We start from the raw sequence: 104,956 nt of genomic DNA, 5'->3' as shown, positions 1-104,956 counted from the left end.
GCTCCCCGGCGGGCGGCCCGCGCCCCCCGCCCCCCCCCCCCCCCGCGCCGGGCGGGCCCCCCCCCCCCCCCCCACCAGCCCCCACCGGCCGTCAGCCGGTCGACAGGGCGGTCACCAGTACCGGCGTCACCTGCTCCACCTGCCAGCGCCTGGCGCCGTGCCCGGCCAGCGCCGCCGCGACGGAGTCGGTGTCCACCGAGGACGGCGGCTCCCAGCAGACCCGCCGTACGGTGTCCGGCGTGATCAGGTTCTCCTGCGGCATGTTCAGCGTCTCGGCCAGCGCCGTCACCCCGGCCCGCGCAGCCGACAGCCGGGCCGCGGCGGCCGGGTCCTTGTCGGCCCAGGCGCGCGGCGGCGGCGGCCCGGCGACCGGCTGTCCGGGCTGCGGCAGCTCCGACTCGGGCAGCTCCCTGGCCCGGTCGACGGCGGCCTGCCACTGCTCCAGCTGGCGCCGACCCATCCGGTGCCCGAACCCGGGCAGCGCCGACATGGCCTGCACGTTCAGCGGCAGCGCGAGCGCGGCCTCGACGATCGCGCCGTCTCCCAGCACCTTGCCCGGCGAGACGTCACGCCGCTGGGCGACCTTGTCCCGCGCGGTCCACAGCTCCCGTACGACGGCCATCTGACGGCGGCGCCGCACCTTGTGCATGCCGGAGGTGCGCCGCCACGGATCCTTGCGCGGCGGCGCGGGCGGCGCCGAGGCGATCGCGTCGAACTCCTCGTGGGCCCATTCGAGCTTGCCCTGCCGGTCGAGCTCCTTCTCCAGGGCGTCCCGCAGGTCGACGAGGAGCTCCACGTCGAGCGCGGCGTAGCGCAGCCAGGGTTCGGGCAGCGGCCGCGTCGACCAGTCGACCGCGGAGTGCCCCTTCTCCAGGACGTAGCCGAGCACGTTCTCGACCATGGCGCCCAGGCCCACGCGCGGGAACCCGGCGAGCCGTCCGGCCAGCTCGGTGTCGAAGAGCCGCGAGGGGCGCATGCCTATTTCGCGCAGGCACGGCAGGTCCTGCGTGGCGGCGTGCAGGTCCCACTCGGCGTCGGCGAGCGCGTCACCGAGGGAGGAGAGGTCGGGGCAGCCCACGGGGTCGATGAGTGCGGTGCCCGCACCCTCACGGCGCAGCTGCACCAGATACGCGCGCTGCCCGTAGCGGTACCCGGACGCACGCTCGGCGTCGACGGCCACCGGCCCGGTGCCCGCGGCGAAGGCCGCGACGACATCGGCCAGCGCGGACGGGTCGGCGATCACCGGAGGAATGCCCTCACGGGGTTCGAGCAGGGGGACCGGTGCCCCGTCAGCAGTGACGTCGGTGTCCGGAGCCGGGGGCGTCTGCGGCTGCAGCCGCGGGGCTCCGGTGGTGCGCAGTGAGCTGTCTGCTGCGGTTTCTTGGGCGTCGGTCACCTGTCAAGGGTATCTGTGAACGGACGGCGCCCGTCGACGGAACGTTCCGTCGACGGGCGCCCAAGGTGCGTAAACCGGAAAGATCCGGCCAGCCGCGAGAGGGAAGGGGTCAGTGGATGATTCCGGTCCGGAGGGCGACCGCCACCATCCCGGCGCGGTCACCCGTGCCGAGCTTGCGGGCGATCCGGGCGAGGTGGCTCTTGACGGTCAGGGCGGACAGGCCCATCGAGACTCCGATGGCCTTGTTCGACTGACCCTCGGCGACGAGCCGGAGCACCTCGACCTCACGGCCGGAGAGCTCGCGGTAGCCGCCCGGGTGGCTCGGGGCACCCGGGGGGCGGCGGTGCATCCGGGCGGCAGCCGAGCCGATCGGAGCGGCGCCGGGGCGGTTCGGCAGCCCGACATTGGTACGGGTGCCGGTGACGACATAGCCCTTCACGCCGCCCGCCAGGGCATTGCGTACGGCGCCGATGTCGTCGGCGGCCGAGAGGGCGAGGCCGTTGGGCCAGCCCGCTGCTCGGGTTTCGGAGAGAAGCGTCAGTCCGGATCCGTCGGGGAGGTGGACGTCGGCGACGCAGATGTCACGGGGGTTGCCGATGCGGGGACGAGCCTCTGCGACGGACGAGGCCTCGATCACATCGCGTACTCCGAGCGCCCACAGATGGCGGGTGACGGTGGAGCGTACGCGCGGATCGGCCACGACGACCATCGCGGTCGGCTTGTTCGGGCGGTAGGCGACCAGGCTTGAGGGCTGCTCGAGAAGAACGGACACCAGGCCTCCTGGGGTGCGGGACGGAGCCGGCCGGGGGAAGAAGCCGGGACGAACCGTGCTTTCAAGGTCACTGAGGTCTTCGGCAGCAAACCCGCCCGCCTTTAGAGAAAGATCACGATTTGGTGAGTAACAATTCACCCAATTCGGACAAGCGATCGATGATCCGAAGATCGAACCGAATCGATTCCCCCGGACAGCGGACATGCGAGAGGGGCGGTACGGCCTATGCGGCCGAAAACCGCCCCTCGGATCAGTGTGTCTGGGGACCCCTGCGCTGCGGCAGCGTCACGACCGCACCTCCCTCACCGCCCTGCGGACCGGCCGGCGCCGGCGGCAGCCCGGCGAGCTGGCACAGCAGCTCGCACCACGCGGCCAGATGCGCCGCCGTGTCCGGGACCCCGCCGCGGCCCTCCCGCGGCGTCCACGACGCGCGGATCTCGATCTGCGAGGCGGCGGGCCGGTCGCCGATCCCGCCGAAGTAGTGCGAGCTGGCCCGGGTGACCGTGCCCGACGGCTCCCCGTAGGAGAGCCCCCTCGCCCGCAGCGCGCCGGTCAGCCACGACCAGCACACGTCCGGCAGCAGCGGATCGGCCGCCATCTCCTGCTCCAGCTCCGCGCGGACCAGGGTCACCAGCCGGAACGTGCCGTGCCACGCCTCGTGCCCCGCCGGGTCGTGCAGCAGCACCAGACGGCCGTCGGCCAGCGCCTCCGCCTCGTCCGCGTCGGGGCCCGGCTCGACGACGGCGGCCTCCAGCGCGTACGCGAAGGGAGCCAGGCGCTGTGGCGGGCGTGTGGGGTCGATCTCGATCTCCGGGCGCAGCCGTGCGACGCGCAGGGCGTCGACCGCCGTGCGGAAGGCAAGAGGGGCAGCGGGCGCCGTGTCGTCCTTCTTCTGTGCAGCGTTCATGTCCCGAGCGTTCTGCCCGTCCCTCACTGATTCACTCATCCTGTCGGCATCGTCTGCGCCGCCTGCGGTGTTCGCCGGCCGCGGCCATGCGGGGAAGGTTAAGGGGAACGGACCCCTCGCACGGGTAAGGACACCCGGCACCGACGCCGTTCCCGGGGCGACGCGCGAGCGTGCGAAACTCTCTCGTGTGAGTGCCAACACCGAGGCCACGGGCCAGCAGCCGTCAGCGACGACCGACGCAGTCAAGGATTCAGCTTTTCTGAAGGCATGCAGGCGCGAGCCCGTGCCGCACACCCCGGTGTGGTTCATGCGCCAGGCGGGCCGGTCGCTGCCCGAGTACCGCAAGGTCCGTGAGGGCATCCCGATGCTGGAGTCGTGCGCGCGGCCCGAGCTGGTCGCCGAGATCACGATGCAGCCGGTGCGCCGGCACAACGTCGACGCGGCCATCTACTACAGCGACATCGTCGTCCCGCTGAAGGCCATCGGCATCGACCTCGACATCAAGCCCGGTGTCGGCCCGGTCATCGCCAACCCCATCCGCAGCCGCGCCGACCTGGCCCAGCTGCGTGACCTGACCCCGGACGACGTCTCCTACGTCACCGAGGCGATCGGCCTGCTCACCGCCGAGCTCGGCGGTACGCCGCTCATCGGCTTCGCGGGCGCGCCGTTCACCCTCGCCAGCTACCTCGTGGAGGGCGGCCCGTCCCGCAATCACGAGATCACCAAGGCCCTCATGTACGGCGAGCCGGAGCTGTGGGCCGACCTGCTCGACCGGCTCGCCGAGATCACCTCCGCGTTCCTGAAGGTGCAGATCGAGGCCGGCGCCAGCGCCGTCCAGCTCTTCGACTCCTGGGTCGGCGCGCTGTCGCCCGCCGACTACCGCCGCAGCGTCATGCCCGCCTCCGCGAAGGTGTTCGAGTCGGTGGCGCACTACGGTGTGCCGCGCATCCACTTCGGCGTCGGCACCGGTGAGCTGCTCGGCCTGATGGGCGAGGCCGGCGCGGACGTCGTCGGCGTCGACTGGCGGGTCCCGCTCGACGAGGCCGCGCGCCGGGTCGGCCCCGGCAAGGCGCTGCAGGGCAACATCGACCCGGCGATCCTCTTCTCCACCCCCGAGGCGGTCGAGGAGAAGGCCCGCGAGGTCCTGGACGCCGCCGCCGGACTCGAGGGCCACATCTTCAACCTCGGCCACGGCGTCCTGCCGACCACCGACCCGGAGGCCCTGACCCGCCTCGTCGACTACGTCCACACGCAGACAGCCCGATAGAGCGGGCGCGGCAGACACGAGCCGGACGCGGCGGGCGCCCCTAACCGTTGGCGCGCACCGCCGCGACCGCCTTGCGGGCCGCGACCAGGACCGGGTCCCACACCGGTGAGAACGGCGGCGCGTAGCCCAGGTCGAGCGCCGTCATCTGTTCCACCGTCATCCCGGCGGTCAGCGCGACCGCCGCCACGTCGACCCGCTTCGCGGCGCCCTCGCGGCCCACGATCTGCACGCCGAGCAGCCGCCCCGTGCGGCGCTCGGCCAGCATCTTGACCGTCATCGGCGCGGCCCCGGGGTAGTAGCCCGCCCGGCTCGTCGACTCGATGGTGACCGTCACGTACTGCAGCCCGGCCCGCCGGGCGTCCTTCTCGCGCAGCCCGGTCCTCGCGATCTCCAGGTCGCAGACCTTGCTGACGGCCGTGCCGACGACGCCCGGGAACGTGGCGTACCCGCCGCCCACGTTCGACCCGATGACCTGCCCGTGCTTGTTCGCGTGCGTGCCGAGCGCGATGTGCCGCTCGCGCCGCGACACCAGATCGAGCACCTCGACACAGTCGCCGCCCGCCCAGACGACCCCGCCGGCCTCGGGCCCGCGCACCCGCATCGCCAAGTCCGTGAGCAGGCCTCCGTGTTCACCGAGCGGCAGCCCGGCGGCCCGCGCCAGAGTCGTCTCCGGGCGCACGCCGATGCCCAGGACCACGACATCGGCGGGGAACTCGGCGTCCCGCGTGACCACGGCGCGCACCCGCCCGTCGTCCCCGGTGCGGACCTCCGTCACCTCGGCGTCGTCGACCATGGTGATGCCCATGCCGGTCATCGCCTCGTGCACCAGCCGGCCCATGTCCGGGTCGAGCGTGGACATCGGCTCGGCGCCCCGGTTCACCACGGTCACCTCGTAGCCCCGGTTGAGCAGCGCCTCGGCCATCTCCACCCCGATGTACCCGGCGCCGACGACCACGGCCCGGCGCCCGGGTGTCGCCCGGAGGCTGTCGAGGAGTGCCTGCCCGTCGTCGAGCGTCTGCACCCCGTGCACCCCCGCCGCGTCGATGCCGGGCAGCTTCGGGCGGACCGGCCGGGCCCCCGTCGCGATCACGAGCTTGTCGTACGGGGTCCAGGACTCGGCCCCGCTGCCGAGATCGCGGGAGCGCACCCGCCGCTCCCGGACGTCCAGCTCCACCACCTCGGTCCGCGTCCGCAGATCGATGCCGCGGGCCCGGTGCTCCTCGGGCGACCGGGCGATCAACTCGTCGCGCTCGCCGACCTGTCCGCCCACCCAGTACGGGATCCCGCACGCCGAGTACGACGTGAAGTGCCCCCGCTCGAACGCCACGATCTCCAGCTCGTCCGGGCCCCGCAGACGGCGCGCCTGCGACGCGGCGGACATGCCCGCCGCGTCGCCGCCGATCACCACAAGTCGCTCAGCAGTCATGGGCCCACGCTACGTGGACCGTGCGCGTCAGTCCTGCTCACCCGCCCGGGACCGGGGGTGCTCGGGCAGCGGGCCGAGCGCCGTGTGCGCCGGCTCCGGCGCGGGCCGCCGCGGCAGCCGGGGCCGGACCAGCCGCAGCCACACCAGCACCAGCAGCGCCACCAGCGCGGCGAACGGCAGCACGGCCGCGAGCACGATCCCGACCCACTTCAGGAACGTCACGAAGGCGCCCCAGCCGCCCGACAGGGCGTCCAGGAACCCGGGCCCGTCGTCGTCCCCGCCGCTCTTCGGGGCGGGCGCCTCGGACAGCTTCAGCGTGATCGTCGACATCGTCGTCCGGTCCTTCAGGGACGACTGCTGGGCGAGCAGTGCCTCCAGCGCGGCCTCGCGGCTGCTCAGTTCGCCCTCCAGTGCCACGACGTCGCTCAACTTCGTCGCCTTGTCCATGAGTTCCCGCACGCGCGCCACGCTGGCCCGCTGCGACGCGACCCGGCTGTCCACGTCCACGACCTGGTCGGTGACGTCCTGGGCGCTCTGGTTCCGGGACAACAGACGGCCGGTTCCCGCGAGTTGGCCGATCACCTTCTCGTACGACTCCTGCGGAACCCGCAGAGTGACCCGGGTGCGTTCGTGCCCGTGGCCGTCGCGGTCGGTCTCCTCGTCGCCGACATAGCCGCCCGCGTTCTCGGTCGCGGCGCGCGCCGCGTCGAGCGCGTCCGGCACGTCCTTGACGCGGACCGAGAGGGAGGCGGTGCGGATGATGTGGATGCCGGTGAGCTTCGGCGGCGCCGTCGCCTTCGCGGAGCCCTCGCCGCCGGGCCGGGCCGCGCCGCCGCCCGCGGCCCTGGAGTCCGCGTCGTCCCCCGCGCCCGCGGAGTCGGCCCGCACGCCGGACTTGGCGTTGTCCCCGCCGGAGGACGAGCCCGCGCCCGAGCAGCCGGTGAGCGCCAGGCCCGCGGCCAGCAGCAGCGGAGCGAGAAGACGCGGCGCCCGCCGCAGTGTGTTCGAACCGGATGCCTGCATGAACGTACCCCCAGAGAAACGCCGGTCGCCGGACGCTTCCTTTGACGCACGAGTGCGCCATTCGGTGATTGCCGGGCGGCGGCGAACCGGTAACGGTCGGGACTCGGCGGAGTCGGCCGTCCGTTCTGAGAGAGTGGGAGACATGCGCGAAGCGGACACACGTACGGAAACAGAGACCGTCAGGGACGTCCTGGTGATCGGCGGTGGCATCACGGGCCTGGCGGCCGCCCACCGATTGCTCGACCGGGACCCCGGTGTCCGGGTCACCGTCCTGGAGAGCTCCGACCGGCTCGGCGGCAAACTCCGCGCGGGCGAGATCGCCGGCGCGCGCGTCGACCTCGGCGCCGAGTCGATGCTGGCCCGCCGTCCCGAGGCCGTGGGCCTCGCCAAGGAGGCCGGGCTCGGGGACCGCCTCCAGCCGCCGTCGACCGCGACCGCCTCGATCTGGACCCGCGACGCCCTGCGCCCCATGCCCAAGGGCCACGTGATGGGCGTCCCCGGCACCGCCGACGCGCTCGCCGGTGTCCTCTCCGACGAGGGCCTCGCCCGCATCGCGCAGGACGCGGACCTTCCGCCCACCCCGATCGGCGACGACATCGCCGTCGGCGAGTACGTCGCGGCACGGCTCGGCCGCGAGGTCGTCGACCGCCTCGTCGAGCCGCTCCTCGGCGGCGTGTACGCGGGCGACGCCTACCGCATCTCGCTGCGCAGCGCGGTCCCGCAGCTCTTCGACGAGGCCCGCCGCCACACGTCCCTGACGGCGGCCGTCCGCGCCATCCAGGCCCGCACCCCCCAGCCCGCGGAGCAGCCCGCCCCGGTCTTCATGGGCATCGAGGGCGGCATCGGCACCCTCCCGGAAGCGGTGGCGACGTCGGTCCGCGAGAGGGGCGGCGAGATCATTCTCGGCGAACGCGCGGTACAGCTGGGGGCGCGCGGAACCGCGCGCTCAACCACGCAGGACGATCACTCGACGGCACCGCACCGGCCCCAATGGCGCGTGGTCACGGAATCGGGCCGCACCTTCCACGCCCCCCAAGTGATCATCGCCCTCCCCGCCCCCGCGGCGGCCAGCGTCCTGCGCACCGCCTCCCCGAACGCCGCCCAGGAACTCCGCTCGATCGAGTACGCGAGCATGGCCCTGATCACCCTCGCCTACCGCACGAGCGAGGCGGGTCTCCCGCCCGGCAGCGGCTTCCTCGTCCCGCCGGTCGACGGCCGCACCATCAAGGCCGCCACCTTCGCCTCCCACAAGTGGGGCTGGATCGCCGAGGAGAACCCCGACCTGCGCATCGTGCGGACCTCGGTCGGCCGCTACGGCGACGACAAGGACCTCGCCCGCGACGACGCCGACCTCGTCGACATCGCCCGCCGCGACCTGCGCGAGGCCGTCGCCCTGACCGCCACCCCCGTCGACGCCCACGTCACGCGCTGGCAGGACGGCCTGCCCCAGTACCCGGTCGGCCACGCCGACCGGGTCGCCCGCGTCCGCGAGCACATCGGACGGCTGCCCGGTGTCGCCGTGTGCGGTGCCGCGTACGACGGCGTCGGCATCCCGGCGTGCATCGCGAGCGCGTACGCGGCCGTGGACGAGGTGCACGGGGACCCGGTGCCGGACGCCCACGGCGACGCGGGAGAATGAGGGACATGAGCGACGAGAACACCACCCCCGACGCGGCGGCTGCCCGTATCCCGAACAAGGGCAAGTTGGCGAAGGATCTCAACGAGACCATCCGCTACACGCTCTGGTCGGTCTTCAAGCTGAAGGACGTCCTGCCGGAGGACCGGGCCGGGTACGCCGACGAGGTCCAGGAGCTGTTCGACCAGCTCGCGGCGAAGGACATCACGGTCCGCGGCACCTACGACGTGTCCGGCCTGCGCGCCGACGCCGACCTCATGATCTGGTGGCACGCGGAGACGGCCGACGAGCTGCAGGAGGCGTACAACCTCTTCCGCCGTACGAAGCTGGGCCGCGCCCTGGAGCCGGTCTGGTCGAACATGGCGCTGCACCGTCCCGCCGAGTTCAACCGCTCGCACATCCCGGCGTTCCTCGCCGACGAGACGCCCCGCAACTACGTGAGCGTCTACCCCTTCGTGCGCTCCTACGACTGGTACCTGCTGCCCGACGACGAGCGCCGCAAGATGCTCGCCGACCACGGCAAGATGGCGCGCGGCTTCGCCGACGTGCGGGCCAACACCGTCGCCTCGTTCTCGCTCGGCGACTACGAGTGGATCCTCGCCTTCGAGGCCGACGAGCTGTACCGCATCGTCGACCTGATGCGTCACCTGCGCGCCTCCGAGGCGCGGCGGCACGTCCGTGAAGAGGTGCCGTTCTACACCGGGCGCCGCAAGAGTGTGGCCGATCTGGTGGCCGGGCTCGCGTAGGCACCCCTCAAGCTCCTCCGGCGCGGGGCCGAGGCCGCGGGGCTCCGCCCCGGACCCCGCTCCTCAATCGCCGGAGGGGCTTCAATTCAGCGGCGTGGGCTCCGCGTGCGCCGCGCAGGACGCCCCGCTCCGCTCGGGCACCCGCCCCTCCAGCACATACGCGTCGAAGTGTCCGTTGACACAGGCGTTGGCGCCGCCGCCGATCCCGTGCGTGCCGGCGTTCCGCTCCGTCACCAGGACCGACCCGGCGATCCGCCGGTTCAGTTCCCGCGCACCCGTGTACGGCGTCGCCGCGTCCCGCTCGGCGGCCAGGATCAGCGTCGGCGGCAGCTCACCGGGGGCCGTCCGCACGTCGACCGGCTGCTGGCGGGGCGTGGACCAGTACGCGCACGGCAGGTTCATCCACGCGTTGTCCCACGTCTCGAACGGTGCCTTCTTCGCGAGCGCCGTGTTGTCGCGGTCCCAGACGCGGAAGTCCGTGGGCCACGGTGCGTCGTTGCACTCGACGGCCGTGTAGACGGCGGTGGCGTTCTCGTTCTCCAGCTCGGCGCGCGCCCCCGACGGCGGCGTGGCCTGGCCGATCAGCGGCTTCGGGTCGCCCTTCAGATACGCCGACAGCGCCGCGGCCCGCATCGGCCAGTAGTCGTCGTAGTACCCGGCCTGGAGGAACGCCGACTGCAACTGCCCCGGACCGACCTTCCCGCCGGCCGGCTCGTGCGCCAGCTCCGCGCGCACCTTCTCGTACGAGCGCAGCACCTCCTCGGGCGTCGCGCCCAGGTGGTACGTCCTGTCGTGCTTGGCGACCCACGTCCGGAAGTCGCTCCAGCGGCGCTCGAACGCCGCCGACTGCTCCAGGTTGTTCCCGTACCAGATCCGCCGCGGGTCGGGGTCGACCGCCGAGTCGAAGACCATGCGCCGCACGTGCGAGGGGAACAGCCGCGCGTACACGGCGCCGATGTACGTCCCGTACGAGGCGCCCATGTACGTGAGCTTCCGCTCGCCCAGAGCGGCCCGCAGGACCTCCAGGTCACGGGCGTTGTCGAGCGTCGTGTAGTGCTCGATCCCCGGGTTCTTCGCGCAGCCCGCCGCGTACGACCTGGCCTGTGCGACGCGCTCCTTCTTGTACGAGGCCGAAGGGTGCGTCGGCGACTGGGTCGGCGCCTTCGCGAAGCGCTTCGGGTCCTGGCAGGAGATCGGCGCGGACCGGCCCACCCCGCGCGGCGCGTAGCCGACCAGGTCGTAGGCGGCGCCGATGCGCTTCCACTCCGGCATCGCGCCGGCCAGCGGGAAGTACATGCCGTTGCCGCCGGGGCCGCCCGGGTTGAACACGAACGCGCCCTGCCGCTCGCTCTTCTCGCCGCGCGCCGCCACCCGGCTGACGGTCAGCTCGATCCGCTTGCCGGAGGGGTTCGCGTAGTCGAGGGGGACCGAGACCGTGCCGCAGCGCACCGGGTCGTCCAGCTCCTCCACCTCGGGGCAGGTTCCCCAGGTGATGCCCGCGACGGCGGCCCGCGCGGCGGCGACCGCGACCCCGGCCCGTTCCGGCGCCGCGACGGGGCCGGGGAGGGGGATGGGGGAGGCGGGGGACACGGGGGAGGCGGCCGGCGAGGACAGGACCAGCGACCCCGCGGCGGCGCAGAGGACGGACGTGGCTCGCAACGCGTGTCTCATACGCGGATACTTCGTGCGGGTGTTGGTGATGTAAAGCACCGGGTCGCCGGTGTCGGATCAAATGACCCCGATGCGTCGGCCCGGCCTCCGCGCTCACCCGTCGAGCGCGGCCCGCACCTGCGGATCGTCCACCGCGCGCAGCCCGCGCACGGCGACCGCCAGCAGAGTGCCCGCGGCGGCGGGACGCGCGGCGAGCAGCCGCTGCCCGACCGGCGAGGCCCAGCGCGTGTACGGGTGGATCTCGATCCGGGCGATGGCCAGGCAGCTGAGGGTGAGCAGCAGCGGCAGCGCGAACCAGAGCGCCACCGGGGTCCGCTGCGTCTCGGTGCCCTCGCCCGGGGTGAGCGTCGCGAGCGCGCCGAGCACGATCACCGCGACGGTCGCCGCGCGCACCTGCCGCACCGCCGCCGTGACGGCCGAGCGGGCGGCCTCCGGAACGGCGAGACCCGCCGCGACGAGCCCGTCGGCGAGGGTGCGCACCGCGTCGCCCGCGGCGGTGGCGGCCCGCAGCGGCGCCGTCCTGGACTGCCCGCCCGGACCGATCGCGCCGAGCACCGAGCGCTCCATGGTGTCCCCGCCCACCGGGTCGACGACCGTCGCCCAGCCGGTGTGCGCGAGCAGCAGCCGGCGACCGCGGGCCATCGACACCAGCGTCACGTCCACGACCCGTACCGGCCCGCCGGACAGGAACGCCGTCTCGTACAGGGACAGTTCGTGGTCCGACAGGTCGTGCGCGCCGCTCCGCGCGGTGTCCTCGGCGCGCTCGCCGTCGGCGGCGCGCACGGCCGCGAGGCACAGCCGTCCGCAGGAGACGGCGGCGGCCGCGCAGGCCAGAAGGAGGAACAGGACCCAGAACATGGGGTGTTTCTATGACAGGTTTTCGAGTTTCCGCTACGGCATATTCACCATGCGGACACTCATCGCCCGGGCGCGGGGCTGGACGCCGCGGGCGGCAGCGGGAACGTCGGCGACGGGGTGACGGGCGTCGCCGGGGCCGGGGACGCGGTCGGTCCGGGCGGCGCGGGGGAGCGGGTGCCGGGCGGCGGGGTCGCGGTGGCCGCGTTCCGTGCCAGCGCGTCGAAGTCGACCAGGCCGGTCGCCTCCAGGACCTTCATGTGGTCCAGGACCGTGGTGTTGGCGTCGTCCGCGAGGGCCCGTACGAGCGTGTTGCGGGTCGAGGCGCGCACCTGGGCGACGAGCGCGAAGACCTGGCCGTGCGCGGCGCGCAGGATGTTGGCGAACTGGCGCTCGTAGTCCAGGCCCTTCGCCGCGGTCAGCGTCCGCAGCCAACTCTGCTGCTGGGGGCTGGGCTGGTTGGGCAGTTCGAGACGGAGCTGCGCCGCGACCTCCCGCACCCGCGCGTCCAGGAACGTGTGGCCCTCGACCAGATGCTCGCCCGCCGTCTCGATCGCCTTGGTCGGGGCCCGCTCCTCGGCCTGCTGGCCGGCGGGCATCTCCCACAGCCCGGCGAGCCGCACCTTGGTGATGAAGAGCCGGTCGGTCGCCGACAGCGGGCCGAACCTGGTCGGCACCGTCTGCGCGTCCAGCGTGTCCAGGCCGGTGGCCGACCGGTCCGCGTAGGACCAGATGGGGAAGGCGAGCGCGGCCAGGGTGGCCAGCAGTCCGGTGATGATGAGCGCGGTCCCGTTGAGACGGGGGCCGGTACGGGTGCCGCGGATCGGCGAGAGCAGTCGCATGGTGCCTCCTGGTGCGGCACCGCACGCTAGTGCGCCCCCGGCACCGGGTGCCGGGCAACCGTGCGGTCTACGCCGACCGCCGTACGGGACGCGGGGGTTGTGCGGTCCGCGCGCCCCGACCCGGTGTGTACCCGGCCCGGCCCGTGGGCCAGCCCCCGCGCAACGTCAGCCCCTGCGCAACGCGAACCGCGCGGCCCGCAGCGCCCGGGCCACCGGACGCCCGGCCAGCGGTGCGGGCCCGGACCGCTCCAGCCACCAGGCGGTCAGCTGCCGGCGCGGGCCCGGCTCCGTGACCCGCTGCTCCAGCAGCAGGTCCTCGGCGAAGTCCAGCGCGTCGCGCCGGTAGCCGTCGGTCATCGGCCGCCGTGCCGCGTAGGCGAGAAACGCCGTCCGGTACGCCGGGGCGCCCAGGATCACCGGCAGTTCGGGTGCCACCTTGGCGACGACGTCCGCCCGCTTGCTCGCGAGCGCCCGGCTCTGCACGGCGAGCCGGGCCCGGTCGAAGCCCTCCGGCGCCGGGGTGCCCGCGACCAGTGCGGAGAGCAGAGCGGTCTGGGCGAGGGCGACCCGTCCCCGTACCGAATCCCCGGCCCCGGTCACGGCCGGGGCGGCCGGCGCGTCCGTCGTGGCGGCCGGTGCGGGGCCGCCCGCTGCTCGCACCGTGGCCCGGATCGTCTCCACCTCGCGGCTCAGCTCGGCGGTGTCCTCGGGGAAGTTCTCGTCCCGCTCCAGCAGCACGCCCGGCGGCGTCACCCGCGACGCCAGGTCCGCCAGGATGTCGAGGACCGGCCGCGGCACCGGGTGGGCGTGGCTGTCGTGCCACACCCCGTCCCGCTCGAAGCCGCCCGCCACATGCACGTACGCGATCGCCTCGACGGGCAGCTCGTCCAGCGCCTTGGCCGGGTCCTCGCCCCGGTTGACGTGGTTCGTGTGCAGGTTCGCCACGTCGATCAGCAGCCGGACGCCGGTGCGCTCCACCAGCTCGTACAGGAACTGCCCCTCGGACATCTCCTCGCCCGGCCAGCCGAACAGCGCCGCGATGTTCTCCACGGCGAGCGGCACCGGCAGGGCGTCCTGCGCGATCCGGACGTTCTCGCACAGCACGTCGAGCGCGTCCCGGGTGCGCGGCACCGGCAGCAGGTGCCCGGCCTCGAGGAGCGGCGACGCGGTGCGCTCACCGCCCGCCCGGATGAACGCGATGTGCTCGGTGACCAGCGGCGCCCCCAGCGCCTCGGCCCGCGCCGCGAGATCGGCGAGCCGCCCCTCGTCGGGCCGCTCGGCGCCGCCGAGCCCCAGCGAGACCCCGTGCGGCACGACCGTCACGCCCCGCTCGCGCAGCCGCGTCAGCGAGTCGGGCAGATGGCCCGGGCACACGTTCTCCGCGACGGTCTCGACCCAGTCGATCCCGGGCATCGCCTCGACCACGTCGGCGATCTCCGGCCGCCACCCGATTCCGGTCCCCAGCCGCGGAAGCTGCCGCATGTCCGTCCCCCTCCTCCGCGCCGACACTGTCCAGGTGTCATGGCCCCGCCGCGTCCGGCCGAATCCACGGGGGGAGACGTTCAGAGGAACATTTGAGGTTCCGCGCACGCGGGCGGGGGAGCGGCCGCCGCCGGCGGCTGAGCCGGCATCGGCGGCGGCCCAAGGGCACGGAAGCCTGCGCCTCCCCCTGCGCGGCTCGCGTGCTCACCGTCCCCGCCGGCCGGGGCAGGCGGGAGACCGCCCCGAAGGGGCCGGCAAGGACGAGAGGCCGGGGCCGAACGACGGCGTGAACGCCCCCGGCCGCTCGGGGAACGGCGGACGGATGGGGACCCGGGGTCTCGGGGGTGTGGTGCGAGCGGCCCGACGGGTCTGCCCGTCCGGCGCTGCTCGCCTGATGCTAGGCCTCCGCGGGCCGGACCGCCAGAGTCCGATTCGGTCGCCTTCGAGGCTGTGACCTCTGTGCTCCGGGTGCTTTACGCAGGCCCGAGATCTGGCAGCCAGCTGCCGTCCCGGGGGCCTTCGGCGACCACGGTGCACGAGCCCGGCGCGATCTCCGTGAACCCGGCGTCGCGCACCACCGGCAGCCCGGCGCGGGTCAGCGCCGCCCAGCGGTCGCGGTCCTCGCACACCCGGACCGCCAGCGGGAAGCCCGCCTCGCGCCATTCCTTGCGGCGCGCGTCCGACAGCTCCCACCAGGCGAGCTGGGCGCCGTGCCCGGCCTGCGCCATCGCCTTGCCCGCGGTCATCTCCAGCTCCGGGTTGAGCCAGAGCGTCACCCCCGCAGCGCCGGGGGCGGCCGGCGGCTCGGGGTCGTCGAGATCCGTGCCGGAGACCTGGAGCCGCGCCAGGTCCTTGGGCCAGCCGTCGAGCGGCACCGGCGGAAAGACCCGCACCTCGGTCCCGGCGGCACCGGCGACCGTGATGCCCTCCAGCGCCTCGGCGCGCCGCCACTCGGCGCCCCTGGCCCGTCGCACCACCTTGCGGATCCGCGCGTCCTGCCAGTCCCGCATCACCTGCGCCCACTCCCCGTCGCCGAGCGAGCGCTCGTCCGAGAGGATCGTCAGCACCGCGCGGGCCGCCGTCTCCAGCGCGTCCGTACGGGCCGGCGGCGCGGCCCGCTCGATCCGGACGACGAGCGGCAGCACGAACTGCGGCGCCTCGTCCCGCGCGGTGGGCTCGGACCGGAAAGGGCTGTCGGTGGCGGTGTCGTCGCTGGTCACGCCCTCCAGTCTGCCAGTCCGCCGGGCGTGCTTCCGCCGCGTTCCCGCGGCCCGTCGGTGACCGGACGGTCAGCCGGAACACGCGGTGCGCTGCGCCTCCTGCCACGTGCACACGGGGCACAGCGTCGCGCCCTTCGTCGACTCCGGGAACTCCGTGGGCTCCCGGCACAGCACGCATTCGGCGAACTGCTCCTCGGGAGCGGTCGCGGCGGCGGGGGTGCGGTCATCGGCCATGCGGGCCAGCGTACGGCGGCGCGTCAGCCCTTCCGGGCCGCGGCCCCCACCAGCTCCGACACCCGCACGAACCGGTAGCCCTTCGCCCGCAGCGTCGGCACGACGTCCCGCACGACGCGCTCCGTCGTCGGCGCCGCGCTGCGCGTGCAGTGCATCACGACCACCGACCCCGGCCGCACCCCGTCGAGCACCTGCCGGGTCACCGCGCCCGCGTCCGTCGCGAACGCGTCACCGCTGACCACGTCCCACTGGATCGCCGTGACCCCGGCCGGGGTGAGCGCCCGCAGCGCGCTCCGGTCGTAACAGCCGCCCGGGAAGCGGAAGTACGGCACGACGTGCCGCACCCCGGCCTTGCGGAAGGCGGTGAACGCCCGCTCCACGTCCGCCCGCATCCCCGCCGCGGGCACCGTCGGCAGGCCGTAGCAGTCGCCGGTGAAGGCGTAGTGGCTGTACGAGTGGTTCGCGACCTCGAAGAGCGGGTCGCCGCCGATGTCCTTCGCCTGCGCCGGGTACTCCTCGGCCCAGCGACCCGTCATGAAGACGGTCGCGGGGACCTTCAGGCGGCGCAGCGTGGCGATGAGCCGCGGGTTGTCGAAGTGCTCGCCCGCGGCGGCCCGCGGGCCCTGGTCGGCGGTCATGTCGGCGTCGAAGGTGAGCGCGACGGTCCGGTCCCGCGCGTCCCGGGCGCCGCTTCCGGTCCGCCCGGCGCTCTTGAAGACGGGGGTGAGGCCCGAGGGGCCCGGGGCGAGCCGGGGCGGACCGGTCGGCGTCGCCGAGGCGGACGGGCTCGCGGCGGGCCGCCCGGCCTGCCCCGGCGGCGCGTGCCCGGAACCGCCGGAGCAGGCGGCGGCTCCGAGCGCGAGGGCGCCGATGGCGCACGACAGCATGGTGCGGCGGAGGGAGCGATAGCTGATTACGCCGCGACGATAACTGTGTAAATGGGATTATTCGGTCATCGTGCGGAGCTGCTCACCCGGTCAGCGGGCCAGGACCGTCCGCCCGCCGCGCATCCGGCGCGCGGCTCTGATCAGCCGGGCCCGCTCGCGCTCCGAGGTGCCGCCCCACACGCCGGTCGTCTGCTCCGTGGCCACGGCCCAGTCGAGACATTCGGCGACGACCGGGCACCGGTGGCAGACCTCCTTGGCGGCCTCGGCGTCCTGCACGGCGGGCCCGGCCGAACCGACCGGGAAGAACAGTTCGGGGTCCTCGTGCACGCACGCGGCCCGGTTCAACCACTCCATTTCCGTCTCCCTCAACGGCATCGGGACTGCCGCGCGGGTGCCCGGAACCCCAGGAGGGAAAACCTGTCTCAGCCGTCCCCGCGCAAAGCACTGGTCAGCCGCTCGAAGAACGCCGCGTGGGCGGCGGCGCTGGCCGGGGTCTCCGGGTTCCACGGCAGCACGACGGCCCGCTCGGCCACGGCCGCCCAGTGGGCGTCACCGGCGTACTGTGCGGACGGCGCCGCGTTCGCGCGGGCGTCCAGCAGGACGACGTCCGGGGCGAGTTCGGCCGCGTCGGCCCAGGTGCCGGTGTGCCAGTTGGCCCCGGGACCCTCGGGCGGCTCGACGGTGTGCACCCCGAGCCCCGTCAGGGCGCTCAGGTCGGGCCACTTGGCGGGCCGTGCCAGATGGACGCTGTCCGGGCCGCCGGGCGACAGGGCCAGCACTCTGGCCGCGCCCTGCGGGGACGCCGCGAGGTCCGCCAGGCCCGACTCCGCCCGGGTCAGCCCGGCCAGCGCGTCCGGGCGCTCCGCGGTGCCGAGCGACCGGCCGAGTTCGGCGAATCGTTCACGCACCCCGGCGAGGGTCCGTCCCTGTCCCACGTCGATCACGACGACCGGGACGTGCTCCTCCAGGTGCTTCGCCGTGTCGGGCTCGATCCCGTAGACCTGCCCGCCCCCGTAGGTGAGCGCGACCACCAGGTCGGGCCGCACCGCGAGCACGTCGTCCAGGCCGAGCCCGGCCCCGGCCCCCAGGTACGGCACCTCGTCGAGCGGCAGCGAGCCGGACTTGGCGCGGTCGGGGCTGTCCCCGTCGTGGTACGAACCGAAGATGCCCACGGGCCGGGTCCCGAGGTCCCACAGGCTCGCCCCGGCCTGTATGTAGGCGACGACCCGCGCCGGTGTGTCGAGCGAGGCGGCCAGATGCCCCCGGTCGTCCGTGAACTCCCATGACTGTGCGGAAGGTTGAGTCATAAATCCACCCTGCCCACGGGGCACGGCGGACATGTCCGTCACCGGTTCCCCCGGCGCGCACGGTGCGATCAGCCCATCGCGAGCAGCCTCCGCCTGCACTCCGCCACGTCGAAGTCCGCCTTGGGATACTGCGGATCGAGGGCCTCCAGATGCTCCTGGAGCAGCGTGCTGACGGCCCAGTTGCGGTACCACTTGCGGTCCGCCGGGATCACGAACCAGGGCGCCGCGTCCGTCGAGCAGCGCTCCAGCGCGATCTCGTACGCCTCCTGGTAGGCGGGCCACAGCGTGCGGTCGTCGATGTCGCCGGGGCTGAACTTCCAGTACTTGTCCGGGTTGTCGAGCCGTTCGAGCAGCCGGCGCTTCTGCTCCTCGTACGAGATGTGCAGGAAGCACTTGATCACGGTCACGCCGTCGTCGGCGAGGGTCTTCTCGAACCGGTTGATCTGCCCGTAGCGGCGCCCGAGCGAGGCGCGCGGCACCAGCTCCCGCACGCGGGCGACGAGCACGTCCTCGTACTGGGACCGGTCGAAGATCCCGATCTCGCCCGGCTCCGGGAGCGCCTGGACGACGCGCCACAGGAAGGGGTGGTTCAGCTCCTGCGGGGTGGGGGCCTTGAACGCCTTGATGCGGCAGCCCGACGGGTTGAACTGGCCGATGACGTGCTTGACCGTGCCGCCCTTGCCGCCGGTGTCCATGCCCTGGAGGATCAGCAGGACCCGGCGCCGGTCGCCGGCCGAGCCCGCGGCCCACAGCCGCTCCTGGAGACCGGCCAGGCGCGGGCCGAGCTCCGCGGTGGCCGCGACCCCCGACGCCTTGTCCCGCGGGCCGCCCGGGGTGGCGGCCGCGTCGTACGCCGACAGGTCGACGCGCTCGCCCCCGGGGACGCGCAGCAGCTCGCTCAGCGCGGGCGCGGGCTTCTTCTTGCCGTTCCCGCCGCTCTTGCCGCCCTGCTTGCTCTTGCCCTTCGCCACCGCGCGCCCCTTCCGGTCAGGTCCTACGATCCTGCGTCCGTCCCGGCGCCGCCGCTACTCGTGCCAGGGGCCGGTCACCGCGAACGTCGTCCCGGGCGTGTACACGTTCACGTACATCGTCCGTCCGCCGGGCGCGAAGGTGACCCCGGCGAACTCGCCCCAGGCCGGTTCCTGCGCGGTCCCGATGTTCTGCCGCCCGCGCGCCATCGCGTACACCTCGCCCCTGCGGGTCACGCCGAAGACGTGCTGCGCGCCCTCGCCGTCCTCGCACACCATCAGCCCGCCGCTGGGCGCGAGACAGATGTTGTCCGGCTCCTCGCCCGGGAGCTGCACGTCGGTGTCGGGTCCGAACACGACGACCAGGGTCAGGCGGCGGGACGACGGGTCGTAACGCCAGATCTGGCCGAAGTGGTCGGCGGCCGAGCCCTCGCCGCGGCGCGCGTACGACGACACGAAGTAGACGCAGCTCCCGCCCCAGTAGCAGCCCTCCAGCTTCTGGGCGTGGGTGATGCCCCGGGGGCCGAAGTCCTGGTTGCGGATCGCCGTGGTGGCCGCCAGTGGGTCGGGTACGTCGACCCACTCGATGCCGCCGAACGTGGCTCCCGTCTCCTGCACCGCCGACAGATCGGGCACGCCCGGCACCCGCATCGCCTGGAGCGTGCCGCCGGCGCGCAGCGAGCCGAGGCCGCCGCGCGGCTTGTCGGGCAGGAAGCGGTAGAAGAGGCCGAACGGCCTGTCGAAGGCGTCCTCCGTCTCGTAGACGACGCCGCGCCGCGGGTCGACGGCGATCGCCTCGTGCTGGAAGCGGCCCATCGCGGTCAGCGGGACGGCGCCGGAGCGCCGCGGGTCGACGGGGTCGACCTCGAAGATGAAGCCGTGGTCCTTGGTGTAGCCGTTGGTGCCGGCCCGGTCCTCGGTCTCCTCGCAGGTCAGCCAGGTGCCCCACGGGGTGGGACCGCCCGCGCAGTTGACCGCGGTGCCCGCGATGGCGACCCGTTCGTCGAGGACGTCGTTGTGCCGGTCGAGGGTGAGCGCCGTACAGCCGCCCTTGGCCATCGGGTCGTACGTGAGGCCGTCGACGACGGGGACCGGGACGCGGCCGGTGACTCTGTTCTCGTGGTTGCGCACGAGACGGATCCGGCCCTTCTCTCCGGCGAAGGCGGCCATGCCGTCGTGGTTGCTCGGCACCTTGCCCTCGCGCGAGCGGAGTTCGTCGCCCTCACGCGAGAGGACCTTGTAGCGGAATCCCTTCGGCAGGTCGAGCAGACCGGCCGGGTCCTCGACCAGGGGGCCGTAGCCGGCGCGCCCCTGGGCCGCCGCCGAGCCGGTGAACAGCTCGGACAGCTCTCCGGCGAAGGCGATCCCCACCCCCAACGCGCTGGTACGGGCGAGGATCTGACGTCGTGTCGCGGTCTGTCGTGCATCAGTGGTGCGCGAGTCGGTGGTGCGCGTCTCCGTGGTGCGTGACATGGGTGCAACCTCCTGTTGGCGGACAGGAACTGTGACCCGGCTGTGTCTACCACGCACGTCCCGCCCCGGGAACCGCGCGTGTTGCCGGGCGCGGCGACCGGGGCTCGTCCGTCGGCTGACGGCCGGTGGGGGCTGGTCGCGCAGTTCCCCGCGCCCCTGAAACGAGCTCCGCTCGTCCAGGGGAGGCCACGCCTCCTCTCATGGAGGTCGCGCACGAAGTGCGCATCTCCAGGGGCGCGGGGAACTGCGCGACCAGCCCCCACCGGCCCGCAGACGACGGACAAGCGCCCCTCAGTCGGCGACCAGACCCTTGGCGTCCCGGGCCAGTGCGGTGAGCCGGGATATCGCGCGGAAGTACTTCTTGCGGTAGCCGCCGTTCAGCATCTCCTCGCTGAAGAGCTTGTCGAACGGCTCGCCCGCCGCGAGCACCGGGATCTCCCGGTCGTAGAGCCGGTCGGCCAGGACGACCAGGCGCAGCGCCGTGGACTGGTCGGGCACGGCGGACACGTCGGTCAGGCAGACCGCGGTCAGATCGTCCGTCAGCGCGCCGTAGCGGCTGGGGTGCACGCGCGCGAGGTGGTCCAGCAGGTGCGGGAAGTCGTCGAGCGAGGCGCCCTCGGTGGCGTACGCGGCCTTGGTGACCTGCTCGTCCGAGAACGGCGGCGGGGCCTCGGGCAGGCCCCGGTGGCGGTAGTCCTCGCCGTCGATGCGCAGCGGGCGGAAGTGCGCGGACAGGCCCTGGATCTCGCGCAGGAAGTCCGCGGCGGCGAACCGGCCCTCGCCGAGCTTGCCGGGCAGCGTGTTGGAGGTGGCGGCGAGCGCGACGCCCGACTCCACGAGCCGGCCGAGCAGGGTGGAGACGAGCACGGTGTCGCCGGGGTCGTCGAGCTCGAACTCGTCGATGCACAGCAGGCGGTGGCCGCCGAGCGTCTTCACCGTCTGCTGGAAGCCGAGGGCGCCGACCAGGTTCGTCAGCTCGACGAAGGTGCCGAACGCCTTGAGCGCGGGCTCGGCCGGGGTCGCGTGCCAGAGGGAGGCGAGGAGGTGGGTCTTGCCGACGCCGTAGCCGCCGTCGAGGTAGACCCCGCGGGGCCCGGTGGGGGCGGCCGGCTTCTTGGCGAACCACTTCCGCTTGCCGGAGCCGGAGGGGTACGCGCCGCCGAGTCCGGCGGCGAAGGAGCTCAGGACCTCGACGGCCTGGGTCTGGCTCGGCTGGTTCGGGTCCGGGATGTAGGTGTCGAAGCGGGCCGACGCGAAGCGGGGCGGCGGCACCATCTCGGCGACCAGGCGCTCCGCGGGGACGTGCGGCTCGCGGGCGCACAGGGACTGCGGGGCGGCGGGGGCGGCGGAGGAGGCCCCGTGGGCGGAGGACGACTGGGTGGAGGACGACACAGCTCATCAGCTTAATGGCCGTGCCACACTGCACGTCATGCGACGCCTGTTCCCTGTGACGTACGAAACAGCAGATCACCTGGGCCGGGAGGAGCCGCGCGGCCCCGAGTGGAGCCTCGACGCGCTCGCCGACGCCTACGCCTATCCGCCGCAGGCCGCCGGGAAGCCGTGGCTGCGCGCCAACATGGTCTCCACGCTCGACGGCGCCGCCCAGCACGACGGCCGCTCCCAGCCCATCTCGAACGACACCGACATGCGGATCTTCGGCACCCTGCGCGGTCTCGCCGACGTGGTGGTGGTCGGCGCCCAGACCGTCCGCCAGGAGCAGTACCGCCCCGCCCGCGCGCGCGAGGCGTTCGCCGCCCGCCGCGCCGCGGCCGGGCAGGGCGCCGCCCCGTCGATCGCGGTGATCAGCGCGAGCCTGGACCTGGACTTCACCCTCCCGCTGTTCACCGAGCCCCTGGTCCCCACCTACGTCATCACCGGCTCGGGCGCCCCGGCCGACCGGGTCGAGGCCGCCCGAAGGTCCGGCGCCGAGGTGCTGCTCGCCGGGGACGGCACGGCGGTCGAACCGGACCGCGCGGTCGCGGCCCTCGCCGTGCGCGGGCACCGGCGGCTGCTGACCGAAGGGGGGCCGCGGATGCTCGGTCAATTCGTCGCGGGCGGGGTACTCGACGAGCTGTGCCTGACCGTGTCGCCGATGCTCACCGCGGGCGACGCCCAGCGCATCGCGGGCGGCCCCGCGCTGCGCGTGCCGGAACGTTTCGAGCTGGTCTCTCTGCTGGAGGAGGACGGTTTCCTGTTCACCCGATACGGTCGGAGGCGACACTGAACGGAATGATCTGTTCCGTTTAGTCTTCGCTGGGCACACTAAAACTCGCAGACCCCGTGCGGCCACGGGGCAGGATGGTTTCCGCAGTTCCGCAGGGACCCGTCGAAGGACGGCCCACGGTAGGAGAAGAAGGGCGCCCGTCGTGTTCACGAGCGTATTGATGATCGAGAAGGCCCTGACGTCTGCCGACGTGGAGTTTGTCACCACCTTGCACGGTGACGAGGATGTCACCTTCCATGTGCTGCTCCAGCCCCGCGGCGACCAGGCCGACCGGCTGCTGCGCGCCATCGACGACGTGGCGATGGGCGAGCTGGACGAGGCGGCCCGCGAGGGCGAGGTCCCCGAGGGGGACGAGGCCAAGGGCCCCGCCGAACAGGCGCTCCAGGTCTCCCTCACCGCCCTGCGCCAGGCCGGCAGTGCCGCGCAGGGACGGCTCATCGAGGACCACCCGCTGAACGCGCTCAAGGCACTGGTCGACGAGGTGGGGGCGGACGAGGTGATCGTGCTGACCGATCCGCACTACGTCGAGGAGTTCTTCCACCGCGACTGGGCCTCGCAGGCCCGCCACAAGGTCGGCGTGCCGGTCCTGAAGCTGTTCTCGCACAGCAAGGCGTGACGTGGGGCGTGCGGGTGCGGGGCGGCCGGTCCCGAGGCAATAGGCTGGGCCCGGTCCGTGGCCGCACGCGCCGCGGATCAGGACGCACCGGAACCTCAGGGGAGTAACACGCATGGCACCCGGCCTTCCGCATTCCAGCGCCGCCATGGAGCGACCGCACTTCATCGGCATCGGCGGCGCCGGGATGTCGGGCATCGCCAAGATCCTCGCCCAGCGCGGCGCGCACGTGGCGGGCAGCGACGCGCGCGAGTCCGCCACGGCCGGAGCCCTGCGCGAGCTCGGCGCCACCGTGCACATCGGGCACGACGCGGCGCACGTGTCCCCCGACACCAGCTGCGTCGTGGTCTCCTCCGCGATCCGCGAGGACAACCCCGAGCTGGCCCGCGCCAGGGAGCTCGGCATCCCGGTCGTGCACCGCTCCGACGCCCTGGCCTCCCTCATGGACGGCCTGCGCCCGATCGCGGTGGCGGGCACCCACGGCAAGACGACCACGACGTCGATGCTCGCCGTGTCGCTGACCTCGCTCGGCCTCGCTCCCTCGTACGCGATCGGCGGCGACCTCGACGTCCCCGGCTCGAACGCGCTGCACGGCGAGGGCGACCTCTTCGTGGCCGAGGCCGACGAGTCGGACCGCAGCTTCCACAAGTACACGCCGGAAGTCGCGATCATCCTCAACGTCGAACTCGACCACCACGCCAACTACGCGTCGATGGACGAGATCTACGAGTCCTTCGAGACGTTCACCACGAAGATCGTCCCCGGCGGCACGCTGGTGATCGCCGCCGACCAGTCGGGCGCCGCGGAGCTGACCCGCCGCATCCGCGACACGACCTCCCTGAAGGTCGTCACGTACGGCGAGTCGGAGTCGGCCGACATCCGCATCCACAAGATCACCCCGCGCGGTCTGACCAGCGAAGTGACGGTCCTGCTCGACGGCAAGCTGCTCACCTTCACCGTCTCGGTCCCCGGCCGCCACTACGCGCACAACGCCGTCGCGGCGCTCGCGGCGGGCGTCGCCATGGGCATCCCGTCCCGCAACCTGGCCGGCGCGCTGAAGTCCTACACGGGCGTCAAGCGCCGCCTGCAGCTCAAGGGCGAGGAGAACGGGGTGCAGGTCATCGACTCCTACGCCCACCACCCGACGGAGATGACCGCCGACCTGGAGGCGATGCGCTCGGCGGCCGGTGACGCCCGGCTCCTCGTGCTCTTCCAGCCGCACCTGTTCTCCCGCACCCAGGAGCTCGGCAAGGAGATGGGCGACGCCCTCGCCCTCGCCGACGCCTCGGTGGTCCTCGACATCTACCCGGCGCGCGAGGACCCGATCCCGGGCGTCACCAGCGCCCTGATCATCGACGCGGCCCGGGCCGCCGGCGCCGACGTGCAGGCCGCCCAGGACAAGGACGCCGCCGTGGCCGCCGTCGCGGGAATGGCCAAGCCGGGGGATCTTGTTCTCACCATGGGCGCGGGCGATGTCACCGACCTCGGCCCGCGGATCCTGGACCGTCTGAAGGGATGAGGGACATGGCGTACGACGTCGAGAAGCCGGACGAGCAGTGGCGCGCGGAGCTGAACCCGGCGGAGTACGCGGTACTGCGCCAGGCCGGCACCGAGCCCGCCTTCACCGGTGAGTACACCGACACGAAGACCCAGGGCGTGTACTCCTGCCGTGCCTGCGGCGCGGAGCTGTTCACGTCCACCGAGAAGTTCGAGTCGCACTGCGGCTGGCCGAGCTTCTTCGACCCCAAGGACTCGGCGGCCGTGGAGCTGATCGAGGACCGGTCGCACGGGATGGTGCGGACCGAGGTGCGGTGTGCGCGCTGCGGATCGCACCTCGGGCACGTGTTCGAGGGCGAGGGGTATGCGACGCCCACGGACCAGCGGTACTGCATCAACTCGATCTCGCTGAAGCTGGAGCCGACGGAGTAGCCGCTGCGGGCGTCGTCGTCAGGCCGGGTCCGCCCGCAGGAAGTCCTCCGCGACCCGGATCAGCGCGAGCGGCGCCTCGTCCATCGCGTAGTGCCCGCACACCGGCAGGTCGACCAGCTCGCCGCGGACGAACCAGCGCAGCCACGTCGCCCGGACCAGCTCCGCCGACAGCGCCGGGTCGAGCTGGCCCGTCACCGCGAGCGCCGGCACGGTCGAGCCCTCGACGTCCGTGTGGAAGTCGTCGCCGGTCCACGAGTCGAGCCAGCTGCGGAACGCCTTGGCGTCGCTGCGCTCCAGCGAGCGGCGCACCATCCGGTCCAGCCAGGCGGCCGGGCGGACGCCGCCCGTGGTGACGTCGAGGATCGCGCGCCGGTTCCCCGGCCTGGTGTCCGCCGTCGAGAACAGCTCCCACTGCTCGGGCGGCAGCGCCAGGCCCGACGCGGGCACCGGTGAGACGCCCACGAGACGGCGCACCCGCTCCTCGGCCGCCGCCACCACGCGCTGCGCCACGGCGGCGCCCATCGAGTGCCCGATCAGCGAGAACCGCCGCCAGCCGAGCCGGTCCGCGAGGTCCAGGACGTCCGCCGCGCCCTCGGCCGTCGTGTACGCGCCCGGCACGTCCTTCGCCTCCCCGTAGCCGCGCAGGTCCACGAACGCGTACTGGAGCGCCTCGCGGTCCAGGTCGGGCACGATCGGCGCGAACGCGGCCCGGTCGGCGAACCAGCCGTGCACCACGATCACCTTGTGCGGCCCGTCACCGTGCAGCTCGTGGGGGAGCCGGAACGCCGACGCCGACGGCGGATGCAGCGGCGAGCGGGAGGAGCGGGAGGCGGCCACGTCGACTCCTGGGGGTCTGGGGCGGTGCCGGTCGCGTCCACGGTTGCGCGCGCCCGGGCCACCCACAAGGGGGCGTACACCGCCGATCGGTGACAATGGGGGCGTGACCTCCTCCGGCTCCGCCCCCGAGTCCGCCGACCGCGCCGACGAGCGCACCGCCCTGCGCGCCGACTGCGGCAACTGCTTCGGCCTGTGCTGCGTGGCGCTGCCCTTCGCCAAGTCCCACGACTTCGCGGCGAACAAGAACGCGGGCACGCCCTGCCACAACCTCCAGGAGGACTTCCGCTGCGGCATCCACGCGCGGCTGCGCGACGAGGGCTACCGGGGCTGCACCGTCTTCGACTGCTTCGGCGCCGGACAGAAGGTCTCGCAGATCACCTTCGAGGGCGTCAGCTGGCGGGAGCGGCCGCAGACCGCGCGGACCATGTACGAGGTCTTCCCCGTCATGCGTCAACTGCAAGAGCTGCTGCGCTACTTGACCGACGTACTGGACCTGCCGCGGGCCGCCTCCGTGCACAGGGAGGCGCGCCGCGCCCGCACCGGCATCGAGCTGCTCACGCGCGCGGGCGCCGACGAACTCCTCGCCGCCGACGTTCCCACGATCCGCGCGGACGTCAACACCCTGCTGCTGAAGGCGAGCGAACTGGAGCGCGCCGCCGCCGTTCCGGGCCGCAAGAAGAACCACCGCGGCGCCGACCTGATGGGCGCCCGCCTCCGGAACGCCGATCTGCGCGGCGCCAACCTGCGCGGCGCGCTCCTCGTCGCCGCCGACCTGACCGGCGCCGACCTGCGCGCGGCGGACCTGATCGGCGCCGACCTGCGCGACGCCCGGATCGAGGGAGCCGACCTGCGCGGCGCCCTCTTCCTCACCCAGGCCCAGCTGAACGCGGCACGCGGCGACACGGCCACCCGCGTCCCGCACGGTCTGGACCGCCCCGGGCACTGGAGCGCCCGGTAGGGAGGGGTTGCGGGCGAACGTGTTCAACCGGGCTGCGGCGTACCCCGCGTGCGCCGCCGATTCCCCACCAGGCCCCGATTCACTCCTCGTTCACACGATGGTGCGATCATCTCCGCGCCCATGGATGGCCGTTGGCCTTCACGGGTAGGGCCGCGCACATGACTGAGCAGTCCACCACGGCGGCCTCGCAGCCGTTCCAGTTGCCGCGCTTCTACATGCCGTACACGGCGCGTCTCAATCCCCATCTCGACGAGGCCCGCGCCCACTCCACCGCCTGGGCCCGGGAGATGGGCATGCTGGAGGGCTCGGGTGTCTGGGAGCAGAGCGATCTGGACGCCCACGACTACGGACTGCTGTGCGCGTACACGCACCCCGACTGCGACGGCCCGGCGCTCTCCCTGATCACCGACTGGTACGTGTGGGTCTTCTTCTTCGACGACCACTTCCTCGACATGTTCAAGCGCACCAACGACCGCGCGGCCGGCAAGGCGCACCTCGAACGGCTGCCGCTGTTCATGCCCATGAACCCAGAGGACCCTGCGGACCCGTCCGGCCCGGTGCCCGAGCCGGAGAACCCGGTCGAGGCCGGGCTCGCCGATCTGTGGCGGCGCACGGTGCCCGCCATGTCGATGGACTGGCGCCGCCGCTTCGCCGAGTCGACCGAGCACCTGCTCAACGAGTCGATGTGGGAACTGTCCAACATCGACGAGGGCCGGATCGCCAACCCCGTGGAGTACATCGAGATGCGCCGCAAGGTCGGCGGCGCCCCCTGGTCGGCCGGGCTCGTCGAGTACGCCACCGCGGAGGTCCCCGCGCCCGTCGCCCGGTCGCGCCCGCTGCGCGTCCTCATGGAGACGTTCTCCGACGCCGTCCACCTGCGCAACGACCTCTTCTCGTACGAGCGCGAGGTCCGGGACGAAGGCGAACTCTCCAACGGCGTCCTGGTCCTGGAGACCTTCTTCGGCTGCACGACCCAGGAGGCGGCGGAGGCCGTCAACGACGTGCTCACCTCACGGCTGCACCAGTTCGAGCACACCGCGTTCACCGAGGTGCCCGCGCTCGCCGCCGACAAGGGGCTCACCCCGGACCAGGTCGCGGCCGTCGCCGCGTACACCCGGGGCCTCCAGGACTGGCAGTCCGGCGGGCACGAGTGGCACCTGCGGTCCAGCCGCTACATGAACAAGGGCGCGGTGCGCGAGCGCGGCCCGCTGCACGGCCCCACCGGACTCGGGGCCCGGGGCACCGACGTGCGGGCGCTGTTCGACGCCCTCGGGGTCGAGCGGCTGCGGGCGTACACCCACGTGCCGTTCCAGAAGGTCGGCCCCTCGCTGATCCCCGAGCTGTCCCTGCCGTTCGAGCTGCGGCTCAACCCCGCCCTGGACGGCGCCCGCGCCCGCCTCGTGCCGTGGGCGCACGCCACGGGCATCCTGGCGGAGGGGGTCTGGGACGAGGACAAGCTGGCAGCGGCCGATCTCGCGCTGTGCGCGGCGGGCATCGACCCGGACGGCACGCCCGACGCGCTCGACCTCAGCACGGCGTGGCTCGCCTGGGGGACGTACGCCGACGACTACTACCCCCTCGTGTTCGGCAGCCGCCACGACATCGCCGCCGCCAAGCACTGCACCGACCGGCTGTCCGCCTGCATGCCGATCGCCGGCGAACCGGTGCCGCCGCCCGCCAACGCCATGGAACGCGGCCTCGTCGACCTGTGGGCGCGCACGGCCGGCGGCATGAGCGCCGAGCAGCGGACCACGCTGAAAGCGGCCGTCGAGGCGATGACCGAGAGCTGGCTGTGGGAGCTGGCCAACCAGGCGCAGAACCGCGTCCCCGACCCCGTCGACTACCTGGAGATGCGCCGCGCCACCTTCGGCTCCGACCTCACCATGGGCCTGTGCCGGCTCGGCCACGGCCCGGCCGTGCCGCCCGAGGTGTACCGCAGCGGTCCCGTCCGCTCGCTGGAGAACGCGGCGGTCGACTACGCCTGCCTCGTCAACGACGTCTTCTCCTACCAGAAGGAGATCGAGTACGAGGGCGAGGTGCACAACGCGATCCTCGTCGTGCAGACCTTCTTCGGCATCGACTACCCCACGGCGCTGCACGTCGTGCACGACCTGATGACCCAGCGCCTCCAGCAGTTCGACCACGTCGTCGCGCACGAACTGCCCCTCCTGTACGACGACTTCGGCCTCGACGCGGCGGCGCGCGACGCCGTCGACGGATACGTGCACCAGCTGCGGAATTGGCTGGCCGGCGTCCTCAACTGGCATCAGCAGGTGGACCGGTACCGCGCCCGGCACCTCGCCGCCCGCGCCCACGGCTTCCTGCCGGACCGGATCCCCGCGTCGCCCGTCCGACTCCGCTGAAGCGGGGCGGCCGGACGCGTCAGACCCGTGCCGCGTGCGCGACCGCGGCACGGGCCAGCGCCTGCACGGCCGGGTGCGGGCGGCTGCCGTCGCCGTGCAGCTCCGGCTGGAACAGCGTGGCCAGGAAGAACGGGTGCCGGTCGGTGGCGAGTTCGGCGATCCTGACCTGGCCCTCCTCGTCCTCGCCCGTGAACCGCAGACCGTGTGCGCGCAGCGTGTCCAGGTGGGCGGCCGGCCCGTACCGGCAGTGGTAGCGCTCGACCGTGCGGTCCGCGCCGAGCACCGACTCGGCCAGCGACCCGGCGGTCAGCGTCACCGTGCCCTCGTGGCCGACCAGCGAGCAGGCCAGCGGGGTGATCAGGAGGTCGTCGGCGTCGGGATCGTTCTCGGCGTGCGCCACGTCCGTCAGACCGCACACGTTCCGCGCGAACTCCAGGAGGGTGTGCTGGAAGCCGCCGCACGTGCCGAGGAACGGGATGCCGTGCTCACGGGCCGTCCGGATCGCGGCGAGCACGCCCGCCTCGCTGCGGTACGGGCTGCCCGGCAGCACCCAGACCGCGTCGAAGCCCCGTACGGCGTCGGGCAGCAGCGCGTCCTCGCTCGGGATCCAGTACGCGTCGAGCACCAGATGCTCGCGCGTGGCGAGGGCGTCCAGGAGGAGCGGTACGCGGGTGTGGGCGACGACGTTCGGGGAGCGGTCGCCGACCAGTGCGACGCGGGCACGGGGGAACTGCTGGGGCGTGGCTGTCATGCGGTTCATCGTCGGCGGGAACCGTGGTTCACGTCCAACGATGAAGACTGCACCCTCCATAAGCGTTCCTGATGCGGGTCGGGGATGCTGGAGCGCATGGACCCGCACCTGCTGCGCACGTACGTCACCGTGGCCCGCCTCGCCTCCTTCTCGGACGCGGCCCGCGAGCTCGGCTACACCCAGTCCGCCGTCTCCCAGCACATCGCGGCCCTCGAACAGGACCTCGGCGCCCCGCTCCTGACCCGGCGGCCCGTCCTGCCCACCCCCGCGGGCGACCGGCTCCTCGAACACGCCGGTCCGCTGCTGCTGCGCCTGGACGCGGCCCGTGCCGACGTCCGCCGCACCGCCGCCGCGCCGGACGCGGGGCTCGTCCTCGCCGTCACCCCGACCGCGCTGCGCGGCCGCACCGCGGCGCTGCTGCCGCACACCGGCGTGACCGTGCGGGTGCTGGCCCGCGAGGAGATCGCCGCGGAGGTCGCCACCGGCGGCGCCGATCTGGGCGTCGTCGACGGGGTCGCCGCGCCCAGCGATCCGCTGCGGCTGCCCGACGTCGCCCCGCTCACCCGGCGCGGCATCGCCGAGGAGTCCGTGCACGTGGTGCTGCCGCAGGGCCACCCGCTGGGCCGCCGCCGCGGACTGCGCCTCGCCGACCTCGTGGACGCCCGCTGGCTCGACGCCCCGGACACGGGCGTGCCGCTCGACCAGCTGCGCGCGACCCAGGGCGGCGGCGGGTTCCGTGCAGCCCTGCGCTGCGACGGCACCGACCTGCGCACCCTGCTCACCCTCGCCGCGGCGGGCCACGGCCTGACCGTCCTGCCCGCCTCGCTGGCCGCCGACGCGCCGGGCACGGTGACGGTGCCGCTCACCGCGCCCCGCGTCGTGCACCGCACCGAACTCGTCCACACCGGCACCCTGCGCGGCCCCGCCGCCCGGCTCGCGGCCGACCTGGAAGGGCGGGGCGCACTCGCGCCGTCCCCCCGGGGCGGGCAGGATGCTGCGGTGACAGCCCCAGCCGACCGCACCCCGCACGCACCCACGGAGGCCCGGACATGACGACCGGCACACCAGCGCCCTTCACCGCAGCCGACTACCAGGCCCGCATGGACCGTGCCGCGCGGTCCGCCGCCGACGCCGGGCTCGCCGGGGTGCTCGTCGCGCCGGGCCCCGACATGGTCTGGCTCACCGGCTACCACGTACCGGCCGACACCGAACGGCTCACCCTGCTGGTGCTCGCCGCCGGACAGCGGCCCACCCTCGTCGTGCCGACCCTGGAGGCGCCCGACGCCGCGAAGGCCGCGGGCGCCGACGCGATGACGCTGCGCGACTGGACCGACGGCAAGGACCCCTACGACGTCACGGCGCCCCTGCTGGAGAAGTCCGGCCGCTTCGGCGTCAGCGACAACGCCTGGGCGATGCATCTGCTCGGCCTGCAGAAGACCCTCCCCGACACCTCGTACGTGTCCCTCACCGAGGCGCTGCCGATGCTGCGCGCCGTCAAGGACGCGGCCGAACTGGAGCGGCTCGCGGCCGCCGGTGCCGCCGCCGACGCCACGTACGAGGAGATCAAGAAGGTGGCCTTCGCGGGCCGCAAGGAGATCGACCTGTCCCGTGAACTCGCCGACCTGCTGCGGCGGTTCGGGCACGAACAGGTCGACTTCACGCTCGTCTGTTCCGGTCCCAACGCCGCCAACCCGCACCACGCGCCGGGCGACCGTGTCATCCAGGACGGCGACATGATCGTCCTCGACTTCGGCGGCCTCAAGGACGGCTACGGCTCCGACACCTCCCGCACCGTGCACGTCGGCGAACCGACGGCCGAGGAGCGCGAGGTCCACGACGTCGTGCGCGCCGCCCAGACGGCGGCCTGCGACGCCGTCCGGCCCGGCATCGCCTGCCAGGACGTCGACCGCGTCGCCCGCAAGGTCATCACCGACGCCGGGTACGGCGAGTACTTCATCCACCGCACCGGGCACGGCATCGGCGTCACCACCCATGAACCCCCCTACATGATCGAGGGCGAGCGGCAGGAGCTGGTGCCCGGCATGTGCTTCTCCGTGGAGCCCGGGATCTACCTGCCCGGCCGCTTCGGCGTCCGCATCGAGGACATCGTGACCGTCACCGCCGCCGGTGAGGACGGGGGCGGCGGCAAGCGCCTCAACGCCACCTCGCGGGACCTGGCGATCGTCGGCTGACGCCGTGCAGGAGCCGCCCGCGGAGGACACCGCGCGCCACCTTCTGAAGACCCTCCTCCCGAACGGCGGCGGTGCCGAGCTGCGCCCCGCCCCCGAGGACGGGCCCGCCGCCTGGCGCGTGGGCACCGGGCACGTGCTGCGGCTCGCCCCCGACGGACCGGCCTCCCGTGAACTGCGGCGCGAGGTGCGCCTGCGCGACGTCGTCCGTCCGCACGTCACCGTCGCCGTGCCCGCGTGCGCCGCCGCGGGGGAGTGGGCGCCGGGCCTCGCCTACGTCCTGGACACCCGGCCGCCCGGGGACTCCGCCGAGGTCCGGGACGTCACCGCGGCCGGCGAGGAGGACCTGGCCGGTCTGCTCACCGGGCTGCGGGCGGTGCCGGTGGCGCGGGCCGTGCCGCTCGGGGTGCCGACGGTGGCGCCCCGTTCGCTGGAGAACCTGCGCCGGGAGGCGGGCATCGCCGCCGGACGGCTCGACGCCGACGGGGAGTTCGAGGCCGCCCGGCTCGGGCAGCTCACGGCCCGGGCGGTGACCCGCCTCGGGCCGCAGTCCGACGCGGTCCTCGTCCACCACGGCCTGACCGGGGACCGGCTGACCGTCGCGGCGGACGGGCATGTGCGGGGTGTGCTCGGCTGGGGCGGCACCGTGGTGGGCGATCCGGCGGAGGACATCGCGGGGCTGACGGTGTCGGTGGGGGCGCGGGCCGCCGTGCGGGCGGCGACGTTGGGCGGGTACGGGGCGCGGGTCTGTCTTCGGGGGCTGTGGTTGGGGCGGTGCGAGGCGCTTGTGCGGTTGTTCGAGGGCGGGGGGTCGCTCGGGTTGTTGCGGGTTCGGCTGGAGCGGGCCTGGGAGCCGATTCTGCTGGAGCTGGTGACGGACTGAGCCGGTCCGCGGGTCTCGTCGTGGCCGGTCGCGCAGTTCCCCGCGCCCCTCGAGCGAGCGAAGCTCGCCCTCCGGGGCGCGGGGCAGGCGGGACTTTCGACACACGCCCTAGGGCGCCTCCACCACCACCGCCGACTCCGGCGGGACCGTCAGGAGGCCGTCGGAGCCCGGGATGTCGATCGGGGACCAGGAGGCGAGCAGGCGGGTCACCGGGCGGCCCAGGGGGATCGACACCGGTTCCGAGGACAGGTTCACCGCCACCCGGACGTCCCCGCGCCGGTAGGCGACCCAGCGCGCCCGCTCGTCGAAGGCGACCCGCACCGCCGCCAGATCCGGATCCCGGAGATCGGCACGGGCGCGCCGCAGCGCGATCAGCGCCCGGTACCAGGCGAGTACGCGCGCGTGGTCGCCGGTCTCCCGCTCCGGCCAGTTCAGACAGGACCGCTCCCGGGTGGCCGGATCCTGCGGATCGGGAATGTCGGCCTCGGCCCACCCGTGCGCCCCGAACTCCCGTCGCCGCCCCCTGCGGACGGCGTCGGCGAGCGCCGGATCGGTGTGGTCGGTGAAGTACTGCCAGGGCGTGCTCGCCGCCCACTCCTCGCCCATGAACAGCATGGGCGTGAACGGCCCGGTCAGCACCAGCGTCGCCGCGCACGCCAGCAGGCCCGGCGAGAGCGACGCGGCGAGCCGGTCGCCCTGCGCGCGGTTGCCCACCTGGTCGTGCGTCTGGGTGTAGGCGAGCAGCCGGTGCGCGGGCACCCGGGCACGGTCCAGGGGGCGGCCGTGCCGCCGGCCGCGGAACGTCGAGTACGTCCCGTCGTGGAAGAAGCCGTGCGTGAGCGTCTTGGCGACCGCGGCCATCGGCGCGCGGGCGAAGTCGGAGTAGTAGCCCTGCTGTTCGCCGGTGACGGCCGCGTGCACGGCGTGATGGACGTCGTCGTTCCACTGCGCGTGCAGACCGAGACCGCCCCCGGCGCGGGGCGTGACGACCCGCGGATCACCGAGGTCGGACTCGCCGATCAGGAACAGCGGGCGGCCCAGACGCGCGGCCAACTCGTCGACCTCGGCCGACAGTTCCTCCAGGAAGGGCAGGGCGCGGCGGTCGTGGAGCTCGTGGATCGCGTCCAGGCGCAGCCCGTCCAGGCGGTAGTCGCCCAGCCAGGCGAGGGCGCTGCCGATGAGATAGGCGCGGACCTCGTCGGAGCCGGGCGCGTCCAGGTTGACGGCGCTGCCCCAGGGCGTGTGATGGGTGTCCGTGAAGTACGGGCCGAACGCGGGCAGGTAGTTGCCGGACGGGCCCAGATGGTTGTGGACCACGTCGAGTACGACCCCGAGGCCCAGCTCGTGCGCCGCGTCCACGAACCGCTTCAGCGCCTCCGGTCCGCCGTACGGCTCGTGCACGGCCCACAGGCTGACCCCGTCGTAGCCCCACCCGTGCCGACCGGGCACCGGGCACAGGGGCATCAGCTCGACGTGGGTGACGCCCAGTTCGGCCAGGTGCCCCAGACGCGCGGCGGCGGCGTCGAGCGTGCCCTCCTTCGTGTACGTGCCCACGTGCAGCTCGTACAGGACGGCGCCGCTCAGATCGCGCCCGGCCCAGTCGCCGCGCCACGCGTACCGCCGGTGGTCGACGACCGCGCTGAGCCCGTCGGGCCCGTCGGGCTGGCGCGGCGAGCGGGGGTCGGGCAGCACCGGGCCGCCGTCGAGCAGATACCCGTAGCGGTCCCCGTCGACGGCGTCCGCCGCCCCCGTCCACCAGCCCGCCCGGTCCGTATCGCGCTCCAACGCGCGCGTGGTGCCCTCCCACTGGAGATCCACCCGCTCGGCCTGCGGTGCCCACACCTCGAACTGCACGGACGTGCCCCCTCGCGTAACAGGTTGTCTGCTCACGGTGACGATGCGTCCCATGGTGCGTCAGACGTGATCGGCGCGCCGCCGGTTCGCCGAGGTCGGTTCCGTGTCTCGTGCGGCACTCCGCGTTTTCTGGACACCTCGACCGTCACTGCCGGACAATCGCCCCTGTGACGTCCTCGTTCGAACACCACACGTACCCCGCTCGGCTCTCCGACGCCGAGCGGGACCGTGCGCTGAAAGTGCTCAGGGACGGCGTCGCGCTCGGCCGGCTCTCGCACGACACGTTCGTACGCCGCATGGAGCTGGCCCTCTCCACGCAGAAGCCCGACGAACTCGCGGCGCTCACCGCCGACCTGCGGCCCGAGAACCGCTGGACCCGGGCGATGCTCGGCGCCGTCGGTGCCGTCTCCGGCTTCACGGTGCGGCTGCACCGGGCGTGGACCGTGGAGCGGCTCCCGAAGCTGCAGCTGCCCGTCGCCCAGTCGCACCCCCTGCGCATCGGCCGCGACCCCGCCAGCGGGCTCCGGCTCAGCCACGAGACGGTCTCCCGCGTGCACGCCGAGCTGACCCGCCAGGGTGGCCTGTGGATCCTTCGGGACCTCGGCTCCACCAACGGCACGTCCGTGAACGGGCGTCGGGTGATCGGCGCCGCCGTCGTCAGGGACGGCGACCAGGTCGGATTCGGCCGGATGTCGTTCCGGCTGTCCGCCGACCGCGGCCCCGCCGCCGGCCTGGGCTGACCGGCACCCTCAGCCCTGCGCGTGCCGGACGGCCGCGACCGTGGTCCGCGCCTGGTGCTCTATCTGGTGGGCCACCGGCACCCACCGCGCCCCGAACCGGTCCGCGTACACCTCGCACCAGCGGGTGACGAGGAGGTCGAGCCGGGGCGCCGCCCGGTCCTCCGCCTCTTCGAGGACCCGCAGCAGCATGGCGGCGGCCCGCAGCGGCAGCCGCCGGGCGAACGCGTCGATGCTGCCGACGTACGCCATCGTGGCGTCCGGTGGAGGCGGCCGCGTCCAGTCGTCCGCGAGCCCCGGCACCAGGCTCAGCGCCCAGCGCGCCGCCCGCAGCAGCGGCCCGCGCGTGTCCGGGAGCCGGGGCAGCGCCTCCGCGAGGATGTCCTCGACGAGCCGGGTGTCGCGGCTGATCCGCGCCGAGAGCCGCCGCATCGCCCGCTCCGGGGCCGGATGCGGCGCCGGGTCGTCCACCAGGTCGCTGGCCCACATCGGGACCTCGACGATCGCCGTGGAGCCGCCGTACCGGTGGGCGTGGTGCCAGGTGGAGTGCCGGGCGTCGTCGGGCAGGCTCGGGAACGCCGCCTGCGCGTCCGGGTCCGGCATGACGTGCACGCCGGGCCCAGAGGCGGGCCAGCCCGCCGCGTCCGACGCGCCCGTCTCCACCGGTATGTGCAGCTCGGCCGCCGACTTGGCGAACGGCTCCGCGAGCCCCGGGATGTCCCGCGTCAGCTGCACCCAGCTGCCGCCCAGCTCGGTGCCGTGCAGGGACACCTGGAGGTAGGGGCGCAGCTCGTCGATGACCCCGGTCAGCGCGGTGGTCTCCGGGGGCAGCCGGTCGGCCGGCAGGACCGAAGGCGACCACTCGGGCTGCTCGGGCCCGGCCGGGCGGAAGAAGGAGCGGTGGTAGTCGAGGAGGGTGCGCGGCGCGGGGTTCGTGTGCAGGGCCGCGCCGTCCGGGTCGGCGCACAGCAGGAAGTGCCACGACCGGTCGGATCTCAGCGCCTGGTCGAAGAGGGCCTGCCGGGCCAGGTGCAGCGCCGTGGCGCCGCCGGTGGGTTCGTTGGCGTGGGCGCCCGCGACGATCAGGACCGTGCGCCGGTCGTGTCCGACGGACAGCAGATGCAGGGGACGCCCCCCGCGCGACGTACCCACCTGGCGCAGTTGGCACAGGTCGGGCCGTACAGTGGTCAGCTCCCGCGCTGACCGGGCCAGTTGGGCCGCAGTGGGGTACCGCTGGTCCGTCAGATGACTCACCCCCGTTGGTGCTCCCGCCGTCGGCAATCCGCAGTACCCCACGCTTGCCGGTCCCTGTCAAGAAGGCCTGTACCGGTGCCGTCCGCCGGTGTGCAGGCTCCCCGCAATCATTCCGGAAACGTCGGGCCCGCCGAGGGCGAATCCCGGTACCGGTCCGCCTTCCTCGGCGACGTACACCGTCCGGGCACGGCCCCGCCTGCGCATCGTCGCCTCCGCACGGCGTCCGGCGAGAAGGAGTTCACACCGATGTCACACCCGCGCCGGGGTACTCCGGCGGGCGCGGCCGTCACCCGTACGGCCGTACGGGTGCTGCGCGCCCCCGCCGGGGGTGGTGCGCTGGGGAGATCCGTGCGCGGCACCCGGCGCACCGGCACAGAGAGGGAGCCACGCGGTGCTGTGCCCCCTGGAACCCGCCGCGCGCCCGGTCGCCGAGGGACCGCGCTGCCGCCGGACGCCGCCGAGCCTGGCCGACCCGGACGTCGCCCGCGACCCCTACCCGCTCTACCGCACGCTCCGCGACGCCCACCCGCTGCACCACGACGAGCCGTTCGGCGCCTGGCTGCTCAGCCGGTACGCCGACGTCCGCGCCGCGCTCGCCGACCCCCGCCTCGTGGCCCCGCCGCCCGGGCGCACGTTCAGCCACCTCGAACAGGGCACGCACGCCGCGCACCGCGCGCTCGTCTCCCCGGGCCTGCAGGGACGCGCCCTGACCGCCCTGCGCGCGGGCGTGGACCGCGGCGCGTACGTCCTGGCCCGGCGGCTCGTGCGGCGCGAGGAGGCCGATCTGGTCGAGGAGTTCTGCCGCTGGCTGCCGTCGGCCGCCGTCGTCGCCGCGCTCGGCCTGCCCCACGAGGAGACCGCCCGCGTCACCGCGTGGAGCCGCGCGGACCTGACCCACCTGGGTGCCGTGCCCCCCGACGTGGAGGCCGCACTGCATCCCCACATCGCCCGCCGTCGGGCCCGCCCGGGCGGCGACCTCCTGTCCGTCCTGTGCACCGCGCGGGCCGACGGCCGTCCGCTGTCCGACGAGGCCGTCGCCGCGCTGGTGGCGACCCTGCTCGGCGCGGCCGGCGAGGCCACCGGTCGGGCCCTCGCCGCGCACCTCGCCAACCTCCTCGACCACCCCGCCCAGCTCGCCCTCGTCCGGGCGCGGCCCGCGCTGGCCGACGCGGCCTGGGCCGAGTCGCTGCGCCGCGACCCGGCCGTGCACCTCGTGCTGCGCCGCGCGCTCGCCCCGGTCCCGGTGAGCGGTGGCACGATACCGGCCGGGGCCACCGTGGCCTGCCTGCTGGGCTCGGCGGGCCGGGACGCCGCCCGGTTCACCGACCCGGACCGCTACGACCTGTTCCGCGCCGACCCCGGCCAACTGGCCTTCGGCGCGGGCCGGCACCGCTGCCTCGGCGTCCCCTTCACCCGCATGATCGCGGACTCGGGCCTGAGCGCCCTGCTGGCGGCCCTGCCCGGCCTCGCCTGGGCACCGGGCTTCCGGCCCGTCCCCGAGGGCCTGCTCACGCGGGCGCCGGCCGCTCTCGTCGTCCGTACCCGCTGACGGGCGGGGCGTGAGCCCGCCTCAGTCGGCCCGCACCAGCAGCGCCACCGGCAGCTCCCCGAACAGCTCACCCACGCGCGTGGGTCCGCTGAACCGCCGCCCGGGTTCGAGGAGTTCGGACCACTCGCCCTCGGGGAGGTCCAGCTCCGTGTCCCGCCAGCCGCCCGCCTCGGCCAGCCGCAGCGAGAGCCGGGTCACCGCCACGGCCACCCGGCCGGAGCGCACATAGGCCACACAATGGTCCCCGCCGGGGCCGCGCGCGGTCAGCGGCTCGTGGCCGGCGGCCCCGCCGAACCATGCCGGACGCTCCCGGCGCAGCCGCAGCGCCGCCCGGGTCAGCGCCTCCTTGTCCCGCGACAGCGCGCCGTGCGCCTTGTCGTGGTCCTCGTCGAACCGGGCCGGGGCGCGGTTGTCCGGATCCACCAGAGCGCGGTACTCGCGCTCACTGCCCTGATAGACGTCGGGCACCCCCGGCATCGTCAGGTGCACCAGGGCCGCACCCAGGACGTTCGCCCGCACATGGGGCAGCAGCCCGTCCATGAACCGCAGTACCTCGTCGCCCGCCGGCCCGCACGGGCCCGACGCCACGAAGTCCCGTACCGCGTCCTCGTAGGCGGCGTTCTGCTCCGTCCACGTCGTGAACAGGCCCGCCTCGCGCGCGTGCTTGAGCATCGCCTGCTGCAGCCGCTCCGGCTCGGCGGGACCGAGCCCCGCCACCAGCTGCCAGGCCGCCCACGCCAGCTGGGGGTCGGGCGCCGCGGCCCGCCCGGCCGCCTCGGTGAGCACCGCCTCCCACCGGTCCGGGCACTGGGAGAGGACCGAGATGCCCGCGCGGACGTCGGCGCTGCGCTTCGTGTCGTGGGTGGACAGCACCGTCGAGGTGTCGGGCCAGTCGCGCTGCACGCGCGCGCAGTACGCGTGGAACGCCTCGGCGGGAACGGCCGGATCGCGCGGGCAGCCGCCCACCTCGAGGGCCGACAGGAGCGGCGTGTACCGGTAGAACGCCGCGTCCTCGACCGACTTGGCCCGCAGTGCCGACGAGGTCTGCGCGAACCGGGCCCGGAACGCCTCGTGCCCGGGACCCGCCCCGAGCCGGCCGAGCGCGAGATCCCGTACGGCGTCGACCGCGCGCGCCTCCTCGGGCACCGCGAACACCGCCTTCGCCTCTTCGGCGGCCGCGGCCGTCAGGACCGTCTCGGGGGCGGCCCCGCCGGACACGTAGGGCCGGTAGACCGGCACGCGCACCAGAAGCTCGCACAGGGCCGTGCGCAGCGCCCAGGGCGCGTGGTCGCGCAGCCGGGGGTCCGGGGCGCACAGGGCGGCCGCCTCGCGCGTCAGCCGGTCCACCTCGGCCGCCAGGCCGTGTTCGACCACCTGGTGGGCGGAGCGCCGCGCGGTCGCCTCCCAGCGGCCGCCCGCGTCGTCGGCGGCGTCCGTGAAGCGCCGGAACAGGTCGAGGAGCCGGTCGGCGCCGGCCGGGTCGGTGAACAGGCCGTCGATGTGGCGCAGCGCGTCGTAGCCCGTGGTGCCGGCCACCGGCCAGGCGGCGGGCAGCGGCTCGTCGTCCTCCAGGATCTTCTCCACCACGGTCCACCGGCCGCCGCTCGCCCCGGCCAGCCGTTCCAGGTAGCCGCCCGGGTCGGCGAGCCCGTCCGGGTGGTCGACGCGCAGCCCGTCGACGACGCCCTCGCGCAGCAGCCGCAGCACGGTGGCGTGCGTCGCGTCGAACACCGCGGGCTCCTCCACCCGCACCGCGATCAGGTCCGAGATGGTGAAGAACCTGCGGTAGTTGAGCTCCGTGCGGGCCAGCCGCCACCAGGCCAGGCGGTACCACTGGGCGTCGAGCAGATCCGGCAGCGGCAGGGACTCCGTGCCCGGCCGCAGCGGGAACACGTGGTCGTAGTAGCGCAGCACGTCGCCGTCCACCGTCAGACGGGGCAGTTCGTCGCCCACGGGGCCGCCGAGGACCGGGAGCAGGACCCGGCCGCCCTGCGCCTCCCAGTCGATGTCGAACCAACGTGCGAACGGCGACGACGGTCCGTCCCTGAGGACGTCCCACAGGGCCCGGTTGTGGCGCGGTGCCGTCGCCATGTGGTTGGGCACGATGTCCACCACGAGTCCCAGACCGTGCGCGTGGGCGGTGCGCGCCAGGGCCCGGAGCCCCTCCTCGCCGCCCAGCTCAGCGCGTACGCGCGCGTGGTCGACGACGTCGTAGCCGTGTGTCGATCCGGGCACCGCCTCCAGGACGGGCGACAGATGCAGATGCGAGACCCCCAGGGAGGCCAGGTGCGGGACGGCCGCCGCGGCCGCGGCGAACCCGAAGTCCGGTTGCAGCTGGAGCCGGTAGGTGCCCGTCGGGGCGTGAGGCGTCATGCGAATCTACGTACCCCTTGGGGCGGGTTTCGTGTCATCGCCGCATGCGTCGGCCGCTGCGCACCTCGTTAGTTTCGGACGATGACCGGCACACCAGGGGAGTCCCGCACGTCCAGCACCTCCGGCAGCACGCTCGACGCCTACCGCAGAGTGCTGGCGGTCACCGGGCGTCCGCTGCCCGTCGTGTCCTTCCTGGGGCGGCTGCCGGTCGCCGTGATCCAGTTCGGCAGCGTCCTGCTGGTGACGCGCACCAGCGGCTCGCTGGCCACCGGCGGCACGGTCGCCTGCGCGCTCGCCCTCGGCCAGGTCGCCACGGGCCCCCTCGTGGGCCGGCTCGCCGACCGGCACGGCCAGCGCCCGGTCGTGCTCGCCTTCGCCCTGGCCAACGCGCTGGCCGTCGCGCTCTACACCCTGGGCGCGCTGTCCCACCTGCCGACGCCCGCGCTGGTCGCCCTGGGCATCGCGGCGGGCGCCACCGTGCCCGGCATCGGCCCGCTCGCGCGGGCCCGCGGGGTCGCCCTCGTCCGCCGCGACGGCGCCGACGAACGGGTCGTCGACGCCGTGCTCTCCCTGGAGTCGACGATGGACGAACTCTCCTTCGTCCTCGGCCCGGCCCTCATCGGCGTCGCCTCGGTGGTCGCCCACCCCGCCTGGGCGTTCGGCGCGGCCGCCCTCCTGGTGGCCGTCTGCGGCACCGCGTTCGCCCTGCATCCGACGGCCACCGCCGTGCCCCGGTCGGCCGCGGACGGGAAGGACCGCCCCGCGCGGCGGACGCGCATGCCGCGCCAGGTCCACGTCGTCCGCGTCGGACTCGTCCTCCTGGGCGTGCTGCTCGGCGGCTGCGGCGCCGGAATCACCGCGCTCACCCAGCAGCTGGGGCACGAGAACCAGGCGGGCCTGGTCTACGCCGCGATGGGGGTCATGAGTGCCGTCGTCGGCCTCTCCATGGCGGCGGTGCCGGAACGCTTCACGCTGCCCGCCCGCTGGCGGGTCGCCACGGCGGCCGCCGCGCTGCTGTCCCTGCCGCTGGTCGTCACCGACACCATGCCGCTGCTGTACGCCGTCGTGACCGTCTTCGGCGCCCTGTTCGCCCCGAACCTCATCACCGGCTTCGGGCTCACCGAACGCGCCGTGCCGCGCGACCGGCTCGCCGAGGGCATGACGGTCGCCGCGAGCGCGTTCGTCGGCGGGCAGGCCGTCACGCTCGCCGTGGCGGGGCGTCTGGCGCAGGCCCACGGCCCCGCTGCCGCGTTCGCGGTGGGCAGCGCGGCCGCGGGGCTCGCCTTCCTCGTGGCGCTGCGCGTACGCCCCCTCCGGGGCGCCGCGGATCCGGCTACGCCGGCCGTCGCAGCACGGTGAGGCTGCGCCCCGCCAGCGTCAGCCGGTCGCCCGCCTGCACCTTGGGGCCCTCGTCGGCCGGAATCCCGTCGGACAGCGCCGTGTCGACCACCGCGTGCCACTGCCGGCCGTGATTGACCGGCACCAGGAACTCCTGTGCGTCCGGATCGGCGTTGAACAGCAGCAGGAACGAGTCGTCCGTGATGCGCTCGCCGCGCGGCCCCGGCTCCGAGATCGCGTTCCCGTTCAGGAACACCGACAGGGCGCGGGCCTGCGCCTCGCCCCAGTCCTCCTGCGTCATCTCCTCGCCCTCGGGGGTGAACCAGGCGATGTCCGACAGCTCGTCGTGCGTCCCTTCCACCGGGCGGCCGTGGAAGAAGCGCCGCCTGCGGAAGACCGGATGCTCGCGGCGCAGGCGCACCATCGCGCGCGTGAAGGCCAGGAACGAGTCCTCGGCGGCACCGCCGTCGCCCCCGGGCCCGTCCGCCCAGTTCACCCACGCCAGTTCGTTGTCCTGGCAGTACGCGTTGTTGTTGCCGCTCTGGGTGCGCCCCAGCTCGTCCCCGTGGCTGAGCATCGGCACGCCCTGCGACAGCATCAGCGTGGCGACGAAGTTGCGCATCTGGCGCGCCCGCAGGTCGAGGACCTCCGGATCGTCGGTCTCGCCCTCCGCCCCGCAGTTCCACGACCGGTTGTGGGACTCGCCGTCCCGGTTGCCCTCGCCGTTGGCGTCGTTGTGCTTGTCGTTGTACGAGACCAGGTCGCGCAGGGTGAAACCGTCGTGGCAGGTCACGAAGTTGATGGACGCCAGAGGCCGGCGGCCGTCGTCCTGGTACAGGTCCGACGAGCCGGTGAGGCGGCCCGCGAACTCGGCGAGCGCCCGCGGCTCGCCGCGCCACAGGTCCCGAACGGTGTCCCGGTACTTGCCGTTCCACTCCGTCCACAACGGCGGGAAGTTGCCCACCTGGTAGCCGCCCTCGCCGACGTCCCACGGCTCCGCGATCAGCTTCACCTGCGAGATCACCGGATCCTGCTGGACCAGGTCGAAGAACGACGACAGCCGGTCCACCTCGTGGAACTGCCGCGCCAGGGTGGCCGCGAGGTCGAAGCGGAACCCGTCGACGTGCATCTCCTCGACCCAGTAGCGCAGCGAATCCATGATCATTTGCAGGACGTGGGGCGACCGCATCAGCAGCGAGTTCCCGGTCCCGGTGGTGTCCATGTAGTAGCGCTGGTCGTCGGTCAGCCGGTAGTACGAAGGATTGTCCAGGCCCTTGAAGGAGAGCGTCGGCCCCAGGTGGTTCCCCTCGGCCGTGTGGTTGTAGACCACGTCCAGGATCACCTCGATCCCCGCCTGGTGCAGCGCGCGGACCGCGGACTTGAACTCCAGGACCTGCTCGCCCCGGTCGCCCCAGGAGGCGTACGTGTTGTGCGGGGCGAAGAAGCCGATCGTGTTGTAGCCCCAGTAGTTGTTCAGATCCATCTCGACCAGCCGGTGGTCGTTGACGAACTGATGGACCGGCATCAGCTCCAGCGCCGTGACGCCCAGTTCCGTGAGGTGGTCGATGATCGCCGGATGGGCGAGACCCGCGTACGTGCCGCGCAGCTCCTCCGGCAGATCCGGGTGGGACATCGTCAGGCCCTTCACATGGGCCTCGTAGATCACCGTCTCGTGGTAGTCGGTGCGCGGCGGCCGGTCGTCACCCCAGTCGAAGTACGGGTTGACCACGACGGACGCCATCATGTGCGGCGCGGAGTCCTGGTCGTTGCGCTCGTCGGGGGAGCCGAACGGATAGCCGTACACCGACTCGTTCCACTCGATCTTCCCGCTGAGGGCGCGGGCGTAGGGATCGAGCAGCAGTTTCGCCGAGTTGCAGCGCAGACCGTGCTCGGGCTCGTAGGGGCCGTGGGCGCGGTACCCGTACCGCTGCCCCGGCATGACTCCCGGTAGATAGGCGTGTCGCACGAAGGCGTCCGACTCGCGCAGTTCGACCGCGGTCTCCGACCCGTCGTCGTGCAACAGGCACAGTTCGATGCGGTCGGCGGTCTCCGAGAAGACCGCGAAATTGGTTCCGGCGCCGTCGTACGAGGCACCCAGCGGATACGCCTGTCCAGGCCACACCTGCATGCTGACGACTCTTCCACTTCCGGCCCGGGGCTCCGGGCGACACCGGTCAGTCTGCCCCGAACATGGCGGAACCAGCCGGGAGTTGCGTCCCTCTTACAGGAAGACCACGCAATACCGGTATGCCCATCGGTGGGACTGCCGGGGACAAAGGGGGAAGATGTGCGCGCGCTAGCAAGACGCCATCTCGGGAAAATCGTGGCGGGAGCGGCCCTCGCGGTCGCCGGGGCCGCCGTGACGGTCGGCCTGAGCCTGCCGCAGGACGACGGGGGAGACGTGGCGAAGGCCGCCACCGCGCAGCAGGACGCCGTGGCACCGGCGGGCCGGATCGAGGCCGCGCCCGCGGAGGGCGAGAAGGGCGTCGGCCGCGACCCGCTGACCGACGCCGAGACGGCACGGGCGGAGCGGCTCGCCGAGGCCGCGGACGGCCTGCGGATGAACGCGAGGGACGCGGAGGGCGACCGCGGCCCCCAGCACCTGTCGACGAACCTGACGGAGACCGCCCCGGACCTGAGCGCCGCCGCCGCGGCCCAGCGCCGGGCCGACGTCGTCTTCTACGACTACCGGACCGACTCGGTCGTCACCAGGACGGTGAACCTGGACACCGGCAAGGTCGAGGACACCGCCACCGACAAGGGCGTGCAGCCGCCGCCCAGCCAGGACGAGCTGAAGCAGGCCGCCGAGCTGCTGATCGGCAGCCCGCTCGGCGCCGACCTGAAGAGCGACTACAAGGACGCCACCGACAAGCCGCTGACCACGGCCGGCCAACTGCAGCTGAGCGGCATGGTGTTCCGCAAGGAGACCGTCGCCGACGTGCCCTCCGACCTCACCGCCTGTGGCAAGCACCGGTGCCTGCGCATCGTCGCCAAGGTGAAGAACGGGCCGTGGATCGACACCCGGGCCCTCGTCGTCGACCTGAGCGATCGCGCCGTCGGCCGCCTGTCCTGACGACCGGGGCCCGGGCCCCGCCGACCACGTCCGCTGCCGTTTCTCCTGCACAAGGGAGCCCTTCCGCATGCACGTCACGCACGTCAACAGAGTCCGGCGCGCCCGCATCCGGCCCGCCGCCGCCCTTTCCGGCCTCACGGGCCTCGCGGTCACCGCGCTGCTCGGCACCGCCCTCGCCACCGCCCCGTCCGCCGCCGCCGGGCCCCGGGAGGCGCCCGCCGCGGCCGCGCCCGCCTGCTCGGCCGCGTACCAGATCGAGCAGGTCCTCGACGGCGGCACCACCTGGCGCATGTGCTGGCACTACAACACGCTGTCCGGGCTCGTCCTGGACGACGTCAGCTACCAGCCCAAGAGCGAGCCCAAGCCGATCCCGGTCCTCACCAGCGCCCGCCTCGCGCAGGTCCATGTCCCCTACGACGACGGGGAGGCCGAGTACGACGACATCACCGGCACCGACTTCGGCCAGGCGCTGCAGAACCTGAAGCCGGCCGAGTGCCCCGGCGGCACCATCAAGACCGTCAAGGTCCCCGACATGGGGAACGTCAAGGGCCTGTGCACGACCACGCGTGCGCGCGGGCACGCGTACCGGCTCAACGACGACGCGTCGACCGGCGGCAACGGCAAGCTCTACAGCGCCCAGGGCAAGGACCTGCTGGTCTACACGGTCAACAAGGCGTCCTGGTACGAGTACATCACCGAGTGGCGCTTCTCCTCCGACGGCACCATCACCTCGAACGTCGGCGCCACCGGCAGCCTCTCGCCGTACGACTACAACGGCACCGACGGCAAGGGCTGGCCCATCGGCAAGGGCGCCACCGCCTACGCGGAGAGCCACAGCCACAACGTCTTCTGGCGGCTCAACTTCGGTCTGGACGGCTCCAGCAAGGCGAAGGTCGAGCAGTACGACTCGAAGGTCACCCCGCCCCGCGGCAACGGCTCGCCGACCACGAAGACCACCCGCACCCCGGTCACCAAGGAACTCGCCGGTGACGTGGCGGACATGCGGTGGTGGCGGGTGGTCTCGACGGCCGGCAAGAACAAGGACGGCCACCCCAGGTCGTACGAGTTCGTGCCCGGCCGCTCCAGCAAGTACCCCGGGCGCTCCTTCACCAAGCACGACGTGTACTTCACCGAGTACAAGAAGTGCGAGCAGTACGCGAGCGACAACCCGTCGGCGAGCTGCGGCGGGACAAGTGTGGACAAGTGGGTCTCGGGTCAGACGCTCACGCACCCGATCACCTGGGTCAACATCGGGTTCCACCACATCGCCCGGGACGAGGACCAGCAGCCCATGCCGGTCCACTGGCAGGGCTTCTCCGTCGCCCCCAGGGACGTGACCGCTATGAATCCGCTCACTCCGGCGGATCTGGCCGGACAGAACGGGGTTCCCGTTAACGGCAGTTGAGAAACTCACCGGTCCATCCGGCTGCACCGCCCGCCGCTCCCGGAGTACCCTTCCTTGATCGTTGCAGGGGGAGTGCTCGACATAGCTCGGGGGAGCGGAAGGCGGTGCGGAGCGGGTGAGCTCGGGTGGTCTGGAGCTGCCCCCTGGTGACGACGGTCACGAGGGTCAAGAAGGGCAAGGGGCAGGCTCATCGGACATCCCGCCCGGAGCGGTGTCACTGGCTCGGCCCATGGACGTGGGATCGCAGATCGGACCCGAACTGGACTGGGGCGCCGACGCCTGGCGCGAAGTCCGTACGCGTGCCCAACGAGCCGGGCGCGCCTACATCTGGCTGAACCTGGTCGAGCAGCGGCTGCGGGCCGTCGTCGCGGCCGTGCTGCGCCCCATCTACGAGCCGGTGAACGGGGACGACTGGGTCGTCGCCGCCGCCGGGCCCGCCGGGCAGGAATGGGTGCAGCGCGCCGTCGCCGTGCGCGAGGTCAGCCGCCGCAAGGGCTATCTCCTCGACCCCGCGGACGACAACGTCCTGTCGTTCCTGACGCTGCCCCAGCTGCGCGAGCTGATGGTGCAGCACTGGCCGTGCTTCGAGCCGTACTTCGACGACCGGCGCGACGTCGAACTCGCGCTGGACGAGCTGGAGGTCACGCGCAACGTGGTCTCCCGCAACCGCGCCCTGTCCGAGACGGTCCTCGCCCAGGCCGAGCGGGCCTCCGCCCGGCTCCTGGAGATGCTCGGCGCCGGGTCCGACGTCCCCTCGGCCCGCCGGCTGCCCATCGACGCGGTCGAGGACCTGGTCGGTGACCGGTACGCGGACGTGGTCGGCGTCCACTCCGACCGGGTGCGGCTGCTGCGCCAGTTCCCCGCCGAGGACCTGTTCGGCGGGGCGCGCCGCGTCGACGCCATCGGGATCGGCCTGAACCTGCTGGTGCAGAACTTCTCGGGGCGGCGTCTCGTGCGGCTCGCCGAGTCCGGCTGCCGGGTCCGGCTGCTCTTCCTCAACCCGGCCTCCAGCGCGGTCAAGCGCAGGGAGCGGGAACTGGGTCTCAAGCGCGGCGAGTTGAGCCGTGCCGTCGAGATGAACATCCTGCACATGCGCCGGGTGCGGGCCCGCCTGAGAGACCCCGGGGCCTTCGAGATCCAGGTCTTCGACGAGACGCCGCGCTTCACCGCCTATCTCGTGGACGGCGACGGCTCGGACGGCATCGCCGTCGTCCAGTCGTATCTGCGCCGGGCCCGGGGGATGGAGGCACCGGTCCTCGTGCTGCGCGGCGGCGGCCGCGTGCTGAGGTCGGGACCCTCGGCCGACACCGACGAGAACGGACTTTTCGTGACGTACCGCGACGAGTTCGAACAGGCCTGGGCGGACGGCCGTCCCGTGTCCTGACCGGACCGGACCGGACCGGACCGGACCTGACCGGGCGGGACAGGGGCGCGGACCGATTGTCAGTGGCCCGTGCGATCGTGGTGGTCATTGGGGGAACGCACCACGAGACAGGGGGCAGTCATGAGCTGGCACCGAGAGCTGTTGGTCGGCTTCGACCTGGAGACGACCGGGACGGATCCGCGCGAGGCGCGCATCGTCACGGGCGCCGTCATCGAGGTCAGGGACGGCACGGTCCTCGGCCACCGGACGTGGCTGGCCGATCCGGGCGTCCCGATCCCGGACGAGGCGGTCGCGGTCCACGGGATCAGCACCGAGCGCGCGAGCACCGAGGGCGAGCCGGCCGATCGCGTCGCGGACGCCATCGCCGGTGTCCTCGTCGGGTACTGGCGCACGGGCGTCCCGGTGGTCGCGTACAACGCGACGTTCGATCTGACGCTGCTCTGCGCCGAGTTGGCCAGACACGGCCTGCCCTCACTGCGCGAGCGTCTCGGCGGCGCCGAGCCCGGCCCGGTCGTCGACCCGTACACGATCGACCGCAGCGTCGACCGCTACCGCCGCGGCAAGCGCAACCTCGAAGCGGTCTGCACCGAGTACGGCGTCACGCTCGACGCCGCGCACGACGCCTCCGCGGACGCCCTGGCCGCGACCCTGCTGGCCCGCGCGATAGGCGAGCGGCACGCCAAGGTCGCCGCACTCGGCGCCGCCGAACTGCACCGCAGGCAGGTGGAGTGGTACGCGGACTGGGCGACCGACTTCCAGAAATTCCTCCGCAAGAAGGGCGAGACGGACGCGGTGGTGGACCCGGCCTGGCCGATACGGGCCCATGGATCCAGCCCGGTTCGGCCTCAATCCAGCCCGTCCGGCGTTTGAGGACTGGGGGTCCGGGGGCGAAGCCCCCGTGCCACGGCGGGAAAGCCGCCCACCCGCCCCGAACCTAGAAGGGATACCACCGCACGGCGACATCCCCGTCCCGCAGCGAAGCGACCCGCCGCCGAAACTCCACCAGCGCCTTGGGGTTGCCCGGCGCATGCTGGGCGACCCAAGCACAGGACGCGGTCTCCCGCGCCCCGCGCAGCACACCGCACCCGTCCCACTCCCGCACGTCCCACCCGTACGCCTCGACGAACCCGTCATAGGCCGCCGTGGGCAGCCCGTAGCGGTCCCGCGACAGCGCCATGACCACCAGGTCGTGCTCCCGGAAGTCCGCGGAGAACGTCTCCAGGTCGACCAGGACGGGCCCCTCGGGCCCGATGTGCACATTGCGGGGCAGCGCGTCACCGTGGATCGGCCCGACGGGCAGCCGCGGGGTGAGCGCGGCGGCGGCCGCGGCGAACCCGTCGCGCCGCTCGCGCAGATAGTCCGCGTCCGCCGGGTCGATCGCGTCGCCCGCGAGCCGCAGCCAGCGTTCGACCCCGCCTAGCAGTTCACGGCGGGGCAGTTCGAAGCCGGTGGGTGCGGGCAGCGCGTGCACCAGCTTCAGCAGTTCGGCGAGATCGCGGGGCTCGGCCGGACGCACGGCCGCCGGGATGCGGTACCAGAGCGTCACCGGGTGCCCGTCCACGACCAGCGCCTCGTCCTTGGCGGCGCGCACCGCGGGAACACCGTGCTCGGCGAGGTAGGAAGCGACGGCCACCTCGCGCCGGGCCCGGTCGAGGAGTTCCGGCGCCTGCTCGGTGCTGCGCCCGACCTTCACGACGAGATCGCCCGCGCCGAAGACCGCGTTCTCCCCGAGGGCGAGCAGCTCGGCGCCGCCCGCCGCGTCGCCGAACCCCGCCAGGGCCAGCACGTCCCGTGCCCGTGCCTCGTCCATCTCGTGCCTCCCGCGTTCCAGCTGGTACCGGCCCAGTCTCGCACCCGGCCGCGCGTGGTCCGTAATGGATTGCACGAGACGTATCGTCTCGCTTACGGTGGACGCATGACGAACCCGGAACGCACCCATGACTCCCGGACCACCCGGCCCGCCCACATCGCCATGTTCTCCATCGCCGCCCACGGGCACGTGAACCCGAGCCTCGAAGTGATCCGGGAACTCGTCGCCCGCGGGCACCGCGTCACGTACGCGATCCCGCACCTCTTCGCCGAGAAGGTCGCCGGCACCGGCGCCGAGCCGGTCCCGTACACCAGCACGCTCCCCGGGCCGGACGACGACCCGGCGGCCTGGGGGACCACGCTGCTCGACAACGTGGAGCCGTTCCTGGACGACGCGATCCAGGTCCTGCCCCAGCTCATCGAGGCGTACGAGGGCGACGGCGGGGCCGGCGTGCCCGACCTCGTGATCCACGACATCACCTCCTACCCGGCGATCGTGCTGGCCCGCCGCTGGGGCGTGCCCGCGGTCTCCCTCTCGCCGAACCTCGTGGCGTGGGACGGCTACGAGGAGGAGATCGCCGAGCCGATGTGGGCCGAGCCCCGGCGGACCGAGCGCGGCAAGGCGTACTACGCCAGGTTCACCGACTGGCTGCGGGGGAACGGCATCGCGGACGACCCCGACCCGTTCGTCGGGCGTCCGCCCCGCTCCCTCGTGCTCATCCCCAGGGCGCTGCAGCCGAACGCCGACCGGGTCGACACCTCCCGCTACAGCTTCGTCGGCGCCTGCCAGGGCGACCGGTCCGCGCAGGGCGACTGGAAGCGTCCGGACGACGCCGAGCGGGTGCTGCTCGTGTCGCTCGGCTCGTCGTTCACCAAGCAGCCGGACTTCTACCGCGAGTGCGTCAAGGCGTTCGGTGACCTGCCGGGCTGGCACGTCGTGCTCCAGGTGGGCCGGCACGTCACCGCCGACGACCTGGGCGCGGTGCCGCGGAACGTGGAGGTGCGGAACTGGGTGCCCCAGTTGGTGATCCTGCAGCAGGCCGACGCCTTCATCACGCACGCCGGCGCGGGCGGCAGCCAGGAAGGCCTCGCCACCGCCACGCCGATGGTCTGCGTGCCGCAGGCCGCGGACCAGTTCGGGAACGCCGACGTGCTGCAGGCGCTCGGGGTCGCCCGGCACGTCCCCAAGGAGGAGGCCACGGCGGACACCCTGCGCGAAGCCGTCCTCGCGCTCGTCGACGACCCCGAGGTGGCGCGGCGGCTCGCCGCGATCCGGCGGGAGATGGCTGAGGAGGGCGGCACCCCGCGCGCGGCCGACCTGATCGAGGCGGAACTGGGGTGACGGAATTCCGGGCCGATCGGTTCCATTGGCCAGTGAAAGTAGTGTGCCAAGGCGATAACGAACAGGCCGCAGAATAACGCTCGGGTAACGCCGGGTCGTCGGGGTATACCCGTTGACCCGGCTGCCCGTTGGACCGTTACCCCACGTGAAAGGTTGTGCTGAATTCCTCTTGAACTTGGTGAGAACACTTTCTTAGCGTGAGGTGAACCTGCTCTGGAACATCGAAAGTTGGCGTCCCCATGCCCCGAGACATACCACCGCTGTCCGACGTGCGTCGGCTCACGCAGAAGAAGCGTGACGCGTGGTGGACCGTGCTGCTCGTCGACCCGGTCGCGACGCCGCTCGTGCGGCTCACTGCCCGGTGGACACGCATCACGCCCAACCAGATCACCTGGGGCGCCCTCATCCTGGGGCTCGGCGCGGCCGGCTGCTTCGCCATGGGGGACTGGCGCTGGCTGATCGCCGGTGCCGTCGTCTACCACCTGAGCTTCATCCTCGACTGCATGGACGGCAAGGTCGCCCGGCTGACGGGACAGGGCTCCGTCTTCGGCGCCTGGCTCGACTACATCTTCGACCGGGTCCGCGTCATGGCCTGTGCCGTGGCCCTGATGGGCGGCCAGTACCACCGCACCGGTGACATCTGGTACGTGTGGCTCGCGGTGGCCGTCGTCTTCCTCGACGGGCTGCGCTACCTCAACGCGCTGGAGATCTTCAAGACCCGGCACAACATGCGCAAGAAGATCAAGGCCCACGTCCGCGCCGCCCGCCGTGCCCAGAACGAGCAGAGCCTCGCCTTCATGGAGGACCTGCTGCGGGCCAACCCGTCCGCCGACATGGAGCAGGACCTGGCCGGCGCGGCCGCCGACGCCGAGACGGGCGTCGACGAGGACGGCGACGTGGTGGAGGCGCGGCGAGAGGCCGACGAGCCGGCGGTGCAGGAGACGCCGGACCGGGCGCCGAAGCGCCAGGTCGTCGACCTGCACCAGGAGTTCCGCAGCCGCTTCCCCGCCTATCTGCGGATGCGCTCCTTCCTGCTGCGCCACCGGATCCGTACGCACCTGATCAGCGGCATCGAGTTCCAGATGGCCGTCTTCATCGTCGGCCCGATCCTCGACCAGGTGATCGGCACCACCATCGTGGCCGGTGCGCTGCTGCTCGTCTTCGAACTCGCCATCGTCTACAAGCTGCTGCTGTCCACCCGCGACTTCGGCCGCACGCTCGACGCGTTCGAGCGCGAGGCGGCCCAGCGGCAGGAAGCGCACGAAGCGCACGAAGCGCACGAAGCACAGGAAGCGCAGAAGGACGGCGTGCCCACCGCCGCGTGACGCGGCCGGCGGACACACCGTCCCGGGGTGGGGCGGGAGCGGCGGTCGTCAGACCCGCAGCTCCTCGCCCCCCTTGGCGGCCGCCGCCGGAACCGGGGCGGGCGCGGGCGCCTCGTCGTGCGTGAGGTCCGGCATCCGGCGCAGCCACTTCGGCAGGTACCAGTTGCGCTCGCCGAGCAGCGCCATCACGGCCGGGAGCAGCACGCCGCGGATGACGGTGGCGTCGATCAGGACGGCCGCCGCGAGGCCCACGCCCATCTGCTTCATCGACTGCATGGACAGCGTGCCGAAGATCGAGAAGACGGCGACCATGATCACGGCCGCGCTGGTGACCACGCCCGCGGTCGTGACGACACCGTGCCGGATCGCCTCGGTGTTGGTGCGCCCCTGCAGCCGCGCCTCCCTGATCCGCGACACCACGAACACGTGGTAGTCCATCGACAGGCCGAACAGGATCACGAAGAGGAACAGCGGCAGCCAGGAGATGATCGCGCCGACCCCCTCCGCGCCGACCAGGGAAGCGCCCCAGCCGTGCTGGAAGACGGCGACGAGGATCCCGTAGGCGGCGCCCACGCTCAGCAGGTTGAGCGCGATCGAGGTGATCGCGACGGTCAGCGAGCGGAACGACAGCAGCATCAGCAGGAAGGCGAAGGCGACCACGAAGGCGAAGACCGGGACGACCGAGCCGACGATCTGGTCGTTGAAGTCCTTCGATCCGGCGACCTGACCGGTGATCGGCGCCTCGACGCCGTCGACCTTGCCGAGCGTGGCCGGCCGCACCTCGTCGCGCAGCAGCGCGAGGCTCTTCTCCGCCCGGCCCTGGTCCGACCCGCCGACCAGCGGTACGTAGACGAAGGCGACGTTCTGCGCCGCGTGCACGGTCACCTCGACCGGGCCGCGTGAAGCCCCCGAACTCACCGCACGCGTACGGAAGTCGGCGATCGCCGAGCGCACCTCGGGGGCGTTGATGTCATCGGCGCCGACGACCACCTCGGCCGGCTCGGAGCCGCCCGGGAACGCCTCGTTGACCCGGTCGTACGTCGCCACGATCGGCAGCGAGTCCCCGAACTCCTGGTCCAGGGTGAGGTTCTGCGTCTTCATGCCGAGCGCCGGCGCGGCGACCGCGAGCAGCGCGCAGACCGCCACGGCCACCGATACGGCGGGCCGCTTGAGCACGACACCCAGGACACGGGTCCAGAACCGGCTGCCGCTCTCCCCCTTGCCGCCGCCGCGCCGCTTGTCCGGGTGCAGGAAGGGGAGACGGCCCTTCTCCACGCGCTCACCGAGCAGGGAGAGCAGCGCGGGCAGCACGGTCACCGAGCCGACCATCGCGACCGCGACCACCATCAGCGAGGCGAGGCCCATCGCCTGGAACTCTGCGATGCCGGTGAACAGCATGCCCGCCATCGCCACGCACACCGTGACACCGGAGACGATGATCGCCCGCCCGCTGGTGGCCGCCGCGATCCGCAGCGCGGCCCCCGCGTCGTGGCCCTTCATCCGCTCCTCGCGCTCGCGGCGCAGATAGAACAGGCAGTAGTCGACGCCGACCGCCAGCCCCACCAGCAGCATCACCGAGTTGGCGGTGTCGCTCATCGGCTGGAGGTGGCTGACGATCGCCATCAGGCCCATCGTCGCCACGATCGCGGTGACCGCGAGCGCCACCGGCAGCAGCGCCGCGACGAGCGCGCCGAACGCGATCAGCAGGATGCCGAGCGCCACCGGCACGGCCGAGTACTCGGCCCGCTGGAAGTCGTCGCCGAATGCGTCGTCGAACGTCTTGTTCATGCTCGCCGCGCCGATCTCCTCGATCCGCAGCGCACCGTGGTCGTCCGCGACTCCCGCGACGGCCTCCTGGACCGGCTCGACCCGGTCGGACGCCGTCTCGGGGTCGCCCCGCATGTCGAACTGGACGAGCGCGGTGCGGCCGTCCTTCGAGATCGACTGCGCCCGGGCCGCGTAGGGGGAGCGGACGTTCGTGACCGCTCCGGTGCCCTCGACGGCCTTGACGACGTCCTCGACCGCTCGCTTGAACTCCGGTGCGGTGGCGCGTAGTTGGCCGTTCCGTGCCTGCACGAGCACCGTCTCGCCGGCCGGTTCGTCGATGCCGGCGTCGTCGGCGATGCGTTCCGCCCGTCCGGTCTCGCCGCTCAGCTGATCGCTCTCCTTGACGTCGGCGCGGCCCACCGCGTTCCCGATGCCCATCGCCAGGACGACGAACAGCACCCAGATCCCCACCGCCGCCCATCGATGACGGGCGCTCCATCCGCCGGCCCGGGCCGCGACACCGCGCACCCGGCCCTCCTGCCGTTCCCCGTTCCTCGCCATGAGGTCACCTCCGGATTCGAAGGTAGGGGCGGCATAAGCGCGCTTCGTCGTGCTGCCCGGTGAGGTACGGACGGTGCGGGTCGGAGCAGAGGATGACGAACGCCCCTTACATCTATAGGGGGTTGATCTGTCCGGATTGTTATTACAGAACCTTGTTGAAAAAGTCACAGCTGTATGAAGGTCTTGATCTGGTCGCGTCAATCGGTCAGGGTTTCGTCTCAACCCCCGGAGATCTTCCGGAGATTGCCGGAGGCTGCACCAAATTGCGCGCCCCCACGCGCGTAGATCCCACACAACCCCCCACACACCACGAGGAGTTCACTCTTCATGGCACTTCACAAGCGTGCGCGTTCGATGAAGCTCACCGCCGCGATAGCCACGGCGGCGACCGCCGTCGGTGTCACCGTCTTCACCGGCGGCTTCGCGGGCGCCGCCGCCCCGGCCCAGGGCAATGTCTACGGCCTCGACGCCAAGGGCGCCGTGGCGGGCAGCTACATCGTGCTGCTCGACCAGAAGGCGAACACCGCCGCCAAGAAGGACCTCGCCAAGGAGTACGGCGGCACCTTCCGCCGCGCCTACGACTCGGCCGTCAACGGCTTCTCGGTCAACGGCCTCTCGGAGACCGAGGCCAGGCAGCTCGCGGCCGACAAGTCCGTCGGGAAGGTCGTCCAGAACAAGAAGTTCCACACCGCCGCCACCCAGAACAACCCGCCGTCGTGGGGCCTGGACCGCATCGACCAGGCGGAGACCGCGGGCGACGGCGCGTACGCCTACCCCGACAGCGCCGGTGAGGGCGTCACCGCGTACGTCATCGACACCGGTGTCCGCATCAGCCACAAGGACTTCGGCGGCCGTGCCTCCTACGGCTTCGACGCCGTCGACAACGACGACAGCGCCGACGACGGCAACGGGCACGGTACGCACGTCGCCGGCACCATCGCCGGAGAGGCGCACGGCGTCGCCAAGAAGGCGAAGATCGTCGCGGTCCGCGTCCTCGACGACCAGGGCTCCGGCACCACCGAGCAGGTCGTCGCGGGCATCGACTGGGTCACCGAGCACCACTCGGGCCCGTCCGTCGCGAACATGTCGCTCGGCGGCGGCGTGGACGAGGCGCTGGACGCCGCGGTGAAGAAGTCGATCGACTCCGGCGTCACCTACGCGGTCGCGGCCGGCAACGAGTCGGCGGACGCCTCCTCCAGCTCCCCGGCCCGCGTCCCCGAGGCCATCACCGTCGCCTCCTCCACCAAGGACGACGAGCAGTCCGACTTCTCCAACTACGGGAAGGGCGTGGACATCTACGCCCCCGGCTCGGACATCACCTCCGACTGGAACACCGGCGACGACGCCACCAACACCATCTCCGGTACGTCGATGGCGACCCCGCACGTCGTCGGTGCCGCCGCCGTCTACCTCGCCGGGCACCCGGACGCGGCCCCCGCCGACGTCGCCACGGCGCTGACCGGCGGAGCCACCGCGGACGCCATCACGAACGCCACCGACGGCACCCCGAACAAGCTCCTGAAGATCGTCGAGTAGCCCCACCCGGCTCTCTCGGACCGGCGGCCGTCGTGCCCACCCCCACGGGGCGCGACGGCCGCCTTATCGTGGCCCCATGGCGATCACCCGGTACGCGGCGCTGCTGCGCGGCATCAATGTGGGCGGCAACAAGAAGGTCCCGATGGCGCAGCTGCGCTCCCTCGTGGAGGGCCTGGGCCACCAGGACGTGACGACCTATCTGCAGAGCGGCAACGTGACGTTCGCGGCCGAGGGCGGCGACGAGGACTCCCTCGCCTCGGCCGTCGGGCGGGGCATCGCCGACACGTTCGGCTTCCCGGTCGACGTCCTCGTCCGCGACCACGCCTATCTGGCGGCGGTCAGGGACGCCTGCCCGTTCCCCGCCGCCGAACTGGAGGGCAAGCAGCTGCACGTCACGTACCTGTCGCAGGCGCCCGACCCGGACCGGTACGCGGCGATCGACCTGCCCGCCTACGCGCCCGAGGACTTCCGGCTCGGGGACCGCGTCGTCTATCTCTACGCGCCCGACGGGCTCGGCCGGTCCAAGCTCGCCGAGCAGCTGGGGCGGCCCGCCGTGCAGAAGGGCCTGATCGCGACGAGCCGGAACTGGAACACCGTCGTCAAGCTGGTGGAGCTCACGCGTCCCGAGTCGTGAGCGCGTCGAGCCGGGCCATGTCTTCTTCGGTGAGCTGGAGTTCGGCCGCCGCGAGGTTCTCCTCCAGGTGCGCCACGGTCCCGGTGCCCGGCGTCGGGCACAGCACGGGGGAGTGGTGCAGCAGCCAGGCGAGCGCGACCTGTGACGGGGTCGCGTCGTGCGCCGCCGCGACGGCCGTCAGATCCTGATGGTGCGTCAGCGTCCCGTTGCCCAGGGGGAACCAGGGCAGGAACGCGATGCCCCGCGCCTCGCACAGCTTCAGCAGCGGCTCGGAGGAGCGGTCCAGGACGTTGTAGCGGTTCTGGACCGAGACGACCGGCACCACGTCCAGATCGAGGGCCTCCTGGAGCTGCCCGGCCCGCACCGAGTCCAGGCCCACGTGCCGGACCTTGCCCTCGTCCCGCAGCTCGCTCAACACCCCCAGCTGGTCGGCGAGCGGCACGTCCGGATCGATCCGGTGCAGCTGGTACAGGTCGATCCGCTCCAGCCGCAGCCGGCGCAGGCTCGCCTCGCACATGGCGCGCAGCCGCTCGGGCCGGCCCTCGATGTGCCACGACTCGGCGGACGTGCGCACGACACCGCCCTTGGTCGCGATCACCAGGCCGTCCGCGTACGGGTGCAGGGCCGCGGCGACCCGCTCCTCCGCGACGCCGGGACCGTAGTTGTCCGCGGTGTCGACCAGCGTCACGCCCAGCTCGACGGCGCGGCGCAGGACGGCCGTCGCGTTCGCGTCGCTGCCGCGCGGACCCCAGGCGCCGTGCCCGGTCAGATGCACCGTGCCGTAGCCGAGACGGCGTACGGGCAGGTCGGAGCCGAGGGTGAGCGTCGTCTGCGGATCCGTGTGCGTCATGGGGCGACGGTAACCGATGGCCTGTGCATCTGGTTCGCGGGGCCGTGCTGTGCCAGGGTCGACGCCATGCGCTATCTCATCATCGGGGCAGGGGCGGTCGGCGGTGCCATCGGCGCCCGGCTCGCCGAGGCCGGGCAGGACGTCGTCCTGGTGGCGCGCGGCGGACAGTACGAGGCACTGCGCGAGCGGGGACTCAGGTTCGAGGCGCCGGACGGAGTGCGCGTGCACCGGCTGCCCGTGGCCGACGGGCCTGCGGCGTTGGGCACGCTGCACGCCGACGACGTCCTCGTGCTCTGTGTGAAGACCCAGGACAGCGCCGCCGCGCTGGCCGCCTGGGGCGCCGCCCCTGTGGAGGGCGGCGGCACGGCGGCCGCCCGGCTGCCGCTGGTGTGTGCCCAGAACGGCGTGGAGAGCGAACGGCTCGCCCTGCGCACCTTCCAGCGCGTGTACGCGATGTGCGTCTGGCTGCCCGCCACCTTCGTCGAGCCGGGAGTGGTCCGCGCCGCGGGCGCCCCGCTCACCGGCATCCTGCACCTGGGCCGCTACCCGGCGGGCAGCGACGACACCGCGCGGGCGATCGCCGCGGACCTGGAGCGCGGCGGCCGGCTCGCCGCGCCCGTCGCCGACGACGTGATGCGCTGGAAGTACGCCAAGCTCCTCGCCAACCTCGCGAACGCCGTCGAGGCGGTCTCCGGGGTGCTCACCGACGACGAGGGCATCGCCCTGTTCCGCCGGGCCCGCGCCGAGGGCGAGGCCGTGCTCGACGCCGCCGGGATCGCGTACACCGGCCAGGAGGAGGAGCGGAAGGAGCGCGGCGACCGCATCCGGTTCGAGCCCTTCGACGGCTCACCGCGCGGCGGCGGCTCCACCTGGCAGTCCCTCGACCGGGGCGCGGGCAGCGTCGAGGCCGACTTCCTCAACGGCGAGATCGGTCTGCTCGGACGGCTGCACGGAGTGCCGACGCCGGTCAACGACATCCTCCAGGAACGCGCGAACGAAGCGGCCCGCCTGCGCCGCCCGGCCGGCGCGACCCCGATCGCGGAACTGGTGGCGGCGGTCGACGCCCGGGTCTAGTGGCCGGGCCCCTCAGCCGCCCGGTTGTTGACCGCGTGCGGGTCGCACGTTCTGCACCGGTCTTGCGCCGCATCCCGTGGACGCGGTCCGGCCCCTTGCGGCCCTCTCGCACGGTGTCGCGTTTGTTCAAGAGACACGGCGCCCCCGGCTCCTACCGTCGACGGCATGGAAGAACGCCGGGACACCGTCCACCCGTACCTGATCGAATGCGCCACCGAGGCGGCCCGCGTCGCGGCGGCCGTCGGGCCCGACCGGCTCGGCGCGGCCTCCGGCTGCGGCGACTGGGACGTACGCGCCCTCGTCCACCACTGGGTCGCCTACACCGGCGACGGCATGCTGCACCGGGCGCGCCGCGAACCCCTCCCCGACGGCCTGGCGGACCGGCACTTCACTGCCGGGAGCGACTGGGCCGAGCGGTACGCGGACCGGCTCGACGAGGCCGTCGCCGCGTGGTCCGAGCCCGCCGTCTGGGAGGGCGAGGTGGACCTCGGACACGCCCGGCAGCCCGCACCGGAGGTCGCCGCCCTGCTGTGGGCCGAACTCGTCCTGCACGGCTGGGACGTGGCCCGCGCCACCGGCCAGGAGTTCCAGGTCTCCGACGGCGCCGCCGCGCTGCTCCTGCACGTCGTCGAGAAGAACGCGGCCGTCTACCGGCAGTACGAGGGCTTCGCCGACCCCGTGCCCCTGCCGGACGGCGCCCCCGCGTACGCGCGGGCCCTCGCGCTCAGCGGGCGCGACCCCAGGCCGTGGTGAATGGCCCACCCGAATGAGGCAGGAATGGACCACCGGCCGGGGCCACCCGGCGGCTAGCTTCGGGGCATGACCACTGACCCGGCCACCGGATCCGCCACCCGCGTCGACTTCTGGTTCGACCCCGCCTGCCCCTTCGCCTGGATCACGTCCCGCTGGATCCTGGAGGTCGAGCGGCACCGTCCGCTCGACCTCCGCTTCCACGTCATGAGCCTGTACCTGCACAACATCGGCAACGAACTCCCCGACTGGTACCGGGATCTCGTCGACCGGTCGATCGGCCCGGTCCGGGTCGCCGCGGCCGCCGCCCAGCAGCACGGAGAGGGCGTCCTGCGCGATATCTACACGGCGTTCGGCACCCGCATCCACCAGCAGAAGCAGGACGACTTCGACGCCGTCGTGGCCGACGCGCTCGCCGACCTCGGGCTGCCCGCCGACCTGGCCGCCGCCGCGCACGACCCGGCCCACGACGACGCGGTGCGCCGCAGCCACGACGCGGGCCGCGAACCCGAGACGGACTCCTACGTCGGCACGCCCACGATCCACGTCGACGGCACCGTGTGGTTCGGGCCGGTCCTGCGGGCCGTCCCGCGCGGACAGCGGGCCGCGGAACTCTTCGACAGTTTCCGGGTGCTGGCCACCGAGCCCGACTTCTTCGAGCTCAAGCGGACCCGCACCGGCGGCCTCGACGCCGGCTGACCCGGCCGGTCACTCGCCCCGCCACTCCGCGTCCCGCCGCGCCCACCGCACGGCGGGACCCACGGCCAGACCGGCCGCCACGAACAGCGCCCCGAGCACGATCCAGCCCGCCGCGCCGTGCCGGATCGCGGTCACGGTCACCAGGGCGGGCGCGGCCATGGTCGCCGCGGCCTGCCCGGAGTTGAACACCCCCTGGTAGACGCCCTGCGCCCGGGAGTCGGCGAGCCCGTACCCGACGGTCCAGCCGCCCGCCGCCGACAGCACCTCGGCGCCCACCTGCACCACCGCGCCCACCACGAGCACGGCCAGCGCCCACCACGGGGAGAGCCCGGCCGTCGCCGCGAACACCGCGCACGACAGCGCGAGGAGCAGACCCCCGCGGCGCATCGCCCGCACCGCGCCCGGCAGGTCCTCGACACCCCGCGTCGCGCGCACCTGCAACAGCGCCACCAGGACGCAGTTGAGGACCGTCACCAGCGCCGCCGACCAGCGCGGCGCCTCGGTGTGCTCCGCGATCCACAGCGGCAGCCCCACCTCCAACAGGCTGTACTGCAGGGCCAGTACGGCATTGAGGAACGTCACCGCGAGGAACGGCAGATCGCGCACCGCCCGCCAGCGGTCCCCCGCCGGGACGTCGTCCGCGACCCGGCGCCCGCCCCCGCCCGGCAGCCGCAGCACGAGGAGCGCAGAGGTGACGAACATCGCCGCGTCCAGCAGGATCAGCGCCGTGTACCCGGCCCGGCTGTCCACCTGGAGCGCCAGGGCACCGAAGACGCCGCCCACGCCCATCCCGACGTTCGTCACCATCCGCAGATGCGCGCGGCCCTCCACCCGCGAACCGGGGGTGAGCACATCGGCGTAGAGCGCGTTGCGCACCCCCATGCTCGCCTGGCACAGCGCCGCGTAGGCGACCGCCGTGACGAGGAACGCCGGATAGGAACCGACCACCGTGTACGCGGCGAGCGCGCCGCCGCAGCCGATCCACAGCGCGGTCAGCATCGTGCGGCGTCCCCACAGGTCGGAGGCGCGCCCGGCCGGCGGCCCCGCCGCGATCCCGAACAGCCCGGCCACGGTCAGCCCGATCCCCACCGAGGTGGCGCTCAGGCCGATGACCCGCGTGAAGTACAGGACGCTGACGGGGAAGAAGAGGCCGCGTCCGAACGCGTTGAGCAGGGTGAGGACGGACAGGTGGCGCAACAGGGCGTCGGCGGGCAGCAGTCCGCCGAAACGGGTGGCGGGGGCGGTGACGGCGGGGCGCGCCGCAGGCGGTGACGTGGTCATGCCCCCAGCGAAACGGGGTTCCCGGCGCCGCGACATTTCTTTAGCCTGAGACTAAAAGAACGGCCGGAAGGGATGTCGCGGGTGATCGAGTTCCGCTTCGTCATGGGCGATCTGGCCCGGACCTCCTTCGCCTACTCACCGCTCCAGGAAGCCGTGTACTCGCTGCGCGCCTGGCGCGAACCCGCGCGCTATCCGCACCAGCGGCCGTGGCTGCGCCGCCTCGGCCCCGCCTTCCGCCGCCAGGACACCGAGCTCCTCGGCGCACTCATCGCGCCCCATCTGTGGATCCCGGACTTCCTCACCCCGCGCCCGGACCGGCCGCGCCCCGCGTTCGCCCGGCAGATCGCCGCGCTGCGCCGGGTCCCACCGGGGCTCCTCGCCCCCGAGTTCACGGCCGCGTACGGCACCACGGCCGACCGGCTGCCGGAGGTGCTGCGCACCGGGCTGACCGACCCGGCCGCGTTCCGCCACCGCATCGCCGACGCGCTGGAGTCGTACTGGTACGACTGCCTCGCCGCCGACTGGTGGCCGCGCGTGCAGTCCGTCCTGGAGGCCGACCTCACCCATCGCGGCAAGGTGCTCGCGGAAGAGGGGGTGGGCGGCCTGTTCACCGGCCTCGACCCGCGGCTGTCGTGGGACGGCGAGGTGCTCACCCTCGCGCAGACCAACAGCCACGGCTACCTCCCGTGGCCGGAGGCCGACATCGCCATCGGCGGCCGCGGTCTCGTCCTCGTGCCCACGCTGTTCGCGCACGGCGCCCACACCATGATCGACCCCGGGCTCCCGCCGCTGCTCAGCTATCCGGCGCGCGGCCGCGCCACGATCTCCGAGACCGCGCCGCCCGCCTCCGGCGAGGCGCTGACCCGGCTGCTCGGCGCGGCCCGCGCCCGCCTCCTGCGGCTGCTCACGGAACCCGCCTCCACGACCGAGCTGGCCCACCGCCTCGCCGTCACGCCCGGCGCCGTCAGCCAGCACCTGTCGATCCTCTACGACGCGGGCCTGCTGACCAGGACCCGCAGCGGCCGCAGCGTGCACTACGGGCGCAGCGAACTGGGGGAGCGGCTGTGCGGCTCCGACGATCCCGGGCCCGGTTGACGACCTCGTACGGTGCCGCGGTCGGTACCGGTCAGGCGCCGACGGTCAGCAACTCCCGTACGGCCGCGGCCTCGTAGCGGCGCAGGAGCACGCGTGCCACCTCCGGCGCGGCACCGAGCACCTCGCCCAGGACATCCGCGCCGGCGGCACCGGCCGCGATCCGGTCCGGCAGCCGGCCGGGGGCCAGGACGTAGGGCGCCACGGCGACGCGCTCGCAGCCCAGGTCCCTCAGTTCGCGCACGGCGTCCTCCGTGCGCGGCAGAGATGCGGAGGCGAAAGCAGGCCGCACGGCGCACCAACCGGTGTGCCGCCACTCCCGCGCGATTTCTGCGATCACTGCGATCGCCTCCGGGTCACTGGAGCCCGCCGAGGCCAGGACGACCCCGGTCGCGGGCTTGTCGGCGGGGCTGAGCCCGGCCTCGTACAGGCGGCGTTCCAGGGCCGACACCAGCAGCGGCGACGGGCCGAGGACATCGGCCTGACGGACGCGCAGGCCCCGCGGTGCCTCGCGCAGCACCGCGGGGATGTCGGACTTCGCGTGGAAGGCGCGGGTGAGCAGCAGCGGGAGGGCGACCACGTCGCGGACCCCCTCCGCCGCCAGGGACTGAAGCACCCCGCTCACCGACGGGACGTTGAAGTCCAGGAACGCCGTCTCCACCCGCACCCCCGGCCGCTGCGCCCGCACCTCGCGCACGAGGGCGTGCACGGTCGCGGCGTGCCGCGGGTCGCGGCTGCCGTGGGCGATGACCAGCAGGACGGGAGCGGGGGCGGAGTGGTGCATGACTGGTGGCTCAGTTCTTGACGAGGAGGCCGCGGACACGCAGTACGCGACGCTCCAGCGGGCTGAAGATCAGCAGGTCGATGACGATACCGACGATCAGGATGAGGAAGATGGCGAGGAAGACCATCGGCATGGACGAGGCGTTGCGGCCGTTCTCCAGGAGCTGGCCGAGGCCCACCCCCAGGTCCGGCGAGGACGCGATGATCTCCGCCGCCATCAGCGAGCGCCAGGAGAACGCCCAGCCCTGCTTGAGGCCCGCGAGATAGCCGGGCAGCGCCGCCGGGAGCACGACGTGCCACAGACCGCGCCAACCGGTCGCGCCGAGGGTGCGGCCCGCCCGCAGGAACAGCGGGGGCACCTGGTCGACGCCGGAGACCAGGCCGTTCGCGATCGAGGGGACCGCGCCCAGCAGGATCACCGCGTACATCATCGAGTTGTCCAGGCCGAGCCAGAGCACCGCGGGCGGCACCCAGGCCACCGACGGCAGCGACTGCAGACCCGACAGGATCGGGCCGATCGCGGCGCGCACGAACTTCACGCGGGCCACCAGCAGCCCCAGCGGGGTGCCGATGGCGAGCGCGAAGAGGAAGCCGAGCAGGCCGCGCGACACGCTCGTCCAGATGTAGCCCAGCAGATCGCCCTTGAGCCAGGCGCTCTGCAGCTCGTGCCACACGTCGGACGGCGCGGGCAGCTTCGTCGGGTCGTCGACGATCTTGAAGGAGATCAGTGCCTGCCAGACCACCAGGACCACGACGACGGCGGTCAGCGGCGGCAGGATCTTCTCGCGGAACGTCTTCGAGAACGGCGTGCGCCCCGCGTGCACCGTCTCCAGTGCGTCCAGGCCCGCTTCGAGTCCGGCGAGGTCGTCCGTGCGGACGGTGTCCGCCGGTGCGCCGCTCCGGTCGGTCTGCGCGCTCTTGTCGGTCCCGTCGTTCTTGTCGACGACGGCCGTCGGTTCAGTCCTTGCCATGGCGGCGGATCTCCCCCCGGAGCTGTTCGGTGATCTCGACGGAGAGCTCCGCCACGGCCGTGTCCTCGATGCGGCGCGGCTGCTCGATGTCCACGGTCCACTCGCGGGCGATCCGGCCGGGCCGGGACGACATCAGCACGACGCGCTGGGCGAGCCGCACCGCCTCGCGCACGTTGTGGGTGACGAACAGGACGGAGACGTTCGTCTCCTCCCAGATCCGGGTCAGCTCGCCGTGCAGGACGTCGCGCGTGATGGCGTCGAGCGCGGCGAACGGCTCGTCCATCAGCAGCAGTTGGGCGTCCTGCGCCAGCGCACGGGCCAGCGCCACGCGCTGGCGCATACCGCCGGACAGCTCGTGGACCCGCTTGCCGTACGCGTCCTGGAGGCGCACCAGCGTGAGCAGTTCCTCCGCGCGGGTGCGCCGCTCGGACTTCGCCACGCCCCGTAGTTTCAGGGCGAGTTCGATGTTCTTGCCCGCGGTCAGCCACGGGAAGAGGGCGTGCTCCTGGAACATCAGGGCGGGCCGCCCGTCGGTTCTGATGGAGCCGGCCGACGGGGCGTCGAGCCCCGCGACCAGGTTGAGCAGGGTCGATTTGCCGCAGCCCGATGCCCCCAGGAGGGTGACGAACTCGCCCGGAGCGACATCGAGGCTGATGTCGTCCAGGACGAGCTGGGGCCCGGCCGGTGTGCCGAAGGACTTCGAAACGTGCTCGATACGGGCCGCCGTGCCGCCCGTGCCGACGGCGGAGCCGGCCGCCGTGTTGGCGAGGGTGGTCGCCATGGTCGTCACCTCCTGGGAACTGGGTGGGCAGGACGGTTACTTGGCGCCGAGACCGGCGTCGTCGACCGCGGTGGCACCCTCGGCCTTGAGGATCTTGTTCAGCGGCGCCAGGTCATAGATCCCGGCGAGGTCCGGCTTCTCCAGAAGACCGGCCTTGACCGCGTGGCTCGCCTCGGTGTCGAGGGTCGAGGCCAGCGGGTCGTCCGTGAACTCGATCGACTTCCAGGCGGGGTCGAGGACGTTCGCCGGGAGCGCCTTGCCGGAGTCGGCCTCCAGCTGCTTGTTCGCGGCGGCCTTCGCCTCGTCGGGGTTGGCGTTGATCCACTTGTTGGTCTTCACCGAGCCGCGCAGCACGGCCTCGACGACGTCCGGGTGGGCCTTGAGGAACTTCTGCGACACGATGATGTTCGTGATCACGAACTTCTTGTCCGGCCACAGGTCGGACTCGTCGAGCAGCACCTTGCCGCCCTCGGCGACCAGCTTGGACGCGGTCGGCTCCGGCACCCAACCACCGTCGATCGAGCCGGACTTGAAGGCGTCCGGAGTGATCTTGTTGTCCGTGCGGACGACGGAGACGTCGCCCTTGCCGGAGTTCGCGTCGACCTTCCAGCCCTTCTCGGCGATCCAGTTCAGGAACGCGACGTCCTGAGTGTTGCCGAGCTGCGGGGTGGCGATCTTCTTGCCCTTGACGTCGTCCAGGGACTTGATCTTCTTCGGGTTGACCACGAGCTTCACACCGCCGGAGGCGCTGCCGCCGATGATGCGCAGCGACGTGCCCTTCGACTTGGTGTAGCCGTTGATCGAGGGGGAGGGGCCGATCCAGCCGATGTCGATGGATCCGGCGTTCAGCGCCTCGATCTCCGACGGGCCGGCGTTGAAGACCTGGTACGAGGCCTTCGTACCCTTCAACTCCTTCTGGAAGAAGCCCTTCTGGTTGCCCACGAGAGCCGTGCCGTGGGTCAGGTTCCCGAAGTAGCCGATCTTGACGGTGTCGGCGGAGAGCGCCTTGCCCTTCGCGGCGACCTTCTCCTTGGAGCTGTCGTCGGCTTCGGAGCCGTAGCTGCACGCCGTCGCGGTGAGCGCGATGAGCGGCAGGGCGGCGACGGCCATCAAGGAGCGTCGCGCGAGGGTGGAGCGGCTGGCAGGCACGGGAGGTGTTCCTCTCGTAGGCCCGGCGGGTCACGCCTCAGGGCGTGGCCGGGAGGTCGGCAGGTCTTCGTCTTCGCAGGTACGGGCTGTGGGGGGTGAGGGCGCGCAAGCAGTGCGCGTACGTCTTCACGCACATCGCGCGACCCCGCCCTGTCCGCTGCCGAGGGAACCGCTGCCGACGCGGCCGCCCTCCTTGGCGAACGTGCCGTAGTAGTCGATGGAGATCATGTGATCAGAAATCCCAACCGTCTTCGTCTTCAACGGAACTGGTGGCCTCGGCGGTCGCGAACGACTCTCCGGCCATACCGGCGGCGAGTGTGGTGCCGTCCGCCGGGTCGATCAACAGGAAGGAGCCGGTGCGCCGCGAGTCGGCGTAGGTGTCGATGGCGAGCGCCTCGGCGAGCCGCACCTTCACCCGGCCGATGTCGTTGGCGACGAGCTGCCCGGGGGAGGGGTGCTGGGAGAGGTCGTCGAGCGTGAGCCGCGACGGGATCTCCTTGACGATCGCCTTCACCGTGCGGGTGGTGTGCTTGAGCAGCACGCGCTGGCCGACGGTGAGCGGGGTGTCGGCGACATGGCAGACGGTCGCCTCGACGTCCTGCGAGGTGGCGGGCGCGTCGTGGCTCGGCACGATCAGGTCGCCGCGCGAGATGTCGATGTCGTCCTCCAGCAGGAGGGTGACCGACTGCGGCGTCCAGGCGACGTCGACCGGCGTGCCCAGCAGATCGATGCCGGCCACCTTCGAGGTGCGGCCGGACGGCAGCACCGTCACGGACTCGCCGACACGGAACGTACCGGCGGCGATCTGGCCCGCGTAGCCCCGGTAGTCGGGGTGCTCGGCGGTCTGCGGACGGATCACGTACTGCACGGGCAGCCGCGCGTGGCAGCCCGTCAGGTCGTGGCTGACCGGCACCGTCTCCAGGTGCTCCAGGACCGTCGGGCCGCCGTACCAGTCCATGTTGGCGGACGGCTCCACGACGTTGTCCCCGGCCAGCGCCGAGATCGGGATCGCGGTGATCTCCGGCACGCCCAGCTCGCCGGCGTACGCGGTGAACTCCTCGGCGATCCTCGCGAAGGTGGCTTCCTCGTAGTCGACGAGGTCCATCTTGTTCACGGCGAGCACGACGTGCGGGACGCGCAGCAGCGCGGCGACGGCGGCGTGCCGGCGGGTCTGCTCGATGACGCCGTTGCGCGCGTCGACCAGGACCACGGCCAGGTCGGCGGTGGAGGCGCCGGTGACCATGTTGCGCGTGTACTGCACATGGCCCGGGGTGTCGGCGAGGATGAAGCGGCGCCGGGGCGTGGCGAAGTAGCGGTACGCGACGTCGATGGTGATGCCCTGCTCGCGCTCGGCGCGCAGCCCGTCGGTGAGCAGCGCCAGGTCCGGCTCGGCGGCGCCGCGCGACCGCGACGCGTGCTCGACGGCCTCCAGCTGGTCGACGAGGACCGACTTGGAGTCGTGCAGCAGCCGCCCGACCAGCGTGGACTTGCCGTCGTCGACGGAACCGGCCGTGGCGAACCGCAACAGCGTGGTGGCCGAGAGACCGGCCAGCTCTTCAACAGCGGGGGTGGTGTTCATGTCTAGAAGTACCCTTCGCGCTTGCGGTCTTCCATGGCGGCCTCGGACATCTTGTCGTCGGCGCGCGTCGCGCCCCGCTCGGTGAGCCGGGAAGCAGCGATCTCGGCGATGACCTTCTCGATCGTCGTGGCATCCGAGTCGACGGCGCCGGTGCAGGACATGTCTCCCACGGTCCGGTAGCGGATGAGTCGAGTCTCGACCGTCTCGCTGTCCTTGGGGCCGCCCCAGTCGCCCGCCGTGAGCCACATGCCGTTGCGGCTGAAGACCGGTCGCTCGTGCGCGTAGTAGATCTCGGGAAGCTCGATCTTCTCGCGGGCGATGTACTGCCAGACGTCCAGCTCGGTCCAGTTGGACAGCGGGAAGACGCGGACGTGCTCGCCGGGGGCGTGGCGGCCGTTGTACAGCTGCCACAGCTCGGGGCGCTGGCGCCGCGGGTCCCACTGCGAGAACTCGTCGCGCAGGGAGAAGACGCGCTCCTTGGCGCGGGCCTTCTCCTCGTCGCGCCGCCCGCCGCCGAAGACCGCGTCGAACTTCTCGGTCTGGATCTTCTCGGTGAGCGGCACGGTCTGGAGCGGGTTGCGGGTGCCGTCGGGGCGTTCCTTGAGCTTGCCCGCGTCGATGTAGTCCTGGACGGAGGCGACGTGCAGGCGCAGTCCGTGCCGTTCGACGGCGCGGTCGCGGTAGTCGATGACCTCGGGGAAGTTGTGCCCGGTGTCGACGTGCAGGAGGGAGAACGGCACCGGCGCCGGGGCGAAGGCCTTGAGCGCCAGGTGGAGCATGACGATGGAGTCCTTGCCGCCGGAGAAGAGGATCACCGGCTTCTCGAACTCGCCCGCGACCTCACGGAAGATGTGGACCGCCTCGGACTCCAGCGCGTCCAGGTGACTGAGGGCGTACGGGCTGTCGGTCTCCCCGGAGCCCTCGGAGACGGAAGAAGTGGCTGCGGTCGTCATGCGGCGAGACCCCTCTCGGTGAGCAGCGCGCGCACGGCGGCCGCGGACTCCTGCACGGTCTGGTTCTGCGACTCGATGCGCAGGTCGGGCGATTCGGGTGCCTCGTAGGGGTCGTCCACCCCGGTGAGGCCCTTCAGTTCACCGGCCGCCTGCTTGGCGTACAGGCCCTTCACGTCGCGTACCGAGCACACGTCGACCGGCGTGGCGACGTGCACCTCCACATAGGCGGTGCCGCCCACCTGGTGACGCTTGCGCACCGCGTCGCGGCTGTCCGCGTACGGCGCGATCACCGGGACGAGCGCCAACACGCCGTTACGGGCGAGGAGTTCGGCCAGGTAGCCGATGCGCTGCACATTCGTGTGGCGGTCCTCGCGGCTGAAGCCGAGGCCCGCCGAGAGGTATTCGCGGATCTCGTCGCCGTCCAGCACCTCGACCTGCCGGCCCTCGGCGCGCAGCGTGTCGGCCAGCTCGTACGCGATGGTGGTCTTGCCGGCGCTCGGCAGACCCGTGAGCCAGATCGTGGCTCCGGTCACTTGCTTCTCCAAAATCTGGGGTGCGTTCATGGGGGTCAGCCGTGCAGTCCGCACTCGGTCTTCGCCCGCCCGGCCCAGCGCCCGGCGCGCGCGTCCTCGCCCGCGAGGAGGCGGCGGGTGCACGGGGCGCAGCCCACGGACCCGTAGCCGTCCATCAGGAGCGGGTTGGTGAGGACTCCGTGCTCGGTGACATAGGCGTCGACGTCGTCCTGCGTCCAGCGGGCGATCGGCGAGACCTTCACCTTCCGGCGCTTCTCGTCCCAGCCGACGACCGGGGTGTTCGCGCGGGTGGGGGACTCGTCGCGGCGCAGCCCGGTGGCCCAGGCGGTGTAGCCGGTCAGCCCCTCCTCCAGCGGCTTGACCTTGCGCATCGCGCAGCACAGGTCCGGGTCGCGCTCGTACAGCCGCGGGCCGAACTCGGCGTCCTGCTCGGCGACGGTCCGACGGGGCGTCAGGGTGATGACGTTCACGTCCATCACGGCCTCCACGGCGTCCCGGGTGCCGATCGTCTCCTCGAAGTGGTAGCCGGTGTCGAGGAAGACGACGTCGACCTTTCCACTGCCCCGCAGGGCGCGCGAGGCGAGGTGGGCGACGACCGCGTCCTCCATGGACGAGGTCACGCAGAACTTCTTCCCGAAGGTCTCCGTCGCCCAGCGGAGGATCTCCAGGGCGGAGGCGTCCTCCAGGTCGCGCCCGGCCCGCTCGGCGAGCGCCTTCAACTCTTCGGTGTCCGACGAGATCTGAGTCGTGGTCATATCTGGTCCCCTCCGCCGTCGTTGCGCTGAAGTCCTCGGGACAGCAGCCCGAGGAACTTCAACTGGAAGGCTCGGTTGCATGCCGCGCATTCCCAGGCGCCGTGGCCTTCGGGGTTGGGCCGAAGGTCCTCGTCGCCGCAGTACGGGCAGTAGAAGGGCGCCGCGCGCTCGCTCACGACAGGGCCTCCTCGGACGCGCGGCCCGCCCAGGTGGCGAAGCGCTCGCCGCTCTCGCGCTCCGCCTGGAAGCGCTTGAGGACCCGCTCGACGTAGTCGGGCAGCTCGGCCGCGGTCACCTTCAGACCGCGCACCTTGCGGCCGAACCCGGCCTCCAGACCGAGCGCGCCGCCGAGGTGCACCTGGTAGCCCTCGACCTGCTCGCCGTTCTTGTCGAGCATCAGCTGGCCCTTGAGGCCGATGTCCGCGACCTGGATCCGGGCGCAGGCGTTCGGGCAGCCGTTGAGGTTGATGGTGATCGGCTCGTCGAAGTCCGGGATGCGGCGCTCCAGTTCGTCGATGAGCGAGGCGCCGCGCGCCTTCGTCTCGACGATGGCCAGCTTGCAGAACTCGATGCCGGTGCAGGCCATGGTGCCGCGCCGGAACGGCGAGGCGTTGACCTTCAGGTCCAGCGCCTCGAGACCCGCCACCAGGGACGGGACCTGCGCCTCCTCGACGTCGAGCACGATCATCTTCTGCTCGGCGGTGGTACGCAGGCGGCCGGAGCCGTGGGCGGCCGCGACCTCGGCGATCTTCGTGAGGGTCGTGCCGTCCACCCGGCCCACGCGCGGCGCGAACCCGACGTAGAACCGCCCGTCCTTCTGCCGGTGCACCCCGAGGTGGTCCCGCCAGGTGCCGGCGGGCTGCTGCGGCGCGGGCCCGTCGACCAGCTTGCGGTGGAGGTACTCGTCCTCCAGGATCTGCCGGAACTTCTCGGTGCCCCAGTCGGCGAGCAGGAACTTCAGGCGGGCGCGGGTGCGCAGCCGCCGGTAGCCGTAGTCACGGAAGATGCCGATGACACCGCCGTACACGTCCGGGACCTCGTCGAGCGGCACCCACGCGCCGAGCCGCTGGCCCAGCTTGGGGTTGGTGGACAGGCCGCCGCCCACCCAGAGGTCGAAACCGGGGCCGTGCTCGGGGTGCTCGACCCCGACGAACGCGATGTCGTTGATCTCGTGCGCCACGTCCAGCTGCGGGGAGCCGGAGATCGCGGACTTGAACTTGCGCGGCAGGTTGGAGAAGTCCGGGTTGCCGATGAAGCGCCGCTGGATCTCGTCGATCGCGGGGGTGCCGTCGATGATCTCGTCGGCGGCGATGCCCGCGACCGGCGAGCCGAGGATGACGCGGGGCGTGTCACCGCACGCCTCGGTCGTCGACAGGCCGACGGCCTCCAGGCGGTTCCAGATCTCGGGCACGTCCTCGATCCGGATCCAGTGGTACTGGATGTTCTGCCGGTCGGTGATGTCGGCGGTGCCGCGCGCGAACTCCTGCGAGATCTCGCCGACGACCCGCAGCTGCTCGGTGGTCAGCCGCCCGCCGTCGATCCGGACGCGCAGCATGAAGTACTCGTCGTCCAGCTCCTCCGGCTCCAGGACGGCGGTCTTGCCACCGTCGATCCCGGGCCGGCGCTGGGTGTAGAGGCCCCACCAGCGCATACGTCCGCGAAGGTCGTTGGGGTCGATGGAGTCGAATCCGCGCTTGCTGTAAATCGTCTCAATGCGTGTCCGCACATTGAGACCGTCGTCGTCCTTCTTGAACTGCTCGTTGCCGTTGAGCGGCGTGAAATGGCCTGCGGCCCACTGGCCCTCGCCGCGGTGACGGCTCACCTTGCGGCGGGGCGCGGCCGTGGTGGGCTTTTCAGGGGTGGCAGCCATGGATACGTCCTTCAAGGCAGGGCTTAGGGCGGCTCTGACCCGCACACTTCGCGCAAGGGCGCGGCGGTGCGCAGGGAGATGAGGGGGGAGCGAGGTCGGCGGTGCTGGTTCTCTCAGCGCGCCGGACAGATGGCGCTGGACATGCGGCCGAAGTCGACGTGCCGCCGACTCACCAAGGCAATTCCAGCTGTAGACATGACGGAAGCGTGTCACGGGACTTTGGGCCCGGTCCACCATCGTCCGCAATGTGGACGCATGTGTCCCACATCGCGGACAGGTGTGGTTCCGGTCACGTCAGAGGTGGCGCAGGGTGCCCGGATTGCCGGGAAAAGGCTGGTCAGGCCCCGGGCCACGGCCCCGGAGCGGCCACGTCCGGTTCCTCCGCGACCTCGGTCCTGAACAGCCGGAACCCGCGGCGCTGATAGTTGGCCATGGCATGCTCCCCGTCCAGACTGCACGTGTGCAGCCACACCCGCTTCGTCGGAACCCGCTCGGGCCACCGCTCGGCGAGGTCCCAGGCCCGCGCGATCCCGTACGACAGCAGGTGCCCGCCGATCCGGCGCCCCCGGAAGGCCGGGATCAGACCGAAGTAGACGATCTCCACGACACCGTCGTCCTGCGCCTGGAGCTCCAGGTACCCGGCGGGCGTCCCCTTGTCGTACGCGACCCAGGTCTCGCTCCCCGGACGGCCGATCTGCTCCTGCCACTGGGCGTACGTCCAGCCGAGCCGGTCGATCCACCGGATGTCGCCTCCCACGGACGCGTAGAGGAAACGGCTGAACTCCGGGGAGGGCACCTCGGCGCGCACGACGCGTACGTCGTCGCCCGCGGGCGGCGACGCGGGCCGCAGATCGGACGGGGAGGTCTGCTCGAGTGACCAGGTGGTGACCGTGACGGTGGCGGTGTTGCTGGTGTCGCTGCTGCTCATGCGGCCATCGGATCACGAGCGGCGGCATCCGGCCAAGAGCCGCCCGCGCCGCGTCCGGACGCTACCCTCGGCGCCCATGATCGTATGGCTCAACGGAACCCATGGCGCGGGCAAGACGACGACCAGCGGACTCGTGCAGCAACTGCTCCCCGACTCGCGGGTGTTCGACGCGGAGAAGGTCGGCGAGACCCTGATGGACATCACGCCGGCGCTGTCCGCGACGGACAACTTCCAGCACTGGCCGCCCTGGCGGCCCCTCGTCGTCGAGACCGCCCGCCACGTGCTCGACTACACCGGCGGCACGCTCGTGATGCCGATGACGGTCCTGGTCGAGGAGTACTGGCGGGAGATCAGCGCGGGGCTCGCACGGCACCGCATCCCCGTGCGCCACTTCGTCCTCCACGCCGACCAGGAGACGCTGCGCGGCCGCATCGAGGGGGACACCGTCATGGGCCCCTCCGCGTTCCGCCTCAAGTACCTCGAACCGTACGCCGAGGCCGCCCGCACCTGGCTGCACGAGGAGGCCGAGGTCATCGACACCACCCGGCTGACGCCCGCGCAGGCCGCCGAGCGGATCGCGCGGGACGTCGCGGCCGTCAGGGAGCGTGGGTCCGCGCCCTGACCACCATCGGCGCCGTGGAGTGCGGCAGCAGGTCCAGCGGGTCGCCGGGCAGCACCGTCTCGACCTCGACGTCCTCCTGGAAGCGGTACGGACGATGCGCCAGCAGGCCGCCCAGATAGCGCCGGATCCGGGACATCTCCGCGCGCACCGTCACCGTCCGCCCCGGGTCGCCGAACAGATCGCCGGCCAGCCCCGCCGCGCTCAGGCCCTCCGGCCGCAGCGCCAGCAGATACAGCAACTCGGCGTGCCGCGGGCTCAGTTCATGGACCCAGGAGGCCGCACTGCCCGTCACGTGCAACGACGGGCGGCGCGGCCGGCTCAGGTCCAGGGTGATCCGGGTCGCGGTCGGCGGCCGCGGGGCGTCGTCCACGAGGACGAGCAGCCAGCCGCCCGCCAGCGACGTCACCTGACAGGCGCCCAGCGACGGCACCCAGCAGCGTCCCTCCGTCACCTGCTTGGGCAGCGCCACCCGCTCCGGCAGCGGCATCCCGGTCACCGCGGCCGGCCAGCCGTGCGGGTCGACGGCGAGCGCCCTGCCCGGCATCCGGGCGAGCAGCGGCGCCGCCACCGACCGCAGCCGCTCCAGACCCGCGACGTGCCGCTCGCGCAGCCGGGCCTCGGCGAGCCGGGCCACCGAGGTCACCCAGGACAACGTCGCCGGATGCATCGTCTCCAGCGGCCCGCTCACGTCCACGACACCGAGCACGCGCCCGTCACGCGGATCCTTGATCGGTGCCCCGGCGCACGTCCACGTGTGGTGCGACTCCACGAAGTGCTCGGCCGAGAACACCTGGACGGGCTCGCGGGTCACCAGCGGCGTACCGACCCCGTTCGTGCCGACGACGTGCTCCGCCCACAGCGCGCCCACCTGGAAGCCCAGCCGGTCGCCCTTGCGCAGCACCGCCGGATGCCCCTCGCGCCACAGGATCCGGCCGTCCGCGTCACCGATCACCATGATGTGCTGCGCGGCCTCGGCCACCGCCACCAGTGCCTCCCGCAGCACGGGCAGCACCGGCACCAGCGGCGACGACTGCCGCCGCTCCGCGACCTCGTCGACGCTCAGCAGCCCCCGGCGCACATCGCGGTCCGGATCGACGCCGTCGCGCAGCATCCGCCGCCAGGACTCGCCGATCACCGGCCGGGGCCGCACCCGCGGCCGCTGCCCGGAGAGCGTGGCGTCGCGGACGCCCTTGAGCAGGCGCGACGCGAGCGCCACGTCCATCGCCGACAAGCGCGCCAGATCGATCGTGGAGTCGTGGTTCATGCCGGAAACCTCGGTCTGCAGGCAGGGTGCGGACGGTCCGCGGGGGAGTCACGCCGTCGTGCGTCCTCCGAGCCACGGCCAGGGTCGGACTTTAGAAGGAACGTTGCAACCCCCTGCAACCCTGGCGAACAGCCGTGCGGCGTTTGAAACTGGGACCAACGCCGCCCCGGCGGCGCTCAAGCTCCTGACGGGGCCTCTGAAGGCGGGGATGGTGCCGTGTCGGCGCGGCACCATCCCCGTATCCCGTGTCCTGCCGGCGCCGTGGGTCAGACCGGCTGCGCCCGCCGCACGATCGCCCCCAGGTCGAGCGTGTGCGGCAGCGTGCCGAACCCCGCGCCGCCGTCCCCGCCCAGCCGCGTCGCGCAGAACAGGTCCGCGACCTCCGGCGGAGCGAACCGGACGAGGAGCGAGCCCTGGAGGACGAGCGCGATCCGCTCCGTCAGCCGGCGCGCCCGCGCCTCCATGCCGTCCAGGTCGCCGAGTTCGGTCAGCAGGCCCTTCACCGCGGCGTCGAGCCGGTGGTCCGCGCCGCGCGCCCGGCCGATCTCCACCAGGAACGCGTTGAACGCCTCCGGCTCACTGCGCAGCACCCGCAGCACGTCCAGCGCCTGTACGTTCCCCGACCCCTCCCAGATCGAATTCAGCGGCGATTCGCGCAGCAGCCGCGGCATCCCCGACTCCTCCACGTAGCCGTTGCCGCCCAGGCATTCGAGGGCCTCGGCCACCAGCGGCGTGCAGCGCTTGGTGACCCAGTACTTGGCGGCGGGCACCGCGATCCGCAGGAAGGCGCGCTCCGCCGGGTCCTGCGCGTCGCACGCCGCCGCGAGCCGCAGCGCCAGTGTCGTCGCCGCCTCCGACTCCAGCGCCAGATCGGCCAGGACGTTCTCCATCAGCGGCTTGTCGAGCAGCCGCCCGCCGAACGCCTCCCGGAACGTGCAGTGGTGCACCGCCTGCGCGACCGCCTGCCGCATCAGGGCCGCGGAGCCCAGCACACAGTCGAGCCGGGTCGCCGCGACCATGTCGATGATGGTGCGCACCCCGCGCCCCTCGTCGCCGACCCGGCGCGCCCACGTCCCGTCGAATTCGACCTCGGCCGAGGCGTTGGAGCGGTTGCCCAGCTTGTCCTTCAGCCGCTGGATCGCGAACACGTTCCGCCCGCCGTCCTCCAGGACACGCGGCACCAGGAAGCACGTCAGTCCCTCGGCGGCCTGTGCGAGGACCAGGAAGCCGTCCGACATCGGGGAGCTGCAGAACCACTTGTGGCCCGTCAGCCCGTAGCTGCCGTCGTCCCGGACGACGGCCCGCGTGGTGTTCGCCCGTACGTCGCTGCCGCCCTGCTTCTCCGTCATCCCCATGCCGAGGAGCGCCCCGGCCTTGTGCGCCGCGGGACGCAGCCCGGGGTCGTACACGGTGGAGGTGAGCAGCGGCTCCCACAGTGCGGCGAGGTCCGGCTGCGCGCGCAGCGCGGGCACCGCCGCGTGCGTCATCGACAGCGGGCACAGATGGCCCGCCTCGACCTGGGACCAGACCAGGAAGGCCGCGGCGCGCCGCAGCAGGCCGCCGGGGCGGGTCCAGGCCGCGGTGAGCCCGGCGGAGACGCCCTTGCCCAGCAGACGGTGCCAGGACGGATGGAACTCCACGTCGTCGATCCGGTGGCCGTAGCGGTCGTGGGTGCGCAGGGCCGGCGGATTCTCGTTCGCGAGCCGCCCCCACTCCTGGGCCTGCGCCGAACCGGCGGTGCGGCCCAGCAGTGAGAGCTCCGCGCGCGCCTCCTCCAGGAGTTCGGGTGCCAGGTGCCGGGCCACGCCCTCGGTGAGCGGCCGGTCGGTGGTGAAGACGTCGTGCCCCGTCAGGGGCGGGGGCTGGTTCCCCACGGTATGCGTGCTGCCTGCCATGTCCTGGAACCTACCCGGGCGTACCCGGACGCTTCACCACCACGCTCAGCCGATGTGCGCCATCGCCGGCTCCGCCTCCGGTTCGGCCGGGTGCCGGCCGCTGTCGGCGGGCGGCCAGCCGTCGCGGTACACCGTGTCGAGATAGCGCTCGCCGAGGTCCGGCGCGATCGCCACCGCGGTGAGGCCGCGCCGCCCGTGCCGGGCCAGCCACTGGTCCGCGCCGCTGATCACCGTGCCGGTCGACCCGCCGAACAGGAAGCCGTGGCCCGCGAGCCGGCGGCACACCCGCACCGCGTCGCTCTCGTCGACGTGCACGACGTCGTCGATATACGAGGTGTCCAGCAGCGGCGGCCGCACGCCCGCCCCGAGCCCGGGAATGAGCCGGGGACCGGCCTGGCCGCCGAAGGTGACCGAGCCGACGCTGTCGACGGCGACGATGCGCACCCTCCGCCGCCACTGCCAGAACCAGCGGGCGCAGCCCATCAGCGTCCCCGTCGTGCCCGCCCCGACGAACAGGACGTCGAGCCGGGGGAACCGGTGGGCGATGGCCGGGGCCGTGGTGCGGAAGTGCGCCCGCCAGTTGCCGTCGTTGCTGTGCTGGTCGAGCCAGACGTAGCGGTCGTCCGCCGCGCACAGGGCCCGCACGTACGCCTTGCGGGCGCCCAGCAGACCGCCGTGCGCGGTCGGTTCGCGGACCACGTGGACCTGGGCGCCGAGCGCCCGCATGAGCCGGATCGTGGGCTGGTTGCAGCGCACGTCCGTGACGCACAGGAACCGGTGGCCGCGGTGCGCCGCGATGACGCTGAGTGCCACGCCCAGGTTCCCGGACGAGGACTCGATCAGGATCGAGCCCGGCCGCAGGAGCCCCTCACGCTCCGCGGCGTTCACCATCTCCGTGGCGGCCTTCATCTTGATGGAACCGGCGAAGTTGAACCCTTCGCACTTCAGGAAGAGCGGCAGATCGAGCGTCGACCGCAGGTCGACGAAGAGCCCCTCCTCGTTGAACTGTGCGGGATCGTCAATGACAGGCATGATGTCGCCCCGCCCCCCTCTCCTCGAATCCCCCGTTGCGCATGTCCCCCTGCCTTTCTGTCGTGCAGTGCTGCTGCCGTGCCGGTCAGCCGTGGCGGCGCAGCTCGTGGAAGAAACCGTCCACCACGTGCAGTCGCCCCCTCCGGGCCACCTCGTCGTGGACGAACCGGCCGACGGCGAGATCGAGCACCCCGAGACCGAACGGTGAGAACACCACGGTCCGGTCGGCGGGTACCCGGGACCGCCCGGCGAGCACGTCGGCGAGTGTGCCGTTGATGAACTCCCTTCCTCCGGTGAGCTGTTCCGCCAGATGTGGTGAGGTGTCCGCCTTGAGGCAGTGCTCGACGTCGTCGACGTAGTTGGCGGACGCGAGCAGGATCTCCGGCGCGAGGTCGCGCAGCGATACGTGCAGCACCAGCGGATGGTGGGCGAACCAGGCCGCGTCGTGCAGATGCGGCCGGGCGGCGACCGTCGCGCAGACGACGAGGTCGCTGCCGCGGACCAGGGACTCGGCGGTGTCGTGCGCCGTGACCGTCCCCTTCGCGTCCGTCCGCCGCAGGTAGTCCCGGAACCCGTCCGCGCTCTCCGGCGCCGGGTCGAACACCCCCGTCTCCTCGAACTCCCAGCCGTTGGCCCGGAGATGGGAGTGGATGTAGCGGGCGATGAGCCCGGTCCCGATGAATCCGGCCCGCGTCGGGCGGGCCCGGTCGGCGCTGAGCCGGTCGGCCGCGAGGGCGGCGGAGGCGGCGGTCCGGGTGGCGCTGATCACCGAAGCCTCCAGACAGGCGTACGGATACCCCGTGTCCGGGTCGTTGAGGATCAGCACACCGGAGGCCCGGGGCAGCCCCGACGCGGTGTTCTCCGGAAAGCTGGAGATCCACTTCAGGCCGTCCACCCGCAGCGGCCCGCCGAGCGAGGCGGGCAGCGCGATGATGCGGTCCTTCGGCCGGTCGGGGAAGCGCAGGAAGTACGAGGGCGGGTTCACGGTGCCGCCCGTGTCGTGCAGCAGATAGACCGCCTCGATCAGCTTCCCGAGCTCCGGTTCCCGGCCCTCCAGGGCTTCTTGGACCTGCTCGCCGGTGATGACGGCGAAGGTGGGTGTCATGCGTTCACCCCGGCCGTCGGCGCGCAGTCGGCGAGCCGGACCGGATCGGCGAGCGCGGCGAGCATCTCGCGCGGCCCCTCGAACGGCTCGCGGCTGTGCGCGGTGCGGATGTTGTCGACCAGCAGCAGGTCGCCGGCCTGCCAGCCGACGCGGACGGTGTGTGCCGCGTACACCTCGTTCAGAACGTTCACGACGTCCTCGTCGACCGGATCTCCGTTGCCGTAGCGGGTGTTGAAGGGCAGCCCGTCCGGCCCGTACTCCTCGACGAGGTAGTCGCGGACCTCGGGGTCCATCGTCCACTCGCTGAGGAACGCGATCTGGTTGAACCAGACGCGGCGGCCGTCCGCCGGGTGCCGCAGCACGGCGCTGCGGTGCTGCCGGGTGCGCAGGGAGCCGTCGTCCTGCCACGCGAAGTCGATGCCGTGCGCGCGGCAGTACGCGGCGACGGCCTCCCGGTCGTCGGTGCCGAAGGCCTCCTCGAGCGAGGCCCCGATCTCGTCGTGGTACGTCCGGGTGAGCAGCCAGCCCTCCTGCTCGAACCGCTTGGTCAGATCGGCGGGGAGCGCGTCCAGGACGGCGCCCGCGTCGGCGAGACCGGTGGCGCCGCCGCTCGCCGGCGCCTCCAGACACGCGAAGAGCATCAGGCCCGGGAAGTCCAGGGCGTAGCTCACCTCGTGGTGCATGCACATCTGCTGGTTCGGCGGCCACTTGGTGGCCGAGTACAGGCCCTCTCCGTAACTGCGCCGGGGTGCGAAGGGCTCCGGGTCGGACATGAGCGTGCGGGCGCAGCCGCGGAAGACGGCCGCCACCGCGTCGGGCCCGGACAGGCCGAGACCGCGGACGAGCAGGTGCCCGTGCTCCGCGACGGCCGTCCGCAGGGTGTCGCGGTTCCGGGACGCCCAGTCGGCGGGATCACCGTCGAACTCGGCGCGCACCAGAGATGGTTGCCCCGGCGAGAGGTGGATGTGCGGGGTCGAGCTGGAGAGCGGCATGCGGGTGCTGCTCCTTTCGGATGCCTCGGTTCAGATGCGTCGGTCGAGCAGGGCGGCGAGATCGGCGAGAACCGGCCGCAGGGTGACGTCCTTGAGGGTGACCACCCGGTCCAGGGTGATCGCGAGCTTCACGGCGGCCAGCGAGGTGCCGCCGAGGTCGAAGAAGTGGTCGTGGCGGCCGATGCCCTCGACGGGCACCCCGAGCACCTCGGCCCAGGCGGCGGCCGTCCGGCGCTCGGCGTCCGTACGGGGCGGTTCGTCCGCCGTGCCGTCCAGCTGCTCGGCGAGCGCGGTGAGCGCACGGCGGTCGATCTTGCCGTTGCCGGTCAGCGGCAGCCGCTCCCGCCAGTGCACCGCGTACGGAACCATGTAGGGCGGCAGTGAGACGGCCAGCTGTGCGCGGACGTCGTCCTGTCGGGTGCCCGCGCAGAACGCGGCCAGTTGGGTGCCGCGCACCACGACCACTGCGCCGTCGCGGACGCCGGCCACCCGCAGCAGCGCGTTCTCGATCTCGCCGAGTTCGACGCGGAAGCCGCGGATCTTCACCTGGTTGTCGCGCCGCCCCAGGAACTCCAGCTTCCCGTCGGGCCGCCAGCGCCCGTGGTCGCCGCTGCGGTACAGGCGTTCGCCCGGCCGGTAGGGATCCTCGGCGAACGCCGCCAGGGTGCGCTCGGGATCGTTGACGTACCCCCGCCCGACGCACACCCCGGAGAACACGATCTCGCCGGGCGCGCCGAGCGGCACGGGCAGCAGATCGTCGTCGACGATGTAGATCCGTACGTTCGCGACCGGCGGCCCGAGCGGCACCCGGTCCCCGTCCGGGGCCCGGTCCAGGACCTCGTGGTTGGTGTCGTCCGAGGTCTCCGTCAGGCCGTACGCGTTCACGAGCCGCACGCCCGGCCGGGCCGCGAACCAGCGCCGGACCAGCTCCGCCTTGACGGCCTCACCGGTCACCGACACGCAGCGCAGATCGGGCAGTTCGCGTGGCCGCTGCTCCAACTCGGCGAGCACGGCCTCCAGATAGGACGGCACGACCTGCAGCACGTTCACCCGCGCGTGCTCGACCGTCTCGACGAACCGGGACACGTCGAGGATCGTCTCCTGCCCGACGACGCAGGTGCGGCCGCCCGCGACGAGCGCGGCGACGAGCTGCCACAGCGAGATGTCGAAGCACTGCGGAGCGGTCTGGGCGACCGTGTCGCCGGCGCCGATGCCCAGGTCGTCGATCTTGGCGAGTACGTGGTTGAGGAACCCGGCGTGCTCGCACATCGCGCCCTTGGGCTCGCCGGTGGAGCCGGACGTGAAGTAGATGTAGGCCAGGTGGGACGCGGCGACGGGGATGCCGAGATCGGTGTCCGGGCGGCCTTCGGCGAGGGCGTCCGCCACCGACAGGGACCCGGCGGGGTTCCCGGGAGCGGCGACGACGAGCGAGCAGCCCGCCCGGCCGAGCATCCCCGCGATCCGTTCCTCGGGGAAGTGCGGCTCGACCGGCAGGTACACCCCGCCCGCCTTCAGCACGCCGAGCACCGCGGCCATCCACTCCAGGCCCCGGTCGAGGACCACGGCGACGACGCCCTCGGGCCGCAGCCCGCGGGCCAGGAGGGCCCGGCCCACCTGATTGGCGCGGGAGTTGAGCTCGGCGTACGTCCACTGCCGCTCCCCGTGCACGGCGGCGACGTCACCGGGCCGCGCGGCCGCCTGCTCCTCGAACAGCTCGTGCACCCGCCGGTCGGGCAGCGTGCGGGTCGGACCCGCCAACTCCTCCAGCTGGTGCCTCAGTTCCGCCTCGGAGAGCAGGTTCCGGCGGCGCGGGGAGGTCAGCGCGGTGACGTGATAGCCCGCGATCCGCTCGGCCGCGGCCCGGTCGTACCGCTCGGGCAGATGGTGCAGCAGCAGGGTGTGGTGCGGGGTGACGCTCACCCGCAGCGCGCGGTCGTCGGGCTCGGCCGACAGGGCGGCGAGCACCCGCTCGTGCGCGGCCTCCACCGCGCCCCGCGGCACCAGGAGGCCCTTGGGCAGCGGTACTTCGACCTGATCGAAGGTGTCTGTGGTCATGGTGCTACCTCCCCACCGCCGGGTTGCCGCCCCAGAGCGCCCCCGGAGGCATCTGCTCGCCCTTCATCAGGAAGGAGTCGGGGGCGAGCACCGCCGCGTCTCCCATGTCCACGCCGTAGTGCACGAGTGCGCCCGTGCCGAGCGTGCAGCCGGCGCCGATCACGATGCGGTCGGACTTGAAGGTGCCGTCCTCCTGCGAGTGCGCCTGCACCTTGGTGTGCGCGCCGAGCGTGCAGTCGTCGCCGATCGTCACCAGGGTGCGCTCGGTGATGTTCGCCCCGTCGTCGAAGACCCGGCGCCCGATCCGCACGCCGAGGGCCCGCCACACCAGCGCCTTGAACGGCGTTCCGTTGAAGATCGCCAGATGGTTGTCCGGCACCTTCCACACCCGCTCGTGCCACCAGAAGTACGGGTCGTAGATCGAGCACAGCCGCGGCTGCAGCGGCCGGAACCGGCAGATCAGCCGCTCGATGAACACGTAGTAGGCGGTGCTGAACACGAGCCCGAGCGCCATGGCCGCGCCGACGAACAGGGCGGCGGCCCCGCCGTAGGTGTCGTACAGGTCGAAGGCGACGAGCGCGATCAGCGAGATCACGAACCAGTGCAGCCAGCGCAGCGCCAGGAACAGGCCCATCGAGCGCAGGTTGAAACGGTTCTTCGCGGCGAGGCGGCGGCGCAGCTCGTCGCCCTCCCGCAGGTGGTCGAAGCGGCTGTCGCGCTCCACCGACCGCGGGATCTCGAACGCCGGCGAGCCGAGCAGGCCCACGCCCTCGCGCACCGCGCCGTCCAGCGGCACCAAAACCTTGGTCGCCAGCAGACAGTTGGCGCCGGTGCGGGCGCCCGACGGGTAGACGATGTGGTTGCCCAGGAAGTTGTGGTCCCCGATCGTGGTGCGCGAGACCCGGAACGAGGTGGCCGAGAAGTCGGCGTTGACCACCGAGAGCCCGTCGGCGACCATCGTGCCGCTGCCGACCGTGGCCAGGTACGGCGTCTCGTGCTGCACCTCCGTACCGAAGTTGGAGCCGGTCTGCTCGACCTGCGACAGGTCGTAGCCGATGGCCTTCAGATAGCCGGTGATGTACGAGCTGTCGCCGCACAGCCACTTGAAGAACTTGACGTTGGTCATCCGGGCGATGGCGCGCTGCACCGAGTAGTGGAAGCCGTACAGCGGATAGACACGGTCCTCGCGCAGCAGCGGCCGCAGCGCGCGCGGTACGAGGGCCACCCCGGCGAACCCGCACACCAGGAACGCGGCGAACCCGACGACCGACAGGCCGAGCGCCTCGACGTAGAACACCGCCGAGGTCAGGTCCTCCGAGTCCGGTGACAGCAGCGCGTCCAGCGCGGGCACCTCGGTCAGCAGCAGATACGTACCGCCCAGTGCGAGCGGTGTCCACAGCAGCAGTGCCGGAACCAGGGCGCCGAGCGCGTACCCGGCCCGGCGGACGGCCGACGTACGGGCGGGCGGTACGCGGACGTAGTCGACGTCCGTACGCCGTGCGGGGGAGCCGTGCCAGCGCTCGCCCGCCGGGACCGCGGCACCGTCGTACAGGGCGGAGGCATGGCCGAGCTGGCTGCCGTCACCCATCGACGTACCGATGTCCAGCACGGTCTTCTCGCCGACGTACACGTCCCGGCCGAGCGTGACCGGGCCGGTGCGGATCATGCCGGCGTGCGCCCGGTAGCCGAGGAACGTGGCCTCCTTGCGGAGCACCGTCCCCGCGCCGATCGTCACCAGGTCCGTACAGACCGGGACGGCGCGCGACAGGATCGTCACGCCCGGGCCGATCCGCGCGCCGAGCAGCCGCAGATAGACGACGTACAGCGGGTTTCCGACGAACAGCATCAGCGGGTTGGTGTGCAGCAGCACCCGCACCGTCCACAGCCGCACGTACTTGAGGCTCCACACCGGGAACTCGGTCGCGCGCCAGCGGCCGACGAGCAGCCACTTCGCCACGATGGGCAGCACACAGGCGCCGGCGAACAGCGATGCGCCGAACACCAGCGAGCGCACGTACACGTCGACGATGCCGGAGCCCCCGGCGATCCACGCGTAGCCGTGCGCGGTGACGAGCCCGGCGAGCGCGCAGTACCCGGCGAAGACCAGGAACTGCAGCACGCCGCAGAGCACATGGCGCCGGTCGCTGCCCGGCGGTGGTGGCGGTTCCGGCGTCGCCGCCCTGGCCGGCGCGGTGGCGGGCGCCGCGTCGAGCGCGGCTGCCAGACTGCGGATCGTGGGGTGCCCGTAGACGTCCCGCATCGACACCGACGGCAGATCGGTGTGCTTGCGGACCCGGGCGCAAAAGTGCGCCATCACCAGAGAATTGGCACACAGATCGTCAAAGAAATGACTATCGCGCGGTACATGGTCCTGCCGCACGACACCAGCCAGAACTTCGGCGAGAACGCGTTCGGTGCCGTTCGCCACTTGTGCTCCTCGTGGTTAATCCTGTTGTTTCTGAAAAGCAGGAGCAAACGGTGAATTGCGCGCCGTGGCCGGTCGCGCTTCTGCAACGGGCATGGCCCGAACCCCCGATGTCCCCCCAGGTGCGCTGCGCTCGCACGGCCCCCCGCCGGGCGCAACGAATACAATCCGGATTCTTTCTAGGATTTCATGAACGGTGCAACCCGGATTCGACGTTTGGCGCTTTCCTGTTCCCCGGTTCTGACGCGGTCATGTCGTTCGTACCTCGATATGACCTGTCCCGCCGGGGAACTCACCTGAAAAGACGGCGGGGCCCCGCCGTACGGTTCCCGGAACGCGCCCCCACCATTCGGCCAGTGCGGCTCCGCTCCGGGGCGGCAGCCCGTGCCCGGCACCGGGGATGGGTGCCGCCGCCTGTGACGGATACCTTTAGGACGTGCAGCCAGCAAGTGAATCCCCCCAGCGGCAGGGCCGTCTCCACCGCGCGCGCGTGCTCTACCAGAACGTCTCCAAACGCAGGACCACGTGGCTGCTCCTCAAGGACACCGTCAACTCCTGCATGGAGTACCGCATCCTGGGCCTCGCCGCCGAGGCCGCGTTCTTCACGCTGCTGTCGGTGCCGCCGCTGCTGTTGTCGCTGGTCGGGCTGCTCGCCTACGTCGACGCGTGGACCGGCGCCAACACCATCGAGGGCGTCCGCGACAACATCCTGGAGGCCTCGCGCACGGTCCTCACCGATCAAGGCGTGAAAGAGATTGCAGAACCGATCCTGGACGACGTCCTCAAGGGCGGCCGCCCCGACGTCATCTCCATCGGCTTCCTCATCTCGCTGTGGTCGGGCTCCCGCGCGGTCTCCACGTTCGTGGACACGGTGACGGTGATGTACGGCCTCGACGGCGTGCGCGGCATCGTCAAGACGCGGCTGCTCGCCTTCCTGCTGTTCCTCGTGGGGCTCGTCGTCGGGTCGGTGGCGCTGCCGCTGATGATCGCCGGGCCGGACGCGGTGATCGGCCTGGTGCCGTGGTCGGAGACGCTGGTCCAGATCCTGTACTGGCCGGTCGTCCTCGTGCTGTCGATCGCCTTCCTCACGACGCTGTACCACGTGTCGGTGCCGGTGCGGTCGCCCTGGATCGAGGACGTGCCCGGAGCCCTTGTGGCCCTCGCGATGTGGATCCCCGGCAGCTTCCTGCTCCGCCTGTACCTCACGAACACCATCGAGGGCCCGACGATCTACGGCTCGCTCGCGGCGCCGGTCGCGGTGCTGCTGTGGATCGGCGTCTCGGCCTTCGCCGTGCTGGTCGGGGCCGCCGTGAACGCCGCGATCGACCGGGTGTGGCCGTCCGTCGCCACGGCGGCGGCGCGGGCCGCCAACGAACGGGTCCGGGCGGCCGCCACCGGCCGCCGGGACGTCGCCGGGCCGGGCTACTTCGACTCCGCCGACCCGGAGGACGACGACGCCGACGCCGACGACGGGCTCGGGGACCCGGACATGCCGTCCGAGTTCCCCGAACGCTGGTCGAAGTTCCTGCCGCCGGAGGACGTGACCTCGCGGTTGCGCACGTCCCACACCCGCCGTGGCGAGGCTCCGCCGGACGACCGGGACTCCTCGGCGCCCTGAGCCCCCACTCGAGTACGGCGCCGTTCGCGGGTGCGCGCCCGGTGGGGCTTCTCGCGCAGTTCCCCGCGCCCCTTACGGGGCGCAGTCCGCCGCGTACGTCGAGAAGGGGCGGGCCGGGCGGCCCAGGATCTCGGAGACGTCCGGGGTGAGCGAGGCGTTGCGGCCGTCCAGGAGGTCGCCGAACAGGCCGACCAGGAAGTCGGCCTCCTCGCGGGGCACCCCCAACCCCACCAGCGCGTCCCCATAGGCGGCCACCGGCACCGCGACGTACCGCTTCACCTCGCCGGCCGCCCGCCCGACCTCCGCCAGCGCCTCCCCCCACGTCAGCAGCTCCGGCCCGGTCAACTCCAGCACCCGGCCCCCGTACCGCCCCGCCGGCCCCCGCAGCACGGCCACCGCCACGTCCGCGACGTCCCGCACGTCGACGAACGGCTCCCGCAGCGCCTCCGGCGCCGCGAAGGCCAGTTCGGGCCCGCGGACCTGGTCCGCCAGCGGCCCCTCACCGAAGTTCTGCGCGAACCACGCGCACCGCAGCACCGTCCACTCCGCCCCCGGCACCCGCAGCGCCTCCTCCGCCGGCCGCGCCTGCTCCTCCCCGCGCGCCGAGAGCAGCACGAGCCTGCGCACGCCGAGCGAGACCGCCCGCCGCGCCAGCGCCCCCACCGCGGCGGCCGCGTCCGGAGCGCCGATGTCCGACGGATACGCGAGATACGCCCCGTCGGCGCCGCGCAGCGCCGCGTCCCACGTCCCCGGGTCCGTCCAGTCGAAGGGCACCTCGCCCGAGCGGGAGGCCGCCCGCACCGTGAGTCCCGCCGCCCGTGCCGCCCGCACGACCCTGCGGCCGGTCCGCCCGGTCGCACCCGTCACCAGCACCGTCATCGTGTTCCCGCTGTTCTCTGTCATGCGTCCACTCAACTGCCGTACCGCACGGCCGGACATCGCCGAACCGCTCACCTCCATACGCGTCCGTCTAGGCTGGCCGTATGGACGTCTTCGCAGGGCTCCTGGAGGGACCGCGGGCGCGCGGCGCCTTCATGATCCGGGCCTCGTTCGAGCTGCCCTGGGCGGTGCGGATCGCCGACGAGGCACCGCTGACCGTCATGATCATGGTCGAGGGCGACGCGTGGATCCTGCCCGGGCCCGGGGGAGCGGACGGCGGTACCGGCGAACCGCTGCACATCCGCCCCGGAGACATCGCCATCGCCCGCGGCCCCGCCCCGTACGTCTGCTGCGACGACCCGGCGACCGCGCCGCGCGCCGAGATCGGCCCCGGCCAGGTGTGCCGGCCGCTCGGCCCCGAGCACGCCGGCCGCTACCGGGACCTCGGCGTGCGGGAGTGGGGCGAGTCGCCCGACGGGCCCGCGCAGATGCTCATCGGCACGTACCAGATGCGCGGCGAGATCACCACCCGCCTCCTCGACGCGCTGCCGCCGCTGCTCGTCCTGCCGACCGAGGTGTGGCAGTGCCCGCTGACCCCGCTCGTCGCCGAGGAGATCGTGAAGGACGAGCCGGGCCAGGAGGTCGTGCTCGACCGGCTGCTCGACCTGCTGCTGATCGCGTCCCTGCGGGCCTGGTTCGCGCGCCCGGAGGCCGACGCGCCCGCCTGGTACCGGGCGCTCGGCGACCCCGTCGTCGGCCGGGCGCTGCGCCTGGTCCAGGACGACCCCGCCCACCCGTGGAGCGTCGCCGAACTCGCCGCCAGGTCCGGGGTGTCCAGGGCCGCGCTCGCCCGCCGCTTCACCGATCTCGTGGGCGAGCCCCCGATGACGTACCTGACCGGCTGGCGGCTCGCGCTCGCGGCGGACGCGCTCCGCGACGGCGACAGCGGGCTCACCGTCGCGGCGATCGCGCGGCGGGTCGGGTACGGCAGCGCGTTCGCCCTGTCGAGCGCGTTCAAGCGGGAGTACGGAGTGAGCCCCCAGGAGTACCGGTCATGACGCGCGACGCCACGAACGGCGGGGACGACCGCGACGGCGGGTACACGGAGCGGGCCGCCCGGGTGCCCGGCGCGGTGCTGTGGACGCGCACGCTCGACCCGGGGCACGGTCCGGTTGCACCCGTGCTGCCCGACGGCTGCATGGACCTGCTGTGGCTGGGGCAGGGGGCGGGCGAGCTGCGGATCGCGGGCCCCGACACCCGTGCCCACCGCCCCGCCGTGGACACCGTCACCCACTACGCGGGCATCCGGTTCGCCCCGGGAGCCGCCCCCGCCTGGCTGGGTGTCCCGGCCCACGAACTGCGCGACCGCGGTGTCGGCCTGGCCGATCTGTGGCCGTCCGCGCGGGTGCGCCGCCTCACCGAGCGGATCGGGACTGCCGCCGATCCGGCCGCCGAACTGGAGGCCGTCGCCGTCCGGCTCGCGGGGGCGGCGGCCCCGCCCGACCCGCTGCTCGCCGCTGTCGTGCGCGCGCTGGGCTCGGGCGCGACCGTCGCCGAGACCGCGCGGCTGACCGGTCTCGGTCCCCGGCACCTGCACCGTCGCTCCCTGACCGCGTTCGGCTACGGCCCCAAGACGCTCGCCCGCATCCTCCGCCTCCAGCGCGCCCTCGCACTGGCTCGCGCGGGCGTCCCCTTCGCCGAGACGGCGGCCCGCGCCGGATACACGGACCAGGCCCATCTCTCGCGCGACGTCAAGGACTTGACGGGCTCGACGCTGAGCGGCCTCGTCTGAGTCCGGGGCCCCGCTACGCGAACAGGTCGATCTGATTGCCGTCCGGGTCGTGCACCACCGCGTACCGCTGCCCCCAGGGCGCGTCGAACGGCTTGCTCTCGCCGTGGTGGCCGGCGGCCGTCACCTTCTCGTACGCCGCGTCGACCCCGGCCGCGTCACCGCAGTGGAAGGCCAGCGCGATCCGGCCGCGGCCCTGGTCCGCCGCGCTCTCGTCGGGGTCGAACATCAGCCGGATCCCACCGGCCGTCTCGGCCTCCACGTGCGGCTGTTGCTCGGCTCCCTCGGGGAACGCGAGGCCGAGGAGACGGTAGAAGGCGAGGGACGCGGCCAGGTCGGAGGTGCCGACGCCGATGGCGTCCAGGCGGATGCTGATGTGGTCCATGCGCCTCACCGTAGGCGGACGGCACACCACCGGTCTTGTACGAAACGGACGCCGTCCATCGGTCGGGGCACGACGTGGTCCCGTTGTGGAGAGATCGATGGGAGCCGGTGTGGGTTTGAAGACGGATCAGTGGAGCACTCGCTTAACCAGTTCTTATTTCTGCTGGTTGGAGGCGCACAATGGGCATCATCGCGTGGATAGTCATCGGACTGCTCGCAGGAGCGATCGCCAAGCTGCTGCTGCCGGGCAAGGACCCGGGCGGCATCATCATCACGATGCTCATCGGCATCGCCGGTGGACTTCTCGGCGGCTGGCTCGGAAAGGTCATCTTCGGAGTCGACTCCATCGACGGCTTCTTCAACCTGTCCACGTGGGTGGCCGCCATTGTCGGCTCGCTGATCCTGCTGATCCTGTACCGCGTGATCACCGGGAACCGACGTCGGGCTTGATCAGCCCAAGGTTCTTCGTACGAATTCCCGCGGACGGCTCCGCTTCTTCGGAAGCGGAGCCGTCCGCGTTGCGTCCCATCGGCGGATCATCCGCGGAGAACTCAGGTGAAGGTGAAGTAGGAGATCGTTCCGGTGAGTTCGAACAGTCTCCGCACCACGGGCTGCAGAGGGCCGCGCAGAACCAGACGCCTGCCCTCGCGGCGCACCTCGCGCTGGGCGTGCAGGAGGGTGCTCAGCAGAGACGAATCCGCCCAGACCAGACCGCTCAGGTCGACGATCGTGACGGGGGCCGGTTCGCGGAGCTGTTCGACGAGACCCGAGGTGTCCCATTCGAGGTGACCCGCGAGCGTGATCGTCGCCGTCCCGCCGCGCTGCGTGCGGGTGACGATCGCCGGTTCTTCGGTGGATTCGGGTGCGTGGGGTCGTCGGGGAGAGTTGTCCATTGCTGTCTTTCCGATGCTGTCTTTCTGACGCGAGGAGCCATCGGGTCACCCGTTCGAGTGGATGCTCCGTCTGACGCGTCTTCAGAGCTGGGCCCAGGGCAGCCGGTCGTTATGACAATAGGTGCGGAGCGGGGGAGCGGATGAGTCTCGGGCATGGGATCGATGAGGTCAGCGGCGTCCCGGCCACGCCTCGGGAGGCGCGGACCGCGGTCGGCCTGCTGGTGGGGGGACGGCTGTCCGGACCCGTCGGGACGGCGGACACCGACATCGCGTTGGCGGTCTCCGAACTGGTGGCGCACGCGCAGCGGCACACCCCGGGGATCAGCCGCTTCGCCGCCTTCCGCCACGGCGGAGTGCTGGAGGTGACGGTCGACTACCGGGACGGCGCTCCGGCCGACTTCCACTGCGCGGGAGCCGCCCTGCTCGGATGGATGATCGTCACCTCCGTGGCCCTCTCCGTCACCGTCACCCGGCCCGGCGGCACGGCTCACCGCGTACGCGCTGTGCTGCAACTGGATTGAATGCCTCGCTCGTCCCACCTCTCCGGGTCGTGGTCGTTCGGGACTCCCCATACCCCCTGCGGCGCGTCCTAGGGTCCCTCGATCGGGGGAACAAGCTGATCAGCAGACAGGGGACGGGCGGTCTCTCGAACGCGTGCCGCACCACCGTTCCGTGTTCGACGTTCGACGGAACGCCCCGAGTACCGTCGGGCGCATGAACACCTCCCTGGCGTCGGCCCTGAGCGGTGACGCGGCGATCGTCCTCGACGGCGGGCTCTCCAACCAGCTGGAGGCCGCCGGGCACGACCTGAGCGACGAGCTGTGGTCCGCGCGGCTGCTCGCCGAGCACCCCGAGGCGATCGTCGCCGCCCACCGCGCCTACTACGAGGCGGGCGCGAGCGTCGCCATCACCGCGAGCTACCAGGCCACGTTCGAAGGGTTCGCCCGGCACGGCATCGGACACGAGCGCGCGGCCGGACTGATGGCCCTGAGCGTGGAGCTGGCGCGCGAGGCCGCCCGCCGGACGCAGCTCGGGCGCCCGCTGTGGGTGGCCGCGTCCGTGGGCCCGTACGGGGCGATGCTCGCCGACGGTTCGGAGTACCGGGGCCGGTACGGGCTGAGCGTGGCGGAGCTGGAGCGGTTCCACCGGCCGCGCCTCGAAGTGCTCGCCGGGGCGCGCCCGGACGTCCTCGCCCTGGAGACCGTCCCGGACGCCGACGAGGCCCGCGCACTGCTGCGGGCGGTCCGGGGGCTCGGGGTCCCGGCCTGGCTCTCGTACAGCATCGACGGCGACCGCACCCGCGCGGGCCAGCCGCTCGACGAGGCGTTCGCCCTCGCCGCCGACGTCCCGGAGATCATCGCGGTCGGGGTGAACTGCTGTGCGCCCGAGGACGTGGACCACGCCGTCGAGCTGGCGGCCCGGAGCACCGGAAAGCCGGTGGTGGCCTACCCGAACAGCGGCGAGACCTGGGACGCGCGGGAGCGTCGCTGGGCCGGGCAGGGCTCGTTCTCCGGGCAGCGGGTCGTCGGCTGGCGCGACCGTGGAGCGCGGCTGATCGGAGGATGCTGCCGGGTCGGACCCGCGGCGATCGCGCGGATCGGCCCGAGCCTCGCCTGAGCGGGCCCGGGGCGCCGAGCCCGCCGCCGGCCGCGCGTCGGTCCAGGTGACGGCCGACCGGGTCACGGCTTGAAGGCGACCGCTCCGTAGATGTTGATGTCGTCGTCCCGTACGTCGCCGATGCCGCGCCGCGCGGCGACCTCCAGGGCGTCGAGACCGGCCGTGTCCTCCGGCTCCAGGGCCGTGCTGTGCCAGGTGCCGTCCGGGCGCCAGCGGTGGACCGGGACGACGCCCGGGTCGACCGGCCGCAGGCCGTTGCCGGTGAGGAGGGCGAGCACGTCCTCGCGGGAGCGGAGCGTGAAGTCGAGGCCCGTCGCCCGCAGGGCGGGGAGCAGGGTGTCCGGGTTGAGGTCGGGGGTGAGGTGGGTGAGGAAGACGGCGCTGCCGGACGGCAGGGCGTCGAGCAGCGTCGCCACGATCTCGTCCGCCGCCGGGGACTCCATGAAGTGCAGGATCGCCGCGAGGCCGAGCGCGACCGGCTGTTCCAGGTCCAGGGTGGCGCGGGCGCCGAAGAGGATGGCGTGCGGGTCGCGCAGATCGGCGTCGAGATAGGCGGTGCGCCCCTCGGGGCCGCCGGTCAGCAGGGCACGGGCGTGGGCGAGGACCACCGGGTCGTGGTCGACGTACACGACCCGCGCGTCGGGCACGACGGACTGGGCGATCTGGTGCACGTTCGGCGCCGTGGGCAGCCCGGTGCCGATGTCGAGGAACTGGCGCAGCCCCGCCTCGCGCGTCAGGTGCAGCACCGCGCGCCGGATGAAGTCGCGGTTGTGCCGCACGTCGAGATAGCCGCGCGGGTTGTGCTCCAGGGACTTGAGGGTGGCGGCGCGGTCGACGGGGTAGTGGTTGCGGCCGCCGAGGAGCGCGTCGTAGACCCGGGCCGGGTGGGGCCGCGAGGTGTCGATGCGGTCGCGGACCCGGGCGGCGGTGTCCCTGTCGACGTGCGCAAGGGGTTCGGGAGAGGTTCTCGGGGCCGGTGCGGAGTCGCTCATCGGGTGTCCCTGTCGCGATCGGAGAGGCAGGTGAGGGGATCGGGCAGGGCACACGGTAACCCCCTGACCTGTGAGGCAAGTCCCCTTCTCACGAAGCGCGTTGGAGATGATGCGACGTGCGGGAACGGTCCGGCCCGCCTGCCGCGCGGTGCGGGGAGCGTGCCCCGCACCGCGCGCCGGTCACGGGCGGACCGTCAGCGCCAGCTTGCCGGTGACCCGGCCGGTCTCGCCCTCCTCGTGCGCCTTCGCGGCGTCGGCGAGCGGATACGTCCCCGAGACGTGCACCCGCAGCTTGCCCTCCTCGACCAGACCGGCGACGGCCCGCAGGCCCGCCTGGTCGTGCTCGACCAGCATGGCGGTGGCCCGCACGCCCAGCTCCGCCGCGCGGGCCGGGACCTCGCCGAAGCCGTTCGGGAGGATCGAGACGAGGATGCCGCCGGGCCGCAGCACCTCCAGCGATTGCAGCCGGGTCTCCTCGCCGAGCGTGTCGAGGACGACGTCGATGTCGCGTGCCTCGGTGCGGAAGTCCTGGGTGCGGTAGTCGATGACCTCGTCGGCGCCGAGCGACCGGACGAAGTCGTGCTTGGGCGCCGAGGCGGTGCCGATGACGTACGCGCCGCGCGCCTTCGCGATCTGTACGGCGACATGCCCGACGCCCCCCGCGGCGGCGTGCACCAGCACCCGCTGCCCCGGCCGCACGTCGGCCAGGTCGACGAGCGCCTGCCAGGCGGTGAGCGACACCAGCGGCAGCGCGCCCGCCTCGACGTGGCCGAGCCCGGCGGGCCGGGGCACGAAGGCGCGGGCGGGCCCGGTGACGTACTCGGCGTGCGAACCGGCGCCGTACGGGTACGGCAGCATGCCGATGACCTCGTCGCCGGGCTTGTGCAGGGCCACGCCGACCCCGACGGCCTCGACGACGCCGGACACGTCCCAGCCGAGCGTGAACGGCGGCTTGCCCAGGAAACCGCCGGTCCTGCGGTGCTTCCAGTCCGTCGGGTTCACCCCCGCCGCGTGCACGGCCACCAGGATCTGGCCGACGCCGGGCTTCGGCCGGGCGGTCTCGACCTCCTGGAGCACGTCGGGTTCGCCGAGGGCGTCCTGGCTGATGGCCTGCATGGTGGGCTCCGGCTGGTCGCCGTTGTTCTTGGTCATGACTCCAGCCTGCGGCAGGGCTCCCGGCCCGGCAATGGCAAGATGGTCATTAACCGATAGGATCGTGCCATGACGCAGGCCACCCCGCGGCCCGGCTCCGCCCGGCCGATCGACTTCCGTACGACCCCGCCGCACCGCGTCGTCGTGCTCGCCCTCGACGGGGTGTACCCCTTCGAGCTGGGCATCCCGAACCGGGTGTTCCCGATGGTCCCGGGCGCGTACGACGTCGTGACCTGTGCGGCGGCGCAGGACCGGACGGTGGCGACGAACGCCGACTTCTCCGTCACCGTCGGGCACGGCCCGGAGGCCCTGGAGACGGCGGACACGGTGGTCGTGCCCCCGTTCGACCTGCGGTTCCTCTCGGCCGAGCTGCCGGAGCCGGTGCGTGCCGCGCTCGCCCGGATCCGGCCCGGCACCCGCATCGTCTCCATCTGCACGGGCGCGTTCACGCTCGCCGCCGCGGGCCTGCTCGACGGGCGGCCCGCGACGACGCACTGGGCGCTCGCCGACCTGTTCCGCCGGATGTTCCCGCAGGTCCTCCTCGACCCGGACGTGCTCTTCGTCGACGACGGCGACGTCCTCACCTCGGCGGGCGCCGCGTCCGGTGTCGACGTCTGCCTGCACGTGGTCCGCGCCGACCACGGCAGCGCCGTCGCGAACCGGGTGGCCAGGCACTGCGTGGTGCCGCCGTGGCGGGACGGCGGGCAGGCCCAGTACATCGAACAGCCGATGCCCGACGAGGACGGCACCGGCACCGCCGACACCCGCGCCTGGGCCCTGGAGAACCTCGAACGACCGCTGACGCTCGGCGAGTTGGCCGATCACGCCCGGATGAGCCGGCGCACCTTCGCCCGGCGCTTCCAGGAGGAGACCGGCACCAGCCCGGGCCGCTGGCTCATCCAGCAACGGGTGCACCGGGCCCGGCAGTTGCTCGAGACCAGCGATCTGCCGGTGGACCGGGTCGCCGCCGAGGTCGGCTTCGCCACGGGGACCTCACTGCGCCAGCACCTGCACGCGGCCATCGGGGTGTCGCCGCGCGACTACCGGAGGACGTTCAGGGCCGAGGCCCTGGAGGGGGCCCGCGACTGAACGCCACGGGCCCCTCCGGCGGTCCGGGGCGGCCTACAGCGCGGCTGTCACGACGGCCCGCAACTGCGCCACGATCGCGACCCGGTTCCGGACGAACTCGGGGTCGGTGACGGTACCCGTCGCCGGGTCCGCGTTGGTGTCCGCGAACTGCAGGACCGGCGTGTGGACATGGCCGCCCGGCAGGCTGTCGTGCAGACCGAGCCGGTCGCGCAGCAGGGTCGCGCGGTAGGCGATCTCGTTGGAGAGGTAGTCGCCGCCACCGCCCGCGCGGGCCGTCGAGCCGGGGGTCGGTCCGTCCGGCCGGACGACCGGGTCCGTGCCGCCCGCCGGGATCTCGGTCACCGACGTGTGGTCGTACACCGGGAAGGGGCCGGTGTCCGCGGCGACGATCCTCGCGTACGGCAGTGTCGTCGACGTCCATTGCGGCCGGGTCGCCGGGTCGGTGACGGGGACGGTCTCGGTGCGCGAGACGTTGTCGTTGTCCGGATAGCCGCCCCGCCAGGCGCCGTTGGTGCGCTCGATGTCGAAGCGGCCGACGCGCCCCTGGCTGACCGTGGTGAACAGGTCGACGCGCGGCAGCACCCCGGTCAGTGCCCGCTCCACGGTGCCGTCCCCGAAGTCCTGCCACAGCACGGGGAACGTGACGGCCTCGATGCGGGCGGGCCCGTCCGCCGTCTTCACCACCGTGCCGTCGAGCGCGAGGGCCGCGGCGCCGGACGGGTTGGAACGGCGCACGTCGATGTCGAGCTGGAACGGATCGAAGCCGGTCACGAGGACCCGCTTCAGGCCCTTGCCGTGCGGGTAGCCGATGTCGTCCTGGCCGCGCGAAGTCCGGTCGAGCCGGTCCAGGAGCGCGGATCTGCGCGCCTCGCTCAGCGAGAACTCCGGCTCCCAGGAACGCAGTTCACGGGTCATCGACAACCGGGCCCAGTACAGCGGCCGGTCGTCGTCGCGGCTGAGGTCACCGCCGGCGGGTCCGCGCCCCTGCACCCGGTCCACGGCCCGGCGCCACAGTCGCGCCCCTTCCCGTGCGACGGTTTCTTCGGCCCGCCGGTACGTGCGGGCGTCGGCCAGCCCCCGGACGAACCGGGGCCGCACCGCGTCGAAGCCCGAGCGGCGCAGGATCTCCTGGGGCGCGGCCCGGTCGAGCCGGGCCTCCTCGACCGTGCCGGTGGTGGGGGCGGCCGCGGATGCCGGGACCGGGGCGGCGAGCCCCGCCAGCAGTACGACTCCTAGTGCGGTGAGACGAACACGTAGCGCTCTCAAGGGAGTTCGGGTCCTCTCGGTCGGCGGACACGTTGTCGCGATCGCGTCGCCACGATCACACGGTCGCGATCACGGCGTCACGATCACGTCGTCCGAGAGGACCGTAGCGCGATCAGTCCCCGACGTCGGCCGGGTCCCAGCGCTCCAGATCCCGCAGCCAGGCCCGCGCCGAACTGTCCGACGGCATCCGCCAGTCGCCGCGGGGCGAGAGCGAACCGCCGGCCGACACCTTCGGCCCGTTCGGCATCGCGGACCGCTTGAACTGGGCGAACTGGAAGAAGCGACGGCAGAAGTACTCCAGCCAGTGCCGGATCTCCGCCAGCTCGTACGCCTTGCGGTCGGCGTCCGGGAACCCGGGCGGCCAGGCGCCCGCCGTCGCGTCCCGCCACGCGTGCCACGCCATGAACGCGATCTTCGTGGGCCGGAACCCGTACCGCAGCACGTAGAAGAGGGTGAAGTCGTGGAGCGCGTAGGGCCCGATCTTCGACTCGGTCGACTGCAGTTCCTCGCCCGGCACCAGCTCCGGGCTGATCTCGGTGTCGAGGATCGCGGTGAGGATCTCCCCGGCGTCGTCCCCGAACTGCCCGCTGCTGACCACCCACCGGATCAGGTGCTGGATGAGCGTCTTCGGCACGCCGCTGTTGACGTTGTAGTGGCTCATCTGGTCGCCGACGCCGTACGTGCACCAGCCGAGCGCCAGCTCGGACAGGTCGCCGGTGCCCAGCACGATGCCGCCGCGCTGGTTGGCGAGCCGGAACAGGTAGTCCGTCCGCAGCCCGGCCTGCACGTTCTCGAAGGTGACGTCGTAGACCGGGTCGCCGCCCGCGAAGGGGTGGTCCATCTCCTTCAGCATCAGCCGCGCGGTGTCGGTGATGTCCAGCTCGGCGGCGGTGACGCCGAGGGACTTCATCAGCGCGTGCGCGTTGGACTTGGTGTGCTCGCCGGTCGCGAACCCCGGCATGGTGAAGGCGAGGATGTCGCTGCGCGGCCGTCCGGCCCGGTCCATGGCGCGCGCGGCGACGATCAGCGCGTGCGTCGAGTCCAGCCCGCCGGACACCCCGATCACGATCTTCGGGTCGCCGATGGCGCCGAGCCGCTGCACCAGGCCCGCGACCTGGATGTTGTACGCCTCGTAGCAGTCCTGGGCGAGCCGCTCGGCGTCCGCCGGCACGAACGGGAACCGCTCCAGGGCGCGGCGCAGCCCGAAGTCGGTCGCGGGCGCGTCGAGGCGGAAGGGGATCCGGCGGAAGTCGCCGGTGCGCGCGGCGTGCGTGCGCCGGTTGTCGTCGAAGGTGCCCTGGCGCTGCCGCTCCTGGCGCAGCAGGTCCAGGTCGATGTCGGCGACCGCGGCCCGGTCGCCGAGCGGGAAGCGCTCCGTCTCGTCGAGCAGCGCCCCGTTCTCGTAGATCATCGTCTGCCCGTCCCACGACAGGTCGGTGGTGGATTCACCGAGCCCGGCGGCCGCGTAGACGTAGGCGGCGAGGTAGCGGGACGACGCCGACCGGCAGAGCAGCTTGCGGTCCTCGGCGCGGCCCACGGTGATCGGGCTGCCGGAGAGGTTGGCGATGACCGTCGCACCGGCGAGGGCCGCCTCCGCGGCGGGCGGCACCGGCACCCACATGTCCTCGCAGATCTCGACGTGCAGCACGAGGCCGGTCACGTCCTCGGCGGCGAACAGCAGATCCACGCCGAAGGGCACCTCGGCACCGCCGAGCCGGATCGTTCCGCCGCGCTCCGTATCACCGGCCGCGATCTGGCGGCGCTCGTAGAACTCCCGGTAGTTCGGCAGGTACGACTTCGGGGCGACGCCCAGGATCCGGCCCCGGTGCACGACGACGGCGCAGTTGTAGATCCGGTCCCGGTGGCGCAGCGGGGCGCCGACCACGAGCACCGGCAGCAGCTCGGCGGACCCGGCGACGACGGCTGCCAGCGCCTGTTCCACCTCGTCGAGCACGACGTCCTGCAATAGCAGGTCCTCGATGGAGTAGCCGCAGAGCCCCAGCTCGGGGAAGACCGCGACGGCGGTCCCGTCGGCGGCGCGCTCACGGGCCTGGCGCAGGATCGCCTCGGCGTTGGCGTGCGGATCGGCGATGGCGGCGTGCCCGGTGCATGCCGCCACCCGCGCGAATCCCTGACTGTAGATCGACCGGAAGTTCACGCGCCCCATGATGTCAAGCGGGCGGGGGTGGTGCCCGGTGGGGCCTCCCCGCACGGTTCCCCGCGTCAGGCGCCGGACGGGCGGGCCGGGTTCGACAGCAGCCGGTCGACCAGTCCGGCGACGTACTCCGCGGTGAGCGGGCCCGCGCCGAACAGGACGCGGATGTACATCGGTGCCATGACGTGGTCGACGACGGTCAGGGCGTCGGGTGGCTGCTCGCCGCGGTCGGCGGCGCGGTCGAGCATGGACTGCAACTGGCGGGCGCGGTCGGCGAGGAAGTCGTCACGCGTGCGCAGGTCGTCCGGTCCGGTGCCGGACAGGGCGACGGCCAGGCGGAGCACCGCCAGGCCGTCGGGGCCGGTGATCACCCGGGCCACTTGGGCCGCGTAGGTGTGCAGGTCGCCGGCCAGGCTCCCGGTGTCGGGCATCGGCGACTGCGCGTTGAGGCGGGTGAGCGTCACGTCGGCGAGCAGCGCCTCCAGGCTTCCCCAGCGCCGGTAGACGGTGGTGTCGGCGACGCCCGCGCGGGCCGCGACCTCGCTGACGGTGAAGCCGCTGTAGCCGCGCTCCCCGACCAGGTCGGAGACGGCCTGGTGCACGGCCGCGCCGACGCGTGCGCTGCGTCCGCCGGGCCGCCGGGTTCGCTGATGCTCGTCGTCCATGCCCTCACCTTAACGCAGTTGATGGTTGCTTTTACGGGCCCTCCCGCTCTACATTCCTCCCTAACGCAGTCGATGGCTGCGTTTAGACGGAGGGGGTGTCATGGCTGCATCGTCCGCATCGGCCGTGTCGGGAGGCGGCGGACCGAACCGGGCCGCGCTGCTCGCGGTGGTCTGCCTGGGACAGTTCATGGTGCTGCTCGACAACACGATCGTCGGCGCGGCGCTGCCCGACATGCAGCTCCGGCTGCACACGCAGCTGACCGGTCTGCAATGGATCGTCGACGCGTACGTGCTGCTGGTCGCCATGCTGCTGCTGACCGGTGGGGTCCTCGCCGACCGCTTCGGCCGCAAGCGGGTCTACCTGGGCGGCGTCGCGGTCTTCACCGTCGCGTCGGTGCTGTGCAGCTGCGCGACGTCGGTCGGGTGGCTGGTGGCCGGACGGATGGCCCAGGGGATCGGGGCCGCGGCGCTGAGCCCCGCCTCGCTGTCCCTGCTCGTGGCCGCCCATCCCGCGGCGCGGGAACGGGTCAGGGCGATCGGGCTGTGGGCCGGGCTCAGCGGCATCGGCCTGGCCGCCGGGCCGCTCGCCGGCGGCGTTCTGACGGAGGCCTTCGGCTGGCCCGCGATCTTCCTGGTCAACGTGCCCATCGGCCTGATCCTGCTGCTCGCCGGGCGCAGCGTCCTGACCGAGTCCCGCAACCCGGCCGCCCCCGCCCTCGACGTCCCGGGGACGCTCCTGTCCGTCCTGGGGGTGGGAACGCTGACCTACGCGCTGATCGAGGGCGGCGCACGAGGCTGGACCTCACCGCCGATCCTGGGCGGCTTCGCCGCCGCGCTCGTCCTCCTCGCCGCCTTCGTCGTCGTGGAGGGGCGCCGCTCCGCGCCGATGCTGCCGCCGCGCCTGTTCCGTCAGCGGCTGTTCACCGTCTCCAACACGGCCATGGTCGTCGTGGGGTTCGCGCTCATGGGGGCGACGTTCTTCTTCTCCCAGTTCTTCGTCCACGTCCAGGGCAGCTCGGTGCTGCGGGCCGGACTGCAGACCCTGCCGACGTCCCTCGCCATGGTGGTCGTCAGCCCCTTCGCGGGCCGCCTCGCCGCTCGGTACGGCTTCCGTGGTGTGGTCACCGTCGGCCTGGTGCTGGCCGGTGCCGGGCTGCTCGCGCTCGGTTCGGTGCACGCCGACACCGGTTACGCGCACGTGTGGTGGCGTCTCGCGACGGTCGGCGCCGGCTTCGCCCTGACCATGTCGCCGCTGACCGGCGCCGCGATCCAGGCGGTCACCGCGCAGGAAGGCGGCCTCGCCTCGGGCGTCAGCAGCACCACCCGGCAGATCGGCGCGGTGCTCGGGGTGGCGGTGCTCGGCGCGGTGGTCAGAACCCGGCAGTCCGACGGCGCCTCCTTCGAGGCCGGCCTGAACAGCGCCTTCGTCGCGGCCGGGACCGTCACCCTGGCGTGCGCCGTCCTCACCGGACTGTGGCTGACGGGGTCCGGGCCGAGGTGGACGCCCAGCACGGCGCCGACTCGTGGAGCGGCCGAAACGGCGCCCTCGCCCGCGGCCGAATCCCAGCCACCCGCGTGATCGGGCAGAGGTGCCGCACGGGAGCGTCGCCCCGGCCGTCCAGACTGCGCACTTCAAGCGCCGCGCTGCACACGCCACGCTTCACCCACCGCACTCAGCCCCTGGGAAACAGGCGGCGCACGAAGGCGTTGGCGAACTTCCCTTCCGGGTCGAGCCGTTCGGCGAGCGCCCGGAAATCGGCGGCCCGCGGGTAGGCCGCGGCGATCCGGGCGGGCTCGGCGGTGAACACCTTCCCCCAGTGCGGTCGCGGACCGAGGCCCCGCAGCCGGTCCTCCACCAGCGACACGACCGGCAGGACGCGCGCCGTGTCCGCCACCCACGTGAAGTGGAAGGCGACCGTGTCCCGTCCGTACGCCGGGCTCAGCCACTGCGCGTCGGCGGCCACGGTCCGCACCTCGCACACCTGGAGCACCGGCGCGATCCGGTCCCGTACGCCGTCCAGCGCGGCCAGCGCCGCGACCGCGTGCTCGCGCGGCAGCAGATACTCCGACTGCAGCTCGTCGCCGTTGCTCGGGGTGAACTCGGCGCGGAAATGCGGGAGTCGCTCGTGCCAGGGCCCCGGCACGCCGAACTGCTCGGTGCAGTTCACCGCGGGCATGCCCGGCACGGGGTGCTGCTTGTCCGTGGCCGGCTCGGCCCACCGGAAGTCGACGGGCAGCGGGTGCCGCTGCTTCACCCACACCTGGTCGAAGTGCGGCCCGCGCCACTTCGTGAACAGACTCACGCTGTACGCGGACGAGGTGACGGCCTCGAAGTCCAGTCCCTGGAAAGGCAGTTCACGGAAGACGTGCTGATTCACCTCGTAGTCCGGCTCCACGTCCAGCGTGAGCGACAGGACGACGCCGAGCGCGCCGAGCGAGACGACGGCGCCCTCGAAGCCGTCGTCGCCGCGCGCGAGGGTGACGGTCTCGCCGTTCCCGGTGACGATCTCCACGGCGCGGACCGCCTCGGCGAGCGACCTGTTGCCGTTGCCCGAGCCGTGCGTGCCGGTCGCCACCGAACCCGCCACCGAGATGTGCGGCAGCGACGCCATGTTGGGCAGCGCGAGGCCGTGGGCGTGCAACTGGGCCGCCAGCTCGGCGTACCGGACGCCGCCGCCGACCCGTACCGTGCGCGCCGTCGTGTCGATGTCGATCCCGGCGGGCAGGGCGCCCAGCGAGACCAGGGCGCCGCCGCGGTCCTCGTCCACGTCGGCGATCCGGTTGAAGGAGTGGCCGCTGCCGAGGATCCGGACGTGCGGGCTGCGTGCCACCAGCTGCCGCAGGGCGTCGGGGGTGGCCGGACGGTGCACCGCGGCCGCGGAGAAGGTGATGTTGCGGGCCCAGTTCATGGGGCGGGTGTCGGGCATGGCGTCGGCCTTTCCTGAGGTCCTGGGGCCGATTGGATCACGGGCCCGCCAGGTCGCTCAGGGCGCCTTCCGGATCGTTCGTCAGAGGCGCAGGCGGCCCCCTCCCGGGCGTCCCGCTGATCACCCGGGAGTACTGTTCCGGCGCATGACGCACTCGGAACTGCCCCGCACGCTGACGCCCACCGACCGCACGCGGCTGCGTCGCTTCAAGGAGAACGCGAGCTTCGAGCGGGCGGACCTGGAGGCGGTCCTCGACGCGGGCTTCGTCTGTCACCTGGGCGTCCTCGTCGACGGCGCCCCCATGGTCGTACCGACCGTCTACGGGCGTGACGAGGGGTACCTGTACGTGCACGGCTCCGTCGCCAGCCGCAGCCTCACCGGGACGGAGGAGACGATATGCGTCACCGTCACCCACGTCGACGGCCTCGTCCTCGCCCGCTCCGTCTTCGAGCACGGCGTGAACTACCGGTGCGCGATGCTCTACGGCGTCCCGCGCACCCTGACCGACGACGCGGAGAAGACCGAGGCGCTGCGCCTGATCACCGAGCACGCGGCGCCGGGCCAGTGGGACTACGCCCGCCGCCCGAACCGCAAGGAACTCGCCGCCACGACCGTCCTCGCCCTCTCCCTCGAAGAGGCCTCCGTCAAGATCAGCGCGGGCCCGCCGGACGACGGCGACTCGGCCGACGCCGCGCTCGGCCTGTGGGCCGGCACCCTGCCGCTCACCACACGCTGGGGCGCCCCCACCGCCGACCCCATGCTCCCCGCCTCCCGCACCGCGCCCGCGCACATCGTCGCCCGAGCGGGGACCCGGCAGGGATGAGCAGGGGGCGGGGGATACCGTGGGAAGGACTGTGACCGTCGATCGAGCAAGGAGAACGGGATGCAGAGCCGTACGGCGCTGGTAGAGGACCTGATGGAGCGCTTCCCGCATGTCCCGAAGGAAGCGGTCTTCAAGGAGGACCTGCTGCGCGGCGGTGTGGCGTTCGACGCCTCGGCTCTCAGTGACAACGAGGACGGCGAGGTCAAGCCGAAGTCGTACTTCATCTTCTCCTTCGACCACGGCACCCTGCCCGAGCTGGGCGAGGCCGCGCTGCGCCGTCCGCCCGAGGAGATCGTCCTCACCGGCGGCCCGTACGACCTGCGCCGCACGGTCGTCTCGGTCCGCGTGAACCCCTCGTCCCCGTACCGGGTCGCGGCGAGCGAGGACGGCGTGCTCGGCCTCTACCTCGACGGCAAGCGCATCTCCGACGTGGGCGTGCCGCCGATGCCGGAGTACTACCGGCACAAGCTCTCCAACGGGAAGTCGGTCATGGAGGTGGCCCCGACGATCCAGTGGGGCTACCTGATCTACCTGACCGCTTTCCGGGTCTGCCAGTACTTCGGCGCCAAGGAGGAGTGCCAGTACTGCGACATCAACCACAACTGGCGCCAGCACAAGGCGGCCGGCCGCCCCTACACGGGCGTGAAGGACGTCGACGAGGTCCTGGAAGCCCTGGAGATCATCGACAAGTACGACACCGCGAAGGCGTCGACCGCGTACACGCTGACCGGCGGCGCGATCACGTCGAAGGTGCAGGGCCTGGACGAGGCGGACTTCTACGGGCGCTACGCCAAGGCCATCGAGGAGTACTTCCCCGGACGCTGGATCGGCAAGGTCGTCGCGCAGGCGCTGCCCAAGGACGACGTGCAGCGCTTCAAGGACTACGGCATCCAGATCTACCACCCCAACTACGAGGTGTGGGACGAGTACCTGTTCAAGATGTACTGCCCCGGCAAGGAGCGGTACGTCGGCCGTGACGAGTGGCACAAGCGCATCCTGGATTCGACGGAGGTCTTCGGCGCGCGCAACGTGATCCCGAACTTCGTCGCGGGCGTGGAGATGGCCGAGCCGTTCGGCTTCAAGACCGTCGACGAGGCGATCGCCTCCACCACGGAGGGCCTGCGCTTCTTCATGTCGCACGGCATCACCCCGCGCTTCACCACCTGGTGCCCGGAGCCGACGACGCCGCTCGGCAAGGAGAACCCGAACGGCGCGCCGCTGGAGTACCACATCCGGCTGCTCGACGCCTACCGCTCGACGATGGACGAGTTCGGTCTGTCGTCGCCGCCCGGATACGGTCCCGCCGGTGCCGGGCGGGCCGTGTTCTCGGTCAGCTCCTTCATGGACAGCCTCGCGCCCAACGCGGAGGCCGTGGAGTTCTGAGGCCCGGAGCAGTTCCGAGGCGGGTACGGGCGCGGGGTCACCCCGCGCCCGTCCGTCACTCCGGGTCCGTGACCAGGCGGCGCAGCAGCTCGGCGTCGCCGTCGGCGAGCAGGGTGGCCAGGAGCGCGATCCGGGCCTGGCCCGCGCGCAGCGTCCCGGTGAGCACCGCGCCCGCGGCGACCAGGTCCACGGCGCCGCCGCCCGTGTAGATCTCGGCGAGCGGCCCGGCCGGGACGCGCGAGGTGACGGCGACCAGGACCCCGCCGCGCACGGCGGCGGCCACGGCGTCGGCGAACGCCGGAGTGGCGTTCCCGGCACCGGTGGCGACGAGCGCGACGCCCCGCGCCCCGGCCGCGATCGCGGCGTCGAAGAGCGTGGGGTCCGCGTCGCTGTGGTGCATGACGACGTCGACGCGCGGCAGGTCGGCGTCGGCCGTCTTGGGTACGGGGAGCGGATCGGGCCGCACGGGGGTGCGGCGGATGTCGACCCGGCCGAAGCCGAGCTTGCCGAGGGCCTGCGGCCGGGACGGGTCGCCGAACGCCTGCGCCGCGAGCGTCTGCGTCTTCACCGTGCCGCGCGCCGCGTACACCGAGCCGTCGAACGCGATCAGCACACCGAGGTCCCGCACGGTGGCGGCGACCTGGAGCGCGTCGTACATGTTCCCCGGACCGTCGCCGTCACTGGCGCCGAGCGGCTTCTGCGCACCCGTGAACACCACCGGGCGCGGGTCGTCGTGGTGCAGGTCGACGAGGAACGCGGACTCCTCCAGGGTGTCCGTGCCGTGGGTGACGACGATGCCGTCGACGTCGGGGTCGGCGAGCGTGTCCTGCACCGCGCGCAGCAGGGTCAGCTGGCGCCCGCTGGTCATCTGCGAACTGTTGATGTTGAACAGGTCGACGACCCGCACCTCGAGGCCGTCCGGCACGGCGGCGCTGGCCAGAACGGTGTCCCCGCCGGCGTCGGCGGCGTAGCCGGTGCCCTGCCAGCGGCTGGCGATGGTGCCACCGGTGCTGATGAGCGTGATGCGCTTCATGGAGAGGTGCCTCGCTGGTGGGGGAGTGAGGGGGGGGTGGGGAGGCTCGATGC

The 104,956-nt window shown here is 72.7% G+C and carries 93 protein-coding genes; 38 read left to right on the top strand and 55 right to left on the bottom strand.

Annotated features, from left to right (window positions below; translation table 11 throughout):
• Positions 1-91: 91 nt before the first annotated feature.
• The 3 genes from ABT127_RS22315 to ABT127_RS22305 form a co-directional block, all read right to left on the bottom strand.
• Entirely contained in the window at positions 92-1,396 is a 1,305-nt protein-coding gene (locus ABT127_RS22315) for a ribonuclease D (RefSeq protein ID WP_351452733.1), read from the bottom strand.
• 109 nt (positions 1,397-1,505) lie between these two features.
• The gene (locus ABT127_RS22310) at positions 1,506-2,168 is read right to left on the bottom strand and encodes a LuxR C-terminal-related transcriptional regulator (RefSeq protein ID WP_324773580.1); all 663 of its coding nucleotides are present in this window, start codon (positions 2,166-2,168) and stop codon (positions 1,506-1,508) included.
• A 250-nt stretch (positions 2,169-2,418) separates the two neighbouring features.
• Complete coding sequence (locus tag ABT127_RS22305) at positions 2,419-3,075, bottom strand: DUF3000 domain-containing protein (protein WP_351452730.1); 657 nt, start codon at positions 3,073-3,075, stop codon at positions 2,419-2,421.
• A 187-nt stretch (positions 3,076-3,262) separates the two neighbouring features.
• Here ABT127_RS22305 and hemE point away from each other — a divergent pair, with 187 nt between their 5' ends.
• Positions 3,263-4,342, top strand: coding sequence for a uroporphyrinogen decarboxylase (gene hemE, locus ABT127_RS22300; protein ID WP_351452728.1), 1,080 nt, complete (start codon positions 3,263-3,265; stop codon positions 4,340-4,342).
• A gap of 40 nt (positions 4,343-4,382) precedes the next feature.
• Here the strand turns inward: hemE and ABT127_RS22295 are convergent, their stop codons facing one another.
• Positions 4,383-5,768, bottom strand: a complete 1,386-nt coding sequence (locus ABT127_RS22295) for an FAD-dependent oxidoreductase (RefSeq protein WP_351452726.1) — start codon at positions 5,766-5,768, stop codon at positions 4,383-4,385.
• A 27-nt stretch (positions 5,769-5,795) separates the two neighbouring features.
• Positions 5,796-6,791 carry a DUF4349 domain-containing protein gene (locus tag ABT127_RS22290; RefSeq protein WP_351452723.1) on the bottom strand — a complete coding sequence of 332 codons (996 nt, stop codon included), beginning with the start codon at positions 6,789-6,791 and terminating at the stop codon, positions 5,796-5,798.
• A gap of 142 nt (positions 6,792-6,933) precedes the next feature.
• On the opposite strand from ABT127_RS22290, the gene hemG reads away from it, so the two are divergent.
• Together hemG and hemQ are read left to right on the top strand one after the other, a co-directional pair.
• Entirely contained in the window at positions 6,934-8,430 is a 1,497-nt protein-coding gene (gene hemG, locus ABT127_RS22285; RefSeq protein WP_351452721.1) for a protoporphyrinogen oxidase, read from the top strand.
• Between the two features lie 5 nt (positions 8,431-8,435).
• Entirely contained in the window at positions 8,436-9,173 is a 738-nt protein-coding gene (hemQ, locus tag ABT127_RS22280; RefSeq protein WP_351452718.1) for a hydrogen peroxide-dependent heme synthase, read from the top strand.
• Between the two features lie 81 nt (positions 9,174-9,254).
• Here the strand turns inward: hemQ and ABT127_RS22275 are convergent, their stop codons facing one another.
• The 12 genes from ABT127_RS22275 to zapE form a co-directional block, all read right to left on the bottom strand.
• The gene (locus ABT127_RS22275; RefSeq protein WP_351452715.1) at positions 9,255-10,844 is read right to left on the bottom strand and encodes an alpha/beta hydrolase; all 1,590 of its coding nucleotides are present in this window, start codon (positions 10,842-10,844) and stop codon (positions 9,255-9,257) included.
• A gap of 93 nt (positions 10,845-10,937) precedes the next feature.
• Positions 10,938-11,702: a TIGR04222 domain-containing membrane protein gene (locus ABT127_RS22270; RefSeq protein WP_351452712.1), complete on the bottom strand. Its 765-nt coding sequence runs from the start codon at positions 11,700-11,702 to the stop codon at positions 10,938-10,940.
• A gap of 59 nt (positions 11,703-11,761) precedes the next feature.
• Entirely contained in the window at positions 11,762-12,541 is a 780-nt protein-coding gene (locus ABT127_RS22265) for a DUF4142 domain-containing protein (protein WP_351452710.1), read from the bottom strand.
• A gap of 165 nt (positions 12,542-12,706) precedes the next feature.
• Positions 12,707-14,023, bottom strand: coding sequence for an MbnB/TglH/ChrH family RiPP precursor modification enzyme (locus ABT127_RS22260; RefSeq protein ID WP_351452708.1), 1,317 nt, complete (start codon positions 14,021-14,023; stop codon positions 12,707-12,709).
• 473 nt (positions 14,024-14,496) lie between these two features.
• Entirely contained in the window at positions 14,497-15,243 is a 747-nt protein-coding gene (locus ABT127_RS22255; protein WP_351452705.1) for an aminoacyl-tRNA hydrolase, read from the bottom strand.
• Between the two features lie 69 nt (positions 15,244-15,312).
• A complete protein-coding gene (locus tag ABT127_RS22250) occupies positions 15,313-15,477 on the bottom strand; it encodes a hypothetical protein (protein ID WP_351452703.1) in 165 nt (54 codons plus the stop codon).
• 23 nt (positions 15,478-15,500) lie between these two features.
• Entirely contained in the window at positions 15,501-16,364 is an 864-nt protein-coding gene (locus ABT127_RS22245; RefSeq protein ID WP_351452700.1) for a polysaccharide deacetylase family protein, read from the bottom strand.
• Between the two features lie 90 nt (positions 16,365-16,454).
• On the bottom strand, positions 16,455-16,718 hold the full coding sequence (locus ABT127_RS22240; protein ID WP_351452698.1) for a WhiB family transcriptional regulator: 264 nt from the start codon (positions 16,716-16,718) through the stop codon (positions 16,455-16,457).
• Positions 16,719-16,786: 68 nt separating this feature from the next.
• Positions 16,787-17,671, bottom strand: a complete 885-nt coding sequence (locus ABT127_RS22235; RefSeq protein WP_351452695.1) for a substrate-binding domain-containing protein — start codon at positions 17,669-17,671, stop codon at positions 16,787-16,789.
• Positions 17,672-17,739: 68 nt separating this feature from the next.
• The gene (locus ABT127_RS22230) at positions 17,740-18,642 is read right to left on the bottom strand and encodes a polyphosphate kinase 2 family protein (protein ID WP_502971757.1); all 903 of its coding nucleotides are present in this window, start codon (positions 18,640-18,642) and stop codon (positions 17,740-17,742) included.
• Positions 18,643-18,696: 54 nt separating this feature from the next.
• The gene (locus tag ABT127_RS22225; RefSeq protein WP_351452693.1) at positions 18,697-20,112 is read right to left on the bottom strand and encodes an alkaline phosphatase PhoX; all 1,416 of its coding nucleotides are present in this window, start codon (positions 20,110-20,112) and stop codon (positions 18,697-18,699) included.
• Between the two features lie 291 nt (positions 20,113-20,403).
• Positions 20,404-21,504, bottom strand: coding sequence for a cell division protein ZapE (gene zapE / locus ABT127_RS22220; RefSeq protein ID WP_351452690.1), 1,101 nt, complete (start codon positions 21,502-21,504; stop codon positions 20,404-20,406).
• A gap of 37 nt (positions 21,505-21,541) precedes the next feature.
• Here zapE and ABT127_RS22215 point away from each other — a divergent pair, with 37 nt between their 5' ends.
• The 4 genes from ABT127_RS22215 (at position 21,542) to msrB (ending at position 24,878) form a co-directional block, all read left to right on the top strand.
• Positions 21,542-22,336 (top strand): pyrimidine reductase family protein, encoded by a 795-nt coding sequence (locus ABT127_RS22215; protein ID WP_351452688.1) that lies wholly within the window; start codon positions 21,542-21,544, stop codon positions 22,334-22,336.
• A 142-nt stretch (positions 22,337-22,478) separates the two neighbouring features.
• Positions 22,479-22,952, top strand: a complete 474-nt coding sequence (locus tag ABT127_RS22210; RefSeq protein WP_351452685.1) for an indole-3-glycerol phosphate synthase — start codon at positions 22,479-22,481, stop codon at positions 22,950-22,952.
• Between the two features lie 112 nt (positions 22,953-23,064).
• The gene (murC, locus tag ABT127_RS22205; RefSeq protein ID WP_351452682.1) at positions 23,065-24,468 is read left to right on the top strand and encodes a UDP-N-acetylmuramate--L-alanine ligase; all 1,404 of its coding nucleotides are present in this window, start codon (positions 23,065-23,067) and stop codon (positions 24,466-24,468) included.
• Between the two features lie 5 nt (positions 24,469-24,473).
• Positions 24,474-24,878, top strand: coding sequence for a peptide-methionine (R)-S-oxide reductase MsrB (gene msrB / locus ABT127_RS22200; protein WP_351452680.1), 405 nt, complete (start codon positions 24,474-24,476; stop codon positions 24,876-24,878).
• Positions 24,879-24,896: 18 nt separating this feature from the next.
• Here msrB and ABT127_RS22195 read toward each other — a convergent pair whose 3' ends face one another.
• A complete protein-coding gene (locus tag ABT127_RS22195; RefSeq protein WP_351452678.1) occupies positions 24,897-25,715 on the bottom strand; it encodes an alpha/beta fold hydrolase in 819 nt (272 codons plus the stop codon).
• A 103-nt stretch (positions 25,716-25,818) separates the two neighbouring features.
• Here ABT127_RS22195 and ABT127_RS22190 point away from each other — a divergent pair, with 103 nt between their 5' ends.
• Together ABT127_RS22190 and cyc2 are read left to right on the top strand one after the other, a co-directional pair.
• Positions 25,819-26,673 carry a pentapeptide repeat-containing protein gene (locus tag ABT127_RS22190; protein ID WP_351452676.1) on the top strand — a complete coding sequence of 285 codons (855 nt, stop codon included), beginning with the start codon at positions 25,819-25,821 and terminating at the stop codon, positions 26,671-26,673.
• Between the two features lie 158 nt (positions 26,674-26,831).
• Positions 26,832-29,036, top strand: coding sequence for a germacradienol/geosmin synthase Cyc2 (gene cyc2, locus ABT127_RS22185; RefSeq protein WP_351452673.1), 2,205 nt, complete (start codon positions 26,832-26,834; stop codon positions 29,034-29,036).
• Positions 29,037-29,055: 19 nt separating this feature from the next.
• Here cyc2 and ABT127_RS22180 read toward each other — a convergent pair whose 3' ends face one another.
• Positions 29,056-29,787: a CTP synthase C-terminal region-related (seleno)protein gene (locus tag ABT127_RS22180; protein ID WP_351452670.1), complete on the bottom strand. Its 732-nt coding sequence runs from the start codon at positions 29,785-29,787 to the stop codon at positions 29,056-29,058.
• 96 nt (positions 29,788-29,883) lie between these two features.
• Here ABT127_RS22180 and ABT127_RS22175 point away from each other — a divergent pair, with 96 nt between their 5' ends.
• Genes ABT127_RS22175 through ABT127_RS22165 form a run of 3 tightly spaced genes read left to right on the top strand, consistent with a single transcriptional unit; the run spans position 29,884 to position 32,859 of the window.
• Entirely contained in the window at positions 29,884-30,840 is a 957-nt protein-coding gene (locus ABT127_RS22175; protein WP_351452667.1) for a LysR family transcriptional regulator, read from the top strand.
• The gene (locus ABT127_RS22170; protein ID WP_351452664.1) at positions 30,837-31,979 is read left to right on the top strand and encodes an aminopeptidase P family protein; all 1,143 of its coding nucleotides are present in this window, start codon (positions 30,837-30,839) and stop codon (positions 31,977-31,979) included. Before ABT127_RS22175 ends, ABT127_RS22170 begins: the two co-directional genes overlap by 4 nt.
• Before the next feature lie 4 nt (positions 31,980-31,983).
• Entirely contained in the window at positions 31,984-32,859 is an 876-nt protein-coding gene (locus ABT127_RS22165; protein WP_351452662.1) for an aminoglycoside phosphotransferase family protein, read from the top strand.
• 108 nt (positions 32,860-32,967) lie between these two features.
• Here ABT127_RS22165 and treZ read toward each other — a convergent pair whose 3' ends face one another.
• Positions 32,968-34,713, bottom strand: coding sequence for a malto-oligosyltrehalose trehalohydrolase (gene treZ / locus ABT127_RS22160; RefSeq protein ID WP_351452659.1), 1,746 nt, complete (start codon positions 34,711-34,713; stop codon positions 32,968-32,970).
• 167 nt (positions 34,714-34,880) lie between these two features.
• Between treZ and ABT127_RS22155 the strand changes: the two genes are divergently transcribed.
• Positions 34,881-35,453, top strand: a complete 573-nt coding sequence (locus tag ABT127_RS22155) for an FHA domain-containing protein (RefSeq protein ID WP_351452656.1) — start codon at positions 34,881-34,883, stop codon at positions 35,451-35,453.
• A 9-nt stretch (positions 35,454-35,462) separates the two neighbouring features.
• Here the strand turns inward: ABT127_RS22155 and ABT127_RS22150 are convergent, their stop codons facing one another.
• Complete coding sequence (locus ABT127_RS22150) at positions 35,463-36,704, bottom strand: M14 family zinc carboxypeptidase (protein ID WP_351452653.1); 1,242 nt, start codon at positions 36,702-36,704, stop codon at positions 35,463-35,465.
• Between the two features lie 391 nt (positions 36,705-37,095).
• Here ABT127_RS22150 and ABT127_RS22145 point away from each other — a divergent pair, with 391 nt between their 5' ends.
• Positions 37,096-38,253 carry a cytochrome P450 gene (locus ABT127_RS22145; RefSeq protein ID WP_351452651.1) on the top strand — a complete coding sequence of 386 codons (1,158 nt, stop codon included), beginning with the start codon at positions 37,096-37,098 and terminating at the stop codon, positions 38,251-38,253.
• 21 nt (positions 38,254-38,274) lie between these two features.
• Here the strand turns inward: ABT127_RS22145 and treY are convergent, their stop codons facing one another.
• Positions 38,275-40,626, bottom strand: coding sequence for a malto-oligosyltrehalose synthase (gene treY / locus ABT127_RS22140; protein ID WP_351452648.1), 2,352 nt, complete (start codon positions 40,624-40,626; stop codon positions 38,275-38,277).
• A gap of 81 nt (positions 40,627-40,707) precedes the next feature.
• Here treY and ABT127_RS22135 point away from each other — a divergent pair, with 81 nt between their 5' ends.
• Positions 40,708-41,985 carry an MFS transporter gene (locus ABT127_RS22135; RefSeq protein WP_351452645.1) on the top strand — a complete coding sequence of 426 codons (1,278 nt, stop codon included), beginning with the start codon at positions 40,708-40,710 and terminating at the stop codon, positions 41,983-41,985.
• On the opposite strand, the gene glgX is transcribed toward ABT127_RS22135, so the two are convergent.
• A complete protein-coding gene (glgX, locus tag ABT127_RS22130) occupies positions 41,960-44,092 on the bottom strand; it encodes a glycogen debranching protein GlgX (RefSeq protein WP_351452642.1) in 2,133 nt (710 codons plus the stop codon). The two genes, ABT127_RS22135 and glgX, sit on opposite strands and share 26 nt — an antisense overlap.
• A 195-nt stretch (positions 44,093-44,287) precedes the next feature.
• Between glgX and ABT127_RS22125 the strand changes: the two genes are divergently transcribed.
• The 4 genes from ABT127_RS22125 (at position 44,288) to ABT127_RS22110 (ending at position 48,696) form a co-directional block, all read left to right on the top strand.
• On the top strand, positions 44,288-45,037 hold the full coding sequence (locus ABT127_RS22125; RefSeq protein ID WP_351452640.1) for a Tat pathway signal sequence domain protein: 750 nt from the start codon (positions 44,288-44,290) through the stop codon (positions 45,035-45,037).
• A gap of 67 nt (positions 45,038-45,104) precedes the next feature.
• Positions 45,105-46,442, top strand: coding sequence for a copper amine oxidase (locus tag ABT127_RS22120; RefSeq protein WP_351452638.1), 1,338 nt, complete (start codon positions 45,105-45,107; stop codon positions 46,440-46,442).
• Between the two features lie 115 nt (positions 46,443-46,557).
• A complete protein-coding gene (locus ABT127_RS22115) occupies positions 46,558-47,826 on the top strand; it encodes a DUF5919 domain-containing protein (protein WP_351452635.1) in 1,269 nt (422 codons plus the stop codon).
• A 120-nt stretch (positions 47,827-47,946) separates the two neighbouring features.
• Complete coding sequence (locus ABT127_RS22110) at positions 47,947-48,696, top strand: 3'-5' exonuclease (RefSeq protein WP_351452632.1); 750 nt, start codon at positions 47,947-47,949, stop codon at positions 48,694-48,696.
• A 64-nt stretch (positions 48,697-48,760) separates the two neighbouring features.
• Here ABT127_RS22110 and ABT127_RS22105 read toward each other — a convergent pair whose 3' ends face one another.
• Positions 48,761-49,636 (bottom strand): phosphotransferase enzyme family protein, encoded by an 876-nt coding sequence (locus tag ABT127_RS22105; protein WP_351452629.1) that lies wholly within the window; start codon positions 49,634-49,636, stop codon positions 48,761-48,763.
• Between the two features lie 54 nt (positions 49,637-49,690).
• Here ABT127_RS22105 and mgt point away from each other — a divergent pair, with 54 nt between their 5' ends.
• Together mgt and ABT127_RS22095 are read left to right on the top strand one after the other, a co-directional pair.
• Positions 49,691-50,977, top strand: a complete 1,287-nt coding sequence (gene mgt, locus ABT127_RS22100; RefSeq protein ID WP_502971756.1) for a macrolide-inactivating glycosyltransferase — start codon at positions 49,691-49,693, stop codon at positions 50,975-50,977.
• Between the two features lie 239 nt (positions 50,978-51,216).
• A complete protein-coding gene (locus ABT127_RS22095; protein WP_351452624.1) occupies positions 51,217-52,302 on the top strand; it encodes a CDP-alcohol phosphatidyltransferase family protein in 1,086 nt (361 codons plus the stop codon).
• 48 nt (positions 52,303-52,350) lie between these two features.
• On the opposite strand, the gene ABT127_RS22090 is transcribed toward ABT127_RS22095, so the two are convergent.
• Entirely contained in the window at positions 52,351-54,630 is a 2,280-nt protein-coding gene (locus tag ABT127_RS22090; RefSeq protein ID WP_351452621.1) for an MMPL family transporter, read from the bottom strand.
• A 327-nt stretch (positions 54,631-54,957) separates the two neighbouring features.
• Between ABT127_RS22090 and ABT127_RS22085 the strand changes: the two genes are divergently transcribed.
• Both ABT127_RS22085 and ABT127_RS22080 read left to right on the top strand, forming a co-directional pair.
• Positions 54,958-56,166, top strand: coding sequence for a S8 family peptidase (locus ABT127_RS22085; protein WP_351452618.1), 1,209 nt, complete (start codon positions 54,958-54,960; stop codon positions 56,164-56,166).
• Positions 56,167-56,242: 76 nt separating this feature from the next.
• Entirely contained in the window at positions 56,243-56,800 is a 558-nt protein-coding gene (locus ABT127_RS22080; protein ID WP_351452615.1) for a DUF1697 domain-containing protein, read from the top strand.
• Here the strand turns inward: ABT127_RS22080 and ABT127_RS22075 are convergent.
• Positions 56,781-57,650 carry an aldo/keto reductase gene (locus ABT127_RS22075; protein ID WP_351452612.1) on the bottom strand — a complete coding sequence of 290 codons (870 nt, stop codon included), beginning with the start codon at positions 57,648-57,650 and terminating at the stop codon, positions 56,781-56,783. The genes ABT127_RS22080 and ABT127_RS22075 overlap by 20 nt on opposite strands.
• A 66-nt stretch (positions 57,651-57,716) precedes the next feature.
• Between ABT127_RS22075 and ABT127_RS22070 the strand changes: the two genes are divergently transcribed.
• From ABT127_RS22070 to ABT127_RS22060, 3 genes are all read left to right on the top strand, one after another.
• Positions 57,717-58,724: a ketopantoate reductase family protein gene (locus ABT127_RS22070; RefSeq protein ID WP_351452609.1), complete on the top strand. Its 1,008-nt coding sequence runs from the start codon at positions 57,717-57,719 to the stop codon at positions 58,722-58,724.
• A gap of 165 nt (positions 58,725-58,889) precedes the next feature.
• A complete protein-coding gene (locus ABT127_RS22065; protein WP_351452606.1) occupies positions 58,890-59,477 on the top strand; it encodes a TIGR03086 family metal-binding protein in 588 nt (195 codons plus the stop codon).
• Between the two features lie 66 nt (positions 59,478-59,543).
• Complete coding sequence (locus ABT127_RS22060) at positions 59,544-60,173, top strand: mycothiol-dependent nitroreductase Rv2466c family protein (protein WP_351452604.1); 630 nt, start codon at positions 59,544-59,546, stop codon at positions 60,171-60,173.
• 9 nt (positions 60,174-60,182) lie between these two features.
• Here the strand turns inward: ABT127_RS22060 and ABT127_RS22055 are convergent, their stop codons facing one another.
• Positions 60,183-61,454, bottom strand: coding sequence for an MFS transporter (locus ABT127_RS22055; protein ID WP_351452601.1), 1,272 nt, complete (start codon positions 61,452-61,454; stop codon positions 60,183-60,185).
• Between the two features lie 81 nt (positions 61,455-61,535).
• On the opposite strand from ABT127_RS22055, the gene ABT127_RS22050 reads away from it, so the two are divergent.
• Positions 61,536-62,549, top strand: coding sequence for an ArsR/SmtB family transcription factor (locus tag ABT127_RS22050; protein ID WP_351452598.1), 1,014 nt, complete (start codon positions 61,536-61,538; stop codon positions 62,547-62,549).
• Positions 62,550-62,580: 31 nt separating this feature from the next.
• Here the strand turns inward: ABT127_RS22050 and ABT127_RS22045 are convergent, their stop codons facing one another.
• From ABT127_RS22045 to ABT127_RS21995, 11 genes are all read right to left on the bottom strand, one after another.
• The gene (locus tag ABT127_RS22045; RefSeq protein WP_351452595.1) at positions 62,581-63,330 is read right to left on the bottom strand and encodes a sirohydrochlorin chelatase; all 750 of its coding nucleotides are present in this window, start codon (positions 63,328-63,330) and stop codon (positions 62,581-62,583) included.
• A gap of 10 nt (positions 63,331-63,340) precedes the next feature.
• Positions 63,341-64,300 (bottom strand): ABC transporter permease, encoded by a 960-nt coding sequence (locus ABT127_RS22040; RefSeq protein ID WP_351452593.1) that lies wholly within the window; start codon positions 64,298-64,300, stop codon positions 63,341-63,343.
• Complete coding sequence (locus tag ABT127_RS22035; RefSeq protein ID WP_502971755.1) at positions 64,287-65,090, bottom strand: ABC transporter ATP-binding protein; 804 nt, start codon at positions 65,088-65,090, stop codon at positions 64,287-64,289. The genes ABT127_RS22040 and ABT127_RS22035 overlap by 14 nt, the downstream gene beginning before the upstream one ends.
• A 27-nt stretch (positions 65,091-65,117) precedes the next feature.
• Positions 65,118-66,230, bottom strand: a complete 1,113-nt coding sequence (locus ABT127_RS22030) for an aliphatic sulfonate ABC transporter substrate-binding protein (RefSeq protein ID WP_351452587.1) — start codon at positions 66,228-66,230, stop codon at positions 65,118-65,120.
• A 232-nt stretch (positions 66,231-66,462) separates the two neighbouring features.
• Positions 66,463-67,809: a sulfate adenylyltransferase subunit 1 gene (locus ABT127_RS22025; RefSeq protein ID WP_351452584.1), complete on the bottom strand. Its 1,347-nt coding sequence runs from the start codon at positions 67,807-67,809 to the stop codon at positions 66,463-66,465.
• Between the two features lie 2 nt (positions 67,810-67,811).
• Positions 67,812-68,762 carry a sulfate adenylyltransferase subunit CysD gene (gene cysD, locus ABT127_RS22020; protein ID WP_351452582.1) on the bottom strand — a complete coding sequence of 317 codons (951 nt, stop codon included), beginning with the start codon at positions 68,760-68,762 and terminating at the stop codon, positions 67,812-67,814.
• Positions 68,759-69,325 (bottom strand): adenylyl-sulfate kinase, encoded by a 567-nt coding sequence (cysC, locus tag ABT127_RS22015; protein WP_351452580.1) that lies wholly within the window; start codon positions 69,323-69,325, stop codon positions 68,759-68,761. The genes cysD and cysC overlap by 4 nt, the downstream gene beginning before the upstream one ends.
• 5 nt (positions 69,326-69,330) lie before the next feature.
• On the bottom strand, positions 69,331-70,050 hold the full coding sequence (locus ABT127_RS22010) for a phosphoadenylyl-sulfate reductase (protein WP_351452577.1): 720 nt from the start codon (positions 70,048-70,050) through the stop codon (positions 69,331-69,333).
• A complete protein-coding gene (locus ABT127_RS22005; protein ID WP_351452574.1) occupies positions 70,047-70,226 on the bottom strand; it encodes a hypothetical protein in 180 nt (59 codons plus the stop codon). The genes ABT127_RS22010 and ABT127_RS22005 overlap by 4 nt, the downstream gene beginning before the upstream one ends.
• Positions 70,223-71,920 carry a nitrite/sulfite reductase gene (locus ABT127_RS22000; protein WP_351452571.1) on the bottom strand — a complete coding sequence of 566 codons (1,698 nt, stop codon included), beginning with the start codon at positions 71,918-71,920 and terminating at the stop codon, positions 70,223-70,225. The genes ABT127_RS22005 and ABT127_RS22000 overlap by 4 nt, the downstream gene beginning before the upstream one ends.
• Positions 71,921-72,257: 337 nt before the next feature.
• Positions 72,258-72,848, bottom strand: a complete 591-nt coding sequence (locus ABT127_RS21995; protein ID WP_351452568.1) for a GNAT family N-acetyltransferase — start codon at positions 72,846-72,848, stop codon at positions 72,258-72,260.
• Positions 72,849-72,924: 76 nt separating this feature from the next.
• On the opposite strand from ABT127_RS21995, the gene ABT127_RS21990 reads away from it, so the two are divergent.
• Positions 72,925-73,470, top strand: a complete 546-nt coding sequence (locus tag ABT127_RS21990) for a DEAD/DEAH box helicase family protein (protein ID WP_351452565.1) — start codon at positions 72,925-72,927, stop codon at positions 73,468-73,470.
• Here ABT127_RS21990 and ABT127_RS21985 read toward each other — a convergent pair.
• The 7 genes from ABT127_RS21985 to ABT127_RS21955 form a co-directional block, all read right to left on the bottom strand.
• Positions 73,445-74,734, bottom strand: a complete 1,290-nt coding sequence (locus ABT127_RS21985; protein ID WP_351452562.1) for a GAF domain-containing protein — start codon at positions 74,732-74,734, stop codon at positions 73,445-73,447. The two genes, ABT127_RS21990 and ABT127_RS21985, sit on opposite strands and share 26 nt — an antisense overlap.
• 266 nt (positions 74,735-75,000) lie before the next feature.
• Complete coding sequence (locus ABT127_RS21980; protein ID WP_351452559.1) at positions 75,001-76,629, bottom strand: acyl-CoA dehydrogenase family protein; 1,629 nt, start codon at positions 76,627-76,629, stop codon at positions 75,001-75,003.
• Positions 76,630-76,674: 45 nt separating this feature from the next.
• Positions 76,675-77,661, bottom strand: coding sequence for a 2,3-diaminopropionate biosynthesis protein SbnA (sbnA, locus tag ABT127_RS21975; RefSeq protein ID WP_351452556.1), 987 nt, complete (start codon positions 77,659-77,661; stop codon positions 76,675-76,677).
• Positions 77,662-77,746: 85 nt separating this feature from the next.
• On the bottom strand, positions 77,747-78,766 hold the full coding sequence (sbnB, locus tag ABT127_RS21970; protein WP_351452554.1) for a 2,3-diaminopropionate biosynthesis protein SbnB: 1,020 nt from the start codon (positions 78,764-78,766) through the stop codon (positions 77,747-77,749).
• Complete coding sequence (locus ABT127_RS21965; RefSeq protein ID WP_351452551.1) at positions 78,763-79,758, bottom strand: TauD/TfdA family dioxygenase; 996 nt, start codon at positions 79,756-79,758, stop codon at positions 78,763-78,765. Before ABT127_RS21965 ends, sbnB begins: the two co-directional genes overlap by 4 nt.
• Before the next feature lie 30 nt (positions 79,759-79,788).
• On the bottom strand, positions 79,789-81,813 hold the full coding sequence (locus ABT127_RS21960; RefSeq protein ID WP_351452548.1) for a non-ribosomal peptide synthetase: 2,025 nt from the start codon (positions 81,811-81,813) through the stop codon (positions 79,789-79,791).
• Between the two features lie 4 nt (positions 81,814-81,817).
• Entirely contained in the window at positions 81,818-84,241 is a 2,424-nt protein-coding gene (locus ABT127_RS21955) for a Pls/PosA family non-ribosomal peptide synthetase (protein ID WP_351452545.1), read from the bottom strand.
• Positions 84,242-84,674: 433 nt separating this feature from the next.
• Between ABT127_RS21955 and ABT127_RS21950 the strand changes: the two genes are divergently transcribed.
• The gene (locus tag ABT127_RS21950; protein ID WP_351452542.1) at positions 84,675-85,856 is read left to right on the top strand and encodes a YihY/virulence factor BrkB family protein; all 1,182 of its coding nucleotides are present in this window, start codon (positions 84,675-84,677) and stop codon (positions 85,854-85,856) included.
• A 72-nt stretch (positions 85,857-85,928) separates the two neighbouring features.
• Here the strand turns inward: ABT127_RS21950 and ABT127_RS21945 are convergent, their stop codons facing one another.
• On the bottom strand, positions 85,929-86,759 hold the full coding sequence (locus ABT127_RS21945; RefSeq protein WP_351452540.1) for an NmrA family NAD(P)-binding protein: 831 nt from the start codon (positions 86,757-86,759) through the stop codon (positions 85,929-85,931).
• An 80-nt stretch (positions 86,760-86,839) separates the two neighbouring features.
• On the opposite strand from ABT127_RS21945, the gene ABT127_RS21940 reads away from it, so the two are divergent.
• Positions 86,840-87,793 (top strand): AraC family transcriptional regulator, encoded by a 954-nt coding sequence (locus ABT127_RS21940; RefSeq protein WP_351452537.1) that lies wholly within the window; start codon positions 86,840-86,842, stop codon positions 87,791-87,793.
• Positions 87,790-88,527: a helix-turn-helix domain-containing protein gene (locus ABT127_RS21935; RefSeq protein ID WP_351452534.1), complete on the top strand. Its 738-nt coding sequence runs from the start codon at positions 87,790-87,792 to the stop codon at positions 88,525-88,527. The genes ABT127_RS21940 and ABT127_RS21935 overlap by 4 nt, the downstream gene beginning before the upstream one ends.
• A 13-nt stretch (positions 88,528-88,540) precedes the next feature.
• On the opposite strand, the gene ABT127_RS21930 is transcribed toward ABT127_RS21935, so the two are convergent.
• A complete protein-coding gene (locus ABT127_RS21930; RefSeq protein ID WP_351452531.1) occupies positions 88,541-88,909 on the bottom strand; it encodes a VOC family protein in 369 nt (122 codons plus the stop codon).
• A 179-nt stretch (positions 88,910-89,088) separates the two neighbouring features.
• Between ABT127_RS21930 and ABT127_RS21925 the strand changes: the two genes are divergently transcribed.
• Positions 89,089-89,358 (top strand): GlsB/YeaQ/YmgE family stress response membrane protein, encoded by a 270-nt coding sequence (locus tag ABT127_RS21925; RefSeq protein WP_111663741.1) that lies wholly within the window; start codon positions 89,089-89,091, stop codon positions 89,356-89,358.
• A gap of 101 nt (positions 89,359-89,459) precedes the next feature.
• On the opposite strand, the gene ABT127_RS21920 is transcribed toward ABT127_RS21925, so the two are convergent.
• A complete protein-coding gene (locus ABT127_RS21920) occupies positions 89,460-89,801 on the bottom strand; it encodes an STAS domain-containing protein (protein WP_351452527.1) in 342 nt (113 codons plus the stop codon).
• Between the two features lie 140 nt (positions 89,802-89,941).
• Between ABT127_RS21920 and ABT127_RS21915 the strand changes: the two genes are divergently transcribed.
• Both ABT127_RS21915 and mmuM read left to right on the top strand, forming a co-directional pair.
• Positions 89,942-90,322, top strand: coding sequence for a hypothetical protein (locus ABT127_RS21915; protein WP_351452525.1), 381 nt, complete (start codon positions 89,942-89,944; stop codon positions 90,320-90,322).
• Between the two features lie 193 nt (positions 90,323-90,515).
• Positions 90,516-91,418, top strand: coding sequence for a homocysteine S-methyltransferase (gene mmuM / locus ABT127_RS21910; RefSeq protein WP_351452522.1), 903 nt, complete (start codon positions 90,516-90,518; stop codon positions 91,416-91,418).
• 62 nt (positions 91,419-91,480) lie between these two features.
• Here mmuM and ABT127_RS21905 read toward each other — a convergent pair whose 3' ends face one another.
• Positions 91,481-92,410 (bottom strand): SAM-dependent methyltransferase, encoded by a 930-nt coding sequence (locus tag ABT127_RS21905; RefSeq protein ID WP_351452520.1) that lies wholly within the window; start codon positions 92,408-92,410, stop codon positions 91,481-91,483.
• Between the two features lie 180 nt (positions 92,411-92,590).
• Positions 92,591-93,562 (bottom strand): NADP-dependent oxidoreductase, encoded by a 972-nt coding sequence (locus tag ABT127_RS21900; RefSeq protein WP_351452517.1) that lies wholly within the window; start codon positions 93,560-93,562, stop codon positions 92,591-92,593.
• A gap of 69 nt (positions 93,563-93,631) precedes the next feature.
• On the opposite strand from ABT127_RS21900, the gene ABT127_RS21895 reads away from it, so the two are divergent.
• The gene (locus tag ABT127_RS21895) at positions 93,632-94,651 is read left to right on the top strand and encodes a GlxA family transcriptional regulator (RefSeq protein WP_351452514.1); all 1,020 of its coding nucleotides are present in this window, start codon (positions 93,632-93,634) and stop codon (positions 94,649-94,651) included.
• 33 nt (positions 94,652-94,684) lie between these two features.
• On the opposite strand, the gene ABT127_RS21890 is transcribed toward ABT127_RS21895, so the two are convergent.
• The 3 genes from ABT127_RS21890 to ABT127_RS21880 all read right to left on the bottom strand — a co-directional run bounded on the left by ABT127_RS21890 (position 94,685) and on the right by ABT127_RS21880 (position 98,737).
• Positions 94,685-95,917, bottom strand: coding sequence for a pyroglutamyl-peptidase I (locus ABT127_RS21890; RefSeq protein WP_351452510.1), 1,233 nt, complete (start codon positions 95,915-95,917; stop codon positions 94,685-94,687).
• Between the two features lie 112 nt (positions 95,918-96,029).
• Positions 96,030-98,084, bottom strand: a complete 2,055-nt coding sequence (locus tag ABT127_RS21885; protein ID WP_351452507.1) for an NAD(+) synthase — start codon at positions 98,082-98,084, stop codon at positions 96,030-96,032.
• Between the two features lie 56 nt (positions 98,085-98,140).
• Complete coding sequence (locus ABT127_RS21880) at positions 98,141-98,737, bottom strand: TetR/AcrR family transcriptional regulator (RefSeq protein WP_351452504.1); 597 nt, start codon at positions 98,735-98,737, stop codon at positions 98,141-98,143.
• A 100-nt stretch (positions 98,738-98,837) separates the two neighbouring features.
• On the opposite strand from ABT127_RS21880, the gene ABT127_RS21875 reads away from it, so the two are divergent.
• Entirely contained in the window at positions 98,838-100,316 is a 1,479-nt protein-coding gene (locus tag ABT127_RS21875) for an MFS transporter (RefSeq protein WP_351452502.1), read from the top strand.
• A gap of 94 nt (positions 100,317-100,410) precedes the next feature.
• Here the strand turns inward: ABT127_RS21875 and ABT127_RS21870 are convergent, their stop codons facing one another.
• On the bottom strand, positions 100,411-101,664 hold the full coding sequence (locus ABT127_RS21870; protein WP_351452499.1) for an FAD-binding protein: 1,254 nt from the start codon (positions 101,662-101,664) through the stop codon (positions 100,411-100,413).
• Positions 101,665-101,809: 145 nt separating this feature from the next.
• Here ABT127_RS21870 and ABT127_RS21865 point away from each other — a divergent pair, with 145 nt between their 5' ends.
• Both ABT127_RS21865 and ABT127_RS21860 read left to right on the top strand, forming a co-directional pair.
• Positions 101,810-102,487, top strand: a complete 678-nt coding sequence (locus tag ABT127_RS21865) for a pyridoxamine 5'-phosphate oxidase family protein (protein ID WP_351452495.1) — start codon at positions 101,810-101,812, stop codon at positions 102,485-102,487.
• Positions 102,488-102,547: 60 nt separating this feature from the next.
• Entirely contained in the window at positions 102,548-103,870 is a 1,323-nt protein-coding gene (locus tag ABT127_RS21860) for a radical SAM protein (RefSeq protein WP_351452492.1), read from the top strand.
• Between the two features lie 55 nt (positions 103,871-103,925).
• Here the strand turns inward: ABT127_RS21860 and ABT127_RS21855 are convergent, their stop codons facing one another.
• A complete protein-coding gene (locus tag ABT127_RS21855) occupies positions 103,926-104,903 on the bottom strand; it encodes an asparaginase (protein ID WP_351452490.1) in 978 nt (325 codons plus the stop codon).
• Positions 104,904-104,956 lie beyond the last annotated feature (53 nt).

This window comes from Streptomyces sp. NPDC001904, assembly GCF_040297005.1.
Classification (GTDB): Bacteria; Actinomycetota; Actinomycetes; order Streptomycetales; family Streptomycetaceae; genus Streptomyces.
This window is presented reverse-complemented; position numbering and strand designations above follow the sequence as displayed.

Coding starts and splice junctions, on each gene's coding strand:
- mmuM (WP_351452522.1), top strand. CDS start 90,516: ATGAACACCTCCCTGGCGTCGGCCCTGAGCGGTGACGCGGCGATCGTC.
- ABT127_RS21980 (WP_351452559.1), bottom strand. CDS start 76,629: ATGGCAGGCAGCACGCATACCGTGGGGAACCAGCCCCCGCCCCTGACG.
- ABT127_RS22215 (WP_351452688.1), top strand. CDS start 21,542: ATGCGACGCCTGTTCCCTGTGACGTACGAAACAGCAGATCACCTGGGC.
- ABT127_RS22010 (WP_351452577.1), bottom strand. CDS start 70,050: ATGACCACGACTCAGATCTCGTCGGACACCGAAGAGTTGAAGGCGCTC.
- ABT127_RS21895 (WP_351452514.1), top strand. CDS start 93,632: ATGACGCAGGCCACCCCGCGGCCCGGCTCCGCCCGGCCGATCGACTTC.
- ABT127_RS22045 (WP_351452595.1), bottom strand. CDS start 63,330: ATGCACCACTCCGCCCCCGCTCCCGTCCTGCTGGTCATCGCCCACGGC.
- ABT127_RS22250 (WP_351452703.1), bottom strand. CDS start 15,477: ATGGCCGATGACCGCACCCCCGCCGCCGCGACCGCTCCCGAGGAGCAG.
- ABT127_RS22025 (WP_351452584.1), bottom strand. CDS start 67,809: ATGAACACCACCCCCGCTGTTGAAGAGCTGGCCGGTCTCTCGGCCACC.
- ABT127_RS21865 (WP_351452495.1), top strand. CDS start 101,810: ATGACGCACTCGGAACTGCCCCGCACGCTGACGCCCACCGACCGCACG.
- sbnB (WP_351452554.1), bottom strand. CDS start 78,766: ATGACACCCACCTTCGCCGTCATCACCGGCGAGCAGGTCCAAGAAGCC.
- ABT127_RS21880 (WP_351452504.1), bottom strand. CDS start 98,737: ATGGACGACGAGCATCAGCGAACCCGGCGGCCCGGCGGACGCAGCGCA.
- ABT127_RS21965 (WP_351452551.1), bottom strand. CDS start 79,758: ATGCCGCTCTCCAGCTCGACCCCGCACATCCACCTCTCGCCGGGGCAA.
- ABT127_RS21925 (WP_111663741.1), top strand. CDS start 89,089: ATGGGCATCATCGCGTGGATAGTCATCGGACTGCTCGCAGGAGCGATC.
- ABT127_RS22295 (WP_351452726.1), bottom strand. CDS start 5,768: ATGACTGCTGAGCGACTTGTGGTGATCGGCGGCGACGCGGCGGGCATG.
- ABT127_RS22240 (WP_351452698.1), bottom strand. CDS start 16,718: ATGGAGTGGTTGAACCGGGCCGCGTGCGTGCACGAGGACCCCGAACTG.
- ABT127_RS22040 (WP_351452593.1), bottom strand. CDS start 64,300: ATGGCAAGGACTGAACCGACGGCCGTCGTCGACAAGAACGACGGGACC.
- ABT127_RS22260 (WP_351452708.1), bottom strand. CDS start 14,023: ATGCGGCAGCTTCCGCGGCTGGGGACCGGAATCGGGTGGCGGCCGGAG.
- ABT127_RS21920 (WP_351452527.1), bottom strand. CDS start 89,801: ATGGACAACTCTCCCCGACGACCCCACGCACCCGAATCCACCGAAGAA.
- murC (WP_351452682.1), top strand. CDS start 23,065: ATGGCACCCGGCCTTCCGCATTCCAGCGCCGCCATGGAGCGACCGCAC.
- ABT127_RS21940 (WP_351452537.1), top strand. CDS start 86,840: ATGGACGTCTTCGCAGGGCTCCTGGAGGGACCGCGGGCGCGCGGCGCC.
- ABT127_RS22235 (WP_351452695.1), bottom strand. CDS start 17,671: ATGACTCAACCTTCCGCACAGTCATGGGAGTTCACGGACGACCGGGGG.
- ABT127_RS22135 (WP_351452645.1), top strand. CDS start 40,708: ATGACCGGCACACCAGGGGAGTCCCGCACGTCCAGCACCTCCGGCAGC.
- ABT127_RS22270 (WP_351452712.1), bottom strand. CDS start 11,702: ATGTTCTGGGTCCTGTTCCTCCTTCTGGCCTGCGCGGCCGCCGCCGTC.
- ABT127_RS22055 (WP_351452601.1), bottom strand. CDS start 61,454: ATGACCACGTCACCGCCTGCGGCGCGCCCCGCCGTCACCGCCCCCGCC.
- ABT127_RS22275 (WP_351452715.1), bottom strand. CDS start 10,844: ATGAGACACGCGTTGCGAGCCACGTCCGTCCTCTGCGCCGCCGCGGGG.
- ABT127_RS22075 (WP_351452612.1), bottom strand. CDS start 57,650: ATGACGCACACGGATCCGCAGACGACGCTCACCCTCGGCTCCGACCTG.
- ABT127_RS21875 (WP_351452502.1), top strand. CDS start 98,838: ATGGCTGCATCGTCCGCATCGGCCGTGTCGGGAGGCGGCGGACCGAAC.
- ABT127_RS22065 (WP_351452606.1), top strand. CDS start 58,890: ATGGAAGAACGCCGGGACACCGTCCACCCGTACCTGATCGAATGCGCC.
- ABT127_RS21935 (WP_351452534.1), top strand. CDS start 87,790: ATGACGCGCGACGCCACGAACGGCGGGGACGACCGCGACGGCGGGTAC.
- ABT127_RS22180 (WP_351452670.1), bottom strand. CDS start 29,787: ATGACAGCCACGCCCCAGCAGTTCCCCCGTGCCCGCGTCGCACTGGTC.
- ABT127_RS22110 (WP_351452632.1), top strand. CDS start 47,947: ATGAGCTGGCACCGAGAGCTGTTGGTCGGCTTCGACCTGGAGACGACC.
- ABT127_RS21985 (WP_351452562.1), bottom strand. CDS start 74,734: ATGAACCACGACTCCACGATCGATCTGGCGCGCTTGTCGGCGATGGAC.
- cysD (WP_351452582.1), bottom strand. CDS start 68,762: ATGACGACCGCAGCCACTTCTTCCGTCTCCGAGGGCTCCGGGGAGACC.
- ABT127_RS21915 (WP_351452525.1), top strand. CDS start 89,942: ATGAGTCTCGGGCATGGGATCGATGAGGTCAGCGGCGTCCCGGCCACG.
- ABT127_RS21945 (WP_351452540.1), bottom strand. CDS start 86,759: ATGACAGAGAACAGCGGGAACACGATGACGGTGCTGGTGACGGGTGCG.
- hemG (WP_351452721.1), top strand. CDS start 6,934: ATGCGCGAAGCGGACACACGTACGGAAACAGAGACCGTCAGGGACGTC.
- ABT127_RS21960 (WP_351452548.1), bottom strand. CDS start 81,813: ATGACCACAGACACCTTCGATCAGGTCGAAGTACCGCTGCCCAAGGGC.
- ABT127_RS22095 (WP_351452624.1), top strand. CDS start 51,217: ATGCCCCGAGACATACCACCGCTGTCCGACGTGCGTCGGCTCACGCAG.
- ABT127_RS21900 (WP_351452517.1), bottom strand. CDS start 93,562: ATGACCAAGAACAACGGCGACCAGCCGGAGCCCACCATGCAGGCCATC.
- treY (WP_351452648.1), bottom strand. CDS start 40,626: ATGACGCCTCACGCCCCGACGGGCACCTACCGGCTCCAGCTGCAACCG.
- glgX (WP_351452642.1), bottom strand. CDS start 44,092: ATGCAGGTGTGGCCTGGACAGGCGTATCCGCTGGGTGCCTCGTACGAC.
- cyc2 (WP_351452673.1), top strand. CDS start 26,832: ATGACTGAGCAGTCCACCACGGCGGCCTCGCAGCCGTTCCAGTTGCCG.
- ABT127_RS22225 (WP_351452693.1), bottom strand. CDS start 20,112: ATGTCACGCACCACGGAGACGCGCACCACCGACTCGCGCACCACTGAT.
- msrB (WP_351452680.1), top strand. CDS start 24,474: ATGGCGTACGACGTCGAGAAGCCGGACGAGCAGTGGCGCGCGGAGCTG.
- ABT127_RS22085 (WP_351452618.1), top strand. CDS start 54,958: ATGGCACTTCACAAGCGTGCGCGTTCGATGAAGCTCACCGCCGCGATA.
- ABT127_RS22105 (WP_351452629.1), bottom strand. CDS start 49,636: ATGGACGAGGCACGGGCACGGGACGTGCTGGCCCTGGCGGGGTTCGGC.
- ABT127_RS22060 (WP_351452604.1), top strand. CDS start 59,544: ATGACCACTGACCCGGCCACCGGATCCGCCACCCGCGTCGACTTCTGG.
- ABT127_RS21930 (WP_351452531.1), bottom strand. CDS start 88,909: ATGGACCACATCAGCATCCGCCTGGACGCCATCGGCGTCGGCACCTCC.
- ABT127_RS21995 (WP_351452568.1), bottom strand. CDS start 72,848: ATGAGCAGCAGCGACACCAGCAACACCGCCACCGTCACGGTCACCACC.
- ABT127_RS21870 (WP_351452499.1), bottom strand. CDS start 101,664: ATGCCCGACACCCGCCCCATGAACTGGGCCCGCAACATCACCTTCTCC.
- ABT127_RS21885 (WP_351452507.1), bottom strand. CDS start 98,084: ATGGGGCGCGTGAACTTCCGGTCGATCTACAGTCAGGGATTCGCGCGG.
- ABT127_RS22170 (WP_351452664.1), top strand. CDS start 30,837: ATGACGACCGGCACACCAGCGCCCTTCACCGCAGCCGACTACCAGGCC.
- ABT127_RS22245 (WP_351452700.1), bottom strand. CDS start 16,364: ATGCTGTCGTGCGCCATCGGCGCCCTCGCGCTCGGAGCCGCCGCCTGC.
- ABT127_RS22265 (WP_351452710.1), bottom strand. CDS start 12,541: ATGCGACTGCTCTCGCCGATCCGCGGCACCCGTACCGGCCCCCGTCTC.
- ABT127_RS21990 (WP_351452565.1), top strand. CDS start 72,925: ATGATCGTATGGCTCAACGGAACCCATGGCGCGGGCAAGACGACGACC.
- ABT127_RS21855 (WP_351452490.1), bottom strand. CDS start 104,903: ATGAAGCGCATCACGCTCATCAGCACCGGTGGCACCATCGCCAGCCGC.
- ABT127_RS22080 (WP_351452615.1), top strand. CDS start 56,243: ATGGCGATCACCCGGTACGCGGCGCTGCTGCGCGGCATCAATGTGGGC.
- ABT127_RS22290 (WP_351452723.1), bottom strand. CDS start 6,791: ATGCAGGCATCCGGTTCGAACACACTGCGGCGGGCGCCGCGTCTTCTC.
- hemQ (WP_351452718.1), top strand. CDS start 8,436: ATGAGCGACGAGAACACCACCCCCGACGCGGCGGCTGCCCGTATCCCG.
- ABT127_RS22070 (WP_351452609.1), top strand. CDS start 57,717: ATGCGCTATCTCATCATCGGGGCAGGGGCGGTCGGCGGTGCCATCGGC.
- ABT127_RS22090 (WP_351452621.1), bottom strand. CDS start 54,630: ATGGCGAGGAACGGGGAACGGCAGGAGGGCCGGGTGCGCGGTGTCGCG.
- ABT127_RS22175 (WP_351452667.1), top strand. CDS start 29,884: ATGGACCCGCACCTGCTGCGCACGTACGTCACCGTGGCCCGCCTCGCC.
- ABT127_RS22120 (WP_351452638.1), top strand. CDS start 45,105: ATGCACGTCACGCACGTCAACAGAGTCCGGCGCGCCCGCATCCGGCCC.
- ABT127_RS21860 (WP_351452492.1), top strand. CDS start 102,548: ATGCAGAGCCGTACGGCGCTGGTAGAGGACCTGATGGAGCGCTTCCCG.
- ABT127_RS21905 (WP_351452520.1), bottom strand. CDS start 92,410: ATGAGCGACTCCGCACCGGCCCCGAGAACCTCTCCCGAACCCCTTGCG.
- cysC (WP_351452580.1), bottom strand. CDS start 69,325: ATGAACGCACCCCAGATTTTGGAGAAGCAAGTGACCGGAGCCACGATC.
- ABT127_RS22000 (WP_351452571.1), bottom strand. CDS start 71,920: ATGGCTGCCACCCCTGAAAAGCCCACCACGGCCGCGCCCCGCCGCAAG.
- ABT127_RS22305 (WP_351452730.1), bottom strand. CDS start 3,075: ATGAACGCTGCACAGAAGAAGGACGACACGGCGCCCGCTGCCCCTCTT.
- sbnA (WP_351452556.1), bottom strand. CDS start 77,661: ATGCCTGTCATTGACGATCCCGCACAGTTCAACGAGGAGGGGCTCTTC.